Origin of the sequence: Paenibacillus turicensis (assembly GCF_050461185.1) — a bacterium.
GTDB lineage: Bacteria > Bacillota > Bacilli > Paenibacillales > Paenibacillaceae > Fontibacillus > Fontibacillus turicensis_A.
The window spans coordinates 1,648,176-1,763,518 of the sequence record NZ_JBCMOR010000005.1 but is presented as its reverse complement, the minus strand read 5'-3'; the positions used below and the strand labels follow the sequence as shown (position 1 = coordinate 1,763,518).

General features: G+C 39.7%; 97 protein-coding genes, 1 other RNA gene and 1 CRISPR repeat array (2 of these 99 cut by a window edge). Of the genes, 81 read left to right on the top strand and 17 right to left on the bottom strand.

Features of this window, described 5'->3' with window-relative positions; all coding sequences use genetic code 11:
• The 3 genes from lepA to hemW form a co-directional block, all read left to right on the top strand.
• Positions 1–1,134: the 3' portion of a translation elongation factor 4 gene (gene lepA, locus ABE099_RS10395; protein WP_430029988.1), read on the top strand. 681 nt of this gene lie to the left of the window's left edge; only the last 1,134 of its 1,815 coding nucleotides appear in the window; the start codon falls outside the window, past its left edge; the stop codon is at positions 1,132–1,134.
• 332 nt (positions 1,135–1,466) lie between these two features.
• Positions 1,467–3,800, top strand: coding sequence for a glycoside hydrolase family 95 protein (locus ABE099_RS10390; RefSeq protein WP_430029986.1), 2,334 nt, complete (start codon positions 1,467–1,469; stop codon positions 3,798–3,800).
• A 166-nt stretch (positions 3,801–3,966) separates the two neighbouring features.
• Entirely contained in the window at positions 3,967–5,187 is a 1,221-nt protein-coding gene (hemW, locus tag ABE099_RS10385; protein WP_430030572.1) for a radical SAM family heme chaperone HemW, read from the top strand.
• Positions 5,188–5,274: 87 nt separating this feature from the next.
• On the opposite strand, the gene ABE099_RS10380 is transcribed toward hemW, so the two are convergent.
• Positions 5,275–6,036 carry a CTP synthase C-terminal region-related (seleno)protein gene (locus tag ABE099_RS10380; protein ID WP_430029984.1) on the bottom strand — a complete coding sequence of 254 codons (762 nt, stop codon included), beginning with the start codon at positions 6,034–6,036 and terminating at the stop codon, positions 5,275–5,277.
• A 25-nt stretch (positions 6,037–6,061) separates the two neighbouring features.
• Positions 6,062–7,393, bottom strand: coding sequence for a PLP-dependent aminotransferase family protein (locus ABE099_RS10375; RefSeq protein WP_430029982.1), 1,332 nt, complete (start codon positions 7,391–7,393; stop codon positions 6,062–6,064).
• Between the two features lie 200 nt (positions 7,394–7,593).
• On the opposite strand from ABE099_RS10375, the gene ABE099_RS10370 reads away from it, so the two are divergent.
• The 13 genes from ABE099_RS10370 (at position 7,594) to ABE099_RS10310 (ending at position 20,322) form a co-directional block, all read left to right on the top strand.
• Positions 7,594–8,517: a DMT family transporter gene (locus ABE099_RS10370; RefSeq protein ID WP_430029979.1), complete on the top strand. Its 924-nt coding sequence runs from the start codon at positions 7,594–7,596 to the stop codon at positions 8,515–8,517.
• A gap of 84 nt (positions 8,518–8,601) precedes the next feature.
• Positions 8,602–9,075 (top strand): N-acetyltransferase, encoded by a 474-nt coding sequence (locus ABE099_RS10365; RefSeq protein WP_430029977.1) that lies wholly within the window; start codon positions 8,602–8,604, stop codon positions 9,073–9,075.
• A 405-nt stretch (positions 9,076–9,480) separates the two neighbouring features.
• Entirely contained in the window at positions 9,481–10,515 is a 1,035-nt protein-coding gene (hrcA, locus tag ABE099_RS10360) for a heat-inducible transcriptional repressor HrcA (RefSeq protein ID WP_430029975.1), read from the top strand.
• Between the two features lie 75 nt (positions 10,516–10,590).
• On the top strand, positions 10,591–11,196 hold the full coding sequence (grpE, locus tag ABE099_RS10355) for a nucleotide exchange factor GrpE (protein WP_425342980.1): 606 nt from the start codon (positions 10,591–10,593) through the stop codon (positions 11,194–11,196).
• An 89-nt stretch (positions 11,197–11,285) separates the two neighbouring features.
• Complete coding sequence (gene dnaK, locus ABE099_RS10350; RefSeq protein WP_430029973.1) at positions 11,286–13,127, top strand: molecular chaperone DnaK; 1,842 nt, start codon at positions 11,286–11,288, stop codon at positions 13,125–13,127.
• A gap of 135 nt (positions 13,128–13,262) precedes the next feature.
• Positions 13,263–14,384 carry a molecular chaperone DnaJ gene (gene dnaJ, locus ABE099_RS10345; protein WP_430029971.1) on the top strand — a complete coding sequence of 374 codons (1,122 nt, stop codon included), beginning with the start codon at positions 13,263–13,265 and terminating at the stop codon, positions 14,382–14,384.
• 187 nt (positions 14,385–14,571) lie between these two features.
• Complete coding sequence (locus ABE099_RS10340) at positions 14,572–15,285, top strand: response regulator (RefSeq protein ID WP_430029969.1); 714 nt, start codon at positions 14,572–14,574, stop codon at positions 15,283–15,285.
• 112 nt (positions 15,286–15,397) lie between these two features.
• A complete protein-coding gene (locus ABE099_RS10335) occupies positions 15,398–15,766 on the top strand; it encodes a hypothetical protein (protein ID WP_430029967.1) in 369 nt (122 codons plus the stop codon).
• 144 nt (positions 15,767–15,910) lie between these two features.
• Positions 15,911–16,882, top strand: a complete 972-nt coding sequence (gene prmA / locus ABE099_RS10330) for a 50S ribosomal protein L11 methyltransferase (protein ID WP_430029965.1) — start codon at positions 15,911–15,913, stop codon at positions 16,880–16,882.
• A 7-nt stretch (positions 16,883–16,889) separates the two neighbouring features.
• Complete coding sequence (locus ABE099_RS10325) at positions 16,890–17,576, top strand: site-2 protease family protein (RefSeq protein ID WP_210087977.1); 687 nt, start codon at positions 16,890–16,892, stop codon at positions 17,574–17,576.
• A 69-nt stretch (positions 17,577–17,645) separates the two neighbouring features.
• On the top strand, positions 17,646–18,410 hold the full coding sequence (locus ABE099_RS10320; protein ID WP_430029963.1) for a 16S rRNA (uracil(1498)-N(3))-methyltransferase: 765 nt from the start codon (positions 17,646–17,648) through the stop codon (positions 18,408–18,410).
• A 4-nt stretch (positions 18,411–18,414) separates the two neighbouring features.
• Positions 18,415–19,755 carry a tRNA (N(6)-L-threonylcarbamoyladenosine(37)-C(2))-methylthiotransferase MtaB gene (gene mtaB, locus ABE099_RS10315; protein WP_430029961.1) on the top strand — a complete coding sequence of 447 codons (1,341 nt, stop codon included), beginning with the start codon at positions 18,415–18,417 and terminating at the stop codon, positions 19,753–19,755.
• A gap of 135 nt (positions 19,756–19,890) precedes the next feature.
• Complete coding sequence (locus ABE099_RS10310; protein ID WP_430029959.1) at positions 19,891–20,322, top strand: NUDIX hydrolase; 432 nt, start codon at positions 19,891–19,893, stop codon at positions 20,320–20,322.
• Here the strand turns inward: ABE099_RS10310 and ABE099_RS10305 are convergent.
• On the bottom strand, positions 20,296–21,270 hold the full coding sequence (locus ABE099_RS10305; protein ID WP_430029957.1) for a Na/Pi cotransporter family protein: 975 nt from the start codon (positions 21,268–21,270) through the stop codon (positions 20,296–20,298). The two genes, ABE099_RS10310 and ABE099_RS10305, sit on opposite strands and share 27 nt — an antisense overlap.
• A gap of 100 nt (positions 21,271–21,370) precedes the next feature.
• On the opposite strand from ABE099_RS10305, the gene ABE099_RS10300 reads away from it, so the two are divergent.
• The 4 genes from ABE099_RS10300 (at position 21,371) to ABE099_RS10285 (ending at position 25,047) form a co-directional block, all read left to right on the top strand.
• The gene (locus ABE099_RS10300; protein WP_430029954.1) at positions 21,371–22,744 is read left to right on the top strand and encodes a class I SAM-dependent rRNA methyltransferase; all 1,374 of its coding nucleotides are present in this window, start codon (positions 21,371–21,373) and stop codon (positions 22,742–22,744) included.
• A gap of 67 nt (positions 22,745–22,811) precedes the next feature.
• On the top strand, positions 22,812–23,330 hold the full coding sequence (gene msrA, locus ABE099_RS10295; protein WP_430029952.1) for a peptide-methionine (S)-S-oxide reductase MsrA: 519 nt from the start codon (positions 22,812–22,814) through the stop codon (positions 23,328–23,330).
• 281 nt (positions 23,331–23,611) lie between these two features.
• Positions 23,612–24,178: a sigma-70 family RNA polymerase sigma factor gene (locus tag ABE099_RS10290; protein ID WP_430029950.1), complete on the top strand. Its 567-nt coding sequence runs from the start codon at positions 23,612–23,614 to the stop codon at positions 24,176–24,178.
• The gene (locus ABE099_RS10285) at positions 24,175–25,047 is read left to right on the top strand and encodes a DUF4367 domain-containing protein (RefSeq protein ID WP_430029948.1); all 873 of its coding nucleotides are present in this window, start codon (positions 24,175–24,177) and stop codon (positions 25,045–25,047) included. Before ABE099_RS10290 ends, ABE099_RS10285 begins: the two co-directional genes overlap by 4 nt.
• A 132-nt stretch (positions 25,048–25,179) precedes the next feature.
• Here ABE099_RS10285 and ABE099_RS10280 read toward each other — a convergent pair whose 3' ends face one another.
• Positions 25,180–26,190 (bottom strand): alpha/beta fold hydrolase, encoded by a 1,011-nt coding sequence (locus tag ABE099_RS10280; RefSeq protein ID WP_430029946.1) that lies wholly within the window; start codon positions 26,188–26,190, stop codon positions 25,180–25,182.
• Positions 26,191–26,376: 186 nt separating this feature from the next.
• Here ABE099_RS10280 and ABE099_RS10275 point away from each other — a divergent pair, with 186 nt between their 5' ends.
• On the top strand, positions 26,377–27,264 hold the full coding sequence (locus tag ABE099_RS10275; RefSeq protein WP_430029944.1) for a LysR family transcriptional regulator: 888 nt from the start codon (positions 26,377–26,379) through the stop codon (positions 27,262–27,264).
• Positions 27,265–27,281: 17 nt separating this feature from the next.
• Here ABE099_RS10275 and ABE099_RS10270 read toward each other — a convergent pair whose 3' ends face one another.
• Positions 27,282–29,078: a helix-turn-helix domain-containing protein gene (locus tag ABE099_RS10270; protein WP_430029942.1), complete on the bottom strand. Its 1,797-nt coding sequence runs from the start codon at positions 29,076–29,078 to the stop codon at positions 27,282–27,284.
• A 184-nt stretch (positions 29,079–29,262) separates the two neighbouring features.
• Here ABE099_RS10270 and ABE099_RS10265 point away from each other — a divergent pair, with 184 nt between their 5' ends.
• On the top strand, positions 29,263–30,249 hold the full coding sequence (locus ABE099_RS10265) for a glycerophosphodiester phosphodiesterase family protein (RefSeq protein ID WP_430029940.1): 987 nt from the start codon (positions 29,263–29,265) through the stop codon (positions 30,247–30,249).
• A 6-nt stretch (positions 30,250–30,255) separates the two neighbouring features.
• On the opposite strand, the gene ABE099_RS10260 is transcribed toward ABE099_RS10265, so the two are convergent.
• Both ABE099_RS10260 and ABE099_RS10255 read right to left on the bottom strand, forming a co-directional pair.
• Complete coding sequence (locus tag ABE099_RS10260; RefSeq protein WP_430029938.1) at positions 30,256–30,750, bottom strand: hypothetical protein; 495 nt, start codon at positions 30,748–30,750, stop codon at positions 30,256–30,258.
• 178 nt (positions 30,751–30,928) lie between these two features.
• Positions 30,929–31,633 (bottom strand): DsbA family oxidoreductase, encoded by a 705-nt coding sequence (locus ABE099_RS10255; protein ID WP_430029936.1) that lies wholly within the window; start codon positions 31,631–31,633, stop codon positions 30,929–30,931.
• A gap of 115 nt (positions 31,634–31,748) precedes the next feature.
• Between ABE099_RS10255 and ABE099_RS10250 the strand changes: the two genes are divergently transcribed.
• Complete coding sequence (locus tag ABE099_RS10250) at positions 31,749–32,258, top strand: hypothetical protein (protein WP_430029934.1); 510 nt, start codon at positions 31,749–31,751, stop codon at positions 32,256–32,258.
• Between the two features lie 83 nt (positions 32,259–32,341).
• Here the strand turns inward: ABE099_RS10250 and nrdG are convergent, their stop codons facing one another.
• A complete protein-coding gene (gene nrdG, locus ABE099_RS10245) occupies positions 32,342–32,845 on the bottom strand; it encodes an anaerobic ribonucleoside-triphosphate reductase activating protein (RefSeq protein ID WP_430029931.1) in 504 nt (167 codons plus the stop codon).
• Positions 32,846–32,847: 2 nt separating this feature from the next.
• The gene (nrdD, locus tag ABE099_RS10240; protein WP_430029929.1) at positions 32,848–35,037 is read right to left on the bottom strand and encodes an anaerobic ribonucleoside-triphosphate reductase; all 2,190 of its coding nucleotides are present in this window, start codon (positions 35,035–35,037) and stop codon (positions 32,848–32,850) included.
• Between the two features lie 358 nt (positions 35,038–35,395).
• Between nrdD and addB the strand changes: the two genes are divergently transcribed.
• The 25 genes from addB (at position 35,396) to ABE099_RS10115 (ending at position 69,118) form a co-directional block, all read left to right on the top strand.
• Positions 35,396–38,929, top strand: a complete 3,534-nt coding sequence (addB, locus tag ABE099_RS10235) for a helicase-exonuclease AddAB subunit AddB (protein ID WP_430029927.1) — start codon at positions 35,396–35,398, stop codon at positions 38,927–38,929.
• Positions 38,926–42,984, top strand: coding sequence for a helicase-exonuclease AddAB subunit AddA (gene addA, locus ABE099_RS10230; RefSeq protein ID WP_430029925.1), 4,059 nt, complete (start codon positions 38,926–38,928; stop codon positions 42,982–42,984). Before addB ends, addA begins: the two co-directional genes overlap by 4 nt.
• A 44-nt stretch (positions 42,985–43,028) precedes the next feature.
• Positions 43,029–44,210, top strand: coding sequence for an exonuclease SbcCD subunit D (locus tag ABE099_RS10225; protein ID WP_430029923.1), 1,182 nt, complete (start codon positions 43,029–43,031; stop codon positions 44,208–44,210).
• A complete protein-coding gene (locus ABE099_RS10220) occupies positions 44,211–47,702 on the top strand; it encodes an AAA family ATPase (RefSeq protein ID WP_430029921.1) in 3,492 nt (1,163 codons plus the stop codon).
• A 533-nt stretch (positions 47,703–48,235) separates the two neighbouring features.
• The gene (locus ABE099_RS10215) at positions 48,236–48,598 is read left to right on the top strand and encodes a histidine triad nucleotide-binding protein (protein WP_430029919.1); all 363 of its coding nucleotides are present in this window, start codon (positions 48,236–48,238) and stop codon (positions 48,596–48,598) included.
• Positions 48,599–48,818: 220 nt separating this feature from the next.
• Positions 48,819–48,992 carry a 30S ribosomal protein S21 gene (gene rpsU / locus ABE099_RS10210; protein WP_005547957.1) on the top strand — a complete coding sequence of 58 codons (174 nt, stop codon included), beginning with the start codon at positions 48,819–48,821 and terminating at the stop codon, positions 48,990–48,992.
• 12 nt (positions 48,993–49,004) lie between these two features.
• A complete protein-coding gene (locus tag ABE099_RS10205) occupies positions 49,005–49,448 on the top strand; it encodes a GatB/YqeY domain-containing protein (protein WP_210087998.1) in 444 nt (147 codons plus the stop codon).
• Between the two features lie 186 nt (positions 49,449–49,634).
• Positions 49,635–49,925, top strand: coding sequence for a sporulation protein YqfC (yqfC, locus tag ABE099_RS10200; protein WP_430029917.1), 291 nt, complete (start codon positions 49,635–49,637; stop codon positions 49,923–49,925).
• The gene (gene yqfD / locus ABE099_RS10195) at positions 49,926–51,107 is read left to right on the top strand and encodes a sporulation protein YqfD (RefSeq protein ID WP_430029915.1); all 1,182 of its coding nucleotides are present in this window, start codon (positions 49,926–49,928) and stop codon (positions 51,105–51,107) included.
• A gap of 6 nt (positions 51,108–51,113) precedes the next feature.
• Positions 51,114–52,088 carry a PhoH family protein gene (locus ABE099_RS10190; protein WP_430029912.1) on the top strand — a complete coding sequence of 325 codons (975 nt, stop codon included), beginning with the start codon at positions 51,114–51,116 and terminating at the stop codon, positions 52,086–52,088.
• Positions 52,089–52,140: 52 nt separating this feature from the next.
• Positions 52,141–54,405: an HD family phosphohydrolase gene (locus ABE099_RS10185; protein WP_430029910.1), complete on the top strand. Its 2,265-nt coding sequence runs from the start codon at positions 52,141–52,143 to the stop codon at positions 54,403–54,405.
• Positions 54,402–54,896 (top strand): rRNA maturation RNase YbeY, encoded by a 495-nt coding sequence (gene ybeY / locus ABE099_RS10180; RefSeq protein ID WP_430029908.1) that lies wholly within the window; start codon positions 54,402–54,404, stop codon positions 54,894–54,896. The genes ABE099_RS10185 and ybeY overlap by 4 nt, the downstream gene beginning before the upstream one ends.
• The gene (locus ABE099_RS10175) at positions 54,896–55,273 is read left to right on the top strand and encodes a diacylglycerol kinase family protein (protein ID WP_430029906.1); all 378 of its coding nucleotides are present in this window, start codon (positions 54,896–54,898) and stop codon (positions 55,271–55,273) included. Before ybeY ends, ABE099_RS10175 begins: the two co-directional genes overlap by 1 nt.
• Positions 55,274–55,282: 9 nt before the next feature.
• Positions 55,283–55,690 carry a cytidine deaminase gene (cdd, locus tag ABE099_RS10170; protein WP_430029904.1) on the top strand — a complete coding sequence of 136 codons (408 nt, stop codon included), beginning with the start codon at positions 55,283–55,285 and terminating at the stop codon, positions 55,688–55,690.
• 1,284 nt (positions 55,691–56,974) lie between these two features.
• Complete coding sequence (gene era, locus ABE099_RS10165; protein ID WP_430029901.1) at positions 56,975–57,892, top strand: GTPase Era; 918 nt, start codon at positions 56,975–56,977, stop codon at positions 57,890–57,892.
• A 119-nt stretch (positions 57,893–58,011) separates the two neighbouring features.
• The gene (locus tag ABE099_RS10160) at positions 58,012–58,164 is read left to right on the top strand and encodes a YqzL family protein (protein WP_430029899.1); all 153 of its coding nucleotides are present in this window, start codon (positions 58,012–58,014) and stop codon (positions 58,162–58,164) included.
• Positions 58,165–58,191: 27 nt separating this feature from the next.
• Complete coding sequence (gene recO / locus ABE099_RS10155; RefSeq protein ID WP_430029897.1) at positions 58,192–58,941, top strand: DNA repair protein RecO; 750 nt, start codon at positions 58,192–58,194, stop codon at positions 58,939–58,941.
• Positions 58,942–59,284: 343 nt separating this feature from the next.
• Positions 59,285–60,172, top strand: a complete 888-nt coding sequence (gene glyQ / locus ABE099_RS10150; RefSeq protein ID WP_210088009.1) for a glycine--tRNA ligase subunit alpha — start codon at positions 59,285–59,287, stop codon at positions 60,170–60,172.
• A complete protein-coding gene (gene glyS / locus ABE099_RS10145; protein ID WP_430029895.1) occupies positions 60,165–62,240 on the top strand; it encodes a glycine--tRNA ligase subunit beta in 2,076 nt (691 codons plus the stop codon). The genes glyQ and glyS overlap by 8 nt, the downstream gene beginning before the upstream one ends.
• 183 nt (positions 62,241–62,423) lie before the next feature.
• On the top strand, positions 62,424–62,891 hold the full coding sequence (locus ABE099_RS10140) for a YaiI/YqxD family protein (protein WP_430030570.1): 468 nt from the start codon (positions 62,424–62,426) through the stop codon (positions 62,889–62,891).
• 42 nt (positions 62,892–62,933) lie between these two features.
• Complete coding sequence (gene dnaG, locus ABE099_RS10135) at positions 62,934–64,754, top strand: DNA primase (protein WP_430029892.1); 1,821 nt, start codon at positions 62,934–62,936, stop codon at positions 64,752–64,754.
• A gap of 45 nt (positions 64,755–64,799) precedes the next feature.
• Positions 64,800–65,930: an RNA polymerase sigma factor RpoD gene (gene rpoD / locus ABE099_RS10130; protein WP_430029890.1), complete on the top strand. Its 1,131-nt coding sequence runs from the start codon at positions 64,800–64,802 to the stop codon at positions 65,928–65,930.
• A gap of 165 nt (positions 65,931–66,095) precedes the next feature.
• Positions 66,096–66,851 (top strand): tRNA (adenine(22)-N(1))-methyltransferase, encoded by a 756-nt coding sequence (locus ABE099_RS10125; protein ID WP_430029888.1) that lies wholly within the window; start codon positions 66,096–66,098, stop codon positions 66,849–66,851.
• Positions 66,827–67,942 carry a Nif3-like dinuclear metal center hexameric protein gene (locus ABE099_RS10120; protein WP_430029886.1) on the top strand — a complete coding sequence of 372 codons (1,116 nt, stop codon included), beginning with the start codon at positions 66,827–66,829 and terminating at the stop codon, positions 67,940–67,942. Before ABE099_RS10125 ends, ABE099_RS10120 begins: the two co-directional genes overlap by 25 nt.
• A gap of 96 nt (positions 67,943–68,038) precedes the next feature.
• Positions 68,039–69,118 (top strand): undecaprenyldiphospho-muramoylpentapeptide beta-N-acetylglucosaminyltransferase, encoded by a 1,080-nt coding sequence (locus tag ABE099_RS10115; RefSeq protein ID WP_430030568.1) that lies wholly within the window; start codon positions 68,039–68,041, stop codon positions 69,116–69,118.
• 149 nt (positions 69,119–69,267) lie between these two features.
• Here the strand turns inward: ABE099_RS10115 and ABE099_RS10110 are convergent, their stop codons facing one another.
• Positions 69,268–69,618, bottom strand: a complete 351-nt coding sequence (locus ABE099_RS10110; RefSeq protein WP_430029884.1) for a VOC family protein — start codon at positions 69,616–69,618, stop codon at positions 69,268–69,270.
• 125 nt (positions 69,619–69,743) lie between these two features.
• Positions 69,744–69,887, bottom strand: coding sequence for a hypothetical protein (locus tag ABE099_RS10105; protein WP_430029882.1), 144 nt, complete (start codon positions 69,885–69,887; stop codon positions 69,744–69,746).
• A gap of 105 nt (positions 69,888–69,992) precedes the next feature.
• Between ABE099_RS10105 and rnpB the strand changes: the two genes are divergently transcribed.
• Positions 69,993–70,400, top strand: an RNA gene (gene rnpB, locus ABE099_RS10100) — RNase P RNA component class A.
• Positions 70,401–70,528: 128 nt separating this feature from the next.
• Here rnpB and ABE099_RS10095 read toward each other — a convergent pair.
• Positions 70,529–70,918 (bottom strand): hypothetical protein, encoded by a 390-nt coding sequence (locus ABE099_RS10095; RefSeq protein WP_430029879.1) that lies wholly within the window; start codon positions 70,916–70,918, stop codon positions 70,529–70,531.
• A gap of 85 nt (positions 70,919–71,003) precedes the next feature.
• Positions 71,004–72,893: a S8 family peptidase gene (locus tag ABE099_RS10090; protein WP_430029877.1), complete on the bottom strand. Its 1,890-nt coding sequence runs from the start codon at positions 72,891–72,893 to the stop codon at positions 71,004–71,006.
• Between the two features lie 151 nt (positions 72,894–73,044).
• Between ABE099_RS10090 and ABE099_RS10085 the strand changes: the two genes are divergently transcribed.
• The 5 genes from ABE099_RS10085 to thiI all read left to right on the top strand — a co-directional run bounded on the left by ABE099_RS10085 (position 73,045) and on the right by thiI (position 77,600).
• Positions 73,045–73,563 carry a DUF3907 family protein gene (locus tag ABE099_RS10085; RefSeq protein ID WP_430029874.1) on the top strand — a complete coding sequence of 173 codons (519 nt, stop codon included), beginning with the start codon at positions 73,045–73,047 and terminating at the stop codon, positions 73,561–73,563.
• Between the two features lie 76 nt (positions 73,564–73,639).
• Complete coding sequence (locus ABE099_RS10080) at positions 73,640–74,044, top strand: hypothetical protein (RefSeq protein WP_430029872.1); 405 nt, start codon at positions 73,640–73,642, stop codon at positions 74,042–74,044.
• A 159-nt stretch (positions 74,045–74,203) separates the two neighbouring features.
• Positions 74,204–75,022, top strand: a complete 819-nt coding sequence (locus tag ABE099_RS10075) for a lytic transglycosylase domain-containing protein (protein ID WP_430029870.1) — start codon at positions 74,204–74,206, stop codon at positions 75,020–75,022.
• A gap of 177 nt (positions 75,023–75,199) precedes the next feature.
• Positions 75,200–76,345 (top strand): cysteine desulfurase family protein, encoded by a 1,146-nt coding sequence (locus ABE099_RS10070; RefSeq protein WP_430029868.1) that lies wholly within the window; start codon positions 75,200–75,202, stop codon positions 76,343–76,345.
• Positions 76,346–76,364: 19 nt separating this feature from the next.
• Positions 76,365–77,600, top strand: a complete 1,236-nt coding sequence (thiI, locus tag ABE099_RS10065) for a tRNA uracil 4-sulfurtransferase ThiI (protein WP_430029866.1) — start codon at positions 76,365–76,367, stop codon at positions 77,598–77,600.
• Between the two features lie 982 nt (positions 77,601–78,582).
• Here thiI and ABE099_RS10060 read toward each other — a convergent pair.
• Positions 78,583–79,281 (bottom strand): TerC family protein, encoded by a 699-nt coding sequence (locus ABE099_RS10060; RefSeq protein WP_430029864.1) that lies wholly within the window; start codon positions 79,279–79,281, stop codon positions 78,583–78,585.
• A 113-nt stretch (positions 79,282–79,394) separates the two neighbouring features.
• Here ABE099_RS10060 and ABE099_RS10055 point away from each other — a divergent pair, with 113 nt between their 5' ends.
• The 5 genes from ABE099_RS10055 (at position 79,395) to ABE099_RS10035 (ending at position 85,035) form a co-directional block, all read left to right on the top strand.
• Complete coding sequence (locus ABE099_RS10055; RefSeq protein ID WP_430029861.1) at positions 79,395–80,045, top strand: TerC family protein; 651 nt, start codon at positions 79,395–79,397, stop codon at positions 80,043–80,045.
• Between the two features lie 118 nt (positions 80,046–80,163).
• Positions 80,164–81,177 (top strand): ferrochelatase, encoded by a 1,014-nt coding sequence (gene hemH / locus ABE099_RS10050; protein ID WP_430029859.1) that lies wholly within the window; start codon positions 80,164–80,166, stop codon positions 81,175–81,177.
• Between the two features lie 170 nt (positions 81,178–81,347).
• A complete protein-coding gene (locus tag ABE099_RS10045) occupies positions 81,348–81,842 on the top strand; it encodes a hypothetical protein (RefSeq protein WP_430029857.1) in 495 nt (164 codons plus the stop codon).
• Positions 81,843–81,987: 145 nt separating this feature from the next.
• The gene (gene typA / locus ABE099_RS10040; RefSeq protein WP_430029855.1) at positions 81,988–83,829 is read left to right on the top strand and encodes a translational GTPase TypA; all 1,842 of its coding nucleotides are present in this window, start codon (positions 81,988–81,990) and stop codon (positions 83,827–83,829) included.
• 132 nt (positions 83,830–83,961) lie between these two features.
• Positions 83,962–85,035 (top strand): LCP family protein, encoded by a 1,074-nt coding sequence (locus tag ABE099_RS10035; RefSeq protein WP_430029852.1) that lies wholly within the window; start codon positions 83,962–83,964, stop codon positions 85,033–85,035.
• 275 nt (positions 85,036–85,310) lie between these two features.
• On the opposite strand, the gene ABE099_RS10030 is transcribed toward ABE099_RS10035, so the two are convergent.
• The gene (locus ABE099_RS10030; RefSeq protein WP_430029850.1) at positions 85,311–85,895 is read right to left on the bottom strand and encodes a YhcN/YlaJ family sporulation lipoprotein; all 585 of its coding nucleotides are present in this window, start codon (positions 85,893–85,895) and stop codon (positions 85,311–85,313) included.
• A 123-nt stretch (positions 85,896–86,018) separates the two neighbouring features.
• Between ABE099_RS10030 and ABE099_RS10025 the strand changes: the two genes are divergently transcribed.
• Together ABE099_RS10025 and ABE099_RS10020 are read left to right on the top strand one after the other, a co-directional pair.
• A complete protein-coding gene (locus ABE099_RS10025; protein ID WP_430029848.1) occupies positions 86,019–87,350 on the top strand; it encodes a PhoH family protein in 1,332 nt (443 codons plus the stop codon).
• An 89-nt stretch (positions 87,351–87,439) separates the two neighbouring features.
• Positions 87,440–88,684: an ABC transporter substrate-binding protein gene (locus ABE099_RS10020; protein ID WP_430029845.1), complete on the top strand. Its 1,245-nt coding sequence runs from the start codon at positions 87,440–87,442 to the stop codon at positions 88,682–88,684.
• Here ABE099_RS10020 and ABE099_RS10015 read toward each other — a convergent pair.
• Positions 88,674–89,750, bottom strand: a complete 1,077-nt coding sequence (locus tag ABE099_RS10015; protein ID WP_430029843.1) for a coiled-coil domain-containing protein — start codon at positions 89,748–89,750, stop codon at positions 88,674–88,676. The two genes, ABE099_RS10020 and ABE099_RS10015, sit on opposite strands and share 11 nt — an antisense overlap.
• Before the next feature lie 258 nt (positions 89,751–90,008).
• Here ABE099_RS10015 and ABE099_RS10010 point away from each other — a divergent pair, with 258 nt between their 5' ends.
• The 8 genes from ABE099_RS10010 to bshC all read left to right on the top strand — a co-directional run bounded on the left by ABE099_RS10010 (position 90,009) and on the right by bshC (position 99,372).
• Positions 90,009–90,662, top strand: a complete 654-nt coding sequence (locus ABE099_RS10010) for an RsfA family transcriptional regulator (RefSeq protein WP_430029841.1) — start codon at positions 90,009–90,011, stop codon at positions 90,660–90,662.
• Positions 90,663–91,046: 384 nt separating this feature from the next.
• The gene (locus ABE099_RS10005) at positions 91,047–92,018 is read left to right on the top strand and encodes a ketopantoate reductase family protein (protein ID WP_430029839.1); all 972 of its coding nucleotides are present in this window, start codon (positions 91,047–91,049) and stop codon (positions 92,016–92,018) included.
• Between the two features lie 19 nt (positions 92,019–92,037).
• Complete coding sequence (locus ABE099_RS10000) at positions 92,038–92,424, top strand: DUF3397 domain-containing protein (RefSeq protein WP_430029837.1); 387 nt, start codon at positions 92,038–92,040, stop codon at positions 92,422–92,424.
• 318 nt (positions 92,425–92,742) lie between these two features.
• A complete protein-coding gene (locus tag ABE099_RS09995) occupies positions 92,743–94,443 on the top strand; it encodes a peptide ABC transporter substrate-binding protein (protein WP_430029835.1) in 1,701 nt (566 codons plus the stop codon).
• Positions 94,444–94,650: 207 nt separating this feature from the next.
• Positions 94,651–95,583 (top strand): ABC transporter permease, encoded by a 933-nt coding sequence (locus tag ABE099_RS09990; protein WP_430029833.1) that lies wholly within the window; start codon positions 94,651–94,653, stop codon positions 95,581–95,583.
• A gap of 3 nt (positions 95,584–95,586) precedes the next feature.
• Positions 95,587–96,522, top strand: coding sequence for an ABC transporter permease (locus ABE099_RS09985; protein ID WP_430029830.1), 936 nt, complete (start codon positions 95,587–95,589; stop codon positions 96,520–96,522).
• A 144-nt stretch (positions 96,523–96,666) separates the two neighbouring features.
• Complete coding sequence (locus tag ABE099_RS09980; RefSeq protein WP_430029828.1) at positions 96,667–97,605, top strand: ABC transporter ATP-binding protein; 939 nt, start codon at positions 96,667–96,669, stop codon at positions 97,603–97,605.
• Positions 97,606–97,734: 129 nt separating this feature from the next.
• A complete protein-coding gene (bshC, locus tag ABE099_RS09975) occupies positions 97,735–99,372 on the top strand; it encodes a bacillithiol biosynthesis cysteine-adding enzyme BshC (protein ID WP_430029826.1) in 1,638 nt (545 codons plus the stop codon).
• A gap of 409 nt (positions 99,373–99,781) precedes the next feature.
• A CRISPR array of direct repeats spans positions 99,782–100,079; the repeat unit is 32 nt; unit sequence GTCACTCCTTACACAGGAGTGTGGATTGAAAT.
• Between the two features lie 97 nt (positions 100,080–100,176).
• On the opposite strand, the gene ABE099_RS09970 is transcribed toward bshC, so the two are convergent.
• Complete coding sequence (locus ABE099_RS09970) at positions 100,177–100,335, bottom strand: hypothetical protein (RefSeq protein WP_430029824.1); 159 nt, start codon at positions 100,333–100,335, stop codon at positions 100,177–100,179.
• A 385-nt stretch (positions 100,336–100,720) separates the two neighbouring features.
• On the opposite strand from ABE099_RS09970, the gene mraZ reads away from it, so the two are divergent.
• The 12 genes from mraZ to murA all read left to right on the top strand — a co-directional run.
• The gene (gene mraZ / locus ABE099_RS09965; RefSeq protein ID WP_210088044.1) at positions 100,721–101,158 is read left to right on the top strand and encodes a division/cell wall cluster transcriptional repressor MraZ; all 438 of its coding nucleotides are present in this window, start codon (positions 100,721–100,723) and stop codon (positions 101,156–101,158) included.
• Between the two features lie 29 nt (positions 101,159–101,187).
• Positions 101,188–102,162, top strand: a complete 975-nt coding sequence (gene rsmH / locus ABE099_RS09960; RefSeq protein WP_210088045.1) for a 16S rRNA (cytosine(1402)-N(4))-methyltransferase RsmH — start codon at positions 101,188–101,190, stop codon at positions 102,160–102,162.
• Position 102,163: 1 nt separating this feature from the next.
• Positions 102,164–102,577, top strand: a complete 414-nt coding sequence (locus tag ABE099_RS09955) for a hypothetical protein (protein WP_430029822.1) — start codon at positions 102,164–102,166, stop codon at positions 102,575–102,577.
• Between the two features lie 21 nt (positions 102,578–102,598).
• Positions 102,599–104,923 carry a penicillin-binding transpeptidase domain-containing protein gene (locus tag ABE099_RS09950; protein WP_430029820.1) on the top strand — a complete coding sequence of 775 codons (2,325 nt, stop codon included), beginning with the start codon at positions 102,599–102,601 and terminating at the stop codon, positions 104,921–104,923.
• Between the two features lie 97 nt (positions 104,924–105,020).
• Positions 105,021–106,976, top strand: coding sequence for a stage V sporulation protein D (locus ABE099_RS09945; RefSeq protein WP_430029818.1), 1,956 nt, complete (start codon positions 105,021–105,023; stop codon positions 106,974–106,976).
• 171 nt (positions 106,977–107,147) lie between these two features.
• Complete coding sequence (locus tag ABE099_RS09940) at positions 107,148–108,638, top strand: UDP-N-acetylmuramoyl-L-alanyl-D-glutamate--2,6-diaminopimelate ligase (RefSeq protein ID WP_430029816.1); 1,491 nt, start codon at positions 107,148–107,150, stop codon at positions 108,636–108,638.
• Positions 108,638–110,038, top strand: a complete 1,401-nt coding sequence (locus ABE099_RS09935) for a UDP-N-acetylmuramoyl-tripeptide--D-alanyl-D-alanine ligase (RefSeq protein WP_430030566.1) — start codon at positions 108,638–108,640, stop codon at positions 110,036–110,038. Before ABE099_RS09940 ends, ABE099_RS09935 begins: the two co-directional genes overlap by 1 nt.
• A 20-nt stretch (positions 110,039–110,058) precedes the next feature.
• Complete coding sequence (gene mraY, locus ABE099_RS09930) at positions 110,059–111,024, top strand: phospho-N-acetylmuramoyl-pentapeptide-transferase (RefSeq protein ID WP_430029814.1); 966 nt, start codon at positions 110,059–110,061, stop codon at positions 111,022–111,024.
• Positions 111,025–111,027: 3 nt separating this feature from the next.
• Complete coding sequence (gene murD, locus ABE099_RS09925) at positions 111,028–112,452, top strand: UDP-N-acetylmuramoyl-L-alanine--D-glutamate ligase (protein ID WP_430029811.1); 1,425 nt, start codon at positions 111,028–111,030, stop codon at positions 112,450–112,452.
• Positions 112,453–112,501: 49 nt separating this feature from the next.
• Positions 112,502–113,599, top strand: a complete 1,098-nt coding sequence (gene spoVE, locus ABE099_RS09920) for a stage V sporulation protein E (protein ID WP_430029809.1) — start codon at positions 112,502–112,504, stop codon at positions 113,597–113,599.
• A 5-nt stretch (positions 113,600–113,604) separates the two neighbouring features.
• Entirely contained in the window at positions 113,605–114,708 is a 1,104-nt protein-coding gene (gene murG / locus ABE099_RS09915; RefSeq protein WP_430029807.1) for an undecaprenyldiphospho-muramoylpentapeptide beta-N-acetylglucosaminyltransferase, read from the top strand.
• 225 nt (positions 114,709–114,933) lie between these two features.
• Positions 114,934–115,343 carry the start of a UDP-N-acetylglucosamine 1-carboxyvinyltransferase gene (gene murA / locus ABE099_RS09910; RefSeq protein WP_430029805.1) on the top strand. Its footprint extends 874 nt past the window's final position, so 410 of the gene's 1,284 nt are visible here — the first part of the coding sequence; it begins with the start codon at positions 114,934–114,936; its stop codon lies beyond the right edge, outside the window.

The window sequence follows — 115,343 nt, the reverse complement described above, 5'->3', positions numbered from 1 at the left end:
TCTAAAATTAAAATGATGGCAACAAACAAAACGTTTGAAGTCATTGAGGTTGGTGCATTTAAGCCTCGGATGACGATTGTGGATGAGCTTAATATTGGGGATGTAGGTTTTATTGTTGCTGGGATTAAAACAGTTGGTGACACACGTGTCGGGGATACCGTTACTGATGCTAAGAACCCTACACCAGAAGCATTACCAGGTTATCGCAAAATTAATCCAATGGTATATTGTGGACTGTACCCAATTGAGTCCTCTGACTACAACGATTTACGTGAAGCGCTTGAAAAGCTTCAATTAAATGATGCTTCACTTAGCTTTGAGCCTGAGACATCAAGTGCACTTGGTTTTGGTTTCCGTTGCGGTTTCCTTGGACTATTGCATATGGATGTTATTCAAGAGCGGATTGAGCGTGAATTTAATATTCCATTGATTACAACTGCGCCAAGCGTTATTTATCATGTTACCTTAACAAATGGGGAAATGATTGTCATCGACAACCCTTCAAACTATCCTGAGGTTGGGAAGATTGACTTTGTTGAGGAGCCGTTTGTGAAGGCAGCGATTATTGTACCAAATGATTATGTTGGAACAGTTATGGAGTTGTGCCAAAACAAACGTGGCGAGTTTGTAAACATGGAATATTTAGATACAACTCGTGTTACGATTACGTATCAAATTCCATTGTCTGAAATCGTATATGATTTCTTTGATCAGCTGAAGTCAGGAACGAAGGGCTATGCTTCATTTGACTATGAGTTATCTGGCTACAGACGTTCCAACTTGGTTAAAATGGACATCTTGCTTAATAGTGAGCAGGTGGATGCATTGTCCTTTATCGTTCATAAGGATCGTGCTTATCAACGTGGACGTGTCATTTGTGAGAAGCTACGTGAGTTGATTCCACGTCAAATGTTTGAAGTTCCAATTCAAGCCTCAGTGGGCACAAAGGTCGTTGCACGTGAAACCGTTAAAGCGATGCGTAAAAACGTACTTGCTAAATGTTATGGTGGCGATATTTCACGTAAACGTAAGCTATTAGAGAAGCAAAAAGAAGGTAAAAAACGGATGAAGCAGGTCGGCAGTGTAGAAGTTCCGCAAGAGGCATTTATGGCTGTGCTGAAGCTGGACGAGTAGCTTTAATCCTAACTCAATTTTTTTATAATTCTAGATCCCTGCTTGTTATGATCATTTTTTATGAAATGGACATAGCGGGTGGGGATTTTTATATTTTTTGAATAGTTAGGCTTTTCCCTATCTTTTTTTTAGAATTATATATATTTTGAAGCTAGTATTAACTTTAATGAGTAGTATATTTAATAAGTACAACATGATGGATACATGTATATTAAAATCAAATGATTTATGGAAGTGCTCATATTCAATGTTTTTTTGTAAGCGTTTTATTAGAGGCTTTGGTTTTGAATTAAAATATTACAATTTAAGCAGTAGAACGGAGGTATTCATAAATGAAGCTTTGGTACGACAAACCTGCAGGGGCTTGGAATGAAGCCTTGCCACTTGGTAATGGAAAGTTAGGCGCCATGGTGTATGGTGGTGTCAATGTTGAACAGGTTCAACTGAATGAGGATAGTGTGTGGTATGGCGGGCCAAGAGATCGCAACAATCCAGATACACTGACGCATTTGCCACAAATCCGTGACATGATTTTTAATGGGCAAATTAAAGAAGCGGAAAAGCTAGCAGCCTTTGCATTAACAGGTGTACCAGAGGGGCAACGTCATTATGAAACGTTAGGCAATTTATTTCTCTTTTTTGATGAAGAAGGAGAGACAGAAAACTACTATAGAGCGCTTGATTTAGAGACAGCAATAGTGACCAGCTCATTTACTAAAAATGGGGTGACATATTATCGTGAAGCTTTCACAAGCTTTCCTGCTGGGGTGTTTGTTTTACATTTAACTGCGGATCAATCAGGATGCTTATCTTTTCATACCCAACTTGCTAGAGGGAATTCAATCTGGAATCGTGATCCGTTTTCAAAGTATACGTTTAAATATCAGGTTGGCTTTAATGCCTATTTGGATGAAAATAAAGCATTGTCACAGGACAGTGTATATATGAAGGGCAGATGTGGTGGGGAGGACGCGGTTTCCTTTGCAAGTGCGATGAAAATAAAGGTAACCGGTGGAACCGTAAAAACAATCGGTAACTCCATTATCGTCGAAGGTGCAGATGAGGCCACCATTTACTTAGCGGCGGCTACGACGTATAGAGAAGCTGATCCTTTAGGTTGTGCTGTAAAACGAATAGAGCAGGCAGCTTTGCAAGCTTATGATGAGTTAAAAAGGGAGCATATCGCAGATTATCAAGCTTTGTTTCAGCGTGTACAGTTTAAGCTAGCTAGTGGTGGGACTAGTGGAACAAGTAGAGTAGGTGGATCAAGCGGGGATAGCGTCAATTATTTGCCAACAGATGCTCGTTTGGAACGAGTGCGTGCTGGAGAACGTGACGATGATCTCATTCCATTATATTTTCAATATGGACGTTATTTGATGATTGCAGGGAGTCGCCCTGGTTCATTGCCACTAACACTTCAAGGTATCTGGAATCAAGATATGTTACCTGTGTGGGATAGCAAATATACGATTAATATCAACACTCAAATGAACTATTGGCCCAGTGAAGCATGTAATCTAGCAGATTGCCATCTACCTTTATTTGATTTAATAGAAATAATGCGTGAGCCAGGAAGAGTAACAGCTAACAAAATGTATGGGTGCAACGGTTTTATGGCTCATCATAATACAGATATATGGGGAGATACAGCGCCACAGGATGTGTGCTTAAGCTCCAGCGTATGGGTAATGGGGGCGGCATGGCTTTGTCTTCATTTGTGGGAGCATTATGAATACAGTCGGGATTTGGAATTTTTAGCTCGTGCCTATGAGACGATGAAGGAAGCAGCAATGTTTCTCTCTGAATATTTGATCGAGGATCACGAAGGAAGATTGGTTATTTGCCCCACAATTTCTCCTGAAAATGAATATGTGTTACCTAATGGGAACGTGGGCGTATTGTGCTCTGGGGCATCAATGGACGCACAAATTGTTACAGCATTATTTGAAAGCTGTATTGAGGCCGCAGAGGAGCTAAGCATCCAAGACGCATTTGTTTCAAAACTAAAGCAGCAGCTTCAAAAAATACCACAACCTCAGATTGGGCGTTATGGTCAAATTCAGGAGTGGGCGGACGATTACGAAGAGGTGGATTTAGGTCATCGTCATATCTCTCATTTATTTGCTTTATATCCTGGAAAACAGATTACGATGAAGCAAACGCCTCAATTGGCGCAGGCTGCGCGCCGAACATTAGAACGTAGATTACAGCATGGCGGTGGGCATACGGGATGGAGTCGGGCTTGGATCGCAAATATGTGGGTACGACTGCAAGATGGACAACTTGCTTATGATAACGTTGTGGCTTTGTTAGGATATACTACATTACCTAATCTTTTTTGTGATCATCCTCCTTTTCAGATTGATGGAAATTTTGGGGGAACTGCGGCTATTACAGAAATGCTGATACAAAGTCATGAAGGTGAAATTCATTTATTACCTGCGATTCCTTCTCATTGGACGGAGGGGAGTGTAAGTGGATTAAGGGCTAGAGGTGGCGTTGAGCTTAGCTTTAGCTGGAAGAACAGCAAAATTGAACAGGTTAACATTAAGGCATCTACGACAAGCACAATATGGATACGCTGTGGACAAGATGCTGCTCAAATACAGGTGGTGTCAGGTGAAACCTATGAATTAAATCATTATTTAGAGCTGATAAAGTAACCTGTTGAAGATGATGTTTTCCTAAGTGGATGAATTCATTTAGGTTAAAGGTCGCTTTGTTGACGACTTCTATTAAATCCATTATGCTAATCAAGTCTTTACACAGTTATATAGACAATTAAATAAAGACAAGATTGGAGGCATAGCCATGGATAATACAATTCACATGCAAAGTGATAAACAACAAATTACAACAGAAACAAATCGTCAAGACTCGCAACACACATCGGCTGCGCCTAATGCAGTTTATATACACATTCCTTTTTGTACAAATAAATGCTTCTATTGCGATTTTAATTCCTATGTGCTGAAGGATCAGCCTGTGATGGATTACTTACGTGCTTTAGATCGTGAAATGGAATTAACGGTTGCCCAGAATCCTCCTGAGCGAATTGATAGCATTTTTGTTGGTGGAGGTACGCCAACGGTGCTGAATCCTGAGGAAATGGCTTTTTTCCTAGAATCTGTGCGTAAGCATTTTTCTCCATGGGCAAATGATATGGAGTTTTCGATGGAGGCAAACCCAGGAACGACAGATTTAGAGAAGCTAAAGGTAATGAAGGCGGGCGGAGTTAATCGCGTTAGCTTTGGTGTACAGGCTTTTCAAAATAAATTATTATCGGATATTGGCCGAATTCATAATACAGATGATGTGTATCGTAGTCTTGATAACGCACATAAGGCAGGATTAACTAATCTTTCGATTGATTTGATGTTTGGTTTACCTAGACAGACGGTTGAAATGTTAGATGAAAGCATTACGAAGGCACTTGAGCTGGATTTACCCCATTATTCTATTTACAGCTTAAAGGTGGAGGAAAATACACTTTTCCATACTTTATATAATAAGAATCAACTCCCTCTCCCCGCCGAGGAAGATGAGCTTAAAATGTACTTGTTGCTAATGGAACGGATGCAGGCTGCAGGTAGAATGCAATATGAAATCAGTAATTTTGCGATACCAGGCAAAGAAAGTCGTCATAACATTACGTATTGGCGTAATGAGGATTATTATGGCTTAGGTGCTGGCGCACATGGATATGTAGGTAGACAGCGGCATATTAACGTAAAGGGGGTTAACCCTTATGTGAAGGCATGTGCTGAGGGTTTGCCACGTATGCAGCAATTCGATGTTTCACAAAACGAAGCGATGGAGGACTTTGTAATGGTTGGCTTACGTATGCTTAAAGGGATGCGTAATGACGACTTTAGAAAGCAGTTTGGTCATTCGTTAGAGGACATATTTGAGGCTCCCTTACGTAAAATGCTCAATTTGGGTCTAATTCAGCAGCATGAAGATCAAGGTGGCTATCAGTTAAGCCAAAAAGGGATTTTATTTGGAAATGAAGTATTTGCCGAATTTATCGGTATTTTAACTGAAGAGTAATCTAGGCTGTATGCTTCTGTAAAGGGAGCAACAGCCTTTTTTCTTGTTAATATAAACTATATTATATGATTGTGGTATGTTGCACTTTTATTTTTGTGTTTCTCTAACTTTATCTAGCTTGTTCCGTTCATTTCTAAATTTTTCTGCACTCTTTAAATAAGCAACAATAAGTGGATGCGGATGCTCAGGTGTTGAGCTTAATTGAGGCTGAAAAAGTGTGGCAACAAAAAAGTTGTTTTTAGGTAATTCAAATATTCTCGTATTTCCGTCTTCATCACTTCCTGCTGTAACGTATCCATAAGCTTGCATTTGGCTTCTAAAGTGGTTGTTTAGTCCAAAGCTGCAATTGTAACGCTCTTCTGTATGTTGTTTCTTATATATTTGTGCAACGATAGTATCTTTAGTAAGAAAAATATTTCTTGTTTCTCCCACAAGTGAACAGCTTAGAGCAGAGATAAATAAATTTGGTGAATACGGGTCAAAGTCATTTTCGTTAAGTTCTGGTACACCCACAATATTGCGGGCAAACTCTAACACAACATGCTGAAAGCCTCCGCAGGTTCCAATAAAAGGAATATTGTTTGCTCTTGCGAACTGAATCCCATTCATTGCCCCCTGTGCACTTATATAGGGACTACCAGGAGCACACCATAAAGCATCAAAACGGTTTAAGCTTTGTAAGCTATCGTTAGTGATACTGTGATTGTTGCTGCTTTCTAGAGAATTCGTGGCAATCCACTCAGTTTCTTGATCCAAGCCTATATATTTAGCACAATGCGCTATTGCTTCATTCGTAGCTAAATGGGACACACGTCCATCATAATCCCCGATTACACCTATTTTTATCATCCACCTGACCTCCTTCACTTCAATTTTATATTTCTTTCATAATCGTTTGTATTCCTTTTTTTATATCCTCCGAAGCTACTCGGGACACGTTTAATTTCAAATAATGCTCTGGCTGAGTTCGTCCAATATAATGGGAGTCCATCGTATCAATAATAATATTGTGTTTCTTTAACCGTGTACGTAATTCACCTATAGACACATTAGGTGCCAAGGTTAGGCAACTATGGATACAAGGGATCGATGGAGCAACATATTTTATTTTTTCCTCTACAAACGAAGTACAGGAGCGTAATTCACGATGCAACACTTGACTTCTTTCCTGATATTGCCCAACTATTTTTCCAATATGACTCTCGAACATTCCACTTTTTAAATAGATTTCTAGTGCACCTTGGGATAACATCGAACTGTCAATGTCATGAACTAGCTTGTACCGCTGGAAGGCATCAATAAGGGCGTTAGGGATAACCGCCGTTCCAATTCGCAAGCCCGGAAAAATAACTTTAGAATAGCTTTTTAAATAAATGACATGCTGATGTTCGTCATAAGTATATAAAGGATCATTTTTACCTGTATCTAGGTCTGCTAAATAATCATCCTCTACGATATAAACATCATATTTATGGGCTAATGCTAAAATGTCCAGCTTTTGTGTCTTCGTAAAGGAAGAACCAAGTGGATTATGAAAACGTGGCATCGTATAAAAAAATTTGATCTCCCCTGTGCTAAATAGAGCTTCTAATTGCCCTAGATCAATCCCTGCTGCTGTACGCTGAATCGTGCGATAAGGCAGACCACTTGCTTCAATATATTTAATAAACAAATGATAACTTGGTTGCTCCAGTAAAATCACTGATTTTCCATTTGGAAAAGGTAAGGTGGAGAGAAGTGCTAGTGCTTGCTGTACCCCTGACATAACAAAAATATTCCTTGCATTCGTAAACACTTGATATTCCATAAGTAATTTACGCATAACTTCAATTAAAGCAGGAAGCCCTTGTGATGTCCCATAAGTAAATAAATCTTCTCGATAAATATCAATTGCTTTATTAATGCAATGCCTGAAATCCTCGTAAGGAAAAATAGATGGATCGGGGGATGAGGCAGAAAAATCGATCAAGCTTCCGGGTAAATTACAAAAAGGGGACGGAGATTTAACAACATAATACCCGCTTTTTGGAACCGAATAAATGACGTGGCGACGCTCCAGCTCCATTAGTGCACGTATAATTGTGTTTTTTGTATAGGGATATAGTTCGGTTAGTTGACGGATGGAAGGCAAACGTTGTCCATCCTTATAAGGTGTAGTCTGGATTAACTGCTCTAATTGCTGCATTAAGGCTACATATTTTAACATAAGATTGAGATCCTTTCGCGAGTTTGGCAACCACTAATTTAAATAATGAGCCGTTATAGGTAGAATTGCTAACCTTGATCTGTACGGGTACAGATTACTCTTTTCATGATTGTAGCATAAGAAGACTTGGTTTACGATAAAGTTACATTCATCGGTATGAAAATTTATAAGCTACATTGAATAAGAAGGGATGGTCGTTCATGACGAGACAAAATTATAAATCATATTTAGCCGCAATCTCGTATAGTGTCATTATTGGTTTTTCATTTTTATTTATCAAATTTACGTTAGTAAGTGCACACCCGCTAGATACGTTAGCGCATCGGTTTACAGTTAGTATGGCTGCAGCAGCTTTAATCTTATTATTTTTTAAAAGAACACGCTTCTCAGTAACCTGGAAACAAATTATGGCAATTTTGCCGTTAGCTATCCTTTATCCGTTGATGTTCTTTTTATTTCAGGTATTTGGATTGAATTTTAGCTCGACGACAGAAGCTGGTATTTTTCAAGCTATGATTCCGATCTTTACGATGTTTTTAGCCGCAGGTTTTTTAGGAGAACGTCCACATCTTTATAGAAAGATTGGAATTGGGTTATCGGTAGGTGGGGTTATTTTAATTTTTGTGCTAAAGGGTGTAAATATCGGTTCAGGTAGTATGCTTGGTGGTGGATTAATTTTAATATCAGCATTCTCCTCTGCTGGTTACAATGTTTTGGCACGTAAGCTGGTACAAAATTATAACGTTTTTCAAATGACCTGTGTCATGACAGCGATTGCCTTTGTATTTTTTAATGTATTTGCATTAGGAAGACATATGGTGGTTGGTGACTTAAATCTATATTTCCAACCATTTTTAGACTTGAAATTTACTTTATCTATTTTATACTTGGGTATTCTTTCTTCATTATGTACGTCCTTTTTATCCAACTATGCATTAATTGAGTTAGAGGCTTCGCAAATGAGTTTGTTTGCCCATCTAGCTACACTTATTACCTTAGCCGCAGGGGCGTTTATATTAGGGGAGCCGTTAAGCTACTACCATATTATTGGTGCATTATTGATTATAGGTGGATTAATATTATCTAATTTGAAGGTTAAAAATAGTTCAACACAAAAATCGTAAAAAAGCTGACATAAACCCCTTGCAAACTTATACACTATAATGTATATTTATTCGTATGAATTTGTGTCTTGGGGGGAATGTGTGATGAGTATACCTGCTGTAGTTGTATGTAGAAAGGCAGATCTAAATGATGTAGAGCCTTTATTTGTGATGATTGATGATTATGCCAAGCGAGGTATTATGCTCCCAAGGTCACGTGAAGTGTTACAAAGACAAATTAATGAGTTTGTCGTCGCAGAAGTGGATGGAAAAGTAGTTGGCTGTGGTTCGTTATGTCAGTTAGGTGATGATCTCGTGGAAATTCGCTCCCTTGGTATTATGGAAGGTAATAAAGGACGTGGATTAGGTTCAATGATCGTAAACGAACTAACAGAGGAAGCACGTCGTAGAGGTTTGTTAAAAATTATGGCGTTAACCTATGAGGTCTCTTTTTTCCTGAAAAATAATTTTGCTGTTGTAGATAAAGAAATTTTCCCTGAAAAAGTATGGACAGATTGCGTGTTTTGTCCAAAGCAACACGCTTGCGATGAAATCGCTGTATACAAAGTACTAAACTAACTTTTGTTTTGAAAAAATCAATTTCTACCTTAACTGATATGATTTCAATATGTCAGTTCAACATACTAAATCTAAATTTAATATGGAATTGTAAATGAAATTTTAAAATTGAATTGATTAAGGGAACGGAGAAAAATTAGAAACTGGAGGAAGCCTTTATATTCGAAATTAAACATCTGAAAAGTATAATCAACATAATTTCGAGTATAACAGCGAATGAAAGTTCTGATTTTTCGTAGTTCCCTGCTCTTCGATTTTATTTCACTCACAAATGCTTCGCCTAAAATACCGAACTGACTTGACAATGCTCATGTCAGTTTGGTATTTTTGTATTAGTGATTAGCACTCATCAGAGTTGAGTGCTAACGAGTGGGAAAATTATAGTCTTTAGGAGGGAAACCTGCGATGTTAACAGAGCGCCAAAGAATGATTTTAACTGCAATTGTCGATGACTATATAACTTCAGCGGAGCCTGTAGGCTCACGGAGTATCTCGAAACGTGGAGACGTAGCTTTTAGTCCAGCTACCATTCGTAATGAAATGGCGGATCTGGAGGAGCTTGGATTTTTGGAGCAACCACATACTTCAGCAGGAAGAATTCCTTCACATAAAGGGTATAGATATTATGTTGATCATATTAAGCCGATCAATTTAATTTCACCAGAAGAAGTGATTACATTAAAATCCTCTTTTGCAGAGAAACTAAATGCAATCGAACAAGTGATTCAACAAGCCGGTTCTATTTTATCGCAAATGACTAATTACACTTCGATTTTGCTTGGACCTGAAATTTTCCATACTTCATTACGTCATTTTGAGTTGTTGCCACTAAATGAAAATCATGCAGTAGCGATCATCGTGACGAATACGGGGCAGGTTGAAAATAAAACGGTACCTATTCCGCCAGGTGTATCCATTTCTGAAATGGAGAAGGTCGTAAACCTACTTAACCATAAATTGGTAGGTGTGCCGATTTACAAATTAAAATCAGCAATTTATAGTGAAGTTGGTCAAGAAATGCAGCGTTATATTGATCATTATGAGGATTTAATGCACATGGTTGATCATGCACTAGATGGTAGTGGTTCAGAGGGACAACGCTTATTTTTAAGTGGGGCAACTAATATGCTTACACAACCAGAGTTTCGTGATGTTGAGAAGGTAAAAACGATTTTAGATTTGCTTGATGAAACACCTACAGTTTTAAAAATGCTGACCTCTGCATCTACAGGAAGTGGAATCCAGGTCAAAATTGGTACTGAAAACGATCACGAGGCATTTTCAAATTGTAGCTTAATTACAGCAAGCTATGCAGTTGAAGGTGAGGCAATAGGTACGATTGGGATTTTAGGTCCGACTCGGATGGACTATGGTCGTGTGATGGTTTTGCTGGATTTATTATCTAAGGATTTACCTAAAATATTAGCACGTCTTAGCTAACCTAGCTAAACTTTGTATATATAATCAACTTCGTAATTTAAAGAACACTTGTAGTAGGTTAAGGAGGTGAACAGCTTGAAGGACAAACAGAAATCTATGAATATCAATAGTGAGGAAGAAACAATGGAAACGATGAATGCGAATCAAGAATATACAGATTCTGATGCTGTGGAGGATGTTAATGAGTCAACTACAGTGAATCAAGAGGAGCAAGCAGTTGATATGAAGGATAACTCCGAGTTATCAAAGCTGCAAGCAGAATTAGAAGAGCAACAGCAGCGTGTGCTCAGAACACAAGCTGATTTTGATAATTTCCGTCGCCGTACTCAAAAGGAAAAAGAGGATTTAGCTAAATATGCATCTTCATTATTAATTACAGAGCTTTTACCTGTGATTGATAATTTTGAAAGAGCCCTTTCCACCGGAACAGACAATCCCGAAGTTTCATCTTATGCTAAAGGTGTTGAGATGATTTTCCGTCAACTAGAAGGGGTGCTTAAGGCAGAAGGTCTAGAGGAAATGAATTCCGTAGGTCAGCCATTTAACCCTGAGTTTCACCAAGCAATTATGCAGGTGGAATCTGATGAATATGAAGAAGGTATTGTTGTTGAAGAAGTACAGAAGGGTTATAAGCTTAAAGATCGTGTGCTTCGCCCTGCAATGGTTAAAGTTAGTAGCTAAGACATAAGGTGTTTCTTAAAATGTCCAGTACTAAAAAATATACATTTGTACAACCCACATACTTATAAGATTTCAAGGAGGAACTATCCATGAGTAAAGTAATTGGTATTGACCTTGGTACAACAAATTCCTGTGTTGCCGTAATGGAAGGCGGCGAAGCGGTTGTTATCCCTAACCCAGAGGGTGCGCGTACAACCCCTTCAGTTGTAGGTTTCAAAAAAGATGGAGAGCGTGTTGTTGGTGAAACAGCAAAACGTCAAGCGATCACAAACCCTGATCGTACAATTAGCTCTATTAAAAGACATATGGGTACAGCACATAAAGAAAGTGTGGATGGTAAGGACTTTACACCACAAGAAATTTCTGCGATCATCTTGCAAAAATTGAAAGCTGATGCAGAAGCATATCTTGGTCAGACTGTAACTCAAGCGGTTATTACTGTCCCTGCTTATTTCAATGATAGCCAACGTCAAGCTACTAAGGATGCAGGTAAAATTGCTGGTTTGGAAGTATTGCGTATTGTCAATGAACCAACAGCAGCTGCATTAGCATATGGTCTTGAAAAATCTGAAGACCAAACCATTTTAGTATATGACCTTGGTGGCGGTACGTTTGACGTATCCATCCTTGAGCTTGGCGACGGATTCTTCGAAGTTAAAGCGACTAGTGGTGACAACAGCCTTGGTGGTGACGATTTTGACCAAGTGATCATTGATTATTTGGTTGCTGAATTTAAAAAAGATCAAGGCATCGATCTTAGCAAAGATAAAGCTGCTGTACAACGTTTAAAAGATGCTGCTGAAAAAGCGAAAAAGGAATTGTCTGGCGTGTTAACAACTACAATTTCCTTGCCGTTTATTACAGTTGCTGACGGTGTTCCTCAGCACTTAGAATTAAACCTTACTCGTGCTAAATTTGAAGAACTATCTGCTGATTTAGTTGAACGTACATTAATTCCAACACGTCGCGCACTTAGTGATGCAGGTTTAACTTCTGCTGATATTAATAAAGTTGTATTAGTTGGTGGATCTACTCGTATTCCAGCTGTACAAGAAGCAATTAAAAAATTAACGGGTCAAGAGCCACACAAAGGCGTAAACCCTGACGAAGTGGTTGCCCTTGGTGCTGCGGTTCAAGCAGGTGTATTGACAGGTGATGTTAAGGACGTTGTATTGCTTGATGTTACTCCATTGTCTCTAGGTATCGAGACAGCAGGTGGCGTATTTACTAAAATGATCGAGCGTAATACTACGATCCCTACAAGTAAATCTCAAGTATTCTCAACTTATGCTGACAACCAACCAAGCGTTGAAATTCACGTATTGCAAGGTGAACGTGAAATGGCAGCTGGCAACAAAACACTTGGACGCTTTATGCTTGGCGATATTCCACTCGCACCTCGTGGTGTGCCGCAAATCGAAGTTTCCTTTGATATCGATGCGAACGGGATCGTTAACGTTTCAGCTACAGATAAAGGCACAGGTAAGAGCCAAAAAATTACAATCACCTCTTCAAGCGGTTTAAGTGATGAAGAAGTTGAACGTATGATGAAGGATGCAGAATTGCATGCGGATGAAGATAAGAAACGTAAAGAAATGGTTGAAGCTAAAAATAACGCTGACCAACTGATCTATAGTGTTGATAAAACAATTAAAGATCTTGGTGATAAGGTAGATGCTGCTGAAACTGAAAAAGCGGAAGCTGCAAAAGAAGAGTTGAAAAAAGCAGTTGAAACTGATAACTTAGATGAGATCAAAGCTGCAACCGAAAAATTAACAGAGATCGTACAACAGCTTTCTGTTAAACTATATGAGCAAGCTGCGCAAGAAGCAGGGGCAAATGGTGCTGCTGATGGCAATGCTGCAGGTGGTCCTGGTAAAGACAACGTAGTGGATGCAGATTATGAAGTTATTGACGAAGATAAGAAATAAGCTTCGATAAACATGTAAATGAACTGGTGAGCCGGGAAGGTCAAAGTGCGGGCGCTCCGCGCTTTGACTTTCCTTTTGCCGGATTAAGGGGACTTAATCCATATGCCAGTGATATAGACATATGGGGGTGGAAGAATGGCTGATAAACGTGATTACTACGAGGTGTTAGGACTTAGTAAAGACGCTTCTGATGATGATATTAAAAAAGCGTACCGTAAGCTTGCACGCCAATATCACCCTGACGTGAATAAGGCTGATGATGCGGAAACTAAGTTTAAGGAAGTAAAAGAAGCCTATGATGTGTTAAGTGACTCAGGCCAACGTGCAAGATATGATCAATATGGTCATATTGATCCAAATCAAGGAATGGGCGGCGGCTTCTCAGGTGGAGACTTTGGTGGCTTCGGCGATATTTTTGATATGTTCTTTGGTGGTGGTGGGGGTAGACGTGATCCTAATGCACCACAACGTGGAAATGATTTGCAATATACGATGACCGTTGAGTTTAAGGAAGCGGTTTTTGGTAAAGAAACAGACATTACGATTCCAAGAACAGAAAATTGTGACACATGTTCTGGTACTGGAGCGAAGCCTGGCACGAAGCCACAGACTTGTGGTGTATGTCATGGTTCTGGTCAAGAAGAGGTTGTACAAAACACGCCATTTGGTCGTATGGTGAACCGCCGCAGCTGTAGCAATTGTGGAGGTCGCGGTCAAATTATTAAGGAAAAATGTACGACGTGTCAAGGTAGCGGTAAAGTTCGTAAGCAACGTAAAATTCATGTGCGTATCCCTGCGGGTGTAGATGATGGAGCACAGCTTCGCATGACAGGTGAAGGTGAAGGTGGATTACGTGGCGGCCCTGCAGGTGATTTATACATTATTATTCGCGTGAAAAGTCATGACTTCTTCGAGCGTGAAGGTGATGATATTTATTGTGAGGTTCCACTTACCTTTGCTCAAGCTGCACTTGGTGACGAGATCGAAATTCCAACACTTACAGAGAAGGTTAAGCTTAAAGTACCTGCAGGCACACAGACAGGGACCTATTTCCGTCTAAAAGGTAAAGGCGTTCCTCGTTTACGTGGTATCGGTCAAGGTGATCAGCATATTAAAGTTGTGGTTGTTACACCTAGCAAGTTAAGTGATGAGCAAAAAGATTTGATGCGTCAATTCGCTGCACTGGATGGGGAGCAAACGCATGAGCATGAGCAATCATTTTTTGACCGTATGAAGCGTGCGTTTCTAGGAGATTAAACTTTGCTAATCTATTCTATATAGGTTTTAACCTTATTAACAGGTCGACATCTTTCGATGTCGACCTGTTATACTATATAATGCAATAGAGAGACATAACAAAAATTGTCTAGTAAGGGTGGTTTCCCTAAAGTAGAAAACCGAGGAATGGGGTCATATTTAGTGATGCTTAGAAGGAACCTAATTTATGATTAAGGTAATGATTGTTGAAGATGATCCGATGGTGGCCCAATTTAATCAGCATTATTTAGAGCAAATTGAAGGTTATCAATGCGTAGGGATGGTTACCTCAGTGGATGAGGCGATTGTAATGATTCAGGAGGTTAAACCACAGCTTATTTTACTTGACTTATATATGCGTAAAAAGGGAGGGTTTGATCTACTACGTTTATTGCGAAGTAATGCTGAAAATGTAGATGTCATTATCATTTCCGCAGCTAGAGATCCTGAAAGTATAAAGAAGGCATTGCAGTATGGTGCTGTTGATTATTTGATTAAACCGTTTCATTTTTCTAGGTTCAAAGAGGCTTTAGAAAATTACAGAGATAGATTTGATAAAATGACGGGGATGGAGCATGTGGGTCAAGAGGAGATAGACCATCTTATTAAACGTTCCCACAACACGCAAACGATGGTTCATGAGTTGCCTAAGGGGCTTACGTTAGGAACCTTAAATATAATATGGGATGTTATTAAGCAATATCGCCATGAGCTTTTTTCAACCGACGATATTTCAGCAAGCAGTGGGATTTCCCGTGTATCTGTCCGTAAATATTTATCCTTTATGCTTGAGATTGGTATTTTAGAAAGTGAAATTTCTTATGGAACAGGTGGCAGACCTTTAGATCAATTCCGTGTTGTTCCTGGACAAGAAAATTGGATTCATCAATATAAGAATTAATATTTTGAGCTGTTTATTGGCATTCTATTCCTTTAGAGGGGGTTCACACGCTGAAGCGATTGTGAGTTATATAGGAACCTTCTTATTTTCTAAATGAAAGGGAGAAAATGACATGGCAGAAAAAAATATTTTGGCTTATTTTAGAAGTCCAGAGGAAGCTGAAAATGCTGCTCGCAAGCTCGAAAGTATTAGAGTGCAATCGTTATCCATCGAGCGCTTTAGCAGGTATGGTGGCAACAGCTACGATTATAGTAATGTGATATCGGATACAATGAGGGGATTAGGATATGCGTCCTATTCAGGTTTTTTTGGGATTGCTAGCCAAGGTGTATTATCTGCTGCTGATCCATCCTCTAGTGGGATGAGTCATGGTGGAGCAGGTGGTCCTACGGGTTACGATGTATTACTTACTGTCATTGTTGACGATGCTTACCACCATCAAGCCTTACGTATTATCGAAGAAGCTGGCGGGAAAATATAAAATCCTCAAGGAGGGTTTTTACCTTTTTAGGCTCTGGGGTAGAAATCCTCTTATTTCCTCAAAATGCTAGTTGTTTTTTTGTCACTGCATGTATTCTATAGTACAATAGTAGTCATGCAAACATATAATGGAGGCGGATTTTTAATGATTTGGACTGAGATTACTATACATACAACTGAAGAAGCAGTTGAGATGATATCGAACTTTTTACACGAATCGGGTGCCGGTGGAGTTACGATTGATGAGCACGTAGATAATAGCAAGCCAAGAGATACCTCACTTGGACAATGGTTTGAAATTCCGCCAAACGACATTCCAGAAGGTGAAGCAAAAATTAGTGGCTACTTTCCAGAAGGTATAAATATCGAAGAAGTGATCCAGGTGATTACGGAACGTATAGCAGAACTGAAGGATTACAATATCGATGCAGGTAAAGCAAGCATAACTTCTAAGCCTGTGCATGAGGATGATTGGGCGAACAATTGGAAGCAATATTTCAAGCCACTTCGTGTATCTGAAAGGCTTACGATTAAGCCAACATGGGAGGAGTATACACCTGCAAGCCCACAGGAAAAAATTATTGAGCTTGATCCTGGGATGGCATTTGGGACAGGAACTCACCCAACGACTTCGCTATGCTTGCGAACATTAGAAAGTGTCATTCAAGAGGGTGACGAGGTAATTGATGTTGGTACAGGTTCAGGCATTTTAGCAATTGGAGCTTGTCAGTTAGGTGCATCACGTGTGCTTGCCCTTGATCTGGATCCTGTTGCTGTATCTAGTGCAACTGAAAATGTGAAGCTAAATAATTTGGAAGATGAGATCACTGTTATTGAGAGTGATTTATTGTCTGTAATTAAGGGAGAAGAGGTCTCTTCTTCGTTAGGCGTACAGTTGCCTGTACGTGTAGTTGTCGCTAACATTTTGGCTGAAATTATTTTAATGTTCCATGGCGATGTATACGAGGCGTTACAACCAGGTGGGTATTTTATTGCATCAGGGATTTATAAAAACAAGGTTGAGGTTGTGGAGGCAGGCTTAACAGATGTAGGTTTTGAGATTGTTGAAATTAATCGTGATGAGGATTGGGTCGCTTTTGTAGCGAGGAAGAGGTAACTAGCGTATGGAGTTTTTAGATCGTCTTTTGTATTATCCTGTAGCACATATGCCGTTTTTTTTAATCGCAATTTTGATTGCATTTTCTGTACATGAATTTTCTCATGCTTATTTTGCTAATAAGTTTGGTGATCCAACAGCGAAGCTACTCGGAAGAGTGACTTTAAATCCAGCTTCACATATTGATTTTTTTGGTGCCTTTTTATTAGTATTTGCTGGATTTGGTTGGGCTCGTCCAGTCCCCGTAAATAGAGAAAATTTCAGCAACCCACGTGTCATGAGCCTAATTGTAACTGCGGCGGGACCGATAAGTAACCTCCTGCTTGGGATTGTTGGTACTTTTATTTATATCGGTTTAAATCATTTTGGTGTTATTTCGAATGTAAGTGGAGATACATTAAGCTCATCATTAATATTGTTTTTCTATTATTTTAATTTTATGAACTACTTTTTATTTGTATTTAACCTTATCCCGTTACCACCACTTGATGGTTATCGTATTTTGGAGGAGCTTGTTCCACGTTCGGCATTAGCTTCCTTAAAAAGAATTGAAAACTGGGCAATGTTTATTTTCCTATTAATATTAATCGTTCCTCAGATTCAAATGTATACGATTAGTCCGTTACGCAACTTTGCTATCACGTTGTATTCCGGGTTTGTTAATTTGGCTTTTAACTTATTTTCATTATTTTAACGTTTTCGTTTGCTTATAATGATGATTAAGAGGTTTAGGACGATTTATTGAGATAAGGATGGATGAACGTTGCAACGTTATTTTGTACAACCAGAACAATTTGGTGATGAAACCGTGAGCATTACGGGTGAGGATGTCAAGCATATTGCTCGTGTCATGCGCTCGCAAATTGGTGATAAAATTATTGTTAGTGATGGGATTTCTAAAGTTGCCATTACTGAAATTGTGATGCTGGAGCAACAGGAGGTACAGTCACGAATCGTAGAGTGGCTCACTTCGCAAGCTGAACCTAAGCTGCAAGTAACCATTGCTCAAAGCTTGCCGAAAGGCGATAAAATGGAGATTGTTATCCAGAAATGTACTGAAATTGGTGCTACGACTTTTCTTCCTTTCTTATCAGAGAGAACCGTAGTTCAATATGATCAGAAAAAAGAAGCAAAGCGTACAGAGCGTTGGCGTAAAATCGCCAAGGAAGCGGCGGAGCAAGCACATCGTGATGTTGTTCCACAGGTGTTAGCCCCTATATCATGGAAACAACTACTGACTTCATTAGCAGACTTTGATTTAGTATGCTTTTGCTATGAGAAGGAAAATGGACAGCAGCTTAGGGATATTGTTGCTCCATTTGTGAATAGCATGTTACCTGATCAACAATATCGTGTGGCAATCGTAGTAGGTCCAGAGGGTGGCTTCAGCGAAGCAGAGGTACTTGCGGCGGAGACAGCAGGTGCAACATCTATTGGTTTAGGAAAAAGAATTTTGAGAACCGAAACAGCTGCAATGGCAGCTTTAACTTGTATTATGTATGAATCTGGAGAAATGGGAGGAGTCTAAAGCTATGCCGTCAGTTGCATTTTATACATTAGGTTGTAAAGTTAATTTTTATGATACGGAAGCGATTTGGCAGTTATTTAAAAATGATGGGTATGATCAGGTAGATTTTGAGCAAACTGCCGATGTGTACTTAATTAATACATGTACCGTTACAAATACAGGAGACAAAAAGAGTAGACAAATTATTCGTCGTGCGGTTCGTAAAAACCCGGATGCAATAATTGCTGTAACAGGTTGTTATGCACAAACGTCACCTGCTGAAATTTTAGATATTCCAGGTGTGGATCTTGTCGTAGGAACGCAGGATCGGGATAAGCTCATGGATTATGTGGAGCAAATTCAGAGTGAACGTAAGCCTATTAATGCGGTTCGGAATATTATGAAAACAAGAGAGTTTGAAGAATTGGACGTGCCTAATTTCACAGGACATACACGTGCATTTTTAAAAATTCAAGAGGGCTGTAACAACTTTTGTACATTTTGTATCATCCCTTGGTCTCGTGGTCTTTCTCGAAGCCGTGATCCACAAAGTGTTGTTGCGCAAGCGAAGCAACTTGTTGCCTCAGGGTATAAAGAGATTGTGTTAACTGGGATTCATACCGGTGGTTATGGCGATGATTTAGAAGACTATAGCTTGTCAGATTTACTAGTAGACTTAGATAAGGTAGAAGGCTTAGGACGTATTCGTATTAGCTCAATTGAAGCAAGTCAAATTGATGAAAAAATGCTGAATGTACTTAAAAACTCATCTAAAATGTGTCGTCACTTCCACATCCCATTGCAGGCGGGTAGTAATGAAGTGTTGAAGCGCATGCGTCGTAAATATACGATTGAGGAATATGCTGAAAAAATTAAAATGATTCGCGAGTTTATGCCTGAGGTTGCGATTACAACGGATGTTATCGTTGGTTTCCCTGGTGAAACGGAAGAGATGTTCCATGAAGGTTATGAAGCGATGAAGGCAATTGGCTTTTCAGAGATGCACGTATTCCCTTACTCTCAACGTACAGGCACACCTGCGGCGAAGATGGATGATCAAGTGGATGAAGAGGTTAAGCACGCAAGAGTGCACGAATTGATCGAGCTATCAGAGAAAATGCAGCTTGAGTATGCCAAAGGCTTTGAAGGACAAGAATTGCTAGTGATCCCGGAACGTGATGATAAAGGGGTTGCAGGTGATGGTTATGCGATGGGCTTTAGTGATAACTATTTACAGGTTCGCTTCCCATGCTCACAAGAGGTGACAGGCAAGTTATGTCGTGTTAAATTAACCAAAGCAGGAATCAACACATGTGAAGGTGAGCTGTTAGCTGTGAGTGAAGAACGTACACAGGCTGTCATATAATTAATAATCTATATTGTTTAAAATTAGTTTTTTAACCAAGGATTTCGTCCTTAGTCAATAGAGTTGCGTATAAAGTCGTAGCTGTTGGCTTAGTGACCTGAAATCCTTGTTGTTAATTATAAGGAGATGAAGGATATGAATCATAAAGAAATTTCAGCAGGCGGTGTCGTATACCGCTATAACGGGGATCAGCTCCAAATTCAATTAATTAAGGATCGTTATGGCAAAATGTCGTTTGCAAAGGGCAAGCAAGAGCCAGGAGAAAGTGTAGAAGAAACGGCTTTGCGTGAAATTGTAGAGGAAACAGGCATCGAGGGTGTCATTATGAAGCCAATCGATATTATCGCTTATCAATATCAACATCCGACCTATGGCACAGTAGACAAAGAGGTTCACTATTATTTAGTAAAAAGTGAAGGTGGGGAGCTACGACCACAGGTTGAGGAAATTCGTGATGTGGAGTGGTACGCTCCATTAGAAGCTTGGGAAAAGCAACAGACTGCTGGATACGATAATAATGATTTTATTTTACAAAAGGCGTTACACCTGCTTGGCATCGATGCGTGACCATACGGGGAAATAACAGATTGGCAAAGCGATAAGTGAGCAAACCACATTAAAAATCGTTTGAATATGGGCAATTTGACTGGAAGGATCTGAAGAGAGTCCTACTGCAATAACATTTAGAACAGGAATAAGCGGTAGAAATAAAATCGCTCCTGCAACATTTAAAATAACATGTGACCAAGCGACAAAGGAACCCGATCTTGTCCCGCCGATGGAAGCGATGAGCGCAGTAATACATGTGCCAACATTGGAGCCAAGCACCATTGCGATACCGAGGTTCATAGGAAGAAGTCCAGTCCCTACAAGCCCCATCGTAATTGCAATTGTAGCCGCACTGCTATGAATTAAGGCGGTAATGATAATCCCTGCAAGCACGCCCCATAAAATATTGTCTGCCGCATGCGCAGTTAACCATGCAATCGTGCCTCTTGCTTCAAGGGCAGGCGCAACGGATTGCATCCATTGGATCGCGATCATAATGAGGCTGAAGCCAGCTAGAGCAAGACAGGCAAATTGCAGTGAACGGAGCCAAGCATAACATTTTGTGAGTGTTGGCATGTAAGTATCCAGAAGCACAAGAACAATCCAAACAAGCATACAAAGATAAAAAACTGTTGGTCCTATGCTGGCTAGATTGAGGGCAATGAGTTCAGTTGTTATGCAGGTACCAATATTTCCACCTAAAATGATACCTAAAGTTTGAGCATAGCTCATGATGCCTGCGTTGACTAAGCCAATGGTCATGACCGTGGTCGCTGTACTGCTTTGCAAAATCGCTGTAATGAGTGTGCTAAAGCATAATCCCCTCCAAGGGGTATGTGTGGAAACCTCAAGAATTTTTATTAAACGGGGTCCCGCCCACGCTTGTAATGAAACCTCCATCACCTTCATGCCAAAAAGAAAGAGGGCAAGTCCCATTGTCACTGGTAAAATGATGTCAGAAACCATTAACTCGCCCTCCCCCTTGGAATGGTGTACAAGTTATATGTATGTCAGTGGACTAAAAAATATTTGTATCAAAAAAATATGTAGGAGTGTGTGACTAAACGTGCCAGCTATACTTTTAAATAAAAATCGCAAAAAGAGACTAGAGCAAGCCCATCCTTGGGTATTTAACAATGAAATCGACGCAGTAGAAGGGGAACCAGCGGCAGGTAGTCTTGTGGAAATCCTAGACCATCGTCGTCGGTTTTTAGGTGTAGGTTATTATAATCCTGCATCACAAATTACAGTTCGTCTTGTTTCCTTTACACCACTTGAAGCGATGGATACTGTCTTTTTTGTGGAGCGCTTCACTGCATGTTTACAGCATCGTAAGCGTTTTGTTAAAGAAACTGCATATCGCTTTGTGTATGGTGAAGCAGACTTTTTACCCGGTTTGATTGTAGATCGATTTAATGACACTGTAGTTGTACAGTTGTTAACATTAGGCATGGATCAATGTCGTACTCAGATTGTAGAAGCTTTAGTACAAGTATTAAATCCTGCTCATATTTATGAACGGAGTGATGTATCTATTCGGGCGATGGAAGGGCTAGAGGAAGTGCAAGGGCCTTTGTATGGAGAGCGTACTCGCCATGTTATTATTGAGGAAAATGGGTTAAAGGTATCTGTTGATATTGAGCAAGGACAAAAAACAGGTTATTTTTTTGATCAACGTGAGAATCGTGCTTCGATTGAACCTCTGATGTTAGGCTGGGGAGAACGAAGTGGGATTGCGATCACGCCAATCACAGATGAAGCTGGCAATGTGCATCACGTCCCTGTAAACAACAAAGGAAAAGAGGTTATTTTCCCTTATTGGGATGGAGCAACGGTATTAGAGTGCTTTTCACATACGGGTAGCTTTACTTTACATGCTTGTAAGTATGGGGCCAAGAAGGTGTCTTGTCTCGATATTTCTGAGCATGCCATTGAAAGCGCGAAAACGAATGTAGAGCTAAACGGTTTTAGTGATCGTGTGGAGTTTATCGTAGCAGACGCCTTTGAATATTTGCGTAGTCAGGTGAAGGGTCTTCAGGAGCGTAAGGCTCGTGCCGCAGGGATCTCCAAAGCAGATACCTCTTTACCTATGACAGCTAATGGAGGACGGACGTGGGATGTTGTTATTCTTGATCCACCAGCCTTCGCGAAAACAAAAGGGGCTGTCAAAGGTGCAATGCGTGGCTACAAGGATATTAACTTACATGGCATGAAGCTCGTAAATGAAGGTGGCTATCTCGTAACAGCAAGCTGCTCGTATCACATGCAGCCAGAGTTGTTCCTGCAAGCGATTAAGGAAGCAGCGGAGGATGCAGGCAAGGTGCTAAGGCTGATCGAATGGAAAGCTGCGGGTAAAGACCATCCGCAAATTTTAGGAGTGCCTGAAGGGCATTATTTGAAATTTGCGATATTTGAAGTGCGTAGTAAGAGCGAAATTTAAGTGTGTAAAAGCAATACATGTAACGGCAAGGGTATTCGTACAAAGTAAGACTGGAGGGATGAGACCTATGTTAGAAAAGGCAACATTTGCAGGGGGATGCTTCTGGTGTATGGTAACCCCATTTGAGGAGCTACCGGGGATTCATAGCATTGTATCAGGATATAGTGGTGGACATGTTGAAAATCCAACCTACAAGGAAGTAAAGACAGGTACTACAGGGCATTATGAGGTGGTACAAATAACGTATGATCCTTCTCTTTTTCCATATGAGCGTCTGTTAGAGCTATATTGGCCACAGATTGATCCTACCGACGATGGGGGACAATTTCAAGATCGGGGGCCACAATATCGTACGGCGATTTTTTATCATACAGAAGAACAAAAGGAAGCCGCACTTGCTTCGAAGGAAGAGGTAGCTGCGAGTCAAAGATTTCCGGGACCTGTCGTGACAGAAATATTACCTGCGGCTGTCTTTTATGAAGCGGAGGAATATCATCAGGATTTTCACAAAAAAAATCCGAAGGAATATAAAGAAGATCGCCGCCAATCTGGGCGTGATGAATTTATTGATAAGCATTGGTCTTAATTCATAAAAGGTAAAGTATTTGCAGAAGTAATATCCACAAAGGATGTTGCTTCTGTTTTTAGTTTTTTTAAGGCTCTATTTAGAAATTAGTCCATGACAACGATAGGAGTCTGGTAGCTACGTTCCAGAACGTTCTTGCGATTGTTGTTCAAGATTGAGCCCTTTTTAAAGTTATTTATAGATTTAATGTATTAGCTCTTGTAATGGAATTGAAATACATACGTATTAACTTATGAATTGCTTGGCCGAGTGATACCTTGGCGAAAGGAGAGTCTTATGTAATGTCAGAGCATGTAACAGTGTTTCCTTTCAAGCAGGAGGAGATAACAGAAGAGTTAGATATACCATTACAATTTGCTGATATTTATGAAGCCTATTATAAGCGGATTTTCAACTACGTTAGCTATCGTGTCAGTGGAACATATACTGCGGAGGATTTAACAAGTCTTGTATTTGAAAAAATACTCAATAGACTAAGCACCTATTCAAAGCAAAAAGCACCATTTGAGGTGTGGATGTTTGCCATAGCAAGAAATACCGTAAATGATTACCACAGAAAACAAAAAAAACGCCAATGGTTTTCACTTGATGTTGTGCAGGGGTTTGTATCAAGTAGAAAAGATCCAGAAAAATTATTTTTAAATGAAGAGCGTAGTGACAAGTTGATTGTGGCGCTTAATACACTCAATGAGCGAGAACGAAATTTAATTGCACTAAAATTTGGCGCTTGTTTACGTAATACTGAGGTCGCAGAAATTACTGGGCTTTCTGAGAGTAATATTGGAGTCATTCTTTATAGAGCCATGAAAAAACTAAAAATTGAGCTTGGGAGTGTGGAACATTTATGAGTGATAAGGAGAAATATGTTCAGTTTCTACATGATTTAGAAGCGAAAGAGCAGGGCAAACCGCTCAGTAGTCTAGACAAGGATTTAGAAACTACAATAGAAACTCAGCAATTGTTGGAGCTAGCTACAGCACTACACAATAAGGATTTTAGTGCCACCTCAGACTGTAATAAAGTTTTATTAAAAGTACAAAAAATGAGCAATAATCAGGAGGGAAATATTATGAAAACTAAAAATAGATTTAAAACACCTGCAATTGTACTTAGTGCGGCACTTTTTATGGGTTTACTTAGCATTACAATTGCAGCACCTTCATTTGCACAAAATATAGTAGATAAAGTATTAGCTTCCTTTAATTTAGGGCATATTCAGGTATCTCAAATGGAAACGCCAACTTCTTTACCTCCATTGTCTGAAGTAGAGCAAGAAAACAATAAAATCAAAATGATGAAAGTTGGAGAAAAAGAAACAGATGATGATACTCTTAGCCTCAATAACTTTTCTGATGTAGATAAATATGCTAACTTTGATGTTTTACTTCCCACATATTTGCCAGAGGGATACACTTTTGATCGAGCAGAATTATACAAGAATGATGAGGGACAAATAAGTGGCAAGTATGTTAATCTTTATTTTACTAATAAAGAAACGAAGGGAACGATCTATATGCAACAACGGTTTCCAGATGAAGAAACTGCCTATGCAACAAGTACAGATGGGAACTTAGAACAATTAACGATTAATGGCGTTGCAGCTATATTGATGGATGATCATAAACTTAACTGGGAAACAGAAAATGCTATGTATAGTCTTTCTAGTAAAGATATAACTAAAGCAGACTTAATCACTTTGGCAGAATCAATTCGTTAGTAAAGCTTCATTAGTACAGCCTCCTACACCATAAATGAATGGGAAGGAGGCTTTTTCTTGCGTTCATACTCATTGAAGACACTTATACATGTCGTGCATGTTAAACATGTTGTTGATGTCATAATATTAATGTTACGTATTTAGAAACTTTTTTAAATAACCATCAATCACGATTGAATCCTGCTCATTTTCACCAATACCAAAGCAATGTCCCCACTTGGACTCAATAGGCTGATAAACGGCATTTGGCATATGTTGCACCTCAAAGGCATTGTCTTCTGCTGGGAAAAATAAGTCTGAGGAGCCTGGCATAACAAGAGCAGGCATCTTAATTTTGTTTAAAGCTTGTATGAAATCGCCTTTGTCTTGTGGATTGTCACTAATATCTCCATATATACCTGTGCGCAGCATCGTAATTAAATCATTAGCATCAAACGAGAGAAACACCTTGTCCCAATAATCCTCTAAATAGGACTGTAATGAAGGGTATCCTCCAATTTTGTATAACTCCTCTAAATAATAAGCCTGAGAAAATCCCCATGGTGCATAACTACGTCCCATTGCAGCAAGTCCTAATGTCGGTGGCGTTTCATAAAAACCATTGTTCCATACCGCATCTGCTTGTAATGCTGCAATAAGTGATTGAAATACAAGCTGTGCATGAGGTCTTGCTTTTGCTGTGCCACCAAACGGTGCAATTCTCTCAACCATGTCGGGATAACTTGTTCCCCATTGAAAGGTTTGTAGTGCACCTAGTGACCAACCTACAACTAGCTTAATTTCCTTTATTCCAAACTTTTGGGTCACTAGCTGATGTTGTGCGACGACATTATCGTAAATTGAAATGTGAGGAAAGTTAGCTGCGTTAAAAGGAGCAGCGGTATTGCTTGGTGAAGCAGACAATCCGTTACCTAGCATATTAGGGACAATGATAAAATATTTGCTAGGATCAAGTGCTTTATCTAATCCAATCAGCCATTCGTTATCAGTATGAGTTCCTGCAAACCAAGTTGGATATACGATGACATTATCTTTTTCAGGGTTTAAAGTGCCGTATGTTTTGTAGGCTAAAAAGGCTTGGGGAAACACCTGACCTGATTGTAATGTGAAATTTTCAAGTGGAAATATATCATAATCTTTCATTGTTTTCTCCTCCTGTAATTGACTCAGTGCATGTCAGTGATTTATAAAATCACAGTAAAAATGTTAGCTGTATCTAATACATACAGTGCAACTATGACTTGCTTTTACAGTAATCTAAGTTTAAGATCAAATCAACGAAACGTTTTTGAAGGATATATTCATTTTTTTTGAACGGAGGGGATAGATATGGAAATCCGTCAGTTAAAAACATTCTGGACACTTGCTTCCACGCGTAGCTTTAGTCAAACGGCTCAGTTGTTAAACTATGTTCCTTCCACCGTCACGATGCAAATTAAAGGATTAGAAGAAGAGTTAGGTGTGAAGCTATTTGATCGTTTGGGTAAAAGTGTGACTTTAACAGAAGCAGGAGCGCAATTTTTACCATATGCGAATAAAATTTTAAATGATGTGGAGGAAGCAAAATGTGTTTCAGGTAACAGTGGCGAGCTTCGGGGGACGGTTGTGATCGGGGCAGATGAAACGCTTTGCACTTATTTGCTACCAACGTTGCTTCGCCGCTTTCGAGAAGACTATCCCAATGTCCGCCTGTTGTTCCGCCCTTTACCCAGCCAGCATTTAAGACAAAGTGTGCGGGATGGACTTGTAGATATTGTTTTTGTGTTGGATGAACCGATTGTTTCAAGTGATCTACATGTTGAACAAGTAAGGGAAGAGACGTTTCTTATGGTGGCTTCCCCTGATCATGGGTTAGCTTCACATAGTAGCATCAAGGTTGCAGACCTGCATAATGAGCATATTTTATTAACGGAAAAGGGCTGCTCTTACCGCACTTATTTTTACCAATCGTTATTAAAAAAAGGAGCGGACAGCTTAACAGAGCTAGAATTTTCTAGTATAGAGGCGATCAAGCAATGTGTCATGGCACAGCTAGGTATTTCATTGTTACCTGAAATGGCGGTGCGTAATGAACTTCAAGAAGGGAAGTTAGTTCCTTTACCATGGGACCTATCAGAAATTAAATTTTGCACACAATTGTTGTGGCATGAGGAAAAATGGATTTCTCCAACTCTACAGGCGTTTATAGATTTAGCGTTAGCAGAGTTGAAGAAATGAGAGAAGATAACAGGTTATTATTTGTTATTTTGTGAAATGAACTCAAGTGCCAATCGGTGGGCTTCAAGTTCAAGCTTGACGATTTGATCAATGGCATTCGCCTGCTCATGTCGCTTGACTAATGTCCAAAATTGTCTGTACTCATCATCTTTAAGCGGTGCTCCAGTCTCTAACTCCTTATGGATATCCTCAGCGATCTTGTGAACTTCTGCGAAGTGTTGTGCAATTTGTGGAAGCTGCTGGTCATGTTCAAATAAGTGGAGTGAGCTACTTAGAAAAAGGCTAGCAGACCTACGCGCATCAAGTAAAGATAACATACAAAATTGATTCACTAAAAAACGATGTGTTAGTTGCCTAACATCACAATTTGCATAGAACTCATCATCTCTAAGATCGGAGGCCCATATATCGTAAGCTTTAAACCCCATAGAATAGTCGTTGCTACTTATTTTTGTCATGCTATCCGTAAAAACTTTGAGTGAGTTGATTAAGTTTTCTTTTTGGGTTGGTTGTTTTCCGTTTTTGTTAAAATACATAATTAAGAAAGGCCAGTTGTCAACGTACAGATAGCTATACGGATTGCCAATTTTGCTAGGATCAAATGGTGGAAAGCCTTTTGTGAACACAGGATCATTTTCAATGGTTTGGCGATCATACTTGGTACGACAATATAAATCTTCACCCTCATTCCCATATCCACAAATTAGGCCCCACTCGGGAGCAACACGTAAATTAATAGCTAGAACAGGCTTGTTAGAGGATATTTCCTTTATTATTTTTTGCCGATGCATAGCTCTATCTGTTTTCTCAATGTGTGCGTAGTGTTCAGGCGTATATCCAAATGCTGCAAACCCTGGTGTGGCATAATCATAAGCAACTAAACCGTCTACGGCGCTATAGTCCCAGTTAGGTGAACAAAAGGCAATGCGATAACATGCCCCTGAAACACCCATCACTTCCTCATAGGTCGTTTCTATTTTCATAGCTTGTAGTGCTGATGTCAACGCAGCTGCCCATGAGCAGTCCATGCCAGCTCCAAATGGTGGTAATTCCGGTACATCTGGGATATAGTATTCCTTGCTTCTGGCACGTCTAATAAATGTAGTTTTAGTATTGTCATACTCCAAGCTTTCTCCTTCAGCACAGGTAGCCATATGAATCCCACTGTTATTAACATAAATTAGTGTTAAATATTCGGTTTGATCGTTAGCTGGATCACTAGGGAACGTTTGATGGTTTGCGGGATATGCATTCCAGTTAAATGTTTTGTAGTGCTTCATCTTTGGCATAACATCATAATGATAATTTTTGGTACCATATCTTCCTGCGATGATGGATAATGCACTGTTATTATCAGGAAGCTCAATGGGGAGATCATTTTGATCAAGGACTATAGTTTCTCCTTCAAGGAATACTTTGTAGCAGATCCCATGTGAAGATTGGTATTTTAGTGTGACATAGGCTATGCGCTCCTCTGAAACAGTTACACCTAAAATTGATGATGAAGCTAGCACACTTAATTTATTGTTTTCAATTAAACGATTAAGGCGTTTGGTAACCTGTATTGCTTCTAGTCCATCCCCAAATATGGCTTCAATAATGATGAGATTGCCGTCCCTAAATAAATCATCTATACTAACATCTAAAATACGAGCAAGCTGAGGCAATAAAGCAGTTTCCGGCAAAGAGTGTCCATTTTCCCATTTAGATATCGCTTGGGGGGAGACATGAAGCTGCTTTGCTAAATCCTCTTGTGTCAAATTAGATTCCTTACGAAGTAATGCAAGCTGTCGAGCAAATTGTTTTTCGTCCATGATCGTAGTTTGCCAACAATTTCAGCAAACGACCTCCTTTCAAATTTGAAGGCGCCTTCTGAATTTATTATACAAGTGACCGTTACATAGCAATAGAGGGTATTACATGAAGTTAGTGGAAAGTCTTCTCAACTGTAGGTTGAGTAGATGTTAAAGTAATTGAAAGTAGAACGGAGGATTGCATTTGATAGCTAAAGGTAAAATGAAACCAAGATTTCAAAAAAAACGCTGGATATTTTTAGGGATTATTACTGTGATCGTATTTTTAGTCTGGTTAAATAACACAAATGTTTTTTATTCAGGAGGACAAGGCTACAAACTTTTAGCACATAGAGGGCTTGCACAGACATATGATGCTTCTAAAACAGATTGGAACACAAATACAGCGGCAATCATTGATGAGCCAGAGCATGAATATCTTGAAAATACAATTCCTTCTATGCAAGTTGCATTTGATTATGGAGCAGATGTAGTTGAATTTGATGTGAAACTGTCAAGTGATAAAATTCTTGCTGTGTTTCATGATTCACCTATTGAGTACCGAACTGGTGTAGAAGGTGAAGTAGGGGACTACACTATGGAAGAACTAAAAACACTGGATATTGGATATGGTTATACTGCTGATGGTGGAAAAACATTTCCGTTTAGAGGAAAAGGTGTTGGTCTTATGCCTACGATTGACGAGGTTTTTTTCGCCTTTCCCGACAAGGAATTTTTAATTCATGTGAAAGATGGAAACGTTGAAACATACGAGGTTCTATGGAAAAAACTGAGTACATTATCCGAAGAACGTCTTGCCCAACTGACTGTATACGGCGATGATGAGGGGATTGGATATTTAAGAAAGCAAAGTCCTTCTTTGCGTCTGCTGTCAATGGCTATGCTGAAAAAGGCTCTCATCGATTACGAACTGGTAGGCTTTCTGGGGTATGTTCCGGAATCAATGCACAATATGGAACTACATATTCCCCTTAAATATGCAAAATTCCTCTGGGGATGGCCGCATAAGTTTGTTAAACGAATGGAAGCAGTCAATACTCGTGTAGTCATTGTCCAAGGAAGCGGGAGAGTATCGGAAGGATTTGATACCATAGAGAGCCTCGATTCAATTCCAGATAAATATGACGGTTTTGTTTGGACAAACAGAATTGACAGAACAAGGTCTGAATAGCAAGCATTATAAGATATGTACTATTTGAATTAGTGTCGCCGCTAAGAAGGCAACCAACAATCCAATGATTGTACCTTTACCTGCTCCTACAAAATGATGGCGTGGATTAAGATATTCTTCGACCATGTCTTCCGTTCCAGGTATCCAAAACTTTTTACAATGCATAAAAATACCAATATCCAAAATAAACAAATCATATAAATTAACAACAAAGAACAAGAAAAAAACGTAAAGAAAAGCTTCTTTAAATGTTGTTGCCCCTGACAAATATGCAATTACTGCTAATAACAATACAAATGTGAATGCTCCGACAATCTTAATCCAAATGTGTCTTGTCTCCTGTTGCTTAATACTATCTTTATATTGTGGCAAAGACTCTACTCTTTTTCTGATTTCAATAGGATAGGACATGATCTGTCCAACTGGATTTTTAGCTAGCGGTACTAATACTACAATTGAAAATAACACACACAAAATAATACTTTCAATTAAAAATAACATCTCAGTACCTCTTTTCCCAAAATATAATCCAATATTTGTATCCTTGCAATATTCATTGGAAATAGCCTTGAAGTTTAATTTGTTTGACTGTGTCAAAACAATTCAACTCTCTTTTAGGGGAACTAATAAAAAAGAAAAGTAAACACTAATTTTTGTGTTCACTTTTCTTTTTATCTATTCAAATATCACAAGATTCATCTGTACAGGTGTTACTGCCATCTGATTTCATAATAAGCGGGGACTCTGCTTTTGTTTCTTCCCATACTTGATTTAATACTTCTGTAAATACATGTGGGGGTTGAGCGCCCGAAACTGCATATTTACGGTTAATAACAAAGAAAGGAACACCTTGCACACCAATATTTGCCGCTTCTTGCTCATCTGCTTTAACTTCCGCTGTGAATTGATCGCTATTTAACATTTGTAATGCTTGTTCACGATCAAGTCCAACTTCCTCAGCGAGAGAAGCTAACGTGTCAAAGTCACCAATATGCTTGGATTCAACAAAATAAGCTTTAAATATACGTTCAGACATTTCAACCATTTTACCAGATTTAGCGGCAAAGTGAGTCATGCGATGTGCATTTAACGTATTGGTAGGAATCATCGTATCAAATTGATAATCAAGTCCTAGCTCATTAGCTTGAGCTGTTAGCTGAGCATGCATTGATTTTGCCTGTTCAATTGGAATCCCTTTTTCATCGGAAATGACTTGATGAATGGATTTACCAAGGTCTTTGCCGAAATGAGGCATTAATTCAAAGCTTTTGAACACAATTTCTACTTCATCTTTATGCTCAAAGTTGTTTAAGCCTTGCTCAAATCTACGTTTTCCGATATAACAGAAAGGACAGACAAAATCTGACCAAATTTCAATTTTCATTATAAATACCTCCAGTAGGCAATTAGATTAAATTGTATAATCGTTATTTTAAACTATACACTATAAAAAAGAAAGTTACAAATAAAAGTAGTGTGGAAGGAATGAATAAAAATTGATGAAAAAGCAGGTTAGAAGGATGGGGATAAGTATGCTTATTTGTATGCTTTTTCTTGTTGGTTGTACTAAAAGTAACGATATACCACAAAAATCTTATACATATCTTCCTAAGAAGCAAGCGATTGAGCAGTTTGTAAAACAAGAAGAAGGTTTAGCTATGACGGGAATTGTAAGGTTGGAGTTAATGAATGGAGAGAGTTTAATGCTTTTCCGTTACAATAAACATATTTATTCTGGTGGGCAATTACATGAACATCAAGGGAACTATACCATTGAGCGAACAACAGCCTTGTTGGATTTAAGTGAAGCAATGAGTAAAACCTGGTCTAGGCCTATAAGCCATATAAATAATAAAGAGAATTATACGATGTCCGTTCTTCCCGCCAGCAAGCCGGAGGATCATGTTGTGATAGATGAATTCGGATTGGCAGTTAATATACTGCAAGAAAATGATAAAAATGAAGTTAAGTCTATGTTACATGCTTACGAAGTATGGTATCAAAAATAAAAGAGGCTCTCCCAAGACATGGGACTGATCCCTTTCTCACGAGTAGGGGGCAGTCCCACATAAATGGAAGAACCTTTTTTCCTTTATTCCTCTATCCAAACACCTTGACCTGCTTTAAGACTTGCTGCAACATCCAACACACGTTGATTTTCTGAGCCACGCCAGCTTAGTTTCAAGTTACGTTGCTCCAAAATAAATTTTCCATCTATTAATACATCACAATGTGACAATAATGAGCTTTTTGGTTCGTCCGCCAAGATTTCCTCAAATGTGTAGCCAGACCAAATCCAAATGTTTTTACCTTCGCATTCCTTTTTAATTCGTGTTACGAGCTGCAAGAGCTCCACTGGGTGCTCAAACGGCTCGCCACCTAAAATTGATAACCCTGCAATCTGAACATCCTTCATGTTCAAATCTGCAATGATTTGATCTTCTAGCTCCTGCGTATAGGCTGTACCATAGTTAAAGTTCCATGCGGCTGCATTAAAGCAACCCTTGCAAGCATGCAAACAACCAGAAGTGAACAAAGAATGTCTTAACCCACGACCATTAATAACGTCAAACCGTTTATAATCTGCGATGTTCATCATTACATATGTTTAACGCGGGACAATACTTCTTTTTGCTTCCCTGCATTAAATGGACGTTGACTTGGCTCAGATAAATACCCACAGCAGCGACGAATCACGGATGAAGTTTTTGGATTGCTGTTGTTGCAATTTGGACATTTAAAACCTAGATTAGTTGCTTCAAATTCCCCTTCAAATCCGCATTCTAAGCATTTATCTGTTGGTGTATTTGTACCAAAGTAAGGCACACGCTCATAGGCATAATCCCATACAGATTCAAGCGCCTCTGGATTTTTAACTAGTGAATCAAACTCACAATACGTAATAAAGCCACCATTCGCATATACAGGGTATTGCTTTTCAAATTCAATTTTTTCAAATGGTGTTGCTTTTTGATTTACGTCTAAATGGAAGGAGTTTGTGTAATAACCCTTAGAGGTTACATCCTCAATTTCTCCATATTCCTTCTCATCTAAAGCACAAAAGCGATAACATAGGGATTCAGCTGGGGTGGAGTATAGGCTAAAGCCGTATCCTGTTTCATTTTTCCACTGCTCTGTTTTTTGACTTAAATATTTGACGATGTTTAGACCTTTTTCACGTAAAGTCTCATCCTCAAAAATCGCCTTGCCATATAAAGCACGAATTGTTTCATGGATACCGATATATCCAAGTGAAATACTAGCTCGTCCATTTTCCAATAGATGATCAATAGTATCCTCAGGATGTAAACGACTTCCTGCTGCACCTTCCATATATAAAATTGGCGCTACCTTTGCTTTAACTCCCTTTAAGCGTTCAATTCTAAACATGAGTGCTTCACGAGAAATATCTAATACATCGTCAAGCAGCTCATAAAATTTAGCTTCAGAGCCTTGGGCTTGGATGGCTAGTCTAGGTAAATTGGCTGTAACGACACCCATGTTAAATCGACCATCATGGAGTTCCTTTCCATTTTCCTCATATACACCTAAGAAGGAACGACAACCCATTGGGAACTTGAATGAGCCCGTAATTTCTTTAACCTTAGGTACTGAAATAATGTCAGGGTACATCCGTAGTGTGCTACATTTTAAAGCTAATTTCTTAATATCGTAGTTCGGGTCCTCTGGTCTTAGGTTTACGCCTTCTTCCATCGCAAAAATTAGCTTAGGAAATACAGGCGTTTTTCCGTCTTTACCAAGACCACGAATTCGGTTTTTCAAAATGGCAATTTGAATTTGACGTTCTGTCCAAGAAAGACCACGTCCAAAACCAAATGTACTAAATGGAGTTTGACCATTTGCACTTACTAATGTATTAATCTCATATTCTAAAGACTGGAACGCATCAAAGGTTTCTTTTTCAGTTAGCTTTACTGCATATTCGAATGCTCTTGGGTATGTAAGTCGTAAAGCTTCATTTTCATAATTAATATCTTCGTTTGCAATTGATTGTTCCAATTCAGGATACAACCACTCAAGACCTGTTTTAAAGTGCTTACGGAAGGACTGAGCAACATAAGGCGCTAAAATAATATCAATTTCATTAATCGTATTTCCACCGTAAATGTGGCTTGCAACCTGTGCAATAATTTGTGCCGTAATTGCTGTTGCAGTTGTAATAGACTTGGGTGTCTCAATTTGGGCGTTACCAAGCTTAAAGCCGTTTTCTAGCATTTCCTTCAAGTCGATCAGCATACAGTTGTAAATCGGAAAATAAGGGCTGTAGTCTTGGTCATGGAAATGAATGCTCCCACGATTATGCGCTTCAACGACACGTTTAGGCATCATATAGGTTTGAGCAAAATCTTTTGCTGTAATTCCGGCCAATAAGTCACGTTGCGTAGGAATTGTTGCACCATCTTTGTTGGAGTTTTCCTTTAAGACCTCTTCATTGGTTTGATCAAGTAAGCCTTGTACCTTTTTATCTAAGTCGCTACGCTCACGACGTTTAAGGGTACGAATCTCACGATAACCGATATAGGCTTCTGCCACATCTTGACGTGGACTGTTCATTAAATGATGTTGTACTAAATCTTGAATATGTTCTATGTCAACTTTATCAGCGGTGGAAATATCGTTTGTAACTTGGACGGCTACTTGCTTCGCAATCGCCATATCTACTTTTTTTTCTGTGGCTTCCATCGCAGCACAAATCGCATCAATTATTTTTTGCAGATCAAATGCTACCTCGGATCCATCGCGTTTAATAACTAACGTAACAATCACCTCATTATAAAATTGCTTACAATAGTAGTGAGTATAGCATAATTAAAATTGCAAAAAACGTGATTTGAAACACTGTCATCTGTTGTTAATGAAAATTTGAAGAAATGATGAATTTTTGTCGTTACCTCTTTTCAAATACTATATATTGGTGGTATGGAGTGTTTTAATATCTATATGTTGTTAGGTGTTAAAGCATACATATTACTTTTTCACTACAGCTCTTGCTTCGTTTTACCAAAAAGTACGCTTCAGCGATACATAAAAAGCACGCTACTATTGTGATATACTGTAAGACAGATCACATTGGTCATTATAGTAGTTATATGATATTTTACGTCAATTTAAAGGGGGGCTTTCCTTGTCATTACAGCTTATTATTGGACGTGCCGGCAGCGGAAAAAGCCATCATGTATTACAGCAAATCACAACTGCTGTTTCCACCAACCCATTAGGTTCGCCATTAATTTTAATTGCACCTGAGCAGGCGACCTTTCAAATAGAAAGAACCATTCTACAGGCTCCAGGCATTTCTGGTAGTCTTCGTACTCAAGTATTAGGCTTCCATCGGCTTGCTTATCGTATTATGCAGGAGACAGGGGGAGCGGCTTTAATTCCCATCAGTGATGAAGGCAAAAAAATGCTGCTCTATAAAGTGATGGCTCGGCATAGGGATGAGCTAGATCTCTACGGTCGTGCCGCGGATCAACTAGGTTTTATTGAAGAAATAAATACATTGTATACAGAATTTAAGCGTTATAAGCTGGATAGTCAGGGACTACAGCGTTCTTTGGCTGTGCTAGAGCAAGGGAATCATTTAACGCCTCTATTTAGAGATAAGCTACATGATTTGGCGCTCATTTATCGTGAATTTGAAGCTGAATGTGCGGGTTTGTATATTGATGCAGAAGATCATCTTGCAAAATTAGTAGAGGGTACGCCTTTTTCTACATATATAAAGGAAGCTGAGATTTGGATAGACGGCTTTTATAGCTTTACACCTCAGGAGCTTGACGCAATTGGAGCTTTGATGAAGCAGGCGAAAAAGGTCACTATATGCTTGACGCTGGATCGTCCTTACGATATTGAGCCTCCTCAGGAGCTGGATTTATTCCATGGTACTGGACTTGCTTGTTACAAGCTAATGGAAATGGCGAAGGAGCACGGAATAGAAGTTAAGCCAACGATCGTGCTAGAGCCGAATACATTTCCACGTTTTACACAAAGCCAAACCTTAGGTCAGCTAGAAAAGTTATATGCGAGTCAGAGCAGGAGAAAACGGGCTGATGTTGTCAATCCACCTGATTTATTACAGTCATTATCTCTTCGTGCTGCGGCAAATCGTCGGAGCGAGGTCGAGGGTGTAGCACGTCATATGGTAAGGCTAGCGCGTGATGAACGGGCAAGATGGCGAGACATGGCGATTTTTGTCTCTAATCTTGAAGACTACCAGCATGTATTTGAAACGATGTTAGAACAATTTGAAATACCTTATTTTATAGATAAAAAGTTTAGTATGTTATCTCATCCTCTTGTTGAATTTATGCGTGCGGCGCTTAATGTTGTGCTGAAAAATTGGAAATATGAAGATGTTTTTCGCTGTGTAAAAACAGGCTGCCTATTTCCTACGGATGATAGTTTAACATGGGGAGATATGGACGATTTAGAAAACTATATTTTGGCGAGTGGAATAAGTGGCTATCGTTGGTATGATGGTACACCATGGAATTTATCATCTCAAGCCTCACTAGAAGAAGGAGAGCCGTCTACAGCAACACAGGAAGCTCATGCAACTAGGCTACATAAGCTAGAATTGTGTCGTGCTGCCATTGTACAACCTCTTTATGCTTTTGGTAAGAAACTTCATACTGCTAAAAGCGTGACAGAGATGTGTAAGGCAGTCTATGAACTACTTATTCAAGTTGAAGCTCCACATCGTTTAGACCTATGGGCGCATGAGGCGTTGCAGCAGGGGCAAGCACAACAAGCGTTAGAGCATAGACAGCTCTGGAAAAAAATATTAGACGTCCTTGATCAAATGGTAGAGATGATGGGAGAGGAACAACTAGATGCACTGTTATTTGCAGGTGTGTTAGAAACAGGATTAAAATCACTTCATTTATCGTTGGTTCCTCCCTCCTTGGATCAGGTTTTAATTGGTACAATCGATCGAACAAGAAGTAATCATGTTAAGCATGTGTTTTTGTTAGGACTTAACGAAGGAGTTCTCCCAGCGGTAAAACAAGACATGACCATTTTAAATCCGATTGAACGTGAAGTATTGGACAAAAATGGTGTCGTATTGGGACCTAATCTATCCAGACAGCAATTGGACGAACGATTTCTTATTTATAGCGCCTTAACCTCAGCAGATACTTCATTGTGGTTAAGCTACCCCAAAGGGGATGAAGAAGGCAAAAGCTTATTGCCATCAGAAGTTATAAGGCAGGTAAAGGGGTATTTTGCACCCTATTTAACAGAAGTTACGCTTGGAGGTTATACAGAGCAGGAGGATGAAGAAGCGGTTTTAAGTCTATTAACTCATCCACAAGCTGAGCTTCCACAGCTTATTGCTAGATTACGAATGTATCAAGCGGGTATCCCTATTGCTCGTGCTTGGTGGGAGGTGCTTGGCTGGTACAAGACCCAACCCAACTGGCGGGATCAGACCGCTTCATTACTGCAATCGCTTGGCTATAAAAATAAAACTACAACCTTACAGCCAATCACAAGTAAAAGATTATATGGCAAGGTGCTTCGTACAAGCGTGTCTCGTATGGAAAAGTTTTCTGCTTGTCCATTTTCTCATTTTGCTTCATATGGGCTTGCGTTAAGGGAACGAAAGGTGTTTGCGCTAAAGGCGCCTGATATTGGTCAGCTATTTCATGCTGCGTTAAGTAAAATTGCGCTTACGCTTCAGGAGCAAGGCAAAAGCTGGGGCTTGCTCTCTGAGGAGGAATGCTGGCAGCAGGCGGAGGAGGTCGTAGACCACTTAGTGCCTAAGCTACAAGGACAAATTTTGCTCAGCTCTAAACGTTATGGCTACATTACGCGTAAGCTCAAAAATATTGTGGGTCGAGCTTCCGTTATTTTGGGGGAGCAAGCGAAAAGGGCAAGCTTTGAGCCGGTTGGCTTGGAGTTGGATTTTGGACCAGGACGCCCACTTCCACCGTTAACCTTTAAGTTACCGAATGGCTATGTAATGGAAATTGTCGGGCGTATTGACCGCGTTGATATGGCAGAAAGCGAGCAAGGCTTGTTGCTACGTGTCATTGATTATAAATCAAGTCAGACGGATTTGAAGCTACATGAGGTGTATTATGGCTTGTCCTTGCAGATGCTCACATACCTAGACGTATTGTTGACTTCAGCGGAAGCATGGTTGGGGCAAAGAGCTTTACCTGCGGGAACATTGTATTTCCATGTGCATAATCCTCTTTTACAAAATAGTAATCACATAAGCCAAGAGCAAGCTAAGCTAGATATGCTTAAGGCATTTAAAATGAAGGGCTTGATATTAGCTGACCGAGATGTCATTGCAAAGATGGATGCGCCACTAGACAAGGGGTATTCCGATATTTTACCTGTAGCGTTAAAAGCGGACGGAGGTTTTTATAGCTCCGCATCCGTTGCCACTTTAGAGCAGTGGGAGACGTTGCTGAGCAATGCAAGACATACGATCGAAACGATAGGCACTCGAATTACAGATGGTGATGTTGAGATTTCTCCTTATCGATTAGGGACAGAAACGGCGTGCACCCATTGTGCCTATCGGTCTGTATGTCAGTTTGACGACAGCATGGAAGGTAATGATTATCATTTATTGCGAAGTAAAAATAAAAATCAAATGTGGGAGCTACTTGAAGGCATAGAGAAGGAGGTGAAGCCACTATGAACATAATCCCAAAACCAGAAGGTGTATTTTGGAGTGATGATCAATGGAAAGCAATTACGTTAGCAGGGGAGGATATGCTTGTTGCAGCAGCAGCAGGCTCTGGTAAAACGGCTGTACTCGTTGAACGAATTATTCGTAAGTTATGTGATGCAGAATCCCCAATTGATGTTGATCGCTTATTAGTGGCTACCTTTACCAAAGCGGCTGCGGCTGAAATGCGTCATCGGATAGGTGAAGCGCTTGAAACCGCACTTGAAAAAAATCCAAATGACTCACATTTAAAACGGCAGCTCGCGATGCTTGGTTCAGCTTCAATTACGACTTTACACTCCTTTTGTATGGAGGTCATTCAGCGACATTATACATTAATTCCACTTGATCCAGGCTTCCGGATTGCGACTGAAAGTGAAACTTCACTTTTGCGGCAGGAGGTTTTGGAGGAGTTATTTGAGCAAAAATATAGCAATGAAATAGGACAAACTCCTTTTTTATCCCTTGTTGATTGGTATGGTGGGGAAAAAGGAGACGATGCTGTTTTTTGGCTTGTGTTGCGTTTATATGATTTCTCCAGAAGTCATCCATGGCCTGAGGTATGGCTACAGCAAGCAGCAGATATGTTTGTACATGCAGATGAACAAAATCTACAGCACAACGTATGGATAAAAAGTATTATGCAGGATGTGTTGCTGACGCTAGAAGGAGCATTGGGGCGTCTTGAGCAAGGCAAGGCAATTGCGATGGCACCAGGTGGACCTGCCCCTTATGTTGAAACATTAGCAGCAGATAGTGTCATGGTACAGACGTTAATGGACGGGGTTAAACAGCAAGCATGGGCATCATGGTATGAGTTGTTCCAGACCGTGTCCTTTGGCAAGCTAAAGCCATGTAAAAAGGATCAAACTGATCCCATGATGCAGGATCGTGTGAAGGCGTTACGTGATGAGGTTAAGAAAAGTTTGTCTGCCTTACAAACTCAGCTATTTGGCAGAACGACTGCGCAGTTTATTGCTGAGCTTCATGCTAGTGCCCCCCTGATGCAAGAGTTGGCGACTTTAGTCTCTCAATTTGCAGAGGCTTATCGCATTGCAAAAGTGAGTCGGGGCTGGTTGGACTTTTCTGATCTGGAGCATTACGCGTTGCAAATTTTAAGACATCAGGATGCGACACCAACACAGTTACTTCCTTCAGATGCTGCGCTTGAATATCAACAGCAATATGAAGAAATTTTACTAGATGAATATCAGGATACGAACACCGTACAGGAAGAGATCGTACGTTTAATTTCGCGGACATCCCCAGGGAATCGTTTCATGGTTGGTGATGTGAAGCAAAGTATTTATCGTTTTCGTCTTGCAGACCCTGGCTTGTTCCTAGAAAAATATCGGCGTTATCAATACGGAGCTAATATGGAGGGTGGCTATCGTATTGATTTAGCACGTAACTTTCGCAGTCGTTCTCAAGTGATAGATACAGTGAACTTAATTTTTAGACAAATTATGGACGAGACGGTTGCAGAAATTAATTACGATGAACGAGCTGAATTAGTATATGGCGATGGGTATATAACAACAGAAGACGATAATAGTGAAACGTCTATTTACGCTCCCGAATGGTTGTTAATTGACCGTAGTGAAGAGTCTTTAGAGCTAGATGCAGCTCTGGAGGAGCATCGTGAGGCTTATGAGGAGCAACTGACTGATGAAGTGGATAAGGCTGAGCTAGATGCAGTTGTTTTGGAGTCAAGAGTAATCTCGGCACGGATTCATAGACTAATGGGAGCAACTGGAGAATCGGCTTTTCAAGTGTATGATAAAGGGTTAAAGGAGAATCGTTCTGTTCGTTACAGTGACATCGTTATTTTGTTGCGCTCTACAGCCTCATGGGCAAAAGTAATGATGGAAGAGTTGTCCTTACAAGGAATTCCTGTCGTTGGGGAATTAAATCAAGGTTATTTTGATGCCATCGAAGTCGAGACGATGTTGTCCTTTCTTCAAATTATAGATAATCCACTTCAGGATATTCCGCTTGCGGCTGTTTTACGTTCTCCTGTTTATGGGCTTACAGAGGATGAATTAGCACAAATTGCTTTGTATCGTCCCAAGGAGCGAGGAAGTAGCTTTTATCAAGGGCTGGAAGCTATTTGGGCTATGGATGATTGGACAGGATCAGCTGAGGAAAATGAAACGACTGAATACACTGAAATGACTGAATACACTGAAATGACTGAATACACTGAAATGACTGTGAATGAGGTGGAAAGGCTGTCTCCTTTATTGCTTGGCAAGCTAGATACGTTTAAACAACATCTAACGGCTTGGCGTAGCTTTGCAAGGGAAGGCCAGCTAAGTATGCTGATCTGGAAAATCTATAGTGATACAGGGTATTTAAATTGGGTCGGTGGTTTGCCTGCTGGTGTGCAAAGACAAGCTAATTTACAGGCATTGCATGATCGAGCGCGTCAATATGAGCAGTCCACTATGTCTAGTGGCTTATTTCCTTTTTTAAGATACATTACCCGCTTACGTGAAAATGGGGGCGATTTAGGGGCGGCCGTCGCTTCGAGTGATCAAAGTAATGCCGTTCGTATTATGACGATTCATAAAAGTAAAGGACTTGAATTTCCTGTCGTATTTATCGCGGGGTTAGCTAAACAATTTAATCGTCAAGATTTAAATGGATCTTTTTTAGTGCATAAGGAGCTTGGATTTGGTCCTAAATATGTGGATGAGGCATTGCGAGTCAGCTACCCGATGTTACCCAATCTAGCAATTCGTCGTAGGGCAGAGCTAGAGCTGCTTGCTGAGGAAATGCGTGTGTTATATGTGGCTTTAACACGTCCAAGAGAGAAGTTAATTATGGTTTCGGCAGTAAAAGACCTGCTTAAATCGATTGAGGCATGGGGGAGTGCCATTCATGTTCAGGGGCAGAAGCTACCAGATCATTTGCTAGCACGTGCAAAGTGTTACTTAGACTGGATTGGTCCTGCGTTAATTAGGCATCCATCGGCATTGCCATTACGTGAAGCGGCGGATTTAACGGAACCTTCCACACAAGCATTTGAAGGAATGAAGGAGTGGAATATTGTTATTTCCGTTGCAGCTTCGCAATATTTAGCTATGCCTGCGGCGGCAACTCGTGAACAAATGGATATGGGATCCGACCTGCTAAACACTGATTTACAATTAAGCGCCAAAGTAGATCAGCAAATTTATGATGAAATTCATACCAAGCTAGCATGGAAATATCCATATCAGACTGCAACTAGAATACCTGCTCAAACCTCTGTCACTGAAATGAAAGCAAAAATGAGTTTGCACAATGAGCCAAGCCTTTCTATTTTTGAGCGAAAGCAGCTTAGAGAGGAACAAAGTGGACAAGCGTTGGAAGAAAAAGAGGTCGTGTATCAATTACATCTACAGCGTCCAAGGTTTATGGAGCAGGTGAAGCTGTCGCCAACCGAGCGTGGTACTGCTTATCATGTGCTAATGCAGCATGTGCCTTTTGACGTTGAGCCTTCAGTAGGCATTATTCAAGAGACGATCGCTAAACTCATCTTAAATAAAATTTTAACAGCACCTCAAGGAGAGGTGATCGACCCGCAGCGCATTGTTGACTTTCTGCTTAGTCCAGTTGGTATTTTGCTTCGCCAGGCACAGTGGGTGAGACGAGAGGTACCATTTAGCTTTGGCTTAGCTGTACAGGATACTCATGCTGATTTATTGACAGATTTATTGCTTGAGCTTAATGAAGGAACTAATGGTGAAGGATTCCAAGGGAAAAAATCTCTACTTACGGATGAGAATGTTGAGCTAGCTGATGAAGTCGTATTACTGCAAGGGGTTATTGATTGTTTATTTAGTGTAGATGACAAGCTGTATTTGTTAGATTACAAAAGTGATAGAGTTAACCCGCACCTTGGTGGAATTGAGGCGTTAGCTGCGCACTATCAATTTCAGCTAGAATTGTATCAAAAAGCGATCCAAGAGATGACAGGGCAAGTCGTACATGAAAAGTGGTTGTATTTCTTTGATCAAGGGGAAGCGATCAAAATATAAAAGTAGTAGCAATGGTATTAGTAGGACGGGAGAGTGTGTAAGCAATGAAAATTTTGCATACAGGGGATTGGCATTTGGGGCGAACGTTAGAAGGGAGAAGTAGACAGGAGGAGCAAGAGGCATTTATTGATGAGCTTGTTACTATTGTGAGAGAGTACAAGGTGGATCTCATTTTAATGGCGGGGGATGTATATGATAGTGTGAATCCGCCTGCCATGGCAGAAAAGCTATTTTATGAGGCTTGTGCTAGATTAACCGCAGAGGGAAGTCAGCTTGTTATTATTGCAGGTAATCATGATCAGCCAGAACGTGTAGCGGCATCTTCACCACTTGTTGCAGCCCAAGGCATTGCACTACTCGGACTTCCTGTGGCTTCACCTATTTATGTCAATGTTGCACGTACAAATGAGCAAGCAATTATTGCGGCATTACCCTATCCTTCTGAAGCAAGATTAAGTGAGTTGCTCTCCTTAGATGAAAGTGAACAGGCACTTCGTGTTCAATATAGTGCAAAGGTCGGCAAATTGATGGCACAAATGGGACATTACTTTAAAGAGGATACTGTTAATTTAGCGATGAGCCATATTTATGTGCTAGGTGGATTAGAAAGTGATTCAGAGCGTCCAATCCAAGTTGGTGGCGCATATACGGTGAGCCCTTCTGAACTAAATATTGGTGCACAATATACTGCCCTTGGACACCTTCATCGCCCTCAGCAGGTAAAAGGAGAAGGGATTATTCGCTATAGTGGCTCTCCTTTAGCTTATAGCTTCTCAGAGGCAGGACAGACTAAATCGGTGATGCTGCTTGATATTGCCCCTGGACAGTCACCTGTGCTAGAGGAAATTTATTTGTCCTGTGGACGTCCATTGCTTAAATGGAGATGTCAAGGCGGCTTGGAGGAGGTACAGCGGTGGTTGGACGAGGGACGTGATAACCAAGCGTTTATTGATCTTGAGATCAAATTAACAGAAGCGATGTCACTAGGGGACATCCACGCACTTCGCAAAGCGCATCAAGGCATTATTCATATTCGTCCTATCTATCCAGAGCAAGAGCAGGAGCTAAGTGCTTCAGAGCGTGCTAGCTTATCAATTTCCGAAATGTTTACCCATTTTTATACCCGTCAGCACGGGGGAGCTGAGCCAGAGCGGGAGCTAGTGGAGCTGTTTATGTCCTTAGTTGAGGAAAATAAGGATAGCTTGATCGAAGAGGGGGCGGAGTAGATGAAGCCAATCCATTTGAAAATTTCAGGTTTACAGAGCTACCGCCAAATGCAGGAGATTGATTTTTCTGCACTTTGTGAGATGGGCTTGTTTGGTATATTTGGTCCTACTGGAAGTGGGAAGTCTACGATTTTAGATGCGATAACACTTGCGATGTATGGAAAAGTAGGTAGAGCGTCAGGAGGCACCCAAGGTATTATGAATCAATCTGAGGATGCCCTGTTTGTCTCCTTTACGTTTGAGCTTACCTCTGCTAAGGGTAAAGAGCGATATCGTGTGGAACGTAGATTTAAGCGGACAAATGAGCTTTCAATTAGTAATACAATTAGCCGATTTATTGCGGTTACAGAGCAGGGAGAAACGGTTGTTGCGGATAAGCTGGCTGATGTGACAAAATGTGTCGAGCAAAAAATTGGACTTAAGCTAGATGATTTCACGCGAGCGGTCGTTTTGCCACAGGGGAAGTTTGCAGAGTTTCTGTCGCTTAAAGGTGTAGATCGTAGGGCGATGCTTCAACGTCTTTTTCACCTAGAGCAATATGGGGATGTGCTTGGGCAAAAGGTTAATCGTTATGTGAAGGAGCATGAGCAAAAGTTACGGGAGCTTCAAGCGGAGCAACAAGGCTTAGGTGCCGCCTCATTTGAGCAGGTGGAAGTGATTGATTCTAGGTGGCAATTGGCTGTCATGTATACCAAGGAGAGACAAGAGGTACTCGAACAGGCTCAGGGGCAGTTACAGCAGCTAACACTTAAAAGACAATGGAGCCGCGATTTAGAGCAAGCTTTAGCGCAGAAAAATATGCTAGAGGTAGGACGCGCTGAAGTTGAAAAAATGCAGATGAAGCTGACAAGGGCAAATGAGGCGTTAGCTTTAAAGTCACCTTTAACTATACTCAAGCAGCTACAACATCAAGTATCCACACTTGAGCTAGGGCTACAGCAGGCATCTGCTAGCTTGGAGACTGCAAATAAAGAGCGCGAGACGGCATCCATAGCGCTAAAGGAAGCAAAAGAGCAGTTAGCTCAAAATGAGCCTCAGTTGCTTCAACGTATTGAGCAATTAGAGCAAGCTCAGCTACTAGAAAAGGAATGCGTAAAGCTTCAAGATGAAAGCTTACATATGAAAGCTCAGTTAGCTGATATGGAATCAAAAAGGGAGCAAGCCCAGCACTTATTAAGCAAAGAAGAGCAGTTATTGGTCAAGGCGCAGCATCGAAAGGTAGAGCTTGAACAGCAGGCATTACTTAATGAAGTAAAGCCTTTGGAACGCAAGCAAGCCCAAGAGGCGTTGCGGGAAGAGCAAGCTGCAATTCAGCTCAGAGCTCAGCTAGAGGCTTTAGCCAAGGAAGAGCAGTTGTGGAGCAACAAGGCGTTAGAAATGCAGAAGCAAATGGCAACACTTCAAGCAGAGCAAGTCATGCTTAACGACCAACTTAAGGAGACATTACAGCAACTACATGATTTGATGGAGCAGCAAATACAAGCTAGGAATGAAGTAAAGTCTTGGCAGATAAAATTACAAACGGTCCAACGCCAGTTACAACAGTTAAGTGAGCATGAACAAAAGCTTAGATGGGCTTCACAGCTCGCATCAGGCTTAGTAGAAGGAGAGCCTTGCTTAGTATGTGGCTCGATACATCATCCAGCTCTAGCCAACTCTGAACAGCTAGAGGTCTCTCATCACGAGCTACAAGCGCAATTTAATGATATCCAGAGTTGGGCATCGGAGTTTAATAAACTAGAATATCGTTATGAACGTAGCATTGAGCAGCTGGTGTCTTTAATAGAAAATATAAAAGAGTTAGAGCCAATAGATGGGTTAGAGTCTTTACAGGACCAAATGCAGGAGACTGCAGTTGGAATTTCAAGTCAAATAAATTTACCTCCCAGTGAAGAAAATGAAGCACAGACTCAGTCTATTACATTTTGGACGAGGGAATTAGAGGCTTGTGGTGAGCAACTACACCAATTTGAACAACAATGTTCAGCAGAACAAACTGTTATAGCACAGTGGATACAGACGGTAAAGCAAATTCAAGTCGCTTGGCGAAAGCTAGCTCCAGCAAGATTAACAACTGCAGGTGAACAAGCTGCATTGGAGGGAAAGAGACAAGAACTTGCAGATCAAAAGAAGTTATTACATGCGCAACTACAACAATATCAAGCTATATTAGCGCAGCTTCCTTTGCAAAGCAGTCAGGAAGATATGGATAAGGGGCCAGCCGCATTGCGGTGGGAGGAAATAGAGCGCAAGGATGTACAAGCAGAGGACATTAAAGAGCGTTTAGCACGTAGCTTGCCTTTTATTGAGGAAACTACAGCTAAGATTGGACAGCTAAAGGATGGGCTTATTGAGCTAGACAAGCAACGGGTGCAATTATCGACTCAACTGGAGGGCAAAAATGAATTGCTAGCAGAAAAGCAAGCTCGCTTGAAGTTATGGAGTCAAGGGCAAGCGGTGGCACCTTTGTTAACAGATGTACAACAACAGCTTGTAAAATTACGTTTTCTAGCTAAAACCTGTGAAGAACAATATGAGCTAGCGTTAAAAATTTTCCATGAGCGCTCTACGGGGTATGGTATAGCTGAGCAAGCCTTAGCAAGTGCAAAGGAACAATGGAGCAAGCAACAGTTAACATGGGAGCAAGCACTAGCTCAATCCTCATTTGAGAGTGAAGCTGAAGTTAATGAAGCGTGGATGGAGTCAGACCAAATACTACAGTACACAACGCGAATTGAACAACATCTAAATTTACAACGTCAGCTAGAAGTTACAATTAAAGACTTACAGTCTAAGCTTGGTGAAGAGCGGATAGACGAAGCGATGTGGAAGCAGAAGCAAATAGAGGTAGAGCAAGCTAAAAGCGATGCTGAGCTAGCAGTGCGTCATGTCGCTAGGCTTGAGCGTGATTTAGAAGATATTAAGCATAGAAATACTAGGTGGCAGCAGCTAGAAGAGCAAGGATCAAAATTGCAGCACAAGCTTAATTTATTACTAAAGCTACAAACCTCGTTACGTGGAAATGCTTTTGTTGAGTACATTGCAGAGGAGCAACTGATGAATGTAAGTCGTTCCGCGTCGGAGCGTCTTAAATATTTAACAAACCAGCGTTATGCGTTAGAAAGTGACTCTAGTGGTGGTTTTGTTATTCGTGATGATGCGAATGGAGGGGTAAGAAGACCGGTTGGTACTTTGTCTGGTGGTGAGACCTTTTTGACATCGTTAGCCCTTGCACTTGCGTTGTCAGCACAAATTCAGCTTCGTGGACAATATCCATTACAATTTTTCTTCTTGGATGAAGGCTTCGGCACATTAGATCCAGAATTGCTGGATACCGTTATTACTTCACTAGAGCATTTACATCATGAGCATTTGGCAGTGGGTATTATAAGCCATGTGCCTGAGCTTCGTGCTCGTCTGCCACGTAAATTAATTGTAGTTCCTGCCGAGAGTGGAGGAGATGGCTCAAAAATTGTGCTTGAGAAGCTGTAACTAGGCCATAAAGAGTTAAGGGAAATGGGGAAGGGTAGTAATTAAGGCACAGGATCTCATTGAAGCTACTACTATTGCTATGCAAGATCTATTTATTTTGTTAGGCTACAAATCATTTGGAATTAGAACTCTGCAACAAGCAAACGAGGAAAATAATTACTTGCTTCCTTAAATATTGGAGAGCGTAGCATTTATTTTTATTAACATAAGCATTATTACGTGATGGGGCCAAAATTTAGTATTCCTTAATTTGGATTATTTTTATTTAGTGTGAACTAAATCACAGATACAGCTTCATCCCCCTGTTATACTACAGTTAAGCCGACATCATTTTTGCAAGCACCCCGTCGGACGTATTGGTAACAGAGCTTAATCGTTGTGTACAATACGTCCGTGCGACCAGCTTTTTTTCGATTGAGAAGAAGCAGGGTGCTTCTTTTTTTTGTCTTTTTTTATGTTGTCATTAGCTACCATCACGTATTTAGGAGTGCTATACTTAAAAAAATAAATATAATAAGTCGGGAGGATAAAACATGGAAAATTGTTTGTTTTGTAAAATTGTTGAAGGCACCATTCCATCTAATAAAGTGTATGAGGACGAAAAGTTTCTAGTCTTTCACGATATTCAGCCAGCCGCACCTGTACATGTGTTAATCATACCGAAAAAGCATATTGCATCAGCAAACGAGCTCCAAGGCGATGATTTCTCGTTGATCGGTGATTTGCACAAAGTAGCACAACAGGTTGCTCAGCAATTAGGTGTTGCTGATACAGGTTATCGTTTAATCAACAATTGTGGTGTTGATAGCGGACAAGCAGTACATCATATTCACTACCATCTTTTAGGTGGTGTTAAGCTTGGTGCATTAGTCGGAATTTCAGACTCACATGCATAATCGTTTTCTTTTTTAATTTAATATATGGAATTTTTGTGTGAATTTAGGCCGTATTAAGGGCTAAATAATGCAAATATTTGTTTTCGAAAATAAATTTGTAAAATTGATGTATAAAAATACGTCTCGTCAGGTTGACACTCTAAATATAATTCCCCTATAATGAAGTGTGATGAACCGTGTTATAGCTCTTGGACGGTCTGGTCGGAGGGAGGGAAAACTGGTGTCTGAAACTAAAGTTCGCAAAAATGAAACTATTGATGCTGCACTTCGTCGCTTTAAGCGCTCCATTGCAAAGGATGGCGTATTGGCTGAGGTGAAGAAACGCAAACATTATGAAAAGCCAAGCGTTAAGCGCAAGAAAAAGTCTGAGGCTGCTCGTAAGAGAAAGTTTTAGGAGGATTAAGCGATGAGTCTTAGCGAGCGATTGAACGAAGATATGAAGCAAGCGATGAAGAGTCAAGACAAGTTCAAACTCTCCACTATTCGATTGATTCGTGCAACGATTAAAAATCTTGAGATAGATTTGAAAAGAACTTTGAACGATAATGAAGTGCTTGATATCCTAAGTCGTGAAATCAAACAGCGCAAAGATGCCCTCCAAGAATTTACAAAAGCGGGTCGAGAAGATTTGGCTGATAAGGTGAAGGCTGAGGCTGAATTTATCGCCGAGTACCTTCCCCAGCAACTTACTGAAGAAGAAATAAAAGTCATTGTACAGCAGACCATCCAGGAAACCGGTGCTTCTTCAAAAGCTGATATGGGGAAAATCATGAGTGCATTAATGCCCAAGGTTAAGGGGCGGGCCGATGGCAAGTTGGTAAACCAAGCTGTTCAAGAACTGCTCCAATAACCTACAATGCTTTGGCATTGTATTTATAAAAAGCAACAAGCTCTTAAGTTAAGAGACTTGTTGCTTTTTTATTTTAGTTTTGAATGCTCATTGTTCTTCTCATAAATCCATGTCTACTAGCATAATTTGTATAGTACACCGTATAAGTGTAATAGCGAAGTGATTATGGGGAGGAGAATAGGTATAATGAGCCAAATATCCCGCAGATTTCGCAAATGGACGGCGGATAAGCTGGACCTGCCTAATGATTTAGTATTTAATTTGCCGAGGCTCACCTTAATTGGGGGCAAGCAATTATACATAGAGAATCATCGCGGGGTAAAGCACTTCTCCCCTGAGTTGCTACATTTAAAGCTAACTGAAGGTTATCTAGAGGTAACTGGAAGCGAGCTGGTGATTCAAGCCATAATGCCTGATGAAATCGTCGTAGAAGGTGTTATTTCTGATATCAAATATAGGGGAGCGGGGGAGAAATAAATGAGATCACCAATGTTATCTTCAATCAAAGGGATTGTCACTATTGTTGTATCAGGGGACAATCAGTCCCAGTTCATTAATGAAATGACAAAGGAAGGAATAGTTGCATGGGACTTAAAGCCATTAGCAGATGGAGGGTTACGGTTAAAGGTGTCAATTCCTCATTTCTTTCTGCTTCGTCCAGTGTTAAAGCGGACAGGCTGTAGATTAACAATCCAAAAGCGCTCTGGACTCCCCTTTACACTATCTCGTCTTTGGAAACGTAAGGGGTTTATAATTGGCTTTATTTTATTTACGAGTCTTATTTTTGGACTGACTTCTATTGTATGGGATGTACAGGTACAAGGGAATCATAAAATAGCGGAGGAAGATATTTTACGTGTTGCGAAGGAAGAAGGGTTACACCGTTATCAGTGGATATACAATTTAAGCACTCAGGACAAGCTGGCCGCGGCATTAACGCGGAAGCTTCCTACTGCTTCCTGGGTGGGTATCTCTAGAGTTGGGACTAAATATGTCATTGAGGTGGTGGAGGCATCACAGCCTAAAGATAAAAACCTGTTAACGCCCCATCATCTTGTCAGTAAAACAGATGCAGTCATCAGTCACATTTACGCTGAAAGAGGACAACCACGTGTTAAAAAAAATGATCGAGTCCGCAAAGGACAAATTTTGATTTCAGGTATACAGGGTGGGCAAACTGTTGTTTCTAAAGGTGTAGTGAAGGGGATTGTCTGGCACGAATATGACATTTCTGTTCCACTTACCTATAAGCAAAAGGTTTATACTGGAAATGTGAAGCGTAAAGGTTACTTATATTTTGGACAAACCGCAATTCAATTATCTGGTTATGGTAAAAATGATTATGATAAGTATAGAGTGCTTAGTGATCTAAATCCTGTGAGATGGAGAGATTTAAAGCTTCCATTCGGATATTTGACAGAGAGTATATTTGAAACGACAGAAATGGATCTAACACGAACGATAAAACAAGCTCAGCTTGAAGGAATCGAGCGTGCCAGAAGTGATGTTTTAGCGAAATATGGAATAGACAGTGTCATTCAGTCGGAAAAAATTTTGCATGAGAAGACAGACAATGGTAAAGTTTATATGAAAGTGCTTTTTGAGGTAGAGCAAGATATTACGGAGGAACTTCCTTTAGTACACAGTCAAGGAGAATGAGGCTACTTGTCAGAAAAAACAACCAATATCAAATTAAGTCTTTTGAATGCATCAGAAGGGTTATCTTTGTTTGGTCCTCAAGATGTATTTCTAAAGCTGATTGAACAAAGTTTTAAAGTAAGCATTGTGTTAAGAGAATCTGAAATCACAATTCGTGGTGATGAAGCTGAGCTTCAAATGCTACAACAGTTATTTGATGTATTACTTGAGTTAGTACGTAATAGCTATATTTTGACAGAAAGAGACGTTATGTATGCGATTAGTTTGGCAAAGGAATTACGTGCCGATCAATTGCTTGATCTATATAAAGGTGAAGTCGCAATTACATTTCGTGGTAAACCAATACGGGTTAAGACGATTGGACAAAAGCATTATGTAAGCACAGTAAAAAAACGGGATGTCGTGTTTGGTATTGGTCCAGCAGGAACAGGTAAAACCTATTTAGCTGTCGTTTTAGCGATCTCTGCACTTAAAGAAGGTTCAGTGAAACGTATTATTTTAACTCGTCCAGCAGTCGAAGCGGGTGAAAGCTTAGGTTTCTTACCAGGAGACCTACAAGAGAAGGTTGACCCGTATTTACGTCCGCTTTATGACGCGTTATATGATGTTATGGGACCGGAACAAACAGCTAAAGCATTAGAACGGGGGTTAATTGAAATTGCACCTCTTGCCTATATGCGTGGCCGTACGTTGGATGATTCCTTCATTATTTTGGATGAGGCACAAAATACAACTCCTGAGCAAATGAAAATGTTTTTAACACGTTTGGGTAATGGCTCAAAGATGGTCATCACGGGTGATGTTACACAAATTGATTTACCTAGAGGCAAAAAATCAGGATTGATTGAAGCTCGGAAAATTTTGCAGGATATTGAGGAAATTGGTTTTGTGGATTTCATGGAAAGTGATGTTGTAAGACATTCACTTGTACAAAAAATTATCGTAGCATATGATGCAGCTGCTGAAAAATATGAAGCTTAATCTAAACAAAAATAATATCACTAAGTTTTAAAAATTCAGGAGGGCTATAACTATGACCCCTAATGAGCAGGCAAAGGGTAAGGAATTGCAATCTAATAATGTGGGTTGGAGAAGTAGTGTCGCAGTTCGATATGCTTTATACGCATTATTAGTACTCATGGTTTATTTCAGTCTGGCGCCAAAGTTGTTGCCAGAACGATATGACATTCAAGTAGGGATGCCAAGTGAAAAGCAAATTCTTGCACCTATGGAAATACCTGACACAAAAGCGACATTAAAGGCACAGGAAGAAGCTGCTGATCGAGTCGGAGAAAGTTATAGTATTATTCCACTACGCAATGAAAATTTAGTGAATAACTTAATGGATCGCATTTTTCGTCTTAATCAAGACGATCTAGTGTCAACAGAAGAAAAAATTAGTATTTATCGTGAAGACCTACAACGGATGCCCAAAGATTATATTGCTACATTTATCCGAAATAATCGTAATTCCGGTACATATTCTACTACTTTGCTGCAAGAAATGGCACAACGTATAGAAGAGCAGGAATATAAAATTTCTGAGGAAACATTTATAAAAATCCCACGACTGACTTCAGATGATATAAATGAAATGAAGCCAGTTGCTGTAAATATCGTATCTAGATTAACGGCAGATCAAATCAGTGAAGCTCAAACGGCTCGGGCAAAGGTAGCTGAAATGGTAAGTACAAGCTCTTTGTCCAAGCGTGCAGCTCGTGAGGTTGTACAGGAGCTTGCTCGTGTAGCCATTACGCCAAACAAGTTTTATGATGAAGAGGCAACAAAGGCTGCCAAAGTAGACGCACGTGAAAATACGCCTACTGTTTATATTAAACAAGGGGATGTACTAATTCAAAAGGGTGAAAAAATTACCCAGGAAATGTACACACTCCTAGAAAAAAATAGTCTATTAAAGGATGAAGTTAACTATTGGCCTCAATTAGGCTTATTGGTGATGTCCTTGTTGTTAGTCCTTGGAATTGTAATGTTTATAAGACAAACGGAGCATGTTGGGAAAGTAAAGTATAATAACTCCCAATACGTAATGCTTGCTTTAATATTTACAATTACGATTTTGTCCATGGTGATCATTAGTGTTTTACAAAATGAGACTCGGATTTATTTTGGTTATTTAGCACCAATAGCTACAGGGGCAATGTTAATAACGTTATTGATTGATGTTCCTCTAGCGTTCATCTCTTCTATTATATTTAGTATATTAGCGAGCATTATTTTTAATGTAGATCAAGGACATATTTTTGATTATCAATTTGGGTTCTATGCTATTGTAACTTCATTGGCATCGATTTATTCGATTCATCGTGCAAGTCAACGCTCTTCCCTATTGAAAGCGGGGATTATGAACTGCCTATTTGGTGCTATTTCTGTATTTGCAATGATCGTGATCGATAATCATAGCTGGAATCAATCCAGCACGTTGTATGCGATTGGTGCCGCAATTATTGGTGGTTTACTTACTACTATTTTAGTCATTGGGCTAATGCCATTTTTTGAAGTGACATTTGGTATTTTATCAGCACTTAAACTAGTGGAGTTGTCTAACCCAAATCATCCATTACTTCGCAAATTGTTAATCGAAGCACCAGGTACGTATCATCATAGTGTGATGGTGGGTAATTTGTCTGAGGCAGCAGCTGAAGCAATTGGTGCAAATGGACTGTTGTGTAGGGTGGGCTCTTATTATCATGATGTAGGGAAAACAAAACGCCCTTCGTATTTTATTGAAAATCAAAATAATATTGAGAACCCTCATGATTTTATTGATCCAAAGCTAAGTAAATCAATTATTATTGCACATGCCCACGATGGGGCACAGATGCAAAAGGAATATAAATTACCTAAACCAATTCGTGATATCGCAGAGCAACACCATGGTACAACGTTTTTACACTATTTTTATCACAAAGCACTTAAGCAAGCGGAAGAGCAAGGGGTTCAGCCAGACTTTACTGAAGACGATTTTAGATATCCTGGTCCCAATGCCCAATCTAAGGAAGCCGCAATTGTAGGAATTGCTGATAGTGTAGAAGCAGCCGTTAGATCATTACGTAAGCCAACTGTTGAGCAAGTGGAATCAATGATTGAGAAAATTATTAAAAGTAGACTTGATGATCATCAGCTCAACGAGTGTGATTTAACGTTAAGAGAGCTTGATATTGTAGGTAAAACATTAAAAGAAGCAGTAATGGGGATTTTCCACTCCCGTATTGAATATCCACCAGATGCTAAAAAGCCAGAACTAAGGGAGCAAAACAAGGAGAGTGACCAACAATGAGCCTAGAATTGGCTTGGAGTAATGAACAAGAAAATCATGAAATTTCAGAAGAGTTTATTACTTTATTAAATCAAATTTTACAAAAGGCTGGAGAAGCTGAAGGCGTTACAGATGGAGAGGTTGCCCTTACCTTTGTTACCAATGAAAAAATCCATGAGCTTAATTATGCCTACAGAGGTATTGATCGTCCAACAGATGTTCTTTCCTTTGCATTAAATGAATCGATGGATGAGGAACCAGAAATTGTATACGAGCTTGAGGATGGAGAAGAATTAGAATTTGGCGATATGCTTGGAGATATTATAATTTCTGTAGAGCGTGCACAGGAGCAAAGTGAAGAATATGGACATTCACTTGAAAGAGAGCTTGGTTTTTTATTTGTCCATGGATTTCTACATTTGTTAGGGTATGACCATCAGGATGCTGCAAGCGAAGCCGAAATGATGGGGAAACAAGAAGCTGTATTGAAGCAAGTTGGACTTGTACGATAATGAAACCGCAAAAATATAAGCTAATTGATAGCTTCCGTTTTGCATTTCAGGGCATCCAATCGACATTTAAAACAGAAAGAAATTTTCGTATTCATCTCGTTGCAGCAATCCTTGTCATGGTGTGGGCATGGATATTGAAAATACCGACATGGGATTTTGCTTTATTACTAATCGTAATTGCCCTAGTCCTATGTGCAGAATTACTTAATACTGCGATTGAAGCGGTTATAGATCTTGTTAGTCCAGAGTGGCATCCACTTGCTAAAGTGGCGAAAGACACCGCAGCGGGGGCTGTACTCGTTTCTGCGGTGTTTGCTGTCGCTGTAGGTCTGGTTATATTATATAAACCATTGATGATATGGTTAGGCTTAAATTAGGAGGTTTTTATGGACTATAATCAATTGCTACAAGCTGCCATTGAAGCTCGCAAAGCAGCATATATCCCTTATTCTCATTTTGGTGTTGGCGCAGCACTTCAGGATGCAACAGGACATGTACATTATGGCTGTAATGTTGAAAATGCTGCCTACGGTCCAACAAACTGTGCAGAGCGTACAGCTTTATTTAGAGCAATTGCCGATGGCTGTGCTCCACATAGCTTCACTGCACTTGCTGTCGTTGGGGACACAGATGAACCCATCGCACCTTGTGGTGTATGTAGACAAGTGATTTTGGAACTGTGCGCTCCTGATATGCCAGTTGTATTAGGAAACATGAAGGGCGATATAAAGGTCGTAACTGTGAGCGAGCTGTTGCCACATGGCTTTTCGCCGGAGCATGTTAATAAGGCTTAATGAAAAATCATAGCTGACAGCTAGGTACCAGCCGATAATACCCCTAAACATTACTGCGTGGTGCTGCGTGGCAGAGGGTTCTTACGATCGTTGTTAAACTCGGATTTGCTTGGATAAAGGAATTAGAGGTAGAAATCTGATTTTAAATACGAACGCTCCGCTTCTCCAGAATCCCTCTGCCCCTCCGCAAGTTACGCTAGTGCTTAGTAGGTAATATGCGGTTGGTGCTACGCTGTCTGTGGTACTGATTTTAAAGATTAAGCCATAGTTTACAGGAGCTAGTAAGGTATGGTAAAACCCTAAAGACTAACCCCTTACAGAGTGGTTGCGTGGTGCTGCGTGGTGCTGCGTGGCAGAGGGTTCTTACGATCGTTGTTAAAATCGGATTTATTTGAATTAAGGAGTTAGAGGTGAAAATCCGATTTTAAATACGAACGCTCCGCTTCTCCAGAATCCCTCTGCCCCTTCGCTAGTTACGCTAGTGCGTAGTAGGTAATATGCGGTTGGTGCTACGCTGTCTGTGCTTTGATTTTAAAGATTAAGCCGTAGTTTACAGGAGCTAGTAAGGTATGGTAAAACCCTACAGACTAACCCCTTACAGCGTGGTAGGGTGGTGCTACGTGGCAGAGGGTTCTTACGATCGTTGTTAAAATCGGATTTGTTTGGATTAAGGAATTAGAGGTGAAAATCCGATTTTAAATACGACCGCTGACGCTTCTCCAGAATCCCTCTGCCCCTCCGCTAGTTACGCTAGAGCGTTGTAAGGTAATATGTGGTTAGTGCTAAGCTGTCTGTGGTACTGATTTTAAAGATTAAGCCATCGTTTACTGAGGCTCATCATGATATTTTAGAGCTGTAGCTTGTCCACCAATCCTTCTATCCCTCTGTTAGTTACTTGCTGTTTTTAAGCTACTGCTAAGTAGCTAACAAGCTGTCGTATTTTTATAGTTTGAAAAGATAGATTGCTTGGAAAAGCTTCTTAAGTTTAGGCTTCTCGGGTATACTATCTATACTGTAAATGTAGCAACTTACTCCAAATGTAACTGGCGGGAGGGTAAAGGGATTCTGGAGAAACAACGTGGTTGCCTTTAAATACCAATTTTCCCCTTATATCTTTATTAAATGAAAAATTGGTCTTTAACAGCAATCGTAGGAACCCTTTACACGCAGCCTTGCACAACTTAACTCTTTATCAGTGAAGTAGCTACTTGTAATTCGTTCAAACGTATTTCAGACTACTTTGCTACTTAAAATTAGCTTTACACAGGAAGGAACTAATTATCTATGTCAAAAAACTCGTCTGCAAAGACTAAATTTAAATCCGGTTTTGTTGCCATTATCGGCCGGCCAAATGTTGGTAAATCAACCTTGATGAACCATGTTATTGGTCAAAAGATTGCGATTATGTCTGACAAGCCTCAAACAACTAGAAACAAAATTCATGGTGTGTACACCTCACCAGAAATGCAAATTGTATTTTTGGATACGCCGGGTATCCATAAACGTCAATCAAAGCTTGGCGACTATATGAACACAACAGCATTAAGCACGCTAGATGAAGTAGAGGCTGTTTTGTTTTTAGTGGATGCATCAGAAGGTTTTGGTGGTGGCGATCGCTTTATTATTGAGCGCTTAAAGAGTATTAATACACCAGTTATTTTAGTGATGAACAAGATTGATAAGATTGAACCAGAGGCGTTGCTGCCAATGATCGAAGAATATAACAAGCTATACAGTTTTGCTGAAATTGTTCCCATCTCTGCGAAGCTAGGGAATAACGTTACAACTTTGATCGAACAGATTGGTAAGTTTTTACCACCAGGACCTCAATATTATCCAGAGGATCAAGTGACCGATCATCCAGAGCAATTTGTATGCGCGGAGCTTGTACGTGAGAAAATTTTGATGTTAACTCGGGAAGAAGTACCACACTCGATCGCCGTTACCATTGAAGATATGCGAGTGCAGGAAAACGGGGTTGTTCATATTTCAGCCTTGATTTTTGTTGAACGTGATTCCCAAAAAGGAATTATTATTGGGAAGCAAGGTGCTTTGCTTAAGGAAGTTGGTAAGCTAGCACGTCAAGATATTGAGCGTTTATTAGGCTCCAAAATATTTTTAGAGTTATGGGTTAAGGTGAAAAAGGATTGGCGCAACCAAGATCGTGTATTGCGTGATTTAGGCTTCCATCGTGATGCGTAAACTTTAGATTTATGTATGGCTAAGCTGGTAGTTATTGCAACGTATAGAACCTTTATCACAGGTCATCCTAATCTTCGAGGGAATGTAAATCGCATTTTCTGAAGAAAGGGTGAATACGTATGCGAGATTTTTCGTGGAAGTATTTTGCAATGACAGGAGATGTTGATGCTTACATGCTGTTTAAGGAAAGCGATACGGCACTGGGGCAGTCGGCTGAGGATGGAGCTTTAAATGAACAGCAGCTTGTGGTTGAAAATGAGGAAGAGGCTTAAAAGCGGCTTTTTTTGGGGGAAATAGGGATGTTGCATCGACTTGAAGGCATCGTTATTCGTAGTATGGATTATGGTGAAGGTAATAAAATTATTACAATATGCACTGAAACCCATGGGAAGGTTGCTATTCTCGTTAGAGGTGCAAGAAAAATCAAAAGCCGACATGCGGCTCTAACACAGTTATTTACTTATGGACAATATACATTTTATCGTCAAGGTGATGGACTTGGCACGTTAAATCAAGGTGAGATTCTAGAGTCTCACTTTTCTTTGCGTAATGATCTTTATTTAGCGGCTTACGCCTCTTATGTATGTGAATTACTAGATCGCTCTTTACATGATGAAGAAGTGGGTAGCTTTTGGTTTACGCAATTAAAGGCAGCCTTAGAGGCTTTGGCATCGGGAAAAGACCAGCAAATTGTAATGCACCTGTTCGAGGTGAAAATTTTGCAGGCATCCGGTTATGCTCCGTCCTTTGAAGCTTGTGTATCCTGTGGGAGTATAGAGGAAAGCTATCATGTTAGCCCAAGATTAGGTGGGAGGTTATGTCCTCGTTGTCGTCATCATGATCATGGTGCGATGGTAGTATCACCACAGGTGTTAAAGCTGCTTATTTTATTTGAAAAAATAGATATGCGTAGATTAGGAAGTACAAGTGTTAAAGATACAACAAAAACTGAACTAAAAGCGGTAATGAATGCTTTTATGGAGGTTCAGCTCGGCTTGAAATTAAAGTCTCGAAATTTTTTAGATCAGCTTGATAAATATGAAATTTGACGAAAGCAACGAAATGATGTATTCTATGGTATATTTCTCTTCGTAGAGAATCATGTGTTGATAAGGAAAAGTAATAAGCTTGTATACTGTTAAAAGCGAATCAGGGATAGTGCAAGCCTGAGCGGTTACACTTATGAAATGGCAGCCTTGGAGCATGAATGAACGTGAAAAGCGGATTAGCTTCTGTTAAGCTAATCAAGTAGGGTGGAACCGCGGGATTTGAATTATTCAGCTCTCGTCCCTATGTCTGTGAGCAGGCGTAGGAGGCGAGGGCTTTTTGCTATAGCTTCGAACTCTTATGACCGAATTCAAAACATTGATTTTTAGGAGGAGATGACAAATCATGAATTTTCAATCCATGATACTAACACTGCAACAGTTTTGGTCTGAGCAAAATTGTATCGTTGTTCAGCCGTATGACGTAGAAAAAGGGGCAGGAACTTTAAATCCAATGACGTTCCTTCGTTCCATTGGGCCCGAGCCTTGGAATGTAGCTTATGTAGAACCTTCTCGTCGTCCTGCGGACGGTCGATACGGGGAAAACCCAAACCGACTTTATCAACATCACCAATTTCAAGTCATTATGAAACCTTCGCCTGATAACATTCAAGAGATTTATCTTGAAAGCTTAAAAAGACTAGGTATTAATCCACTTGAGCATGATATTCGTTTTGTGGAAGATAACTGGGAGCATCCAGGTCTTGGAGCATGGGGACTCGGTTGGGAAGTATGGTTAGACGGAATGGAAGTAACCCAATTTACTTATTTCCAACAGGTAGGAGGAATTGAGGCTAATCCTGTAGCTGTGGAAATTACTTACGGTATGGAGCGTCTTGCTTCCTATATCCAAGATAAAGAAAATGTATTTGAGCTTGAATGGGTAGAGGGCACAAGCTATGGTGATGTTTTCCACCAGCCTGAGTTTGAGCATTCTAAATATACGTTTGAATTGTCCGATGTAAAAATGTTATTCACACTATTTAACATGTATGAGCAGGAAGCACAGCGCTTAATGGAGCAGCATTTGGTATTCCCTGCTTATGATTATGTATTGAAATGCTCACATGCCTTTAACTTGCTTGATGCAAGAGGGGCAATCAGTGTAACGGAACGTACAGGTTACATTACAAGAGTACGTAATTTATCCCGTCAGGTGGCGGCAACATATTTAGAAGAAAGAGAAAAATTGGGATTCCCAATGCTTCAAAAGGGAGGTGCTGTTCGTGGCTAAAGACCTATTATTTGAAATTGGCTTAGAGGAAATGCCAGCAAGATTTATACGTGCAGCTGTTGAGCAATTGCAAGATAAAATGAGTAAATGGTTAAAGGAAAATGTCATCACCTTTGAGAAAATCGAAGGTTATGCTACTCCTCGTCGACTTGCTATTCTCGTAAAAGGTGTTGCTGAGAAGCAAGAGGATGTCCATGAGGAGGTTAAAGGACCAGCGCGTAAAATTGCGTTAGATGACCAAGGTGCATGGAGTAAAGCTGCACTAGGGTTTGCGCGTAGTCAAGGCGTTGATCCAGACCAATTTACCTTCAAGGAATTAAACGGGGTAGAGTATATTTACGTCAGCAAAAATTTAATCGGGCAACCTACAAGCTCTCTTTTAACTGAAGGTTTGTTAGGCATTATGCATAACATGAATTTCCCTAAAAATATGCGTTGGGCTAATTACGATTTTAAATTTGTACGTCCTATTCGTTGGTTAGTTGCCTTGTTTGGTACAGATGTCGTTTCACTTGAAATAGCTGAAGTGACCTCAGGGAACACGACGAGAGGACATCGCTTCCTAAGTGGTGAGCTTACGATCGATGAGCCTGCTAACTATGTTGAATTGTTGCGTTCTGGTCATGTCATTGCAGATATTAAAGAACGTGAAGATATGATTATGGCACAAATTGAAGCGTTGGCTTCCCAGAAAAATTGGGTAATAGATGTCAAGGAAGATTTACTTGAAGAAGTATTGTTTTTAGTAGAGACACCAACCGTGTTGTTTGGCTCTTTTGATCCTTCTTTCTTGAACATTCCGCAAGAGGTGCTGATCACTTCGATGAGAGAGCACCAACGGTATTTCCCTGTACTTGATGAAAAAGGAAGCTTGCTACCTTATTTCGTAACGGTACGAAACGGAAACAACGTCTCCCTTGATGTCATTGCGAGAGGGAATGAGAAGGTACTTCGGGCAAGATTATCTGATGCAAAATTTTTCTACGATGAAGATCAGAAGCTCAAAATTGAAGATGCGCTTTCTAAGCTCGAAAGTATTGTCTTCCACGAAGAGTTAGGTACGATTGGTGATAAGGTTCGTAGGATTCGCAGTAACAGTGATAAGCTTGTTGGAATGTTAAATGTTGAGTCATCGGTTGCCCTTTCGGCCATGCGTACAGCTGAGATTTGTAAGTTTGATTTAGTGAGTCAAATGGTGTATGAATTCCCTGAATTACAAGGGGTAATGGGACAGGATTATGCCTTAAAGGCTGGCGAAGCTCCTGAAGTTGCAAAAGGTATTTTTGAGCATTATCAACCACGTTTTGCTGGTGATGCTACGCCTAGCTCAATTGTAGGTGCGATTGTTAGCATTGCGGATAAGCTAGATACCATTATTGGTACGTTCTCGATCGGGATTGTGCCAACCGGTTCTCAAGACCCTTATGGCTTACGACGTCAAGCAGCAGGCATTGTTCAAACGATACTTGAGCATAAATGGACCATTTCCTTAGAGGATTTATTCCAAGCAGCGATTGCAACCCATGAGCAATTCCATGAATTAAAACGTAGTAAATTGGAAATTTTAAGAGATTTACATGATTTCTTTGGTTTACGCGTCAAAAAAATATTGTCTGATGAGCTTCGTTATGATGTTGTTGATGCAGTCATGGCCGCTGATTTCAATACCGTTGTATCTGTTGTTGCAAGAGGTCAAGCGCTGATGGAGGCTGTGGGGCAAGACGGTTATAAGCAGATCGTAGAATCTTTTGGTCGTGTAAGTAATTTAGCGGCTAAGGCGGAAGCAGCCCAAATTAATAAAGAGCTTCTGACTGAAAAGGAAGAAGTACATTTGTACGAGGCTTGGAGTACCGTTACGATGCATTACAGTGAATTAATGGGACAAAATAAAGCAGCAGAGGCATTAGGCTTCCTTGCTAGTCTTCATGATGATATTACTGCGTTTTTTGATGCTGTTATGGTTATGGCAGAGGACGAGAAGGTGCGTAACAATCGTCTTGCTTTGCTTGCGTTAATTCATAAAGACCTAAGTACCTTTGCTGATTTCAGCAAGCTAGTTTTTGCGTAATATATGTAACAATATGCAACAATATCAGTGAGAGGCAGAGGGATTGTTGAAAAGCGAAGCGTCCACTTCTTAAAGTCTGATTTTCACCATAATCAAGTTTTTAAAAAAATGAGACTTTAATGGTGGTTGAGACAACCCTCTGACTTGAAGCGATATAATAATGGACAGGAGTGGATTAAAATCATGAGTGCAAATGCGATTGTGGTGGATGGAGACTCCTGTCCCGTTAAAGCAGAGATCATTGAACTTGCCAATACCTTTAAGGTGGAGGTGAAAATGGTCTCTTCTTATGACCATTACATTAAGCCTGCCCAAGGGGTTACGGTGATACAGGTAGATCGAAGTCAGCAAAGTGCTGATCTGTATATTGCTAATCATATCGCCACAGGAGACATTGTTATTACACAGGATTATGGGCTTGCCGCATTAGTGATCGCTAAATCTTGTAGAGCCTTGTCACCTCGTGGCGAAGTTTATGATTCTGGAAATATTGATTACTTGTTAGAAAGACGACACGTGAGTGCTAAAACAAGGCGAGCGGGCCGTAATTTATTTAAGGGACCTAAGCCGTTTACTGACAAGGATCGAGAAAATTTTAAACAAATGCTGTTAAAACTTTTGCAAGATATGCAGGAGAATGTACAATTTTAGCGAATTTATTAAAGTACGTGTAGAGAAGATGAAGGTGATATTATGAATACCGGTAGGGGTTCCATTCCTGAGGAAGTCATCGAAGCGGTTTTGCGTCAGCATGATATCGTTGATACGGTGAGCAAGCACGTTCATCTAACTAAGCAAGGTAAATATATGAAGGGCTTATGCCCATTTCATTCCGAGAAGACACCCTCATTTACAGTAACGCCCGATCGGCAAATATTTCATTGTTATGGCTGTGGAATGGGTGGTAATGCAATTAAGTTTAGAATGGAGATGGAAGGCTTATCATTCCCTGAAGCGATCCGAATTATGGCAGATGAAGCTCATATCCCATTTGAAGGTCGGCAAAGCACAGCGGGTATGGTTGTAAATCAAGAGATTGAACAGTTGTTTGAGGCTCATGAATTAACTTCCAAATTGTATCATTATTTTTTGAAAAATACAGAGCATGGCAAACCCGCCATGGAATACCTAAAATCACGAGGTTTTAGTGATAAAAGTATCGATCTCTTTCAGATTGGTTATGCACCAGCAAGATGGGATACGTTAGTTCAGTTTTTAGAAAAAAGAAACTTCGATATGCAGAACATGGAAAAGGCTGGTTTATTGATTGCCAAGCAAGATGAATCTGGTTATATCGATCGATTTAGAGATCGAATTATGTTTCCTCTCCATAATCGGAGCGGTAGAATTATTGCTTTTGCCGGCAGAATTTTAGGGGAAGGGCAACCTAAGTATTTAAACTCACCCGAAAGCCGAATGTTTGTCAAAAGCAGAACGATCTATAATTTACATCAAGCAAAAGCAGAAATAAGAAAATCAAGACAAGCCGTTTTATTTGAAGGTTATGGTGATGTGATTAGTGCATGGGAAGCGGGGATCCATAATGGAATTGCTACTATGGGAACTGCATTAACAGAAGGCCATGCTAACATGCTAAGAAGTTTGGCTGATCATATTATTGTTTGTTATGATGGCGATTCAGCAGGACAAGCCGCGGCATTAAAAAGCATACCTATTTTAGAAAATGTTGGTTTTAATGTTAAAATTGCAATTATTAATGAAGGCTTAGATCCTGACGAGTTTATTCAAAAGTATGGTGCTGACCGATTTCGCCATCAAATTATGGATGGGGCAGTAGCTGCGATAAAATTCAGACTTATATATCTTAAAAAAAACCATATACTGCTAGAAGAAGGCGGTAAGGTGGCATATATTAAAGAAGCAATAGGGATTATTGCTCCCTTAACCTCGCCAACAGAGCGAGAAATCTACTTAAAGGAATTATCAACAGAGCTTGAGGTTTCCTTTGATAGCTTGAAGCAAGAATGTAATCAATATCGTCAGACCCTTCAAAAAAGAAATGCGGATGGGGATAATATTGACAAAATGTGGAATAATGTTAGGCATAAAAAGGGTCAGCCTTCCATGCCCACTCTTTTACCGGCGTATCACACCGCGGAACGAAAATTATTATACTTTATGCTAGAGGATCTCGAAGCTGCGGAATATGTTCAGAATCAGCTTGGAGATAAGTTTAATATTGAGGATCATATCGCAATTGCTGCTTATTTATATGCTTATTATGCGGAAGGCAAGTCTCCTGATGCAAGTCGGTTCATAGCTTCCCTACAAGATGAACGTCTTGAGAAAACTTTAATTTCCATTATGATGATGGAAACCCCTGGAACAGGAAGTAGAGCCGAGCTTGACGATTATATTGCTCAAATACGGAAAGTTCCTTTAATGGAACAAATTAAACGTAAAAGAGAAGAGCAGATCATGGCAGAACGAGCAGGTGATGTTTTGCGTGCTGCACAAATTGCAAGTGAGATTATTACCCTAGAGAGACAATAATTTTTTTGTTTTAGCACGATGTTTCTAGGGAGGAGGGAGTCCGATATGGCGAATAATCAACATACTGAACTAGAAACCGAATTGACATTAGATCAGGTCAAAGAAAAGCTAATTGAAGAGGGCAAAAAGAATTCCTCCTTAACGTATAAGGTTATTATGGAGAAGTTATCCCCTTTTGAACAAGAACCTGATCAAATGGATGAATTTTTTGAGCAACTTGGAGATCTTGGCATAGATATTACAAATGATAGTGATGATGAGCTTACCGTCCGTAGACGTGATGATGATAATCAGGCGGAGCATGACGATTTCAATTTTGAGGACGATTTAGCACTTCCTCCTGGAATTAAAATTAATGATCCTGTTCGTATGTATCTAAAAGAAATCGGACGTGTGCCATTATTATCATCTGATGATGAGATTGAGCTTGCCAAACGTATTGAAGAAGGGGACGAGGAAGCAAAACGTCGCCTAGGTGAAGCTAATTTACGGCTTGTTGTAAGTATAGCCAAACGTTACGTAGGTCGTGGCATGTTGTTTCTTGATTTGATACAAGAAGGGAACATGGGGCTATTAAAAGCTGTTGAAAAATTTGATTATAAAAAAGGCTATAAGTTTAGTACGTACGCCACATGGTGGATACGCCAAGCCATCACGAGAGCGATTGCTGATCAAGCGAGAACGATTCGGATTCCTGTTCATATGGTAGAAACCATTAATAAACTCATTCGAATTTCAAGACAGTTACTACAGGAATTAGGACGAGAACCAACGCCAGAGGAAATTGCAGCGGAGATGGAGCTTACAGTGGAAAAGGTACGCGAAATCATGAAAATTGCCCAGGAGCCTGTTTCGCTAGAAACACCTATCGGTGAAGAGGACGATTCTCATTTGGGTGATTTTATTGAAGATCATGATGCGTTAGCGCCTGCTGATGCTGCTGCTTATGAGCTACTCAAAGAGCAACTTGAGGATGTACTTGATACTCTTACTGAACGTGAAGAAAATGTATTGCGATTACGTTTCGGACTTGACGATGGTCGTACCCGTACTTTGGAGGAAGTAGGTAAAGTATTTGGTGTAACAAGAGAACGTATTCGTCAAATTGAAGCCAAAGCGCTTCGCAAGCTACGACATCCAAGTAGAAGTAAACGTCTGAAGGATTTCCTTGAATAATGATCCAAGCACATGGACCTTCTGCTCATGCAGTGAGGTCTTTTTTAATATGAAGGCTACAAGCAAGGAATGTAAGTACGTTGTATAAGCTAATATTATCTCTTTTTGAGATTTTTTGCAAATTTATACAGTGGTTATAGATCTTATAATAGGTGGTTTAAAAAAATGAAAATTTCAACAAGATTGAGGGAAATCGCAGAACGCTTGCCATCTGGCTGTAAATTTGCAGATATCGGGTCTGATCATGGATTACTGCCGATTTATGCCATTAAGCAAGGGATTGCCCTATCTGCTATTGCAGGTGAAGTTAATGAAGGTCCACTAGAGGCGGCTCGCAGAGGTGTTTTGTCACATGGTGTCCAAGATAAAATTGCAGTACGCAAAGGAGATGGCTTAGCTGTCATTGAGGCAGGAGAAGTTGATACTATTACGATATCAGGTATGGGTGGTGCGTTAATTGCTTCGATTTTGGCTGACGGTGTCACTAAGCTTGATGGTGTGAAGCGCCTTATCCTTCAGCCTAATATGGCAGAGGGAGCTGTACGTCGTTGGCTACTGGAACAAAATTGGTTAATTACGGATGAGATTATATTAGAGGAAGATGGCAAAATCTACGAAATTATTACGGCGGATCGTAAGGAAGAAGCTAAGCGACAAAACGATATTTTGTATGCGAAACGAAGCTTGGAGGTAGAGATTTCACAGGAATGGTTGTTGGAGCTAGGTCCTTTGTTAATCAACAAGCCCAATGAAGTGTTTTTTAAAAAATGGAACTCAGAGCATAGCAAGCTACTTCGTATTTATGAGTCGATTATGAAATCTGCGGAAAAGGAAATAAGTGATTCCAAAGCGGCTCAGGTTAAGCAAAAAGCAATTGAACTGGAGGCGATTTTACAATGTTTGCAAAAGGTCAAACCGTAATTCAATATATGGAAGGACTAGCTCCCAAGCATGTTGCGATGGAAGGGGACAAAATTGGTCTTCAATTAGGCACGCTACAAAAAGAAATCACTGGTATCTTAGTTGCACTTGATGTAAACGAAGAGGTTGTGGATGAAGCGATCGCTAAAGGTGTTAATCTTATTGTGGCTCATCATGCAATTATTTATCGTCCGTTGGCACAATTGCAGGTAGATACGCCAATGGGAAAAGTTTACGAAAAGCTGATTAAAAACGACATTGCTGTTTATATCAGTCACACTAATCTCGATATTACTGAAGGGGGTATGAATGATTGGATGGCAGAGGAGCTTGGTATTGACGTGACAGGCTCAATTGAGGATCTGCATACTGATCAATTGTATAAGCTTGTTGTGTTTGTGCCTAAGCAGCAAGCAGATTCAGTACGTGCGGCTATTTTAGATGCTGGAGCAGGTCATATCGGGAATTACAGCCACTGTAGCTTTAATATAGAGGGATCAGGAACATTTAAGCCTGATGAGTTAGCCAATCCGTATATTGGACAAGCAGGCAAGCTAGAGCAGGTTCAAGAGGTACGCATTGAAACCGTTGTTCCACATAGCATTAAAAACAAAGTGATTGCTGCGATGCTCAAGGCGCATCCTTACGAAGAGGTTGCTTATGATCTATATACAATGGAATTAAAGGGGCGTACGTTAGGCTTAGGGCGTGTCGGCAAGCTTACTGATCCTGTTGATCTTGCAACGTTAGTTGAGCGCGTTAAACACAAGTTTGATGTGCCTACTGTCCGTGTTGTAGGAGATATGAACCGCATAATTAAGAAAGCTGCTGTGTTAGGTGGTTCTGGTGGAGGTTATTGGAAAAAGGCACTACGCTGTGGTGCAGACGTATTGGTGACAGGGGATATTGATTATCATACGGCACAAGATGCACATATGGCAGGCATTACACTTATTGACCCTGGACACAACGCAGAGAAGCTTATGAAACCTAGAGTAGCAGCTTTTTTGGCGCAGAAATTGGAAAAGGATAAATATAAAACCCCAGTTTACGCTTCAACAATAAATACAGAGCCATTTCGATTTGTATAATAGAAAAATATGCTAAGGTAAGTTAAGGAAAGCTGTATACAAACGCATATTAGGTATAGACAAGGACAGTGAGATGGAAAGATTGAGGTGGAAAGCATAGTGGGGAATCGCATTGTTTTTACAGGTGGAGGATCGGCGGGACACGTGACGCCTAATATCGCCATTATTAACGAGTTAAATAAAAGAGGCGCTTGGGACATCCATTATATCGGCTCAAAGCAAGGGATCGAAAAGGAACTCATCACTAAGCAGAATATCCCTTATTATGGAATAAGTTCAGGCAAATTACGTAGATATATTGATATCGAAAACATAAAAGATATGTTCAGAGTGTTAAAGGGCTGTGTGGAGGCAAGGAAAATATTAAAGAGAATTAAACCTAATCTCGTTTTTTCAAAAGGTGGTTTTGTCTCTGTCCCCGTTATTGTCGCAGCAAAATCGCTAGGCATACCCATTTTCATTCATGAAAGTGATATTACACCTGGATTAGCGAACAAAATTGCTCAGAAATTTGCAACTAAAATTTTCACAACCTTTGAGGAAGCTAAGCAGTTTTTTCCAAAGGACAAAGTGACAACTACCGGCTCGCCGATACGTGCAGAACTGCTTCAGGGCAGCAAGGACTTTGCTTATAAGTTTCTAGGATTTGATGAGAGGCGTCCTATTTTAACAATTATGGGCGGAAGCTTAGGAGCCAAAAAAATTAACGAAACGGTTCGTGCCAATTTGCCAAAGCTTGCTATGCATTTTCAGATTGTACATTTGTGTGGCAAAAATAACATTGAGCCTAGTCTTGCCTTTGTCCCTGGTTATAAGCAATATGAATATATTCATGAGGAGCTGCCACATATATTAGCGGCAACAGATCTTGTTATTACAAGAGGCGGGTCTAACGCAATTTTTGAATTTTTAGCATTACGTATTCCTATGTTAATAATTCCGCTTGGCTTGAATCAAAGTAGAGGCGATCAAATCATGAATGCAGAAGCTTTTCAAAAAAGAGGGTACGGTTTTACGTTGATGGATGAAGAATTAAATGGGGATACCTTGGTAAAAGGCGTAGAATTCCTTAAAAATAATTCAGAATTTATTAGAGAAAATATGGCTTTATCTACAAGTACAAATGCAATCCCTGTATTGCTAGAGGAAATTTATAAAATAACAGGTGCAAAGTAAACAAATGATATAACAATTGATCATAATAAAGCGTAGTTCAGTGAATGGGATGGGCCTAAACAGCTCATTTAAATTTACTAAGCTAGCGCTTTATTTTTTTAGCAAAAGAAAGTATTGACCTTCAAGTTAACCTTAATGTTAATTTGATTTTATTTCTTATAATCTGTAATACCTAATCGATTGCCGAATTGATCTTCAAATTCTACGGAGGTTCCTGTTCCAATATGGAACGGTTCGCTTAAAAACGTTACACCATTTGCCCTTAATTTGTCGTATTGAGCCATGACATCATCAACCACAAACCAAATCGTTGATTTCATATTAGGAAATTTGCTTGTGTCTTTTAAAATAATAGCTGGTTCTTCGTCTCCAACATGAAAGGCAACCATTCCTTTATCGGCAAAATTAAACTTTAGTTTTAAACCTAGTGTTTCACCGTAATATTTCATTGCGCCTTCCATGTCATCGACAGGTAGAAAAAAATTGTCATAGCTTTTCATCTCTATTAAACCTCCTAATGTTGTGGGATACGATCACAATAACATATTAAAGAAGACAACATCGTGTCATATTTCACAAAGTTGGATATAAGCTTTTAACCTTTTGTATTACCTTTAAGAATAGCTTAATAATTTTCTTGATAAGCCTCGCGTTCCAACTCATAATCAATGAAGGATTGCCATTGTCCGAGTTGGTTTTTACTTGAAGAAATGACGGACTGCGACTTGCTGTAATCCAAGTTTTCATAAATATGTTGAGCTAATCTCATCTAAATGAGTATGTCTGATTTTAATTAATACTGATTTTGTGTCTAATGGATAATTTAACTGTTGAGATTCAGCGCAAAAATAGGTATACTATCAAGTGTTGCTTGAAAGTTTGACAGACAATCGCTGGCGGCTTTAGGCCGCGGGAGGAAAGTCCGGGCTCCACATGGCAGGGTGCTGGATAATGTCCAGTCAACGCGAGTTGAAGGATAGTGCCACAGAAACGGACCGCCGATGGCTTTCGCTTTGCGAGAGCACAGGTAAGGATGGAACCGAGGTGTAAGAGACCCCGAGGAACGCTGGTGACTTCGTTCCTGGTAAACCCCACCTGGAGCAAGACCTAATGGAATGCAGTACCTTTGAGGTACAGCCTTAGCCTGAGGTGCATTCAGGTTGGTCGCTTGAGCCATATAGTAATGTATGGCCTAGATAGATGATTGTCACTTATAAAGCGGGAGGGTTGTTCCCGTTATACCGCAAACAGTACAGAACCCGGCTTACGGCAAACTTTCAATCGCTGCAACCTTATATGCTTAAATGCTTTTTCGTAATTAGCTTTACAATTAAAACAGATAAAGCCTGTCAGTTGAACGTAGTTTCTTTTTCTTCTACGTCCAACGTGACAGGCTTTTTAAAATTTCATCTACACAGCATAATCTTCGATAGCTTCATTCACTTCTTCATTATTTAATTGCTTGGCATATTGCACAAACCACATAAATGCAGCATCAGAATAAGGCTTTAACATTTCGGCTATTCTTCGAAATTCCCATTCCTCCCAGTCCTGCTCCTTAAAAAGACACCGCTCCACAGCTTGTGGTAAATGATCAATCAGCCATCCTTCAGGAATTCGTAAAATAAACTCTTTTGCTAAATCTATATTTGCATGATTTCCACTTTTTGCACTTGTTTCCAGCGTTTCGATCAATACACGTAATCCAGCTTCTGGTGGGAAGGACTCAATGTTTTTTATATTCTCAAATGCACCGTTGTGTATTTTATTAATGCGTTCAATAAAAGCTTTTCTATACACGATAGAAATGGTGATGCACCCCTTTGTTATAATAATTATAAAACAAATAAATCCACGATTTCCCAATCATTATAACATGAGGTTTTTATTTTAATAATGATCCCAAAAGTTTTTTTAATGACTCCCCTAAATATTCGGACCAAAATTTAAGTGGTTGAGCGTGAGATTGTGACTGTGTTTGCACTTCGCCGCTAGCAGCCTGAAGTGCTGAATATACATCAATTTGACCAAAGCCATAATATTTATCACGGCCTGACTCCCCTAAGTCAATGACATTGCCTCGAATAATGTCCATGACCTCTGTATTTTTAAGCTTAGGATTAACAGAGCGTATTAGACCTGCTAATGCAGCGACATGGGGGCTTGCCATAGAGGTACCAGACAACGCTGCATATTGGTTGTTTGGATACGTACTTGCAATGCTTTCACCCGGTGCCATTACGTCGATATAATCACCATAATTAGAAAAGGACGCTCGTTCCATATTGTAATTTGTTGCGGATACGGACAACACCTCAGGGTAAGCAGCAGGGTAACCAGGTCGTTCCGTGTTATCATTTCCCGTGGCAGCGACAATGACAATGTCTTTGTTATACGCATATTTAATCGCTTCATGAAGGAAGTTTGCATCTGCGTAGTTACCTAAGCTTAAATTAATAACCTTTGCGCCATGATCTGCCGCCCAAATGATTCCTTGTGCTACGGAATAGCTTGTTCCAGCACCTGATTGATCTAACGCCTTCACTGGCAAAATTTTATTGTTCCAAGTCATGCCAGCAATCCCTTCACGATTGTTGACATTAGCTGAAATAATACCAGCAACATGTGTACCATGTCCCACATCATCACTTGGTTTGGAGTCTGGTGCAATCGTATTATAGCCACTCAGTAATCTGCCCTTGAGGTCGGGATGATTAAGATCAACGCCTGTATCGACAACACCAATAATGACCTGTTCTGCACCTTTACTGACATTCCATCCACGATTCGTTTCAATCATTGGCAAATTATATTGGTAGTCTGAAAATAAAACATCGTTAGGAATTTCAATACTGCTTGTATTTTCATTTGTTAAATACATATAATGGGGTTCAATATATTCAGGCTCCCAATTTTTTTTGAAATACTGAGATAATTCCTCCATACTAAGCTTTTTGGATTTAAAAATATACGTGTTTGCAATGCTGTGATCATAGGAGCTAATGCTTGTTGCAGTCTGAATCTTTTCCAACTCCGATTGGGTTAGCTCTTTGCCAAAAGTAACTACAATTTCATTTTCGTAAAAATGACTCGCCTTTTCGTTGTCATGCCCCGTTTTGACAGTAATATCACGTAATGTATCTGCATGGACAGATTCTACACTATATTTTCCTTCCTTTGGATAAGGAATCAGTCGAAGATTTTTTTTCTGATGACTTTTTACATGATCTAAAATTTCTGTATCCATGACGATAATAAGTGCTTTTCTTCCATCTTTACTACGCTTGCCAGCTACGATGTATTTAGAATCCTCTTTAGGAAATGGTTCAGATTCGTAGCTTTCCTGTGATCGTAAGGTAGAAGTAGCTAACTTTATATGATTTTCAATTTGTTTTTTTAGGTTCTTATTAGGCTGGAATGTAGCTCGACAAAGGCTGTGGCTCCGATCCTTTGTTAAATCCAACCATTTGATGCATTGAAAATGCTTATGTTCTGTTTGTATTTTTTTGACGTATTGCTTTTGTGTAAGAGGGGATTGGGATGACAAATCCTTTGCCCATTCTGATAAGTGTCCTCTTGCATCAATCATAGTCAGCTGCTTCGTTGTATTCATATCTTGCTTTAACATTGCTTGTTTAAGAACATGTTCTTTCGTTGGTGAATACTGTGTAGCCTTCATCTGATCTGGTTCAGTATGACGAATGGCCACAAATGAAAATAAACACGTTGCAATTAGTCCAGCTGTTGCTCCAATAATCAGCTTGCGCCGTTTCATTATTTCTCCTCCTTATGCTTGCTTGAAAGTAATGTTTAAGGAATAGCTTTTGGAGAAAAAACTTTTTTTATGCTGACGAGGGCAATTTGTGATAATCTTAAACCTAAATAGAAATCGTATTAAGAAGTATTTAGAAGGAGGACGGGCGACAATGTCTCAAACTAACGTTCAACAGTTATGTCAGAGCACAAGAGAACAATTAAAAACAGCAGCAAGTTATTTAGAGCAATTTCTAAACAACTATAATCTGGTACAGCTTGTAGAGGATGATGAGGAACGAACCTTAATGTTTTATCAAGCATTTTTATCCGATCTCCGTCATTTGTCCGTTTATTGTGAGGATAGCTATGAACAGCTAGGGATTGTTTTAAGGCGTGGAACATTTGAGAAAAGTCATGGTGAAAAAGTGTTGTACCGGGTGTATCATGACTGTGTTAATCACTTCTTTTATCCTAAAAATGAGAGCTACTCAGAAGATGGCAGATATGCATACACGGGTCGAGATGCCATAAAATTTCGCAAACGTCCAAATAGAGCAGCACACGATATTGTGGTTGAAATTACGAATATTTTTGAGACGCTTCGCGATGATTTGGAGTATTATGAAAGTGAATATTTGAGCAAGGTTAGATTGGAAAGAATTAGAGAGGAAGAACAAGGACAATTATAGCTTATTAGAGCATATTGTTAAGAAAAGTGGGCAAAATATCCCTGAGCTATAAAAAATTCAGGGAGGCTCTAACAGTATGGATGATTTTGAAAAAAATAACGGTAAGCAACAGGAGCATCTTGCAGGAAAAAGCAGTGGTGAAAGCAATAACCGTATTGATTTTCCTCGCAAAACAAATCAAGAAGAGTATGCCGCTGAAATTTATCCTACGCAACGTGTAGAGGATCAACGTCAAGTTTATAGTGAAAATGATCGTGACAGTGTAGAAACTGACAGCATGGATGCAGGTAAAACGACGGGATATGTCGGGGTAGGAATAGGAATTGCATCTTTGTTTATGTGGTCACTAGTATTAGGTCCTGTCGCTGCTGTGCTTGGACTTGTCGCATTTAACCAAGGTAGAAAAACATCAGGTGGTTGGGCAATAGGACTTGGAGCATTATCTGTATTAAGCTATTTTCTTCTTCCCATGGGTAGATAAAAAAGTATGGCTCGTAACGGAATAGGCAATCCATTTAATGACCTTTCGTAATTAAGTGGATTGCCTTTATTTTTTGGGACTGGTCTAACCTTCATTTAACGTGTAAAATATAGGCATGTTGCTTATTTACTGAAGGATGAAGAAGAGGAGCAGACATTTATGCAAATCGATCCAAGAACAATGGGACAAGTCATAAAATCTCAATTTGCTAACAATATTGATCTTCAAGGTACGCCATTTGCATCACAGTCGCAAAGTGGTGGAGACTCTTTATTTGATATTTTGTTGCAGGAACTTAAAAAATCAGAATCTGCTAATGCTGGATTCAGTAGAGCGCAAGATACGTCCAAACAGGGACTAAATATATCAGACCTATTGTCAGAGGAAATGCTAGTAAATTTACAAGCTGCTCAAAATTTAAATGGGCTAGATGAGACACAAATAGGTTCATTACAGCAACTAACGACAATGATTAATTCTGCGGCGGCTTCTACATCCTCCCTACCAAGTGTTCCAAGTGGTGTTGGATATGTAGGGAAAGGTTCCAAGCCTTCAGGTGCAGGCGCCACGATTGATCAATTGGTTTCTTCTGCAAGTCAGAAGTTTGGAGTGTCTGAGGATTTAATCAAGGCTGTTATTGAAACTGAATCCCATTTTAATTCTTCAACTGTCTCGTCTGCGGGTGCGAAGGGACTTATGCAGCTAATGGATGGAACTGCACGTGGATTAGGGGTTTCAAATTCATTTGATCCTGAGCAAAATATAAATGGTGGAACCAAGTATTTATCTTATCAATTGAAGCGTTACAATGGTCATGAAAACACAGCCTTAGCTGCGTACAATGCAGGACCAGGTAGGTTACGTCGTCTAGGGATTAGCAACGATCAGGAATTAGCAGAGAAGCTACATTTGTTGCCTAAGGAAACTCAACGTTACATTACAAAAGTACAAACAGCAAGACAGAAATATACAGTGTAGTAACCTAAACATATCTTTTTATAATGAGATATGAAATAATATAGCAGGATAAGTTAAACGGGAACTATTCCGGGGAATGCGGATATTCGCGTTTTTTCTTTTGCCTATGAACAAATTATAGTTTAGTGTGAAGTGTTAAGTATTGAAACGTTAACCTGAAATGTTGAGGTGAGAGTAATGAATTATTTTGATTATGCAGCTACAACACCTCCATATGAGGAAGTTATTGTAACGATTGCTGAAGTAATGGCACAGCATTATGGCAATCCGTCTTCGCTACATCGACTTGGTGAGCAAAGTGAAATGCTAGTTAAAAGGGCGCGTGAGGCTTGCAGTTCAATTTTGCATGTTAAGCCCTCTGAGCTTGTCTTTACCTCTGGTGCGACTGAGAGCAATAATCTTGCAATTAAAGGCTTAGCCTTTCAATATCAGCAACGTGGTCGCCACTTAATTACTACGATGGTTGAACATCCTTCTGTATATGAGTGTATGAAGCAGCTTGAGTCTTGGGGATGGGAAGTGACTTATTTAACGCCAGATCAGACTGGTCGCATTTCTGCTAGACAGGTTGAGGATGCACTTCGGGATGATACTGTGCTGGTATCCATAATGCACGTGAATCATGAGGTTGGTAGCATTCAACCGATTGAAGAAATTGGAGCTATGCTTAAACATAAACGCCGTAAACCTTTTTTTCATGTGGATGGTGTTCAAGGTTTTGGGAAAGTACCGCTTCTCCTCCCCAGTAGTGAGATTGATTTATATAGCTTATCTGCGCATAAATGGCGGGGGCCTAAAGGAATTGGCTTATTATATGTACGCCAGGGTGTTCAGCTAGCTCCTCTTTTATCTGGTGGAGGCCAAGAGGGGGATGTTCGCTCTGGGACAGAAAATGTACCGCTTATTATTGGAATGGCACAAGCGATGCGACTTACTGCGCAAGGACAAGCACAAAGAGTGAAGATTTTGGAAAAATTAAAGGGACAATTAGAAGCTGCATTAACAGCTATGCCTGAGGTTCAGCTTAATAGTAGTGCGGACGGAGCACCTCATATTGTTCATTTTAGCTGTGAGGGGATAAAGGCGGAAACTTTACTTCATAAGCTTGAGGAGCAAGGGTTTTACGTATCTAGTCAATCTGCTTGCTCTTCCAAACAAATAGAGCCAAGTCGTGTTTTGTTACAGATGGGAAAATCCAAAGCACAGGCTATATCAGGCATTCGCATTAGTCTAAATGAGGCACATACTACAGAACAAGTTCATGATTTAATAGAGGCCATTTCTAAAAGTATTCAATTTTTGATTCCATTTAAACAAAAGTGAAAAGGAGGTGTGATGTATAATGCCTAGTTATGATACGATTTTACTGCGTTTTGGAGAAATTACGACCAAGGGGAAAAACCGTAACCGTTTTGAAAAAGTCGCAATGGCTCACATCAGATCTCTGCTGCTCGTGCACCCTAAAGCGGCGATACGTAAGGAGTATGGACGTTTTATTATTGATTTAAATGGAGAGCCTGCACAAGAAGTTTTACAGGCAGTGAAGCATGTGTTTGGTATTTCGTCCCTTTGCCTAGTGATGAAGGTACAATCTCAGCTTGAACCCATTATCGCGGGTGCAGTAGATTTAATGCAGGGTGCTAGCTTAAAAGAAGGCGTAACCTTCAAAGTAAATGCCCAGCGGGTGTGGAAGCAATTCCCGCATTCTTCACTAGAGATGAATAAATTAGTAAGTAAGCCTGTTTTACAAGCTTGCACTGGACTAAAGGTAGATGTACATCAACCTGAGCTGGAGTTAAAAGTCGAGATTAGACAAAATGAAACGTATTTATATTATGAAATTATAGAGGGTGCTGGTGGGTATCCGCTAGGGACAAACGGCAAAGCCTTATTATTATTGTCTGGTGGAATAGACAGCCCTGTTGCAGGCTGGTCTGCCATGAGAAGAGGACTTGAAATTGAATGTGTTCATTTCCATAGCTACCCTTTTACAAGTAAAAGAGCAGAAGAGAAGGTAATTGACTTAGCTAAAGTTTTATCAAGATATTCTGGGCAAATAAAGCTGCATCTCGTTCCATTTACAGAAATTCAGACGCTTTTAGCGAGTACGAATCAAGAGAAGTTAATCATTACTTTTATGCGAAGAGCCATGTTGAGGATTGCAACGCAAATCGCAGAGCAGTCATCCGCATTAGCTATAGTTACAGGAGATAGCTTAGGACAGGTTGCTAGTCAGACGTTGCCAAGTATGAATGTGATCGGTAAAGCAACGACACTTCCTTTGCTACGTCCGCTTGTGATGACTGATAAAAATGATATTATTGCGCAAGCAAAAGCGATAGGCACTTATGATTTATCGATCCTCCCTTATGAGGATTGCTGCACGTTATTTGTTCCAAAATCACCTACAACCAATCCTAATTTAAAAATAGTTGAGAGAACCGAAGCCTCATTAACTAAATTAGACGGACTTATCACACAAGCGGTACAGCAGACAGAAACGATTATTATTGAACCGAATCAGAAAATTAAAAGAGCTGATGAGGGTATGAATGTGATAGAGGACAGATGGTTTTAGTGGTGAGGGGCTGGAGATGGCGAATCTTTAGGTCTCCTCTGGGGGAGAGTCAGTGTTTGACAACGTATGTTGGTGGAAGCTACGGAACAGAGGGTTCTTTCGATCGTTGTTAAACCCAGATTTCTTATTTTTTGATCAAGCTAATTTGTAGAAATCCGGTTTTAAATACGAACGCTACGCTTCTCCAGAATCCCTCTGTCCCTTCGCTAATGCTAGTTTGTTGTCAAACACTGACTGATTATGTGAACCTAAAGATGAACTTCATATCTACAGCCCTTAGGGAGGCGTAGATATAAGGGAGGGTACATGCGCTCCGATCTGCGCCTGTGGGTGAAGAAGGGCTAAAGTTGCCTTCAGTTCTACGACTCCTGATGGAGCGTAGGCTGAAGGTTTTTTATGTAGGAGGGGCGGGCGAGGGATCGAGGGTTCTTTCGATCGTTGTTAAACCCAGATTTCTTATTTTTTGATCAAGCTAAATTGTAGAAATCTGGTTTTAAATACGAACGCTACGCTTCTCCAGAATCCCTCTGTCCCTCGCTAATGCTAGTTTGTTGTCAAACAGTGACTGACTAAAAAACTAAAGGAAACCTTCATTTCTACGACTCCTAAAGGAGCGTAGGCGAAGGTTGTTTGGGTTGAGTTTGGTATTAGGAGGCATTATTTAAGTCCCACCTAGAAACGAAGAGGGCTGAAGGGGATTTTTACAGGCACTCTAACCAGTGCCGTGGTCTAAAAAGAGCTAAGGGCAACCTTCATTTCTACGACTCCTAAAGGAGCGTAGGTGAAGGTTTGAGTGGCATGTTGGAGTATTATAGTGAAAGGTGAGGGCTTGAAACCAATATATAGAACTAAAAATAACCTTCATAGCTACGTCGATACTGGACGTAGGCATGAAGGTTATTTTTTAGGTGCTTTTAGGTATAAATATGTGAGCTTTTTGTGGAAACACGTTGAGCGTAAAGATAGAGTTTAGTTCATACACTTATTTGTTTCCTGCAACGGGTTGGCTTATTTGTTGTGCTTTTTTTTGTTGTGTGTGATGCCCAAGCAACAGTACTCCAACAACTACGATTGCAATAAAACCATATTTAAGCCAAAGCTGGTCTGCAAACACTGCTTCAAATGCGAGCTCGTCTGTAACCATTTTACCAGCGGTATAGGCTAATATGGCTGCGCCCACATATGCAATCCAAGGGAACTTGTCCATGATTTTAATAAATAGTGTGCTGCCCCACATTACGATGGGGATGCTGATAAGTAGTCCGATTACAACGAGACCCATATGCTGCTGAGATGCGCCTGCAACGGCGATGACGTTATCAAGTCCCATGGCTGCATCTGCAATTACAATGGTTCCGACAGCAGGCCATAATGTATCTTTGGCAGTAATCGTATCATGGTTACCATCATCTGTTAGTACCTTGTAAGAAATAAAGATAAGTAGTACGCCACCTATAGCATGCAAATAAGGAATGCTAAGTAATTGAACGACAACAAGTGTTGCAAGTATACGTAAAAGAATTGCCCCGCTTGTCCCAAAAAGAATAGCCTTTTTCTGTAAATGCTGTGGCAGCTTTCTCGCGGCCATTCCGATTACGATGGCGTTGTCTCCTGCTAATATTAAGTCAATAAAAATAATATTAATCAGGGCTAAAAAAAATGTTGTGCTAAATACTTCCATTAGGGTCACTTCCTCATATGATCGTATACGTTTTAACTTTAAAAAGGATGCAAAAAAGTTATAAGTCATAGCTTGCCCCATTTCCACATACATCTGTAAGGGAGGGATAAGCTATGGAACATATCATGCTGTTAATTGAAATATTAATTATCAATCTAGTGTTAAGTGGCGATAATGCTGTTGTTATCGCAATGGCAAGCAATCACCTACCCAAAAAGCAACAAAAGTATGTCGTATGGTTAGGCTCGCTGGGTGCTGTTATTTTACGTTGTTTGTTATGCTTTTTAGCAGTAATTTTATTAAAGATCCCATTTATTCAAGCAGCAGGCGGTATTATGCTTGCGATTATTGCCTTTAAGCTATTGTTGCCACATCAAGACCATTCACGGGTACAAGATAGTAATACCATGTGGCGTTCCGTCTGGGTTATTTTAGCGGCAGACTTTGTCATGAGTTTAGATAATGTGTTAGCCATCGCCGCGATTGCAGATGGAGATATTGCAGTTTTGATGATTGGAATTGCGATAAGTATACCCATCGTTGTCTGGGGTAGTACTGTCATTTCGGAATGGTTGGCTAAGTTTCCTATACTAAGCTATGCAGGTGCAGGCATTCTAGGTATTACAGCAGGCAAAATGCTGCTACATGATGAACGCTTTGGTCAATATTTGTATACAATAATCCCTTCCTTCGCAGCTATGTTACCTTGGCTGATTGCGCTAGTTGTCATCGCGTGTGGTTGGCTCAACCAACGTCAACATTAATACAAATTAACGTGAGTTACAAGCGTTGATATAAATCATTTACCATGTGATAATGATATTGTGTTACAAATACCCTTTGGGATACCCTGAAGGGTATTATTGTGTTAGGAGGGAGAACATGAGGGCTAAACGCATTGGTGTATTGTTGACACAAATTGGAACGCCAGATGCACCAACAACTACTGCTGTACGGCGATATTTACGTCATTTTTTATCTGATCAAAGAGTGGTTGATTACCATCCTTGGTTTTGGAAGCCATTACTTTATAGTATTATTTTAACCTTTCGTCCAAAGCGCTCCGCGGCGCTTTACAAGGAAATTTGGACGGAGGCAGGTTCTCCACTTCGTATACATATGGTTAACCAACAGCAAGCTTTGCAGAAAATGCTCGGAGATCATTATAGAGTGGAGCTAGGGCTAGCCTATAGTGAGCCAAGCATTAAACAAGCTTTATCCCTATTTAGAGAAGAAGGAATACAAGATATTACTGTGTTGCCATTATTTCCTCAATATTCTTCATCAACAACAGCCTCAATCTATGATACGGTTTATTTTGAAGCCAGAGGAGGACGTGGGAGTAAGGTTAGAACGTTACCTAGATTTATTCCGACGCTTCGGTTTATAGGTGCCTATTATGACCATCCTTTATATATTCATGCTTTAGCAGAACATCTACGTGAACATGTTTCAGGATTAAGTTATGTGCCTGATCAATATATTTTTACATTTCATGGTGTACCACAGCGATATATAAAGACAGGTGATCCTTATTATGAGCAATGCGAGGTGACTGCTAAGCTGCTAGCCAGTGAATTAGGATTGGGTCAACAGGACTGGATAATGAGTTTTCAATCTAAATTTGGACCAGAACCATGGATTACCCCAGCTACCTTTGATATTATTAATGATTTACCCGCAAAAGGAATTAAGGCTCCTGTGATTTTTGCTCCTGGTTTTGCTGCGGATTGTCTTGAAACGATTCATGAGCTAGGTATAGAAGGACGTGAGGTATTCATAAATGCGGGAGGTTCAGTTAATACTTATACTGTTATCCCTTGTTTAAATGATTCGGATCCATGGATCACCTTACTGGCTAGTTTGGTAAGACAAGAGGCTATAAACAATGAATAGCATGGAAGTAGTATTTAATAAGGCATTCAATAAGACAATGATTGAGCGTGGAATGAGTAAAAGTAGTATTTTTAACGAAATTCAGATAAACTGGAGATAGGAAGGATTTGTCGTAACCAGAATAGACTTGTCCTATACTGTCAAATGTTATCTGGAAGGTGTGTGGTGAAATGTCTGACAACAACAAGCTGACTACAGGGATATTAATATTGGCTGCTGGGGTCATTATTTTTCTTGGTAAACTTGGCGTTTTTAGCTTTCTTGGAAGAGCATTGTGGCCATTAGTTATACTCATCCCAGGTATTGTCCTCCATTTATTGTATTTCTGGGGCAAGGCACCTGCAGAGTTTTTGTTACCAGGTGGAATTTTGACTGTATATAGTATTATCTTTTTTATAGCTAATTTCTGGGGATGGGATACGCTCACTTATACTTGGCCGTTGTTTATACTTGGTGTTGCTGTTGGTTTATTTGAGTTTGATGGGGCATCTTCAAGAAGAAATTCGCTCATTTTTAGTGGCGCAATCCTGTTAGGGCTGTTATCGCTTGTGACGCTCTTTTGGTCAATTTTCTCATTATCGGTTATGTATTTAATTGCAGCATGTCTTGTTATCGCTGGAATTGTGATGATTTTTGGACGAGGAAAGAGAAGACGTTCATGGTGATAGTTGGTAGGTTATTGAATTATTATAAATTTTGCGTATAATATAAGGGATATGTCAAGCGTCGGCATGAATTCGTCGACGCTTCTTTTGGATGGCAGGTTTACAAAGAAAAGACACAGCAATGAAAGGATATGGAGAAAACACCATGCATGAAAGAAATCAAATTCGCAATATAGCAATTATTGCACACGTTGACCACGGCAAAACTACACTAGTAGACAAGTTGTTACAGCAATCAGGTACGTTTCGTGAACACGAGGCGGTACAAGAACGGGCGATGGATTCTAACGATATCGAAAGAGAAAGAGGTATTACGATCCTTGCCAAAAACACTGCAATTACGTACAAAGATTATTTAATTAATATCGTGGATACTCCAGGGCATGCTGACTTTGGTGGCGAAGTTGAACGGATCATGAAAATGGTTGATGGTGTTCTGCTTGTTGTTGATGCTTATGAAGGTTGTATGCCTCAGACGAAGTTTGTACTTCGTAAAGCGTTGGAACAGCAATTAACCCCTATCGTTGTTGTGAACAAGATTGACCGCCCAGCAGCACGTCCTGCTGAAGTAATAGATGAGGTTCTAGATTTATTTATCGAACTAGAAGCCAATGATGAGCAGCTTGAGTTCCCAGTTGTATATGCTTCTGCACTTAACGGTACATCAAGCCTTGATGCTGAAAAACAAGATGACAACATGCTTGCATTGTATGAAACAATTGTTGAGCATATCCCATCTCCTACTGAAAAAATAGATGAGCCACTTCAATTCCTCGTTACCCTTATGGATTATAATGAATATCTTGGTCGTATTGCGATTGGTCGTGTAAACCGCGGCATTATTAAGCAAGGACAATCTGTTGCAGTGATGACGCGTGATGGCGGCAAGAAAACTGCACGTATTGAAAAATTGTTTGGTTTCCAAGGCTTGCGTCGAGTAGAGATTGAAGAAGCAGGCGCTGGCGATATCGTTGCGATTGCAGGGATTAAAGATATTAACATCGGTGAAACTATCGCTGATCCAGCAAATCCTGAGGCCCTTCCTGTACTTAAAATTGATGAGCCTACACTTCAAATGACTTTCCTTGTGAACAACAGTCCTTTTGCTGGTCGTGAAGGTAAATGGGTAACATCACGTAAATTGCGTGAGCGTTTGTTTAAAGAGCTTGAAACGGACGTTTCTTTGCGTGTAGACGAAACAGACAGCCCTGATGCATTTATCGTTTCTGGTCGTGGCGAGCTTCATTTAGGTATTCTGATTGAAAACATGCGTCGTGAAGGCTATGAGCTTCAAGTTTCTAAGCCACAGGTTATCGTTAAGATGGTAGATGGTGTAAGAATGGAGCCAATTGAACGTCTTCTTATTGATATTCCTGAGGAAAGCATGGGCGCAGTTATGGAAAGCCTTGGTTCACGTAAGGCTGAGATGGTAAATATGGTGAATACAGGTACAGGACAAGTTCGTCTTGAGTTTTTAATTCCTGCTAGAGGTTTAATTGGTTACACAACTCATTTCTTGACATTAACACGTGGATACGGCGTAATGAACCATGCCTTTGATAGCTATGGTCCATTTGTTGGTGGCCAAGTGGGTGGACGTCATGAAGGGGTACTTGTTTCAAGTGAAAATGGAGTATCTACTTTGTATGGTATTTTGGGTATCGAAGATCGTGGAATTTTATTCCTTGAGCCAGGGCAAGACATTTATGAAGGTATGATTGTTGGTGAACATAATCGTGACAACGATATTGTCGTTAACATTTGTAAAGAAAAACAAGTAACTAACGTGCGTTCTGCAACGAAAGAAGATACAGTGAAGATGAAAACACCACGTATCCTTTCCATGGAGCAAGCACTTGAATATTTGAATGATGATGAATTTTGTGAAATTACACCAAAATCAATTCGCTTACGTAAAAAGATTTTGAATAAGAGTGAGCGTGAACGTGCAGAGAAAAACCGCAAAAATGCCGAAGCTGGTATTTAGTTCTATTTCTCTTCTCTTAGGTGATAAATTTATTGCTGAATAATGTAACTTTTTGTCCAATCTATGCGTAATAGTAACGTAATCAAGTTATTTCGATTACCAAAATAGAAGGAAAAAAGGTGTTTTGAATTCATGAGTAATCAACGATCAGGCTTGCCGCCAAGACAAGTCCAGAAACAAGGCTCAAAGGGTTCAAATAAGAAAAGAAAAAAAACAAGTGGCTTTAAACGTTTTATGCAGGTGTTTATTGCCCTTCTTTTTGTAGCTATCATTGCAGGTGGCTGTTATATCGGATTTTTGTATGCAACACTGGATAAAGCTTTGGATGAAGCTGGAAGTGATGGTGTAGTTGCGCCTGAAAATGCAGCTACAGTTAAGCCAATAACGTTTTTGCTGCTAGGTACAGATTATCGTACTGAGACAAAAACTCATTTAAGTGATGTCGTTATGGTGATTTCCATGAATCCAAAGACCAACTCGGCTACGATTGTTTCATTGCCAAGGGATACTAAGGTTCAGCTTGAAGGATATCGTTCTAACAAGCTGAATGCCTATTATCCAACCTTTTTATCTAAGGAGAAAAAAGGCGGGATACCTGCAAAGCAGGAAATGAAAACAATGATGAGCAAATATTTAGATGTGCCAATTGATTATACCGTTGTGCTCAACTTTCAAGCCTTTAAGGATATCGTTGATGCACTTAAGGGTGTAGATGTAAATGTTGATGCGAATATGTGTTATCGCGATAACGCAGATGGCACAAACATTAACCTGAAGAAGGGCGCACAGCATCTAGATGGTAAAGAGGCGCTGGATTATGTAAGATACCGTAAGTCGAATTGTAAGCCAAAAACAGCGGGCTCTGATGACTTTTCAAGAAATCGTAGGCAAAATGAAGTGCTCAATGCGCTTGTTGATCAAGCTAAATCATTAAATGGTGTTTTAGGTGCTGCAGATGTGATCAAAGCGGTGGGTAAAAACTTAAGTACCGATTTTGAAAATCAACAGATGAAAAATATGATCTCAGCTTATTGGGATATTTCCAAAGAAGATATTCATTTTGTGCCTGTTACTGGTGAATGGCGAAGTCCTTATGTTTATATTAATAAAAAGCAGCTTGGGGCGGCAAAGCAAGCTTTAAAGGATGAGTTGGCTGGAGTGAAACCTCCAGAAAACACAAAGTCTAATAAGACTAATCAGAAATGACATAATTGAAAGCAAGTTTTACCTCATGATATAATATAATTAGATAAGAGCATGTTTAGGAGGGCTGTAAATGACAGGATGCGTTACGCAATCATCTTATGCATTTTATAATTCTTTTCAGTCCGCAGCTTATTATCTATTACACATGTTTGAGGGACAGTTAGCAAAACAGCTTCATAAACAAATATTTGTTTTCATAAAAAAAGCCTAGCGAATTTCGCTGGGCTTTTTTGTTCTAAAATTATATAAATTTGCTTTGTTTTGTTGATTGTTGTTTATCGTTGCGATCTTGAATTTGAATTTTGTTGGTTTTCCGTTTGATTTCTTTCGTTATGGTTTGCTTCTTCATGTTTTGTATCCTCTGGTAATTGAGGAACAATACGACCAATAATATCTGCAAGCTCAGTCGTAAAACCTGAGATTGGATGACCTGCTCTTATTTTTGTACCAATTTCGGCAATCCGTTGTGCTAAATCAACATCGGCGGTTACAATCGTCCCTGCACCATCGGGGTCTTTACGAATGGCTTCAGCAACGGTGTATTTGATCGTACCAACACGTGCTCTTTCTAGCTTAGCGTCGACATCAATTCCGACAAGGGCTGTATTCCCCATAATAATACAATGTGCGTTGTTAACACCTGGTGTTCGTTTTGCGAGCTCCTCTAGGTGACGCTGCTTGCTCATTTGATCATTTTTTGCTTGGTTATCATCATTTGTAACATTTTGTTGTTCCTGTACATTTTGCACTCTTGGTGCATTTTGGTTCTCATTTCGTGGAGAGGGTGATGCCTGCTTAGTGACCTGATTACAGCCAGCAAGTAAAGAAGCTACAATCAACACACATAATCCGAATCGCATAACATTTCCTGCCTTTCTTTATTTAGTCGGTATTTCATTAATGGAAATCTACTTTAATTAGGCAAATGACTGATATGCCTTAGATTTCCCGAGTGGTGAAAAATTATGTATGGGGGGATATCTTTGAAAAAGATATTTGTATTGGACACAAACGTATTACTACATGATCCAAGATCCATTTTCGCCTTTAAAGAGCATGAAGTTATTATTCCTGCGGTTGTTTTGGAGGAAATTGACTCTAAAAAGCGAAACCCTGATGAAATAGGACGCAATGCTAGAGGTGTCTCCCGACTACTTGATCAGCTACGTGAGCATGATCATTTACACAATGGTGTTCCACTTGATAATGGCGGAATTTTAAAGGTGGAATTAAATCATAAAAGCTTCACTAAAGTGCAGGAAATGTTTGGGGAGATAACGAACGATAATCGCATTATTGCCGTTGCTTCGAATTATTACTTAGAGGAGCAGGAGAAACCAACGCCCCGAACTGTGGTATTAGTAAGCAAAGATGTATTAGTTAGAATTAAGGCAGATGTTCTAGGCATTCCAACACAGGATTATCAAGAAAATCGGTCATTTGGTTTTGATGAATTATACACAGGGTATACAACCGTTAAAGTCCATCCTTCTACTATTGACCAATTTTATTCTTATCGTTCCTTGAATGTAACTGATTTAAATCTGGATTTTCAGCCTTACGCCCATGAGTTTATTATTTTGAAGGACGAGATGGGAACGGGGAAGTCAGCGTTGCTCAAGGTTAATGAGGAAGGTACAAAGCTTGAGCCCTTATATTTAAGTAATGAGCCAGTGTGGGGAATAACTGCAAGAAATACGCAACAACGAATGGCCCTGGAACTTTTGCTTAATGATGACATCCCACTTATTACGATTACAGGGAAGGCTGGCACAGGGAAAACGTTATTAGCGCTAGCGGCAGGACTTTTAAAAGTAGAAGATGAGCATAAGTATAAAAAGCTGTTGATTGCTCGCCCTGTCGTACCAATGGGAAAAGACATTGGATATTTACCTGGAGAAAAAGAGGAAAAGCTTCGTCCGTGGATGCAACCGATCTATGATAACTTAGAATATTTATTTGATACTAAAAAGTCCGGGGATATCGATAAAATTTTAATGGGACTTGGAAGTATTCATGTTGAGGCTCTCACATATATACGTGGTCGTTCTATTCCAGGACAATTTATTATCGTGGATGAAGCGCAAAACTTATCTAAGCATGAAGTAAAAACAATTGTATCTAGAGTAGGTGAAGGCAGTAAGCTTATTATTATGGGGGACCCTGAACAAATCGATCACCCGTATTTAGATTCAACCAGCAATGGTTTGACATATTTGGTTGAGCGGTTTAAGGAGCAAGGTATAAGTGGACATATTACGTTAGAAAGAGGAGAACGCTCTAAGCTAGCACAACTCGCCGCAGACCTGCTGTAACTTTGCAACTAACAAAACCTCTCAACATTTGATATGATAGATAGAAAGAAACGTTTATCCTGAACTTAAGTGTGGAGAGGAAGAACGGTGTGAAGCGAAGTAACTATGGTGTGTTGTTTGCAGTCCTTTTATTAGCTTTAATTAATTTATCACCAAGTAATTCTATGAAAAATATAGCTCAAGAAGAAGATCGTGATGACCAAATGATCGTTCCTTCACGTGAACAAGCAAAAGATGAAGGAAAAATTAAGGTCGCGGTGCAAATGAAGCATAGTGAGTTTGTCGCGCTACAGCAAATGAATCAATTATTTATGCAAAATCATGACTTTGAAGTTGAATTAATTAATAGTGAACTCGATCCAACGTACAGAAAACTTCAATCACAGCTTGAGCTTAGTGAAGCACCCGATGTTCTATTAATCAACAATGAATGGGTAAGACATTTTGCATCACAAGGCTTTTTGCTACCTACTGACCGTTATTATTCTGGTTCATTAAATGGGGAGTTACTTACGAGTGCTTTGGCTCAAAATGAGTGGAATGGTTATATGTGGGGGGTTCCACTAGATGTGGACCCCTACGTCCTTGTGTACAATTCGAATGCGTTAAAAAAGTTAGGCTTGACATTACCACCAACAACACAGCAAGGCTGGAATGAATTAATATATAATTTTCTCAACCAAAATCAAATTCCTTATTTGTTAAGCTATGATTATAATGATCCCTATGCTTCGTTAACCTTGCTATGGCAGCTCACTGCTGAGCCAACTGATGGAAACAAGCTTTTTGAGTTAACGGAGGCGGTGAAGGCAACATTCCAGCAGCTTGAGTCTATGCGACCTATTTTGCTAGATAGTGAGGAACAAAGCTCTGAGAAGCTATGGAAGTTATGTTATGACGAAAAGCTATTGTTTTATTTAACACGGGCTTCGGAGGCAAATGGGCGAAACGATAAAGTAATCTCAATTTATTATCCACAGCAATCAGATAAGCCAAGATCACTGTGGCAGCACGGACGAAGTTATGTTGTGCCAACCCAGTCTGCAAATGCTAAAAAGGCAGGAGAATGGATTGCAGCGATGACGTCTTTACAAGATCAATCTCGCTGGTTCCAAGCGTCTTCCCACCTTCCAGTTAATAAATCACAATATAGTAAACAGTTGCCTTCTTGGGTTCCATCTAGCATAGGAAGTATGAAAGCTAACCTGCTTCCTGTTTATGCGGAGCTACCTAATCAGATGGTTCAATATGGGGAACTGACTAGAGATTTTATGAAAAGTAAAATGAATGTTAGAGAATATACAAAACGTATGTTGAAAATAATTAAATTTTGATATTTAGCTTAATTGTCATCGTTCCCTTTGTAATGGCTACTTCTGTAGCTTCTATAAAGGGAATGATTTGTTTTGGATAAAAACCAAGATCAAATTCTTGTTCTAATTCTTTATTAGTCGTATCAGGTAAGGTGAGGCCATTAAATGAAATAAGATCAACGTGAAACACAATCGCATGTTGCGGTTTGTTTTGAATCGTGTAATGTCCTTCAATTCGTAGGTTTAGCCCTTCACGGCTACCTTGTGCAGTAATTTTAGAGTCATCAAACTTAAAATTCATATTCTGAAGTAGTTCTTTTTTTCCGTGGATAAAATCGTTAAGCTCTTCCTCTTTAATAGTTAGTAAGTAACCGTCTTTTCCTGAAACGAGGTTATTCTTATGTTGATCTAAAAACTCAGGGAAATCGCCCATAGCGGAAGCTAACGCACCAAAGTAACGTTTTACTTCATATAAGCCTACGTTATTCCAATACGCCGTCATTTCTTCAATCATAGCTTTGAGCCGATCGGGATTAGAAGAAGCATTTAAATCCTGATCCACGCTTTGCTGTAAGGCTAAAATTCGATTCCGTTGTGCAATTAACTTTCCTTTGATGTCAAATAGTTCTGATGAAAGAGTATCTAATTTTTTTTGTGTTTTAGTTAGATTTGCATATTCGGTTTGATAATTACTTAGCTTGTTATTATTTTGTTCTGCAATTAATTCATAATATTCAAGTAGATTTAAAAATTCACCAATGCTTTTGGCTGATAATAAAATCTCAAGTAATGATTCACGTTCTCCCATATAATAGGCTCTAATCACCTCGGAAGCATGCTGACGATGATATGTAATTTGTTCTTCCTTTTGGGCTAATTGGGTGGATAAAGTCTCTATAGAAGCATGTAGATCCTTTTCTCTTCCCTCTATACGTGAAATCTCCCGATTAATTTCTACGACAGAAAGACTTTTCTCTAAAATTTTTTGTTCCTCTTCTGAAATCGAGAGGGGCGCTGCGAGAACTGACGTACATGAAACTCCTAAAAACATAATAACGCAGCATAGCTTAAATACACGTAAGTACAACGTAATCCTCTCCTTAAAGCACATTTCATCTTCCCTTTAAACATTTAACCATAATCTTATATATATGATAACAGATTAAAAAATATCAACTTGTCTCTTTATTGCAAATTAAATGTATTAAGACAACCTATTTTGGAAATACAAATTAGTATCAATAGATTCTATGAACTCTACAAGAGGCATAGGAATAAAGAAAGACCGTTTATTCAGAAAAAATTTTAAGGCGGTTATATGATGTTGTTGGGAGGTTTTTAAAGCATGACGGCAGTGAGACAAGATGCATGGAGTACAGAGGATGATTTAATTTTAGCTGAGGTAACCTTACGCCATATAAGAGAAGGTAGTACACAGTTAACTGCTTTTGAAGAGGTAGGAGAAAAAATAGGAAGAACCGCAGCAGCATGTGGTTTTAGGTGGAACAGTTGTGTCCGCAAACAATATGATGCGGCAATTAGTATTGCCAAAGCACAAAGGCAAAAAAGAAACTATTTAAAAAAGCAAGGTGCATATTCAAACAATTCTGCTGTGGCTTCACTTGCTTCTATTGAATTGGATGATAGCACATATAAGAATGAAACTGTAAATGAAGAAACGATTTCTATTGATGCAGTTATTCGCTTTTTGAAAAACTGGAAAAATACGCTTCAGGATAGTAGTCGACATGTAAAGCAATTAGAAAAAGATTTGCGTGAAAAGGTAGAGCAATTAAATGCTTTAAAACAAGAAAATCAACGACTGTATGCTCAAGTGAATGAAGTGCAAAGTGATTATCGTGTTGTTAACGATGATTATAAGGCATTAATTCAAATTATGGATCGTGCAAGACGGCTTGCCTTCTTAAATGAGGAAGACGAGGAATCAAAATCCAAATTTAAAATGGATGCCAATGGTAATTTAGAGCGAATTGAATAGGTTTGGTTAAAAAATCCTGCTTTTAAAAAGGCTTTATTTAGAACTTAGTGCTGGACAGCTAGTAGCTACGATCCAGAGAGTTCTTGCGATTGTTGTTAAAATCATATTCCTTGTATTGAAGTATAGTTATGGATGGAATTTGATTTTAAGAGACAACCTTAAGAATCTCTCTGTCTCTTCGTAAGTTACGGTGAGCGGTCAAGCACTAATTTCAAGATTGAGCCTTTAAAAAAGTAGGATTTTTTTATTTTTATGAAGAAAAAGCAGAGGAGGAAATGTCAAAGGAAAAGACACATTAGAAAGACTTACCTTTTAAATCATGCTAAACTAACATAAGTAACAAAAGGGACTTGTGTATTTTACATATATCAAGGAGGCAATAATGTGGTTTTTCATATTATAGGAGCGGGCGCGCTTGGTTTATTATACGGTTCAAAATTATGCCTTGCTGGTCATGAGGTAATGTTTAGTACAAGAACAGAGGAACAAGCAGCATACCTGAATAGTGTAGGGATTACGTTACATAATCATGATATGAATACACATATCGCCCCCTCCCACTTCCAAGCTTATTCTACAGCTAACTTTAACCTTAAGCCTTCTACACCTGCAACTCCCTCAGTAGATTGGCTTATTATTACTGTAAAACAATGGCAGGTTAATGCTGATTTTATTAAACAGATAGAAAATATAACCCATAAAAATACAAATATACTATGTCTTCAAAACGGAATCGGACTAGCGGATTCTTTAATTGATAGTAACATTGGACAAGCTGTTTTTTCTGCAGTTACAACAGAAGGCGCAAAGCGCTCTCAATGTAATGAGGTTTTCCATACAGGTAGTGGGAATACAATGATTGGAATTACTAAAAAGGGAACAACGCAAACGATATCCTGCGATGATATTAAGAAATATGGTGAAAATTTAGCAGATATATTCCAAAAAGCAGGATTTCGCTCGTTTTTGTCGAACAAAATCGATATAGAGATTTATAAGAAACTGCTTATAAATTGTATTATCAATCCTCTAACTGCGATATGGCGTATTCCAAACGGAGAATTAATAGCGAATGCAGACCGTATAAAACTTGTTCAGCAATTATGCCAGGAAACAGAATTAATATGTCAAGCTAGTGGGATTCCCATTGATTTTGATCTGTATGATCAAGTTGTACAAGTATGTAAAGGAACATTTAGTAATACTTCCTCTATGTTAAAAGATGTTTTGCAGGGCAATCAGACCGAAATTGATTATATTAATGGACATCTAGTTAAGCTAGCACTTGCTGCTAATATCGAAGCACCTATGCATTCAACAATCACTCATTTGATTAAAGGCATAAACAGCTTCTAATTTGTACAGGAGGCGAAGTATGAAGGAAATCATCTTAGTACCACTTATTATTTTATCTATCCTGCCAGTGGTTCCGTTTCTATCTGTATATTATTTCTGTTTATATTTAGATTATAGTAAGAAGGCTGCTATAATGCGTGCAATGGATGTAACCACTTTTTTCTTAATCATCTCTGTTTCAGCTTTATTTAATATGCAATTTGGCTCAAACTTTGGATTTTATCTCATTCTTTTAATTCTTTTGATCACTGGTGGATTAATAGGTGGGGCACAAAATCGCAAAAAAGGTAAAATTGATATGCGACTGCTATTAAGAGCAGTATGGCGAATTACATTTGCTGGAACAGGTTTAGCTTATATTTTATTATTTTTAATCAGTATGCTTACATATATTACGTCAGCTTAGAGCAAGTTAAATATAACCTTAAAATCTAACATTTGGTGTGAATGAATAATCAATATGATGAATAATACAAATAAATATTTAAAAAGTATAAAAGGATAGAAAAAAGTGGCATAAAATGTAGAAAATCAGTGTTTTGGGGACATTATTAGCTGAAAATGCTGATTGTCAATCGTATTTTTAAGGCTTTTTTGTTAAGAAAAAACGAATTAAATTTTTTAATATGCAATTTTTATAAAATTTTATGTTGGATTTTTTGACCGGTGGTTGTATAATCTAAAAACATATACCACAAAAAAATATTAAGGGGGATACTGCTAGATGAAAAAAAGTAAAAGCATGTTACTTTTATTAACATTTGTTCTGGCTGTAGGAACATTGTTGTCTGCTTGCGGTGGCAAGGACAATAGCAAGGGTGCATCAAACGGTGGAGAAAAGACAAACAACTCCGGCACACAAGCTGAGGAAACACTTGCTGCAGATCAAACTTTGAGATTTTCATTTACATCAGAAGTTCCAACATTTGATCCAGGTCAAGCGCAAGATAACGTAGCACATACTATGCTTAACATGATGTATGAAGGCTTAGTTTCAATGGATGAAGATGGTAAAGTCGTACCAGCCAACGCAGAAAAATGGGCAATTGATGGTACCAAATATACATTTACGCTTCGCAAAGACGCTAAATGGAGCAATGGTGACCCTGTAACAGCTAAAGACTATGTATTTGCTTGGGAACGTGTATTAAATCCTGCAACTAGTCCTGCTCCTCCATATGCAAATATGTTATATGACTATATTCAAGGTGCAAAAGAATACAATGATGGTAAAGAAAAAGATTTCAGTAAAGTTGGAGTTAAAGCACTTGATGATTATACTCTAGAAGTTAACATCATTAACCCAACGCCTTATTTCCTTGGATTAACTTCATTCTACACTTACTTCCCAGTTCATCAATCTGTTAAAGATGATGCAAAATGGGCTACTAATAAAGACAAAATGATTACTAATGGACCATTCAAATTGACTGGTTGGGAAATTGGTCAATCTTATGAATTAGCTAAAAATGAGAACTATCATAGCAAAGATGATGTTAAATTAACTAAAGTTCAAATTAACGTTGTTGAAAGTGCTGCAACACAATTGCAAGCCTACAAAAACGGTGAAACAGATTACACAGGTCAACCAGTTGGTGAAATTCCTTCTGACCAATTACCAAGTGTAAGACAAGAGCTTAAAGATGAATTTAACAACAGAAGTATTGCTAGTATTTATTACTACCAATTTAACGTAACAGCTAAACCATTTGACAATGCAAAAATCCGTAAAGCATTTTCAATGGCAATTGACCGTCAAACTTTGATTGACAAAGTAACATTGGGTGGAGAAACAGCAGCATTTGGTTTCGTTCCTTATGGTATCGTTGGTGCAGATGGCCAAGAATATCGTAAATCAGTTCCAGACAACTATCTTTCTTACAATGTAGAAGAGGCTAAGAAGTTGTTGGAAGAAGGAATGAAAGAAGCGAATTACACTAAGCTTCCTGAAATCACTTTGCTTTATAACACAAGTGAAAACCACAAGAAAATTGCTTTAGCAATTGGCGACATGTGGAAAAAAGCTTTAGGCGTAGATATTAAATTAGTAAACCAAGAGTTCCAAGTATACATCTCTACAAGACGTAATCTTGACTATCAAGTGTCTCGTGCGGGTTGGGTATCTGACTACAATGACCCGATGGCGTTTATGAGTATGTGGACAACTGGTGATGGTAACAACGATGCTGGTTACTCCAATAAAGAATACGACCAACTTATTGCTGATGCTAAGAAAACTGGCGATGAAAAAGCTCGTCAAGAAATGATCGCAAAAGCTGAGAAAATTCTTATCGAAGATGACTCTGTAGCAATTCCGTTGTACTACTACACTACTAAGACATTAATTAAGCCTAACTTGAAAAATGTTCATATGGACTACAGTGGTGCAGTAGACTTCAGTCGTGCATACTTGGTTGAAGAATAAAATAAGTTAGAAAAAGTTCATTCATTCGGGATATATATGTAGTATCCATATATATCCCGTTTTTTTGCATGTTAACTTCATGTTTTTTTCTAATATTAGAGACAAACATGAAGTTAATATATGGAGAAAGATATGGAATGGACAAAAGGCATGGATTGACCTACAATCGATTAGTGTCGAAAAAAAATTAAGGAGGTGCAAACGGGCATGACGCGTTATATTTTAAACAAGCTATTTTATACGTTAGTATCACTTTTTATTTTGATTTCAGCGACCTTCTTCTTAATGAAAGCAATCCCTGGTGATCCCTTCACCTCTGAGAAAAAGGTTCCAAAAGCGATACAGGAACGTTTATATGAGCAGTTTGGTTTGGATAAGCCCGTTTATCAGCAGTATATTAATTATTTAGGTAACATCGTCCAAGGTGACTTTGGGGTATCTATGAAAAAAGTGAACCAGGATGTATCTACAATTATTAATAAAACCTTTTCTGCTTCTCTGAAGCTTGGTTTAGCTGCGATTGTTGTTTCAGTAATTATTGGTGTTTCATTAGGACTACTGGCGGCCTTGTATCACCGAAGGCTGATTGATAATATAGCGATGGTTGTTGCAGTATTAGGTATTGCAGTTCCAAGCTTTGTCGTCGCCACCTTATTGCAATATTTCTTTGCATCTAAGCTACATTGGTTGCCTACCTCAGGCTTTAAAGGCATTGAATACTATATTATGCCTGTAGCTGCATTATCGGCTCAACCGATCGCCTTTATTGCTCGTTTAACAAGATCAAGCATGCTTGAAGTGTTACATGCGGATTATATTAAAACAGCGAAAGCAAAAGGATTAACATGGAGAGCGATTTTATCTCGTCACGTTATACGTAATGGTATTATGCCCGTTATAACTTATTTAGGTCCAATGACAGCAAATATCGTAACAGGTTCCGTTGTTATTGAACAAATATTTGGTATTGGTGGGATTGGGAAACAATTTGTGCAAGCGATTGGAACACGTGATTATCCAATCATTATGGGCATCACGATTTTTTATGGTGCACTCCTGATGATTGCTAGATTAGTTACAGATGTGGCTTACGCATTTATTGATCCTCGTATCAAACTAAGTGGTGGAAAGGAGGGCTAACCAATGGCAGCAAATGACAATTTAGCTGATTTAAAACCTGAAGATTTTAAATTGATTGGTTCAAATGAAAAGGAAGCAGAAGCAATTCATCGTGAAAGCTTGTCTGCATGGCAAGATGCGATGATGCGTTTGCGTAAAAACAAACTGGCTATGACCGCATTGATTGTTTTGATTTTTATTGCATTAGCTGCTATTTTTGCTCCGATGTTTTCTGAGTTTAATTATTATAGCAATGATTATCTTGCTACAAATGAAGCGCCTTCCTTAACACATTGGTTTGGCACAGATGATTTGGGTAGAGATATGTTTGTAAGAACATGGTATGGTGCTCGTATTTCATTAATCGTAGGTTTAATTGCGGCGGCAATTGACTTGTTTATCGGTGTAATCTACGGTGGGATTATGGGGTACTTTGGTGGACGTGTAGATTCCATCATGAATAAATTCTCTGAAATTTTGTATGCAATTCCTTATTTGCTCGTTACGATTTTATTGCTAGTCGTTATGGAGCCAAGCTTACCTACTATTATTATCGCCTTAACAATCACAGGCTGGATTAATATGTCTTGGATTGTACGTGGTGAAATTATGCAGCTTAAAAACCGTGAGTTTGTATTAGCTTCGCGTTCTATGGGTGCGGATTGGAAACGGTTATTGTTCCGTCACTTATTACCGAATGCTATTGGACCAATTATCGTTACGGTTACATTGTCTGTTCCAAATGCTATTTTTGCGGAAGCATTTTTGAGTTTCCTTGGTCTTGGTGTGCAAGCACCTGTAGCGTCACTAGGTTCAATGATTAATGATGCGCTTACAGCTTGGTTAGTATATCCGTGGCGTTTGTTGTTCCCAGCAGGCTTAATCAGCTTAATTATGTTGTCCTTTAACATTTTTGGTGATGGACTTCGTGATGCCCTTGATCCAAAATTAAAAAAATAAGGCTTAAAGTATATGGCTATAGATATTGGCAGCATTTTTGTAGTTTTAATTATAGATTGTTTAAAACAGAAAATACTAGCGGCGTGAGGCTTGCTTTAACCAATATCCGTACAAACAAATATTTTTGCAGGAGGTGGAGCTTTTATGAGTAAAAATCTCATTGAAATAGAAGGTTTGAAAAAATATTTTAATGTTGGTGGCGGTAATATTTTAAAGGCTGTAAATGATATCAGCTTCTCCATTGCGGAAGGGGAAACCTTAGGACTTGTTGGTGAGTCTGGCTGCGGAAAGTCAACCGCTGGACGTACTATTTTACGTCTATATGAACCAACAGCAGGTTCAATTAAGTTTAATGGAACTGATATTTGTACGCTATCTCCTAAGAAAATGAAAGAGATGCGCCGCGATATGCAAATGATTTTCCAAGACCCTTATGCTTCTTTGAATCCCCGTTTTACCGTTACTGATATTATTGGTGAAGCGTTAGATATTCATGGAATGGCTGGAACCCGCCAAGAACGTAAAAAACGGGTTGAGGAACTTCTAGACTTAGTTGGTTTAAACCCTGATCATGCAACTCGTTATCCACATGAGTTTTCAGGTGGACAACGTCAACGTATTGGGATTGCTCGTGCGCTAGCTGTTAATCCTAAATTTATTATTTGCGATGAGCCTATTTCTGCGTTGGACGTATCGATTCAAGCTCAGGTCGTAAACTTGCTTAAGGATTTACAAAATCGTTTAGGCTTAACCTATTTATTTATTGCACATGATCTCTCTATGGTTAAACATATTAGTGATCGTGTTGCAGTGATGTATTTGGGACGTATTGTAGAATTGGCTGAAAGTGACGAGCTTTATGCTAATCCATTACATCCATATACTAAGACCTTACTATCAGCAATCCCAGTTCCTGATCCAGAAATTGAAGCTAACAAAAAACGTATTTTGTTTGAGCATCAAAATGAAGGACCTATTCATTCTGCAAGTGGTGATGCACCTCAGAAAAAAGGCGCATTTGATCTTGAGAATACGGAACTTGTGGAAGTGACCCCAGGACATTGGGTTGCTATGCCTAAGTAAAGTTGCCTTAAGCTTCTTCATGATTTGCATATAAAATGCCGCTCTTTTCTACTAGAAATGGAGTGGTATTTTCGTTTTTTTGATACAATCAAATAAGCTGTGACAGCAAAGAACTAGGGGGATTACAAAATGAATGTTATGCAACAGCCCATTCCAAATGGACAACCACTTGCTGAGGCGCTTATACATAAATATGAGAGTGTTGCTCATTTGTATGAAAGCAATGCATTTGAAGAAGCAAGCTGGACGCGGAGGATGGAATGGCTTGATCGTACAGAGCATTTACGTATAGACAGAAAAAAGCTAGTAGGTTGCTTAACTCAATTTAACCAAAAATACAATAATCATGAGGCGGTTAATACCTCACTTTCACTGTTAGAGCAGTCAGGTACGCTTGCCATCTCAGGTGGTCAGCAAAGTGGTTTGTTTACAGGCCCTTTACTGGTCATTTATAAGGCGATCTCGATTATAAAGGCAGCTCAATATGGTAGTGAGCTATTAAAGCGACCTGTTGTCCCTGTTTTTTGGATTGCAGGTGAAGACCATGATTGGGATGAAGTAAATCACACGTATGTGTTATCACCAGATTTACAAATTAATCGCATTAGATTAGCACGTGAAGATCAACGTCGTTCCCCTGTAAGTCAAGTCAATATAACAGAGGACATGTGGAGCAGCTCTTTAACAGAGCTAGAGTCATTGTTAGCTGGAAGTGAGTTTAAGGAGAAATTGTTGGCTGAACTCCAACAGCTATGTCATGAATCACATACACTAACCATTGCTTTTGCGAAGCTGTTAGGAAAATGGTTTGGTAAATATGGACTTATTTTGTTGGACTCCGCAGATGAAGGCTTGCGTAAGCTTGAATCTCCTGTATTTGAAGCCATCATCGAACAAAATGATGAGTTGGAGCAAGCCTATTTAGCTACAGCGAAAAACGTTGCACAATTAGGCTTAACAGCACAAGCGGATGTGGTCGAAGGTGGAGCAAACTTATTTTATATTCATGGTCAGGACCGCTTGTTGTTGTTCAAGCAAGAGGGTAAGTTCGCTGATCGTAAGCAACAAGTTTCATTTACAAAAGATGAGCTGTTAGCAGAGCTTTATCAGCATCCTGAACGTTTCAGTAATAACGTATTAACAAGACCATTAATGCAGGATAGCTTACTACCAGTATTGGGAGCAGTATTAGGTGGAGGTGAAATTGCGTATTGGGGACTTACAGGTAAAGCTTTTCAAGTGTTAGGTCTTCAAATGCCAATTTTGCTACCGAGAATGTCATTTACTGTTATCGAAGGTACTTTGCACAAGCATATGGACAAGTATGAATTAAAATGGGAGGATATTATTTCTCCAGATCAATTTGCTACGAAGCGGAAGGCGTGGTTAAGTGAACAAGATCAATGGCATGTTGAAGAACAATTTACTCATGTTAAAGCCTCTTTTGCAGCCATGTATGAACCCTTAATCGAACAATTAGGCCAAATTCAAGCTGGACTCTTAAAGCTTGGAAATGCAAACAAAGACAAAATCATCGATCAGATTGAATACCTGCAAAATCGTGCCATGGATGCTTTAGCCCGTTCCAACGAAGCTGGGATGCGACATTTTGATCGGATAGAATACTCCCTATATCCACAGCATAAGCCACAGGAGCGGGTGTACAATGTATTTTATTATCTGAACCGTTACGGCGAAGGCTGGATTGATCAGCTTATGGAAATCCCGTTTGACGTTACAGGTAGTCATCGTGTAATTTACGTGTAAAATATGGCTCTATTTAGAAAATAGTACTCGTCAACGTGTAGAGTCTGGTAGCTACGATTCAGAGAGTTCTTGCGATTGTTGTTAAAATCATATTCTTTTTATTGAATTTTATTATAGATGGAATTTGATTTTAAGAGACAACCTTAAGAATCTCTCTGTCTCTCGCTAGTTTGGGTTAGCGGTCAAGCGCTAATTTCAAGATTGAGCCTAAAATATAAAGCTATAAATTAAAACTTACAGGTGCGAACCCCAAGCTCACATGAAAACCTGGGGTCCTCCGCACCAAATTTATTACAATTATTGGTATTAGATTGAATTTATTAAGAGTTTTTAAAGTGTGATTTCCATTTTATAACTTCATATTAACCTTTTATTGGGTTAAAATGCTGTTATTAGTTGAAAAATCGCTGTCACTCCATACACAGGAGTGTGGATTGAAATAGCGGGAACCACGCCGCCATCAATATACTGTTGTGGTCACTCCTTACACAGGAGTGTGGATTGAAATAAATACTGTACTCACCATAATTTCAGGTGATGGGAGTCACTCCTTACACAGGAGTGTGGATTGAAATTGAGATGCTTTTCTACGTCTGTGTTCGTTTTTTGGTCACTCCTTACACAGGAGTGTGGATTGAAATCGCACGATGGATTGAGTTGGAGAAAAGAAAGTATGTCACTCCTTACACAGGAGTGTGGATTGAAATAATATGCGCTGTATTCAACGGCTACTAAAGTACGATAAACCCTTGTAGGAGTGTCGATTGAGACACTTATGTACTTTTTTCGTGCTTTGATTATGCATCACTGTAACTTGTATCCCCAAAGAATCCCTCCAAGCTGAACACCCCCAAGCCCTAATACGTCACTCCTTGCAAAGGAGCACGGATCCAAACCCAGCACTTCATCTTTAAGCCCTTTAATCCGGTCACTTATCCACAGGAGTGACCTATTTTTTTCCATCCTTCCTCCCCCAAAAATCTCTTACCAATTCTTAAAAAACTTTATGCCAGCTTGCAGTAGCGAAGAGACAGAGGGATTTCGGAGAAATGAAATGTTCGCCTTTAAAGCCCGATTCCTACCTTAGCTAAAAACCCAGGGAATCGGGCTTTAACAGCGATCGTAGGAACCCTCTGGAACGAAGCTACCCCCAACTTCCAGCATAAAGTTTTTTCACATTGCTAAGAAATTATCCCCATCTAATAGGCCCCAAGCACTAATTATCAACATGTGGATAAAAAAATATGAGCGTTAAGAAGGATTTATAAAAGTAACGTAGAATATAAACTATCTATAAGTGGTGGAAAGTGGAGCAAAGTGGGAGAAAGAGGCGGGGAGTGAGCAAACAATGTTTATGGGCGAATTTCAGCATAACATTGACGATAAAGGCCGCATGATTATCCCGGCTAAATTTCGTGAGCTTCTTGGCACCTCTTTTGTTGTTACCCGTGGGCTTGATAAATGTTTATTTGTTTATCCACTACCTGAATGGGAAGTGTTAGAGCAAAAGCTTAAAACTCTTCCTTTAATGAAATCTGATGCACGGGCATTTACCCGCTTTTTTTTCTCAGGTGCGACTGAATGCGATTGGGACAAACAGGGAAGGGTAAATTTACCGAGCAATTTAAGAGACTATGCGAACCTTGAAAAAGAATGTGTTGTCTTAGGCGTATCGAACCGTGTTGAAATATGGAGTCGTGACATTTGGGAGCAATACTTCCAGCAGTCTGAGGATACGTTTAATGAAATTGCGGAAAAGTTGGTTGATTTTAATTTTGATTTGTAATTCAAAAACTAAGTATGGAGGGCTGCAGCTTGTTTCATCACATCACGGTGCTTAAGGCAGAGGCTACAGAAGGGCTGCGTATTAAGCCTGACGGTATTTATGTAGATTGTACATTAGGAGGGGGAGGGCACAGCTCAGTAATATTATCTAAGCTAAGTCCCAAAGGTCGATTGATTGCTTTTGATCAAGACGATTGGGCTTTAAATAATGCTAAGCAGCTTTTAGCTTCCTACACAGAACAGCTACATCTTATTAAAAGTAATTTTGAAAATCTAGAAGAAAAGTTATCTGAACTTGATTGGGTTCCTAAACGTAACGGTATTCCTCAGGTTGATGGAATATTGTTTGATTTAGGTGTGTCATCACCCCAGTTTGATGAAGGAGAACGTGGCTTTAGTTATAATGCAGATGCAGTTTTAGATATGCGAATGGATCAAGGTGCGGAATTAACCGCTAGACACATAATAAATGAATGGTCAGAATCAGAAATAGCTAGAATCTTATTCCAATATGGAGAAGAGAAGTTTTCAAGACGTATCGCCAAGGTAATTGTAAAAAGACGTGAGGAAAGTCCGATTAATACAACAGGTGAGCTTGTTGAATTGATTAAAGAGGGCATCCCTGCCGCTGCCAGAAGAACTGGCGGACACCCAGCAAAACGTAGCTTCCAAGCTTTACGAATTGCTGTGAACGATGAATTAGGTGTGCTTGAAAAAGCTTTACATGCTTCTGTACGTTGTTTAGCTCCAGAAGGTAGAGTATCTGTGATTACATTCCATTCACTAGAGGATCGGATTTGCAAACAAATCTTCGCAAGTTATGTGGAGAAATGTACCTGTCCACCAGATTTCCCTCTATGTGTGTGTGGAGCAAGCGGAGAGCTAAAACTAATTAATCGCAAACCACTTATTCCTTCTGATGAAGAAATTGCCCAAAATCCCCGAGCACGATCAGCTAAACTACGTGTGGCGGAGAAATTGCATTTGGTAGCGGAGGACTCTTAAAATGGCGTATACAAGAGGAAATTTAGCAGTAAAAGAAAAAAGAAAACAATCATATTCACCTGAACGTTATCGCGAAACGACAAAAGTAGTTACACGTCGTACATCAATACCAGCTCGTGAGAAGCTGCTGTATTTGTTCACCATTATAATTGGTGTAGCGGTGATGGTAGGACTATTAATTCAAAATAGCACATTGTATGGCATAAAAAGAGAGATGTACAATATGAAGGCATCGATTACAAAAATGAATGTGGAAATTAGTGAGCATGCCACAACAAAAGAAACATTAGAGCAAAAAATACCTGAAGAAGCGGCTAAGCTAGGTTATGTGGAGTCGGTTGAAGAAGGCGTTAATATTGCTGTACCTGATACTGCAGCGGTAACATCTGAGCGTACAACAACAGCGAAAAAATAATATTTTAACGAGGACATTTATATGATAAAAAGAATAAAGCTTCGTACACTATTAATAGGGGGATGTATCACCCTCTTTTTTGTTTTATTGTTAGGTAGAGTGTTTTGGTTACAAATTGTAGAGGGGAATTTCTGGCAGGCACATGCAGAAAGTATTTGGTCCCAGAAAAAGGTGATCCCTGCACAACGAGGCCAAATTACAGACCGTAACGGTGATATTTTGGCAATGAATGCTCCTGCTTATACTGTGGCTTTGAACCCACAGGTGATTCAGCAGCTAAAGCTAGAGGATGAGATTACAGAAGGACTTTCTAAATTATTAAATAAAGATGCAGGTGAAATTAAGAAGTTAATTGAAGCGGTAAATCCTAATACGGGGAAGCTATATGCTCAACGTGAGCTAGGGAATGAAGGTAGGCTAATCGACCAAACTTTAAAAAACAAAGTAGAGACCTTTAAAAAAGATTTAGAGAAAAAATATAATAAAAGAGACGTTGGCATTGTGTTTATTACTGGACAAAAACGCTATTATCCTAAAAATTCATTAGCTTCACATGTGCTTGGGTATATCCAGCGTACAGGGGAAGTAATTTCAGGCATTGAGTCTTCTATGAATGATAAGCTTAAAGGAACAGACGGATCGTTAGAATATAAAAGTGACGGTAAAGGTATTGAAATTCCAAAGGCAAGTGAAATCTATACCCCACCTAAGGATGGCGAAAATGTAGCACTTACGATTGACTCTACCATTCAATACTACATTGAAGAGGCAGTTAAGGAAGCCTACAATGAGCTTAATCCAATCAGTATTTCGGTCATTGCAGCGAATCCAAAAACGATGGAAATATTAGGTATGAGTAATGCACCAACCTTTGATCCTAATACGTATGGTAAAGCTGAAGAAAAAAGCTTTAATAATCATGCGATAGCATCACGTTATGAACCAGGTTCAACCTTTAAAATTGTGACCTTAGCAGGGGCGATACAAGAAGGCTTTTTTAATCCTGAAGCCACCTATATGGCAGGGAAAATTCGTGTGCCAGGGCGAACAATACGTGATTCAAGCTATAATAAGTTAGGGAGTATTCCTTTAACCTATAGACAAGGTGTTATTCGTTCGAGTAACGTAGCTTTTATTAAAATGGGCTATGAAATGATGGGCTCTGAGCTATTAAAGCAATATGTTGATAATTTTGGGTTTGGTAAGAAGACAGGTATTGAATTATATGGTGAGTCCCAGGGGATTGTTGCTCCGAAGTATGCAGCAGACTTTGCCGCAATGTCTTATGGTCACGGGCAGTTGCTTGTTACGCCATTACAGCAAATTGTAGCGATCTCCGCGGTGGCTAACGGTGGGAAGCTGATGAAGCCCCATATCGTGAAGGAAACTACTAATCCACAAACTGAGCAAGTAACGGTTACTAAACCTGAAGTGATAAGGCAAGTCATTACACCTGAAACTGCTAAAAAAACGGGGCTTATGCTGGAAGAGGTTGTTTCAGATCAGAAGCATGGAACAGGGCGTCATGCCTATATTGATGGTTACCGTGTAGCAGGTAAAACAGGAACAGCGATCAAGGTTGTTAATGGACAATATGACCATACGAAACAGGTGGTTTCGTTTATTGGATATGCGCCTGTGGATGATCCTAAAATTGCAGTGATCGTCGTCATTGACCAACCACAAAACTCTGATCTTGGCGGAGGAACCGCTGCTGCACCTGTATTTAAAAAAATTGTGAGTCAATCGCTGCAATATATGGGCGTTCCTAAGCGGACCGATAAGCAAGCTACAAAGGTAGAAAACACATTGAAAGTACCTGACTTATCTGGATTAACCTTAAAGGCAGCGAAGGATAAGCTCGTCGCAAGTGGGATCACTTACGCTACATTAGGAAAAGGAGATAAGCTCGTTTCTCAGTTTCCAAAGGCAGGTACCACCCTGCAAGGGGAACAGTATATGTATTTGCTAACCGAGGCTGGTGACAAGATTCAAATTCCTGATGTAAAGGGCAGATCACTTCGGGATGCAATGGAAATATTGTCTGCTTTGAATGTGACCGTGAAATCAGAGGGCATAGGTTATGTCGTTTCACAAACAACCACAAATGAAAATGGTAAACGAATTGTGACACTGCGCTTAGAGGCTCCAGATGCGGACAAGGATGATAAGTCAACGAAAGATAAGGACAAGGAAAATCAAGATCAAGATAATACAAATAACCAAGATAAAGAAAAAAATACTGACAACGATAAAGATAATAAAGATAAAAAGCAAGGTAACACTGGTGCTAAAGATGACAATGCAGCCAAGAGGGAAGACAATGATGAAGTGCAGGGTGAATAGAATTTAAAAGGATAGCTTGTTCTATTGCCTCCTTGTCCTGAATAATCATGATACAAAACTATCATGCTCAGGATACGTATTAAAGGAGGTTTATAGAATGAAAAATTCACAAGTCACCATTAGAAAAAGATTGCTATGGTTATTATTAGGTTTGACGATGATGTTTGGTGCGCTTGTTGTTCGTCTTGCATATGTGCAATTAGGCCAAGGTGCTGAGTTATCTCAAAAAGCCGAGGAGTCATGGCGTCGGAATATTCCTTTTTCCGCAAAGCGTGGAGAAATAAGTGATCGTAACGGGGTCACTTTGGCGTACAATGTCACAACACCTACGATCATGGCTATTCCTGTTCAAATTAAGGACAAGGCATCAACAGCACGAAGCTTAGCATCTATCATTGATATGAGTGAAGAAAATATATTAAAGCAAATTTCAAAAAAGCAGTCAATTGTTCGGTTACAGCCCGGTGGACGTAAAATTACGATGGAAAAAAGCCAGCAAATTCGTGATTTAGCTCTTCCGGGCATTGTTGTTGCTGAGGATAACAAAAGATATTATCCATTTGAAGGGTTAGCGGCTCATATTTTGGGCTTTACTGGAAGCTACAATCAAGGTTTAGCAGGACTTGAAAGTAAATATGAGAGTGAGCTTAGCGGAATGAATGGGAACGTATCCTATTTATCTGATGCGGGTGGGCGCTTAATGCCAGGGACATCTGAAAAATATGTACAGCCTAAAGATGGCTTGAATTTGCAGTTAACGATCGATAAATCAATTCAGAGTATTATAGAGCGAGAATTAGATGACGCGATGAACCGTCTACAGGCGAATTCAGCACTAAGTATTGCAATGAACCCTAAAACAGGTGAAATATTAGGATTGGCCTCACGACCTGGATTTGAACCGGGACGTTACCAAGATTTTGACGCATCAACATACAACCGCAACTTACCAATATGGATGACGTATGAGCCAGGTTCAACTTTTAAAATTATTACACTTGCCGCTGCTTTGGAGGAAAAAAAGGTCAACCTACAGCATGATCATTTTTTTGATCCTGGTTATGTCAAGGTGGGAGGCGCAACACTACGTTGCTGGAAAAAGGGTGGGCATGGCAGTCAAACCTTTTTGCAGGTAGTTGAGAACTCCTGTAACCCTGGTTTTGTAGCATTAGGGCAACGTTTAGGTAAGGAAAAGTTATTTGATTATATTAAAAATTTTGGTTTTGGTACAAAAACAGGGATTGATCTCGCAGGAGAGAGTACCGGTATTTTATTTAAATTAAGTCAAGTTGGACCTGTGGAGCTTGCGACGACAGCATTTGGTCAAGGGGTATCTGTTACACCAATTCAGCAAATTACTGCTGTCTCTGCTGCAATCAATGGGGGGAGGCTGTATCAACCTTATGTCGCTAAGTCATGGACCAATCCAGACACAGGTCAAATTGTAGCCAGTAATGAGCCTAAGCTGATTCGTCAGGTCGTATCTGAGGAAACTTCTAAGCAAGTGCGTGAGGCACTAGAAAGCGTTGTAGCGAATGGAACAGGTGGTAATGCATTTATAGATGGATATCGTGTTGGCGGTAAAACAGGGACAGCACAGAAGGTCATAAACGGTCGTTACTCCACGAGTGAGCATATTGTGTCCTTTATTGGGTTTGCGCCTGCGGATGATCCGCAAATTGTGGTTTATACTGCTGTAGATAATCCGCAGGGGATCCAATTTGGGGGCGTAGTTGCAGCACCTATTGTTAAAAATATTCTTACAGATGCGCTAGAATATATGAAGGTTCCACCTCGGGAAAAACAAATGAACAAAAAATATAAATATGGAGAAATCCCAATCGTTACAGTTCCTGATCTGATAGGCAAAACCGCACAGGATATTTATGAGGATATGAATATGAATTTTAACTTGGCCAGATCAGGCTCTGGAAAAGTTGTGATTAATCAATCTCCAAAAGCAGGAGCTAGAGTGGAAAAGGGAGCAACGATTCGAATTTATATGGGTGAAGAGGCGGAACTAGGGGAGCATGACAAGGATCACAACCATTAATGAATATGAAATGATGTAACTAGTTGCAAGTTCATTTTGATAAAGTAATAAATTTATTTTTAGAGTGAATAAAATTCCTGAAATTACATCCTTTTGGTGATAATATAGTAAAGGAGTTTTTTTGAAACAACATAGCTATGGAAAGTTGCTTAAAATGGATGGAGGGTTAATATGCTGCTCGGTGATTTGAGAAAATTTGTAGCGATTAGTGAAATAAAAGGGGATGAAAATACCCCATTCTCAGGTATTGCTTTTGATTCGCGTAAGGTTCAAGCTGGAGATCTCTTTTTATGCATGGAGGGCTTTACTGTAGATGGACATAACTATGCAGCTAAAGCTGCTTCACAGGGAGCTGTAGCCCTCATCGTGGAGCGATGGTTGGATGATGTTAATCTACCTCAACTTAAAGTAAAAGATAGCCGCCTCGCGATGGCGATAATAAGTAATGTATTTTTTGATTATCCTAGCCATAAAATGGGAGTAATTGGTGTCACTGGTACTAACGGTAAGACAACAACGACTCATCTAATAGAAGCTATTATGCAAGATCATCATAAAAATGTTGGTTTAATTGGTACGATTAGTCGCAGGTTTAATGGACAAAGCTTCACCTCTTCTGGCACTACGCCAGAATGTCTTGATTTGCAGCATTATATGCAAGAGATGGTATCTGCGAATGTAGATTATTGTGTGATGGAGGCTTCATCACATGCATTGGAACAAGGAAGGTTAAAGGGAATCCATTTCCGTACTGCAATTTTTACGAATATGACTCAAGATCATCTTGATTATCATAAAACGATGGAAGAGTATAAACATGCAAAAGGGCTACTATTTTCGAGACTAGGTAATTCCTATTCTGAAAATCTAGCAGAGCGTAGTTATGCGGTGTTAAATAATGATGATGCTGCAAGTGAATATTTCAAAAAAATTACATCAGCAGAGGTAATTACCTACGCGGTAGAGCAGGATGCAGATGTGAAGGCATCTAACATTACAATTACAGCTAAAGGCACCTCCTTCCATGTGGCTTCACCATGGGGCGAAGCAGATATTAGCTTGCAGATGGTTGGCAAGTTTAATGTTTATAATGCTTTAGCAGCAATGACCGCGACATTGCTTGAAGGCGTGACCATAGCAGAAATTAAAGAAAGCCTAGAGCAGGTTCCAGGGGTAGAGGGTCGTGTTGAAGCCGTAAATGAAGGACAGGATTTTGCTGTACTTGTGGATTACGCGCATACACCTGACGGGCTTGAAAATGTACTTCGTACTGTGAAGGAATTTGCAGTAGGAAAAGTCATTACTGTGTTTGGTTGTGGGGGTGATCGTGATCGCACGAAGCGGCCAATTATGGCGAAAATTGCAGCGGAGTATTCTGATTATGTTGTGGTCACTTCGGATAATCCTCGTACAGAGGACCCACAATTTATTTTACAAGAGGTTGAAGCTGGGCTAATTGAGATGAATGCTGATAAAGAGCATTACGAATTAATTGTAGATCGGCGTGAAGCAATTAACCATGCTATTGAAATGGCAAGCCATAACGATGTAGTATTGATTGCGGGGAAAGGTCATGAGACCTACCAACTAATTGGCACAGCAGTGCTTGATTTTGATGATCGAGTTGTTGCTCGTGAGGCGATAAGGGGACGCTTGGTGTGATAAAAACAAACTTAAAACAAATTGCTGTGATGTGTAATGGTGAGCTATCATCACATGTTAATGAGGAAATACAAATAACGGGAGTTGTGACTGACTCCCGTCATATTACAAAAGGGTGTCTGTTTGTTCCGCTTGCTGGTGAGCGGTTTGATGCTCATGATTTTGCCACTGCCGCATTAGAGGCAGGGGCAAGTGCAATTTTGTGGTCAAGAGCAGGGGAAGAGCCACCTGGTCCGGCTATTATTGTTGGTGACACTTTAGCCGCTTTGCAAGCTATGGCTGCCAGTTACTTGGCTAGTAGTTCAGCAAAAGTAATTGGCATTACAGGTAGTAACGGCAAAACGACAACAAAAGATATGGTGTATGCAGTATTATCTACCACCTACAAGGTGCATAAAACCCAAGGCAATTTTAACAATCATATCGGTATGCCATTAACGATTTTAGCGATGCCTGTAGATAGTGATTTTATTGTGCTTGAGATGGGGATGAGCGATAGAGGTGAAATTAAGCTGCTTTCAGAGCTAGCTAGACCTGAAACCGTAATTATCACCAATATTGGTGAGTCGCATTTATTGCAGCTTGGCTCACGTCTAGAAATTGCAAGAGCGAAGCTTGAAATTATGACAGGTCTACAAAGTGATGGCTTACTTATTTGTAATGGGGATGAGCCTTTAATACAGCAAGTACTAGAGGAAAAAGACACACACAAACCACAACAATTTAATAAAATGACATTTGGGCTAGGTCAACATAATGATGAGTTTCCTTCTGAAATGAATTTTGCCCAAGATTCTGTCAGCTTCATGACACATCAAGGTGTTGATAGAACGTACACCCTTCCACTATTAGGTGAGCATAACGTCGTTAATAGCTTAGCAGCGTTGATCGTGGCAAGACACTACAAGGTGCCAGAGGAAAAAATCGTACAAGGTTTTCAGAGTCTTGCTTTAACAGGAATGAGAATTGAGTTTATTGCTTGTGAAAATGGAATTACGGTTCTAAATGATGCTTATAATGCTAGCCCAACCTCGATGAAAGCTGCCATTCATGTACTTGAAAATATGAAAGGTTATCAAAGAAAAATTGCTGTGCTAGGAGATATGCTTGAGTTAGGTGCTTCTGAAGGGAAATATCATGAGGAAATTGGAAATTTACTTGATGCAAGTAAACTTGATTACCTATTTACTTTAGGAGAGTTAGGGAAAAGAATTGCTGAAGGAGCAAAGAAACGCCTAGACGAAAAAAAAATATATGCATATACTGATAAAGCTGAGTTATTTGCGAAGCTTGAGGCAATACTGTCCCCAGGTGATGTTGTTCTAGTAAAAGCCTCTAGAGGAATGGCACTAGAAAAAGTAGTAGAACAGATTAAACAATTCAAACACAAAAATATTTAGATTAGGGAGGTGAAAATCCCATGGATTTTGGACTTATATTTATTTCAATGGGTGTATCATTTATTTTATCCGTCATCTTAGCTCCACTTTGTATTCCAATCTTGCGTCGAATGAAATTTGGTCAGCAGATTAGGGGAGAGGGACCAGAAAGTCATCAGAAAAAAGCAGGCACACCTACAATGGGTGGAATTATTATTATATTAGCCTTTGCTTTATCTTTTCTAAAATTTTCAGTGGTGAATACTGATTTTTATATTTTATTAGTTGCAACACTAGGTTTTGGATTAGTTGGTTTTTTAGATGATTATATTAAAATCGTATTTAAACGTTCCTTGGGATTAACACCAAAGCAAAAACTAATTGGACAGCTTCTTTTTGCGGGCATAGTTGTGGCATTGCTAATATCTGAACAGCATAGCACTGCAATTGGTATACCAGGGCTTAGCTTCAGCTTTGACTTTGGACCATGGTTCTATTATCCGTTTATCGTTGTGATGATGCTAGCTATTACCAATGCCGTAAACTTTACAGATGGTTTGGATGGATTGTTATCTGGTGTCAGTGCAGTTTGTTTTGGGGCCTATGCCATTCTTGCTATTCAAGCTACATCAATCCCTGCCGCTGTATGTGCAGCAGCCATGGTTGGTGCAGTTTTAGGTTTTCTAGTCTTTAATGCACATCCAGCCAAAGTATTTATGGGAGACACAGGATCACTTGGAATTGGTGGAGCAATTTCTGCGATTGCCATTATTACGAAAAGTGAATTACTGTTTCTAATCATCGGTGGTGTTTTTGTAATCGAAATGTTATCAGTGGTCATTCAAGTTGCTGTATTCAAAAAGACAGGTAAACGTGTCTTTAAGATGAGTCCGATTCATCACCATTTTGAATTGTCAGGTTGGTCAGAATGGCGTGTCGTTACGAGCTTTTGGAGTGTAGCGTTAATACTTGCAGTCATTGGACTTTATTTAAGCAAGGGGTTGTAATTTATGAGGCATCCAGAATCGTACAAAGGTAGTCAAATTGTTGTGCTTGGTTTAGCTCGAAGTGGCGTAGGAGTTGCAAAAACGCTACATGGGTTAGGTGCAAAGGTAGTTGTGAATGATCGAAAATCAAGAGAGGAATGTCCTGAGGCTGCTGAGCTTGAGGTTTTGGGCATTCCTGTAATTTGTGGTGGGCATCCAGATGATTTAATCCATGAAGGGATTAAGCTTGTCGTTAAAAACCCAGGAATTCCTTATTCTGCGCCACCGATCGTACAAGCACTTAACATGAATATTGATGTCGTAACCGAAGTGGAAATTGCTTATGAGCTTTGTGAAGCACCAATGATTGGTATTACAGGCTCTAATGGCAAAACGACTACAACGACATGGGTTGGTAAAATGCTAGAAGCCGCAGGGATGAAGCCGATTGTTGCAGGTAACATCGGAACGCCACTTTGTGAAGCAGCTGAATATGCGACTACAGATAATTGGATGGTTGTGGAACTAAGTAGCTTTCAACTTAAAGGTACGGTAAACTATGCACCTAAAGTGGGTGCTTTACTTAATTTAGCTGAGACGCATTTGGATTACCATGGTGGTATGGAGGATTATGTTGCTTCTAAGCAGAAATTGTTTGCGAATCAGACCTCGCAGGATATAGCTGTCTTGAACGCGGATGATGTGATTTGTCAAGCTATACTTCCTCAGCTTAAGAGCAAGACGATATTATTTTCGATGCTTAAGCAGTTGGAGCAAAATGGCGTGTATGTGAAGCCTGCCTTCTTGCCTCAGGAAGACGATGATAAATTACGACATATTATTTATGTAGATGAAGCAGGACAGGAACACGAAATTGTTGCCATACATGAGATTGGGCTTCCCGGACGTTACAATGTGGAAAATGCACTAGCCGCAGTGGCGATCTCGATTGCAGCAGGTGTAAATCCAGCCAGCCTTCGCGAGCCTCTAATGTCGTTTCGTGGAGTGGAGCATCGTCTTGAGTATGTTGAAACAAAGCAAGGCGTTGTCTTTTATAACAACTCCAAAGCAACAAATTCTAAAGCGACGATCATGGCTTTAGGTGCGCTTAAGGAGCCAATCATTCTTATCGCAGGGGGCCTTGATCGGGGTTCAGACTACCTCGAACTACTTCCTTATTTACAAACCAAGGTCAAGGCTGTTGTCGCAATAGGCGAAACAAAGGAGAAAATTGCGGCAGTTGCCTCCAAGGCAGGATTAACAGAGATACACCTTGTCGATACTGAGGGTAGTGCTGCAGAAACTTTGCAAAATGCGACTCAGCAAGCTGCCAAGCTGGCAGGAACAGGGGATGTCGTTTTATTATCCCCTGCTTGTGCAAGCTGGGATATGTTTAAGTCTTATGAAGAACGTGGACGCATTTTTAAAGAAGCGGTGCATACCCTTTAAGTAGGGGGGTGGATAAGCCCCTACTTTTATCGAAGAGGTGGCTTCCACAATGGGCAAAAGTGAAACTGCTCCTGATTTTTGGTTAATAGCCAGCATCCTCGGATTGCTGGCTATTGGTATTGTTATGGTGTATAGTGCGGGGTCTGTTCTTGGATTCCATGATTATGGAGACCCCTTTTATTTTGTGAAAAGACAGGGGTTATTTGCAGTGCTTGGCTTAGTCGCTATGTTTACTATGATGAATGTAAATTTTCGTATTTTACGAAAGTATGCCAAGCCAATTTTAATTGCTTGCTTTATCATGCTCATTATCGTATTAATTCCAGGTATTGGTGTAGTGCGTGGGGGCGCTAGAAGTTGGTTAGGTATTAGTTCATTTGGGATTCAACCCTCTGAATTTATGAAGCTAGGCATGGTATTATTTTTGTCCTATTGGCTAAGTCAAAAAGAATATAACATTACCTCGTTTACACGTGGTTTATTACCACCTCTTGGTATTATTGGTCTAGCCTTTGGGCTGATCATGCTTCAGCCAGATTTAGGTACAGGTACTGTCATGTTAGGAGCTGCACTCCTTATCGTATTTACAGCGGGTGCAAAAATGAAGCATCTATTAGGCTTAGCTGCTGTAGGTGTTGCTGGGTTTATCGGATTAATTATAGCGGCGCCCTATCGATTACAGCGTATTACTGCCTTTTTGGATCCTTGGTCTGATCCGCTTGGGGCAGGTTATCAAATTATTCAATCTCTTTATGCGATTGGTCCTGGTGGACTTGCTGGACTTGGCTTAGGTATGAGTCGGCAGAAATATAGCTACGTGCCAGAGCCACAAACGGATTTTATTTTTTCAATTTTATCTGAGGAGTTAGGATTTATTGGCGGTTTGTTTGTGTTGTTTTTATTTTTAATTATTGTTTGGCGAGGGATTCGTGTTGCAATGACCATTGATGATCCCTTTGGCAGCCTACTTGCAGTAGGGATCGTAGGTATCGTAGGTATTCAGGTCATTATTAATATCGGTGTAGTTATTGGATTAATGCCTGTAACAGGGATTACATTGCCTTTGATAAGCTATGGTGGCTCTTCCTTAACATTAATGCTAACGGCATTTGGTATTTTATTAAACTTATCACGTTATGCGAGGTGATTAGGATGCGAGTCGTATTTACTGGTGGTGGAACAGGAGGGCATATTTATCCTGCGTTGGCTGTTGCCCAGCAATGTAAGGAAGAGTATCCTGAATCACAGTTTTTATATATCGGTGGCCAACATGGTTTAGAAAGCACCATAGTACCAGCACAAAACATGGAGTTTAAGGCACTAAATATTACTGGGTTTAAGCGTAAGCTTTCGTTTGAAAATGTAAAAACGGTAATACGATTTATGAGCGGTGTCCATCATTCCAAAAAATGGCTGCGTCAATTTAAGCCTAATGTGGTTATCGGTACGGGGGGATATGTATGTGGACCCGTTGTTTATGCTGCGGCAAAGCTTGGCATTCCAACGATTATTCATGAGCAAAATGCAGTTCCGGGGTTAACCAATCGTTTTTTAAGTAAATATGTATTTACAGTAGCAGTAAGCTTTGAAGAAGGATTAAATGCTTTTCCAGATGCTAACAAAATTGTATACACAGGCAATCCTAGAGCAACAACCGTTTATCTTGCTGATAAAAAGAAGGGGTATGAGTCTCTTGGCTTACCTCAGCATACTAAAATTGTGCTAGTCGTAGGTGGCAGTCGAGGCGCACAAGCCATTAACAATGCAATGATTGCCATGTCAAAGCAACTATATAAGCTTTTAAACGTTCATTTCGTATATGTAACAGGTGAAAAATATTTTGCTGCAACACAAGAAGCTATTACTGAGCAATTGGGCAAAATCCCAAGTAGCTTGAGTATTGTTCCATATGTGCACAATATGCCAGAGGTTCTTGCGGCAACTTCTTTGATTGTAAATCGTGCAGGAGCTTCCTTTTTGGCTGAGATCAATGCCCTTGGTATCCCATCCATCTTGATTCCTTCCCCAAATGTAACTAACAATCATCAGGAAAAAAATGCCCGAATGTTAGAAAAAAACAATGCGGCCAAAGTTATTGTTGAAGCCGACCTAACAGGTGAAATCCTATTTCAGGAGATTCAACACATTATGAGAAATGATGCTGTTCATCGTAAAATGTCTGTTGCTTCAAAAAAGTTAGGTAAGCCAGATTCAGCTCATTTAATTGTGGAGGAAATGAAGAAAATAGCTAAATGAAGCACTCAGATGGGCGATTGTCACACTCTTACGCTAAAGGGCATAATATACCACATACATCGTGACAATCGCACGAAGCCTAGGGCTTCTAGGACAGCACTTCGTAGAACCTTAGCGCGTTGGCATCTTTTTTTGCAACCCCTCATCACCTTTGCTGACGGCATGGAATTGATGTGTCACGAATAATTTTAAATTTTCGCTAACGGGAAACTCGGAGGTGATACATTGGACAAATTGGTGATTGAGGGCGGTAGACCCCTATCTGGATCAATTCGTATTCATGGAGCAAAAAATGCCGCATTGCCGATTTTGGCAGCCAGTTTGTTATCAGAAGGCAAGGTGCAACTGTCAAATGTCCCTCATTTGTTAGATATTGAGGTGATGTTGGGCATTCTGAACAGACTTGGCTGTAGGGCTGTACAGCAGGGGGATAAGGTGACCATCGATAGTGATCGAACAAATTCTGCTCATGTGCCTGAGGATTTAATGAGACAGATGCGGTCATCTATATTTTTAATGGGTCCGCTTCTTGCTAAGTTTGGGGAGGTTTGTATTTATCAGCCAGGAGGATGTGCGATCGGCGAACGAAAAATTGACCTGCATCTTAGAGGACTAGAGGCATTAGGTGCAGTCAT

What these genes read in the sequence shown, in the direction of transcription:
- ABE099_RS10185 (WP_430029910.1), top strand. Translation starts at nt 52,141, where the DNA reads ATGACCCCTAATGAGCAGGCAAAGGGTAAGGAATTGCAATCTAATAAT.
- ABE099_RS10055 (WP_430029861.1), top strand. Translation starts at nt 79,395, where the DNA reads ATGGAACATATCATGCTGTTAATTGAAATATTAATTATCAATCTAGTG.
- ABE099_RS10340 (WP_430029969.1), top strand. Translation starts at nt 14,572, where the DNA reads ATGATTAAGGTAATGATTGTTGAAGATGATCCGATGGTGGCCCAATTT.
- ABE099_RS09970 (WP_430029824.1), bottom strand. Translation starts at nt 100,335, where the DNA reads ATGGAAAAAAATAGGTCACTCCTGTGGATAAGTGACCGGATTAAAGGG.
- ABE099_RS10375 (WP_430029982.1), bottom strand. Translation starts at nt 7,393, where the DNA reads ATGTTAAAATATGTAGCCTTAATGCAGCAATTAGAGCAGTTAATCCAG.
- ABE099_RS10075 (WP_430029870.1), top strand. Translation starts at nt 74,204, where the DNA reads ATGCAAATCGATCCAAGAACAATGGGACAAGTCATAAAATCTCAATTT.
- ABE099_RS10105 (WP_430029882.1), bottom strand. Translation starts at nt 69,887, where the DNA reads ATGAGATTAGCTCAACATATTTATGAAAACTTGGATTACAGCAAGTCG.
- ABE099_RS10260 (WP_430029938.1), bottom strand. Translation starts at nt 30,750, where the DNA reads ATGTTATTTTTAATTGAAAGTATTATTTTGTGTGTGTTATTTTCAATT.
- mraY (WP_430029814.1), top strand. Translation starts at nt 110,059, where the DNA reads ATGGATTTTGGACTTATATTTATTTCAATGGGTGTATCATTTATTTTA.
- rpoD (WP_430029890.1), top strand. Translation starts at nt 64,800, where the DNA reads ATGGCGAATAATCAACATACTGAACTAGAAACCGAATTGACATTAGAT.
- murG (WP_430029807.1), top strand. Translation starts at nt 113,605, where the DNA reads ATGCGAGTCGTATTTACTGGTGGTGGAACAGGAGGGCATATTTATCCT.
- ABE099_RS10380 (WP_430029984.1), bottom strand. Translation starts at nt 6,036, where the DNA reads ATGATAAAAATAGGTGTAATCGGGGATTATGATGGACGTGTGTCCCAT.
- ABE099_RS10390 (WP_430029986.1), top strand. Translation starts at nt 1,467, where the DNA reads ATGAAGCTTTGGTACGACAAACCTGCAGGGGCTTGGAATGAAGCCTTG.
- ABE099_RS09945 (WP_430029818.1), top strand. Translation starts at nt 105,021, where the DNA reads ATGAAAAATTCACAAGTCACCATTAGAAAAAGATTGCTATGGTTATTA.
- addA (WP_430029925.1), top strand. Translation starts at nt 38,926, where the DNA reads ATGAACATAATCCCAAAACCAGAAGGTGTATTTTGGAGTGATGATCAA.
- ABE099_RS10175 (WP_430029906.1), top strand. Translation starts at nt 54,896, where the DNA reads ATGAAACCGCAAAAATATAAGCTAATTGATAGCTTCCGTTTTGCATTT.
- era (WP_430029901.1), top strand. Translation starts at nt 56,975, where the DNA reads ATGTCAAAAAACTCGTCTGCAAAGACTAAATTTAAATCCGGTTTTGTT.
- ABE099_RS10080 (WP_430029872.1), top strand. Translation starts at nt 73,640, where the DNA reads ATGGATGATTTTGAAAAAAATAACGGTAAGCAACAGGAGCATCTTGCA.
- ABE099_RS10370 (WP_430029979.1), top strand. Translation starts at nt 7,594, where the DNA reads ATGACGAGACAAAATTATAAATCATATTTAGCCGCAATCTCGTATAGT.
- ABE099_RS10325 (WP_210087977.1), top strand. Translation starts at nt 16,890, where the DNA reads ATGGAGTTTTTAGATCGTCTTTTGTATTATCCTGTAGCACATATGCCG.
- ABE099_RS10010 (WP_430029841.1), top strand. Translation starts at nt 90,009, where the DNA reads ATGACGGCAGTGAGACAAGATGCATGGAGTACAGAGGATGATTTAATT.
- ABE099_RS10205 (WP_210087998.1), top strand. Translation starts at nt 49,005, where the DNA reads ATGAGTCTTAGCGAGCGATTGAACGAAGATATGAAGCAAGCGATGAAG.
- murD (WP_430029811.1), top strand. Translation starts at nt 111,028, where the DNA reads ATGAGGCATCCAGAATCGTACAAAGGTAGTCAAATTGTTGTGCTTGGT.
- ABE099_RS10280 (WP_430029946.1), bottom strand. Translation starts at nt 26,190, where the DNA reads ATGAAAGATTATGATATATTTCCACTTGAAAATTTCACATTACAATCA.
- hrcA (WP_430029975.1), top strand. Translation starts at nt 9,481, where the DNA reads ATGTTAACAGAGCGCCAAAGAATGATTTTAACTGCAATTGTCGATGAC.
- ABE099_RS10275 (WP_430029944.1), top strand. Translation starts at nt 26,377, where the DNA reads ATGGAAATCCGTCAGTTAAAAACATTCTGGACACTTGCTTCCACGCGT.
- spoVE (WP_430029809.1), top strand. Translation starts at nt 112,502, where the DNA reads ATGGGCAAAAGTGAAACTGCTCCTGATTTTTGGTTAATAGCCAGCATC.
- recO (WP_430029897.1), top strand. Translation starts at nt 58,192, where the DNA reads ATGTTGCATCGACTTGAAGGCATCGTTATTCGTAGTATGGATTATGGT.
- dnaK (WP_430029973.1), top strand. Translation starts at nt 11,286, where the DNA reads ATGAGTAAAGTAATTGGTATTGACCTTGGTACAACAAATTCCTGTGTT.
- ybeY (WP_430029908.1), top strand. Translation starts at nt 54,402, where the DNA reads ATGAGCCTAGAATTGGCTTGGAGTAATGAACAAGAAAATCATGAAATT.
- ABE099_RS10290 (WP_430029950.1), top strand. Translation starts at nt 23,612, where the DNA reads ATGTCAGAGCATGTAACAGTGTTTCCTTTCAAGCAGGAGGAGATAACA.
- hemW (WP_430030572.1), top strand. Translation starts at nt 3,967, where the DNA reads ATGCAAAGTGATAAACAACAAATTACAACAGAAACAAATCGTCAAGAC.
- ABE099_RS10000 (WP_430029837.1), top strand. Translation starts at nt 92,038, where the DNA reads ATGAAGGAAATCATCTTAGTACCACTTATTATTTTATCTATCCTGCCA.
- ABE099_RS09980 (WP_430029828.1), top strand. Translation starts at nt 96,667, where the DNA reads ATGAGTAAAAATCTCATTGAAATAGAAGGTTTGAAAAAATATTTTAAT.
- ABE099_RS09995 (WP_430029835.1), top strand. Translation starts at nt 92,743, where the DNA reads ATGAAAAAAAGTAAAAGCATGTTACTTTTATTAACATTTGTTCTGGCT.
- ABE099_RS10270 (WP_430029942.1), bottom strand. Translation starts at nt 29,078, where the DNA reads ATGGACGAAAAACAATTTGCTCGACAGCTTGCATTACTTCGTAAGGAA.
- dnaJ (WP_430029971.1), top strand. Translation starts at nt 13,263, where the DNA reads ATGGCTGATAAACGTGATTACTACGAGGTGTTAGGACTTAGTAAAGAC.
- ABE099_RS10215 (WP_430029919.1), top strand. Translation starts at nt 48,236, where the DNA reads ATGGAAAATTGTTTGTTTTGTAAAATTGTTGAAGGCACCATTCCATCT.
- ABE099_RS09990 (WP_430029833.1), top strand. Translation starts at nt 94,651, where the DNA reads ATGACGCGTTATATTTTAAACAAGCTATTTTATACGTTAGTATCACTT.
- mraZ (WP_210088044.1), top strand. Translation starts at nt 100,721, where the DNA reads ATGTTTATGGGCGAATTTCAGCATAACATTGACGATAAAGGCCGCATG.
- typA (WP_430029855.1), top strand. Translation starts at nt 81,988, where the DNA reads ATGCATGAAAGAAATCAAATTCGCAATATAGCAATTATTGCACACGTT.
- ABE099_RS10225 (WP_430029923.1), top strand. Translation starts at nt 43,029, where the DNA reads ATGAAAATTTTGCATACAGGGGATTGGCATTTGGGGCGAACGTTAGAA.
- ABE099_RS10085 (WP_430029874.1), top strand. Translation starts at nt 73,045, where the DNA reads ATGTCTCAAACTAACGTTCAACAGTTATGTCAGAGCACAAGAGAACAA.
- thiI (WP_430029866.1), top strand. Translation starts at nt 76,365, where the DNA reads ATGCCTAGTTATGATACGATTTTACTGCGTTTTGGAGAAATTACGACC.
- ABE099_RS10070 (WP_430029868.1), top strand. Translation starts at nt 75,200, where the DNA reads ATGAATTATTTTGATTATGCAGCTACAACACCTCCATATGAGGAAGTT.
- ABE099_RS10120 (WP_430029886.1), top strand. Translation starts at nt 66,827, where the DNA reads ATGTTTGCAAAAGGTCAAACCGTAATTCAATATATGGAAGGACTAGCT.
- ABE099_RS10310 (WP_430029959.1), top strand. Translation starts at nt 19,891, where the DNA reads ATGAATCATAAAGAAATTTCAGCAGGCGGTGTCGTATACCGCTATAAC.
- ABE099_RS10305 (WP_430029957.1), bottom strand. Translation starts at nt 21,270, where the DNA reads ATGGTTTCTGACATCATTTTACCAGTGACAATGGGACTTGCCCTCTTT.
- nrdG (WP_430029931.1), bottom strand. Translation starts at nt 32,845, where the DNA reads ATGAACATCGCAGATTATAAACGGTTTGACGTTATTAATGGTCGTGGG.
- ABE099_RS10030 (WP_430029850.1), bottom strand. Translation starts at nt 85,895, where the DNA reads ATGCGATTCGGATTATGTGTGTTGATTGTAGCTTCTTTACTTGCTGGC.
- prmA (WP_430029965.1), top strand. Translation starts at nt 15,911, where the DNA reads ATGATTTGGACTGAGATTACTATACATACAACTGAAGAAGCAGTTGAG.
- mtaB (WP_430029961.1), top strand. Translation starts at nt 18,415, where the DNA reads ATGCCGTCAGTTGCATTTTATACATTAGGTTGTAAAGTTAATTTTTAT.
- ABE099_RS10365 (WP_430029977.1), top strand. Translation starts at nt 8,602, where the DNA reads ATGAGTATACCTGCTGTAGTTGTATGTAGAAAGGCAGATCTAAATGAT.
- ABE099_RS09950 (WP_430029820.1), top strand. Translation starts at nt 102,599, where the DNA reads ATGATAAAAAGAATAAAGCTTCGTACACTATTAATAGGGGGATGTATC.
- cdd (WP_430029904.1), top strand. Translation starts at nt 55,283, where the DNA reads ATGGACTATAATCAATTGCTACAAGCTGCCATTGAAGCTCGCAAAGCA.
- yqfC (WP_430029917.1), top strand. Translation starts at nt 49,635, where the DNA reads ATGAGCCAAATATCCCGCAGATTTCGCAAATGGACGGCGGATAAGCTG.
- bshC (WP_430029826.1), top strand. Translation starts at nt 97,735, where the DNA reads ATGAATGTTATGCAACAGCCCATTCCAAATGGACAACCACTTGCTGAG.
- ABE099_RS10140 (WP_430030570.1), top strand. Translation starts at nt 62,424, where the DNA reads ATGAGTGCAAATGCGATTGTGGTGGATGGAGACTCCTGTCCCGTTAAA.
- ABE099_RS10335 (WP_430029967.1), top strand. Translation starts at nt 15,398, where the DNA reads ATGGCAGAAAAAAATATTTTGGCTTATTTTAGAAGTCCAGAGGAAGCT.
- ABE099_RS09985 (WP_430029830.1), top strand. Translation starts at nt 95,587, where the DNA reads ATGGCAGCAAATGACAATTTAGCTGATTTAAAACCTGAAGATTTTAAA.
- ABE099_RS10285 (WP_430029948.1), top strand. Translation starts at nt 24,175, where the DNA reads ATGAGTGATAAGGAGAAATATGTTCAGTTTCTACATGATTTAGAAGCG.
- ABE099_RS10255 (WP_430029936.1), bottom strand. Translation starts at nt 31,633, where the DNA reads ATGAAAATTGAAATTTGGTCAGATTTTGTCTGTCCTTTCTGTTATATC.
- ABE099_RS10160 (WP_430029899.1), top strand. Translation starts at nt 58,012, where the DNA reads ATGCGAGATTTTTCGTGGAAGTATTTTGCAATGACAGGAGATGTTGAT.
- ABE099_RS09940 (WP_430029816.1), top strand. Translation starts at nt 107,148, where the DNA reads ATGCTGCTCGGTGATTTGAGAAAATTTGTAGCGATTAGTGAAATAAAA.
- yqfD (WP_430029915.1), top strand. Translation starts at nt 49,926, where the DNA reads ATGAGATCACCAATGTTATCTTCAATCAAAGGGATTGTCACTATTGTT.
- ABE099_RS10250 (WP_430029934.1), top strand. Translation starts at nt 31,749, where the DNA reads ATGAAAAAGCAGGTTAGAAGGATGGGGATAAGTATGCTTATTTGTATG.
- ABE099_RS10110 (WP_430029884.1), bottom strand. Translation starts at nt 69,618, where the DNA reads ATGAAAAGCTATGACAATTTTTTTCTACCTGTCGATGACATGGAAGGC.
- ABE099_RS10045 (WP_430029857.1), top strand. Translation starts at nt 81,348, where the DNA reads ATGTCTGACAACAACAAGCTGACTACAGGGATATTAATATTGGCTGCT.
- ABE099_RS10125 (WP_430029888.1), top strand. Translation starts at nt 66,096, where the DNA reads ATGAAAATTTCAACAAGATTGAGGGAAATCGCAGAACGCTTGCCATCT.
- ABE099_RS09955 (WP_430029822.1), top strand. Translation starts at nt 102,164, where the DNA reads ATGGCGTATACAAGAGGAAATTTAGCAGTAAAAGAAAAAAGAAAACAA.
- glyQ (WP_210088009.1), top strand. Translation starts at nt 59,285, where the DNA reads ATGAATTTTCAATCCATGATACTAACACTGCAACAGTTTTGGTCTGAG.
- hemH (WP_430029859.1), top strand. Translation starts at nt 80,164, where the DNA reads ATGAGGGCTAAACGCATTGGTGTATTGTTGACACAAATTGGAACGCCA.
- msrA (WP_430029952.1), top strand. Translation starts at nt 22,812, where the DNA reads ATGTTAGAAAAGGCAACATTTGCAGGGGGATGCTTCTGGTGTATGGTA.
- ABE099_RS10220 (WP_430029921.1), top strand. Translation starts at nt 44,211, where the DNA reads ATGAAGCCAATCCATTTGAAAATTTCAGGTTTACAGAGCTACCGCCAA.
- dnaG (WP_430029892.1), top strand. Translation starts at nt 62,934, where the DNA reads ATGAATACCGGTAGGGGTTCCATTCCTGAGGAAGTCATCGAAGCGGTT.
- ABE099_RS10090 (WP_430029877.1), bottom strand. Translation starts at nt 72,893, where the DNA reads ATGAAACGGCGCAAGCTGATTATTGGAGCAACAGCTGGACTAATTGCA.
- ABE099_RS10035 (WP_430029852.1), top strand. Translation starts at nt 83,962, where the DNA reads ATGAGTAATCAACGATCAGGCTTGCCGCCAAGACAAGTCCAGAAACAA.
- ABE099_RS10060 (WP_430029864.1), bottom strand. Translation starts at nt 79,281, where the DNA reads ATGGAAGTATTTAGCACAACATTTTTTTTAGCCCTGATTAATATTATT.